This window comes from Blautia ammoniilytica (assembly GCF_025566965.1).
Classification (GTDB): Bacteria; Bacillota; Clostridia; order Lachnospirales; family Lachnospiraceae; genus Blautia_A; species Blautia_A ammoniilytica.
Genome location: NZ_JAOQJL010000001.1, coordinates 1 through 115,343 on the forward strand (window position 1 = coordinate 1; position 115,343 = coordinate 115,343).

Sequence of the window (115,343 nt, forward strand, 5' to 3'; positions counted from 1 at the left end):
GTATCACCCAACTTATTACTGTTGTTCTCGCAGATAAGATCAATCACCACGAATATATTCGAAGCTTAAAGCCTCTCATAGCGTAGGACTTACCAACTTAATAAGCCCTATGGCTTATTTAAGTGGGCCTAAAATATTTCGTCATTTAACGTTTCTGCATTTATCATCTCCATTTATTGTGGATAACTGCTCTCATATTTCAAATTTGAGTTTCGCAATTACCTAAGGATAATCATCTTATTCAGGCATTTGTATGATCGGCATTGGCCATATGGTAGATCTTTTCCATATCTTTCATATTCAGCTGCATGAACGCCCCAATGGTACGTGTATCCTCAAAGCTGCAGCGAAAGGCAAGATCGTGGATCTGGCTGTCGGTTAGATCCAGTCCAAGCTGATGAAGGCTGGTAGGCATCTGGATGGAACGGAAGAAGTCCTCCATAGCCTGAATGCCCTGCAGGGCTGTTTTTTCAAAATCCAGTCCACAGGGAATGTGAAATACATTTGTGGCAAATTGGGCAAAGCGCTCCGGGTTTTCTTTGTATACGTATCTGGCCCAGCTTCCCCATAAAGCAGAAAGACCTGCACCATGGGTCACATCATATTGACCGCCCAGTTCATGTTCCAGCTGATGGCAGGCCCAGTCGCCGCCTCCTGTTCCACAGCCGGTAAGACCATTGTGAGACAGGGAACCGGCCCACATGATTTCTGCCCGCGCATTGTAATTCCCAGGTTCATTCATCAGGATCCGGGCATTATAGATAACTGTCTGCATAAGAGATTCGCTGATGCTGTCAGTTACTTCCATTGTTTCAAGATTTACGAAATATCGTTCCATAGTATGCATCAGAATATCTACACATCCGCTTTCAGTTTGATACTGAGGAAGTGTATAAGTAAGCCGCGGATTTAAAATGGCAAATTTAGGACGGCACAGATCGGTTTTTACGCATCCACGCTTTAACCAGCCGTCTTCGTTGGTGATCACAGCGGAACTGCTCATCTCACTGCCTGAGGCTGCGATGGTAAGGATCACGCCAATAGGAAGGCAGTCTGTTGGAGTTTTTTTCTTCAGGAAAAAGTTCCACACATCGGTCCAGGGATTGGCAGCACCATATCCAATGGCTTTGGAAGAGTCGATCACACTGCCACCGCCTGCTGCAAGGATAAAATCCACCTGTTCTTCCCGGCACAGACGGATCCCTTCGTAGACCTTGGAAAGCCGGGGATTAGGTACCACACCTCCAAGAGTAACATAGGATACGCCTGCTGTGTCCAGACTGTCTGTAATTTCTTTTAAAAGGCCGGACCGGACTATGCTGCCACTTCCGTAATGAATCAGAACCTTTTTATAATTACCTTGTTTTAAAAGATCCCCGATCTGGTAATGAGTATCTTTTCCAAATATGATACGGGTAGGAGTATAGTATTCAAAATTTCTCATAATAATCCTTTCTCATAATTGATAATCGATAGTTGTTATATTTGTTTCCACCTATGTGCAAGCACAGGTGGCTTTAGACCTTTTGACACTGTAATCATTACATTCTTATTAAATCAAAAAAATGATCATTAGTCAAAATAAATTGCAAAATCTTCATAAAGCTTCATAAGAAAAGAAATAAATCAAAAAGTTCTTGTGAGACGGACAAATGTCTTTTTATTGTTGACATATACCATGAAACCATATATACTATAACTTGGTAACGCTTTAAAAGAAAAGAGAAAACTACCCTTATGTTATAGGAGGAGCAGGAATGTATTCATTTGAAGAAATCCAGAAAGTAGATCCTGAGATTGCAGGGCTGATCAAGTCAGAAGTTGAAAGACAGAACTCCCATATTGAGCTGATCGCATCCGAGAACTGGGTGAGTAAAGCAGTTATGGCAGCTATGGGAAGCCCTCTTACCAATAAATATGCAGAAGGATATCCTGGGAAAAGATTTTATGGTGGCTGTGTTTGCGTGGATGAAGTTGAGACTCTTGCTATTGAACGGGCAAAGAAGCTTTTTGGCTGTGAATATGTAAATGTTCAGCCGCATTCCGGTGCACAGGCCAATATGGCTGTATTTTTTGCAATGCTGAAGCCTGGAGACACAGTGCTTGGCATGAATCTGAACCATGGAGGGCATTTGACACATGGAAGTCCGGCAAATATGTCCGGAACTTATTTTAAAGCAGTTTCCTACGGTGTAAATGATGATGGTGTGATCGATTATGAAGAAGTTGCCCGTATTGCCAGAGAATGCAGACCTAAGCTGATCGTGGCAGGTGCAAGTGCTTATGCAAGGATCATTGATTTTAAGAAATTCCGTGAGATTGCAGATGAAGTAGGGGCATATCTGATGGTTGATATGGCACATATTGCAGGACTTGTGGCAGCAGGACAGCATCCAAGCCCCATTCCTTATGCAGATGTGACTACCACCACCACTCACAAAACACTTCGTGGACCAAGAGGGGGTATGATCCTCAGTGATGCGGCCACTGCCAAGAAGTTTAATTTTAACAAAGCAGTATTTCCTGGGATCCAGGGCGGTCCGCTGATGCATGTGATCGCAGCAAAGGCTGTTTGTTTTAAGGAAGCACTGGAACCGGAATTCCAGGAATACGGAAGACTGGTAGTAGAAAATGCAAAGGCTTTATGTGCTGGTCTTATGAAGAGAGGTGTGGATATTGTTTCCGGAGGAACAGACAATCATCTGATGCTTGTAGATTTAAGAAATCTGGGAGTAACCGGAAAAGAGATGGAGAACCTTCTGGATGCAGTGAATATTACCTGCAACAAAAATGCCATCCCAAATGATCCTCAGTCTCCATTTGTAACAAGTGGTGTACGTCTTGGAACACCGGCTGTTACATCCAGGGGAATGAAGCCGGAGGATATGGATGTGATCGCAGAAGCCATAGCTTTAATGCTGAAAAGCAGGGATCATCAGGAAGAAGCAAAGGCACTGGTGAAAGGACTTACCGATAAGTACCCACTGGTTGGTTAATTTTTTACAATTGCAAAGAACATTACAAAGAACCTTTTGGATTAGACGGGAATGCTCTGATACAGAAGGTTCTTTTATGTGCAGGCCTGTCTTGATTTTAAAGGGCGTGAATGTTAAGATAAGGAGAGTTGACAGAGATTCAGGAGGAACTTGATTAATGAATAAAAGAAAATGGATATCTGTGATAGCTGCGTTCTGGAGTGCCGCTGCTATTGCCCTGTCAGGAGAGTTTGTAGAAGCCAATGGCCTTTTAAGGACACTGAATAGTGAATTAAATGGGATACGTTTGGACAAACTGATCGTATTGGCAGCGCTGGTTGCGTTTTATTATAAAGTGTGGGACAGGTTCGTGGAAGAAAGTAAGTGGATCACCCATCTTTTGGCTGCGTCCTTTTCGGTGTGCATGCTGATCGGTATCAGTTATTCCACGCAGGGAAGCTGGGTATTTTTTATGGGTAACCGTAAGCAGATGGTGATTGCTTTCCTTGCTTTTGCAGGGTATTTTATTCTGTTTGACGTGACTCTAAGCATATTTTATGGCTGGCTGTCCAGATTGAATCTGTATCAGATCAGGGCAAAGAAGCCGTTGCCTGCATTTGCTCAAAAGCACAGCCACTTGTGGGCGTTCCTTGTAATTTATCTGTGCTGGCTGCCGTGGATCATTGTATTTTTCCCTGGCTCTGTTCCGGCAGATGGATACAGACAGCTGGATATGTACTTTGGCGGTGAGAAGTTTACTACAAGGCATGCCTGGGTGCTGACTATGTTTGTAGGACTGCTTATGAGTATTGGCAGGCTGATCAATGATAATATGGGAGTTTTTCTGATCATACTGGTTACATCTCTTCTGGAATGCTACTGCTATTCCGGTGTATGCAGCCGTTTGAAAAAATGGAAAGCACCAAAGCAGCTGTATGTAGGTTCTGTACTGTTTTTCGGTCTGATGCCTATGTTTGGTACTTATGCCCAGACTGTGATCAAGGACAGTATGTTTAGTGCAGTATTTGCTCTTTATATGGCATTGTATGCAGAATGCGCTATTCCTGCGCTTCAGAAAAGAAGCGGCAAAAGACTGTCATCACAGCTGATACAGCTTGCCATTGTGGGGATACTTACCTGTTTCTGCAGGAATAACGGAATTTATATGGTCTTTGTTTCCATGGTTTTCCTGATCTTTTTTGTGGCAAAGAGACAGAGACTGGTGGTTCTGGCGCTGGCGATTGCAGTGTTTGGATGTTATTCGGTTTCTGAGAAAGCGGTGGCACCTGCTCTTGGCATTTCTTCTATATCCAGCAGGGTTTATTTTTCCATTCCTTTCCAGCAGACTGCCAGATATGTGCGATCATATCCGGAGGACGTTACAGAAGAAGAGAAAGATGCCATCAATCAGATCCTGAATTATGATCAGCTGGCGCAAAGATATAATCCGGAGTTGTCTGATCCGGTAAAGGCCACTTACCGCACCGGGAATATTACAAAAGAAAAGCTGATGAATTATTTCAAAGCCTGGTTTTCCATGTTTAAAAAGCATCCTGGGGTTTATATTGAAGCAACCCTTCATAATACTTACGGATATTTTTATCCATTTTACCATAATACGGCACAGGGACCTTACCGGCTATATAATAAAACCTTTACAGAGTATCAGTTTGAATATGACTATGTGTTCCCAAAAGAAGCCAGGAGTGTGATGGCTCAATATGCATATTTGTGGAGAAATGTTCCCGGGTTTGCCCAGATCAGTAATTCCGGTGCATATACCTGGATGCTCCTGATCCTTGCAGGCTACCTGTTTTACAGGAAGCGTGGAAAGGGGATATTGGCTTTGGCAGCACCGGCTTTGAATGTAGCTATCTGTGTTGCTTCTCCGGTAAATGGAATGTTCCGCTATGTGCTGCCGCTTATTGCATGTATGCCGGTAGTTGTGTACTGGTGTATTGGATACGGAGAAAAGGAATTTACAGATAAATCAGAAGAAAGCAGGTGATTGCTTGGAAAAAATTGTGATCATAGGGGACGGACCGGCAGGGATTTCCGCTGCCTTATATGCAGCCAGAGGGAATATGGAACCATTGGTGATCAGTATGGGAAGCAGTGCCCTTGATAAAGCCGAACTGATCCAGAATTACTATGGCCTGTCAAAGTCCATGACAGGGAAAGAACTTCATGAAACCGGGATTTCTCAGGCCAGAGAGCTGGGAGTCCGTTTTATGGAGGCTCAGGTTCTGGGAGTCAGCGGATTTGATACCTTTGAAATTAAGACAACGGCAGGGGATCTGGAAGCAGAATGTGTGATCCTGGCAACTGGCAGCCAGCGTAAGACCCCAGGGATCCAGGGATTGAAGGAGCTGGAGGGCAGAGGTGTCAGCTATTGTGCAGTATGCGATGCTTTCTTCTATCGTGGAAAAGAGGTGGCAGTGCTGGGAAATGGAGAATTTGCTCTTCATGAAGCAGAAGAACTGGCACCCATGGCATCGAAGGTGACTATTTGCACCAATGGAAGTGCACCGGATTTTTCCGGAGAGGCAAAATTTCCTGTTAATACAGCAAAGATCCAAAAGATTCAGGGAGATGATCAGGTTACGGGGATTTGTTTTTCACCGGAGGTCAGTGCAATGGATACAGAATCTGCTCAGGCAAATATCCTTCCGGTGGCAGGCGTTTTTGTGGCTTCCGGAACTGCAGGCAGTGCATCCATTGCAAGGCAGATGGGGGCAGTCCTTACAGAAAAGGGCAATATACAGGTCAATGAAAATATGGAAAGTACCATTCCTGGACTTTTTGCGGCAGGAGATTGTACAGGCGGACTTCTTCAGGTGGCAAAGGCTGTTTATGAAGGCGCGAAGGCAGGACTTTCTGCGGTACAGTATGTGCGCACAAGAGCCAGGGATAAATAATAGAAGTACCAGTAAAGACCAAAAGTCTGCCGGATCATCTGAAAAGATAAGATTTACGGTATCACAAAAACAAACAATAAGGAGGAATGCTTTATGGTAAAGACAGTTACAGTACAGAATTTTGAAGAGGTAGTTCAGTCAGAGAAAACGGTTTTGCTTGATTTTTGGGCAACCTGGTGTGGTCCATGTATGCGTCAGGGGCCTATCGTGGAAGCACTGGGAGAAGAAGGCTTTGCAGTAGGCAAGGTAGATGTGGATGCACAGCCGGAACTGGCACAGAGATTCCGGATTATGAGTATTCCTACATTGATCGTTTTTAAAGACGGAAAAGAATACAAAAAAATGATCGGCCTTACATCTAAAGAAGAACTGAAGGCCCTTCTTCAGGAATAAAGGTCCAGACGAATATGAAGATCATTCTTGCTGCATGTAATGCAAAATACATCCATTCCAATTTGGCAGTATATGATCTGCAGGCTTATGCCAGGCAGTATCAGCAGCATATTCTTTTAAAAGAATATACCATCAATCAGCAGAAAGATGAGATCATGAAGGATTTATACGAGGAAAAGCCGGATGTGATCTGCTTTTCCTGCTATATCTGGAACATCTCGTTTGTAAAGGAACTGGCGGAAGACCTGAAAAAGGTGCTTCCGTCTGTACCTTTTTGGGCAGGCGGGCCGGAGGTATCCTTTGATGCAGAAGCCTTTCTTGCGGCCAATCCTGCATTTGACGGTGTGATGGTGGGCGAAGGAGAAGAAACCTTTCTGGAGCTTGCCGGATACTATGTGGATCATAGGAAAAGCCTGGAACAGATCCGGGGGATCGCATTTCGTAAAGAAAACCAGGTTCTCCATAATGGATGGAGAGAAATCATGGATCTTAGCAAGGTCCCTTTTCCATATAAGGATCTGCAGGATTTTGACCATAGGATCATTTATTATGAAAGCAGCAGGGGCTGTCCTTTTTCATGTAGCTACTGCCTGTCTTCTGTAGATAAAAAACTGCGATTCAGAAGCCTTGATCTGGTGCGGAAAGAACTGCAGTTTTTCCTGGATCATAAGGTGCCACAGGTAAAGTTTGTGGATCGTACCTTTAACTGTAAACATGATCATGCCATGGCAATCTGGAAATATATTGTTGAACATGATAATGGGGTCACTAATTTTCACTTTGAGATTGCAGCAGATCTTTTGCGGGAAGAAGAGCTGGAATTGATGGCCACCATGCGTCCGGGACTGATCCAGCTGGAAATCGGTGTACAGTCTACCAATCTGCAGACGCTTGAGGCTATCCACAGAAAAACAGATTTTTCAAGGATATGCCAGATTGTGGAAAGAATCCACAGCTTTGGCAACATCCATCAACACCTGGATCTGATCGCAGGACTTCCATATGAGGATTATGACAGTTTTCATCATTCCTTTAATGATGTATATGCATTGCGTCCCCAGCAGTTTCAGCTGGGTTTCCTTAAGGTTCTGAAAGGGTCCCTGATGAAGCAAATGGAAAAAGAGTATGGCATTGTACATAAAGAAAAAGAACCCTATGAGGTGCTTTCCACTAACTGGATTACTTATGAAGATGTTTTAAATCTGAAAAAGGTGGAAAACATGGTGGAAGTGTACTATAATAGTGGACAGTTTGAAAATTCATTAAAATATGTGGAGACTTTGTTTCCTGACAGCTTTACCATGTATGAAGCTTTAGGCAGGTTTTATGAGCAAAAGGGATATGACTGTATTTCCCATAACCGGCTGCGCAGATATGAGATCCTTCTTGAATTTATAGAAAGCCTGAAGCAGGGAGATGTACAAAAAGGTGCAGACGCACTTGTGTTGGATCTGTATCTTCGGGAAAAGCTGAAAAGCCGTCCATCCTTTGCAAAAGACCAGAAAGCCGAGGAGAAAAAGATATGGGCATACCGAAAACAGGAAAATATTCCAAAGACAGCTCATATCCAGGTGTTTTGGGATGGAAGGGTTCTTTTGTTTGATTATGAGAAAAAGGATCCGCTTACAGGTAATGCACTGACAGAAGAAATCAGATTATAGGAGGTTCGATGTGATGGGAATGTTTGATCCGAAGAAAAGAAAACTGATCACTGCGGTGATCGCTATCATTCTTGTGCTGGCAATGGTGATTCCTACTGTGCTCTCTCTCCTGCTGTAAACAGGATAGGGGAGGAAAGCAGATGAAACTTAAAAAACAGGTCATGGAAGTGCTGCAGCAGGAAATAACAGGGAGACTGAAGCCAGGGGATGAACTGGTGGTTATTGGTGCTGTGGCTTTGGAAGGCACAAGACTTTTGGCGAAAGATAAAAAGACAATGCTGGAGATGCGCTTTTCCCAAGGGTTTATCCAGGATATGTTATACGCCAGGGAGAGATACGGTGTCCAGGATTTAACAGAAAATGGCTTTGTGTGGAAAATGGCAGAGGCAGCAGGGGCAGATGTGATCTATCCTATGGGTGAAGGCGGATTTTTAAGCGGCCTCTGGAAAGTAGCAGAGGTATCCGGCGCAGGACTTGTGGCAGATTTCAGGAAGGTTCCCGTCCGTCAGGAAACTGTGGAATTATGCGAGGTACTGGATCTGAATCTTTACAGGCTGCGCTCTGATGGCGCCTTTCTGGCAGGTATCCCATCAGGAGAGGGACTGGTGAGAAAATGTCAGGCGGCTGGACTTCCTGCTGCGGTGATCGGACAGGCAAATGCGAGAAATGACCGCCTGTTGTACAGCGGTGAGAATTTCCGTTATCTTGACCGTCCGGCAGAAGATGAACTATACCAGCTGGGAGTCAATCCCCCAGCTGATATAGCCTCCGGCAGGATTGCAGAGGTGCGCAGGAGAAGTATGTCATGCAATTGCATGACGCGCACCTCGCAGCAAGAATGCCGAGGCATTCTTGGATGATCCCCCGGCCAGCATTGTGAAATGCCAGGCTGGGGCTTTTTAAATAACAGGAGGATCCTATTATGGCTTTAAATATTGTATTACATGAGCCGGAAATACCGGCAAATACCGGAAATATCGGTCGTACCTGTGTGGCAACAGGTACCAGGCTGCATCTGATCGAGCCTCTTGGCTTTCATTTAAATGAAAAGGCTATTAAGCGTGCTGGGATGGATTACTGGAAAGATCTGGATGTGACCACTTATCTGAATTATGAAGACTTCCTGAAAAGAAATCCAGGAGCAAAGATTTATTATGCCACTACCAAGGCACCACAGACTTATACAGATGTGTCTTATGAAGAGGACTGTTATATTATGTTCGGAAAAGAAAGCGCAGGGATTCCGGAAGATATCCTGGTGGATCATCAGGATACCTGTGTAAGGATCCCGATGATAGGGGATATCCGTTCCCTGAACTTAAGCAATTCTGTGGCCATCGTGCTTTATGAGGCATTACGTCAGCATGATTTTTCCCATATGAATCTGCAGGGGCATCTAAGAAATTACGAATGGAAATAGGCCATCAGGCCTTTTCCAGAGTAAAGATAAACTCTGTTCCAATGCCTTCTGTACTGACCACATCAATATTCTGGTCATGGGCATTGATGATTTCTTTTACAATGGAAAGACCAAGTCCGGTACCTTTCCTGTCTTTTCCACGGGAAACGTCTGTTTTGTAAAAACGATCCCAGATCCTGGAAAGACTATTCTTGGGGATTCCACAGCCATGGTCTTTTACGGAAATAAACACACGGTCATTCTTTTCTGTGGTTTCTACTTCAATGGAGGATTCATCATCACTGAATTTTACTGCATTGTCCAGAAGATTGTATAGTACCTGCTGAATCTGTTCCATATCTGCATTGACAAACAATTCTGTACCTGAAAGGATTAATTCCAATCGGATCCGGTGTTTGGTACATTCTCCCTCAAAAGCTTCCGCTGTTGTTTTGATGGTCTGATTAATATCGAATTTCTGTTTATGCATGATCCGCTTCTGCACGTCCAGATCATTCAGGGTAAGCAGGCTGCGTGTAAGCTTCTCCAGCCGATTAGCTTCAAAAGAAATGATATTTAAGTATTTGCCCTGCATTTCTACCGGGATGGTCCCATCCAGCATAGCTTCCACATAACCTTTGATAGATGTAAGAGGAGAGCGGAAATCGTGGGAGATGTTGGCAATAAAATGTCTCTGATATTCCCCATTCCGATTCAGCTTTTCTGCCATATAATTCAACATATTGGCAAGATAACCCATTTCGTCATCAGAGGTAACAGGGATTTTGTAAGATAGATTGCCTCCTGCAAATTCAGTAGTACCACGAATGATCTGGGATAAAGGCCTTTGCACATGCCAGTGGTAAAGCAGCAGTAAAAGCAAGGTGGTCAGGTAAATACACAGAAAAAGGATTTGCATGATCTTAAGGAGCCCGCTGCGGTTCTGATAAAGGAAACGCATCTGATAATGGATGGCCACATAGCCTTTTGTTGACATATCAGCTGTGATGGGGGCGATCACGCTCAGCCTTGGGGAAGAGAAAAAACCATAAAAATCCCCTATCTGATAATAGCTTCCGCCCCAGGCTGTAGGATCAAAGGATTTTACAGGGGCTGGGAAATTGGAGGCTGTTTTATCTGTGTTTACAATAATTTCATTCTGATTGTTCAGGATCCAGATTTCCGTATCCTGGGCTATGGCTATAGAGGTCAGGCTTTCCTGTATGGTATCCAGATTGTAACTGGAAATATTATGAGTCACTGTTTCATTGGAGGCAATGGAAACTGCCTCCTGGTAAAAGGACTCACTTAAGGAGTGTTCCAGATGCTTTTCAATGAGACGGGAACCGCCACCGGTTACCAGCAGAAAACCGGTAATGCCAATCAGGATGTAACAGAAGATAAATTTCCTGGACAGAGAAGCTTTCATTCGCTTTTTACCTCAAATTTGTATCCGATTCCCCACACAGTTGCTATGGACCAGCTGGGGTGATCTTTGATCTTTTCACGGAGACGCTTGATGTGAACATCTACGGTACGAGTATCACCAATATATTCATAGCCCCAGATATGGTCAAGAAGCTGTTCCCTGGTAAAAACCTGATTTGGGGAGGATGCCAGGAAGTAAAGCAGTTCCAGTTCCTTGGGGGGCATATCCACCTGCCGTCCCATATAGGTAACAGAATAATTGGTAAGGTTTACTGTAAGGTCAGGATAGCTTACACTTTTCTCGTTGGAAGGGACGGCAGGAGATTTTACATTAAATCTGCGGAGTACTGCCCGGATCCTGGCTACCAGCTCCTTGGAATCAAAGGGTTTGATCACATAATCATCTGCACCAAGCTCAAGGCCAAGGACCTTGTCAAAGGTTTCTCCTTTTGCAGACAGCATGATAATGGGAATATCAGATACATGACGGATCTCACGGCATACCTGATAGCCGTCAATCCCAGGCAGCATCAGATCCAGCAGGATCAGATTGGGGTGGAAAGCATGGAATTCCTTTAAAGCCTGCTCTCCGTCATTGACGATCTTTGTCTCGAAGCATTCTTTTGTAAGATACAGGGCTACCAGCTCTGCAATATTGTTGTCATCATCTACGATCAGGATTTTCTGTTTGGATGCCATTTCATTTCTCCTTTCACTTCTTGAATTCAACAATAGTCACACCTGCATCTCCCTCGCCAAATTCACCCAGGCGATAGGATGCAACCCGTTTATTACGTCTCAGGTAATCGTGCACACCCTTGCGCAGGGCTCCGGTACCTTTGCCATGGACAACTCGTACTTTGCTTAAGTGGGCAAGGTAAGCATCATCCAGATATTTATCCAGGATTGCAATGGCTTCATCAACAGTTTTGCCAAGCAGATTAATCTCTGTGGAAACACTGGAGGACTTAGACATGCGGATCTTTCCTGCACCGGTTTTCTGAAGTGCAGAAGAGGAGATCACAGGCTCGTCTACCAGTTCCAGATCTGAAATATGAACTTTGGAACGGATGATCCCGGTTTGTACGAAAAGAAAGCCTTTGGAATCCGGACGGCTGCTGATGGTACCGGTCAGGTTCATGCTCAGGATGCGAACCATATCTCCAAGGGAAAGATCTTTGGCAGAAAGCTTTTTCTTCGGTTCCTTCGGCGCAGCCTTGATGGAAAGTGCATTGTCCGCTTTATTCATTCTTGCCCGGATATTCTGGCGTTCTTTTTCGACTGCTGCAGTATCCACATGGTCTTTCTGAAATTTATGGAAAAGCTTCATGGTCTGGTCGGCATATTCCTTTGTTTCTGCCAGGATACGTCTGGCTTCCTCGTTGGCATTTTTCAGTATCTTGTCCCTGCGCTCATCCAGCCTTTCCTGTTTGGTTTCCAGTTGTTTTTTCAGTGCTTCGATCTGTTCTTTGTATGCCTCGATCTGTGCACGTTCGTTTTCAATAGTTACTCGGCTGTTTTCCAGGGAAGTAAGTACATCCTCAAAAGATTCATCCTGTTCGCTGATCTGCTGTTTTGCTTTTTCAATGATAAAATCAGGCAGTCCAAGCTTGGAAGATATGGCAAACGCATTACTTTTGCCGGGAACACCGATCAACAGCCGATAGGTAGGACGTAAGGTTTCTACATTAAATTCACAGCAGGCATTTTCTACACCAGGGGTACTTAAGGCATATACCTTCAGCTCGCTGTAATGGGTGGTAGCCATGGTACGAATCCCTTTCTCATGAAGATAAGAGAGAATGGAAATGGCAAGTGCAGCTCCCTCTGTAGGGTCTGTACCTGCTCCAAGCTCATCAAAAAGTACCAGGGAATCACTGTCTGCTTCCTTCAGGAAAGAGACTACATTGGTCATATGGGAAGAGAAGGTACTTAACGACTGTTCAATACTCTGTTCATCCCCAATATCTGCATACACCTGATGGAAAACGGAAAGCTGGGAGCGGTCCATGGCAGGGATATGAAGACCTGCCTGCCCCATCAGAGTAAGAAGTCCTGCAGTCTTCAAGGAAACAGTTTTGCCACCTGTATTAGGACCGGTCACTACCAGAAGATCAAAATCATCCCCAAGGCGCAGATCGATAGGAACTGCTTTTTTGCGGGGAATGAGAGGATGCCGGGCCTGCTTCAGCCGGATCCTGTGCTCAGTATTGAAAATGGGTTCAGTTCCATTCATATCCATGGCAAGGGATGCTCTGGCAAAAATGAAATCCAGCTGTACCATGATCTCCAGGTCATCACGGATCTGATCCGTATAGGCAGCAGCCTGGTTACTTAACTCTGCAAGGACTGCTTCGATTTCTTTTTGTTCCTGAAGCTCCAGCTCCCGGATATCATTATTCAGCTTTACAATGGCCATAGGCTCAATAAAAAGGGTAGATCCTGTGGAGGACTGATCATGGATCATTCCAGGAACCTGTCCCTTATATTCTGCCTTTACAGGAATACAATATCTGCCATTACGCATGGTGATCACTGCATCTTGCAGATAGTTTCTTGCACCTCCGTTGACCAGGGAAGTAAGCTGGGTGTGGATCCGGTCATTGGCGATCTTCATGCTGCGGCGTACCTTCAAAAGACCGGGACTGGCACTGTCACTGATCTCGTCCTCGGACAGGATACAACGGCGGATCTCTGCAGAAAGAGGAGTAAGAGGGGAAAGCTGTTCAAACATTTCATCCAGTGAATCTGCCGGATGGTCACCTCGTTCATTCCGGGAGTAAGCTTTTACCCTGGATGTGTTCTCCAAAAGGCTGCAGATAGACAGAAGCTCAATGATCCCAAGTGTACTGCCGATCTCCAGGCGTTTCAGTGAACCACGCACATCTTTTACACTTCCAAAAGAGATGCTTCCTTTCTGGAAAAGACGGGACAGTGCATCCCGTGTCTGAGCCTGCATAAGCTGTATCTGTACAAGATCTACGGAAGGGAGCAGATCCCTGCAAAGCTCTTTTCCAAGAGGGGAGGAAGCCTTCTCCGTAAGCAGCTGTATGATTTTATAATATTCAAGAGATTTTAATGCTTTTTCGTTCACGTAAATACATCCTTTTTTAAAATTATTATATTTGGAGATTTCATAACTGTGAGGGTAATGAATAGTTACGAAATTCTTTATGCAACTCTGACTTTATTTTACATGATTTTATATCGGATGAAAAGGAAAATGTGAAAAATTATTCATGAAAAGTTCACACTTTCCTGATAAAATACATAAGTCTAAGTTTTGCAATGCACAGGAGAACAGCACATTATGGGAAAGGACATGAACATAAAGCCAGAAAATGAAGACTACCAGTTTATGAGAGAAACCATTAAGAAAAGACCTAACGATCGCAGGCGCTTGTTTAGAAAGGGCCTGATGCTGTTTATTGGCGGAGTCTTCTTTGGATTGTATGCGGCAGGTGCTTTTGCCTGGGCATTGCCTGAGTTTGCAGAGCGTTTTGCAGAAGAGAAGGGACTTGTTTCTGCTGTGAAGCTGACCACTGCATCTTCAGATGGGCAGGCTGAGACAGAGGAAAAAGAGAATACAGTATCAAATACAGATTTAAATACAGATTCATATACAGATTCATATACAGATATACAGGGTGGAATCGGTCTTACACAGGATTCCAGCAGTCTTGAGAAAGCTACAGATCCGCTGATCAAATATCAGCAGATTTACCGAAGAGTTCTGGATGTGGCCAAGAAGCCCAGAAAGGCATTGGTGAGAGTGACAGGCATATCCGGACACTCTGATCTTCTGGATGCTTCCATTCTTCGCTATGAAGAGGGGGAGGGGATCATTTTTCTGGAAAGCAGTTCCTGTATTTATATATTGACGAACTGGGAGCCATCTGAGAAGACCAGCAGCCTGCAGGTTACATTTGCAGATTCCAGTACTGCCAGGGCTCATTTATGTCAGACAGATGATGCAACCGGTCTGTCTGTTATGTGGGTTCGCACATCTGAGCTTTCAGACAGTACCAAGAAGGCAATTTCAGTGGTTTCCCTTGCACAGTCTTTTGCACCGGAGCAGGCAGAACCTGTGATCGCTATTGGCAGTCCTTCTGGGGAGTTTGATGGAGTGCTTTATGGCATAGTTACTTCAACATCAGGAAGGTTTTCAGCGGCAGATGCAGAGTACCAGCTGATGATTACCGATATCCAGGGATGTATAAGCAGCAAGGGTGTACTGATAAATACAAAGGGTGAGATCGTAGGTGTGATCAAAAAGAATATCAGGGAGGATGTGAATGTGATCCAGGCATTTTCCATTTCACAGCTTCGGTCCCGTATTGAGCAGATGATCAATAAGCAGGCACCCCGTTATCTTGGCATATATGGTGTCAGCATTCCAGCGGCAAAGGCAGCCAGCCTTGGTATTTCAAAGGGCATATACATAGAGAAAGTTGACAAGGATTCACCGGCTATGGCGGCTGGTATCCAGCGAGGTAATATTATTACTGCACTGGACGGCAGTCCGGTAAGTGATATGCAGGAATATAGTACATATCTTCAGAACTGCGAAAACGGTTTGGAGATCAATATGCAGATCTCCAGGTACAGCGGGGACGGAGAACTGGGGAAAGTAGAACTTACCGTTAAGGTAAATGAAAAATAGGCAGGATCAATAGAGGCCTGGATCAGAAAGAGGCAGAACATGCGTTATATTAATGAGTTACACGAAGGCGACAGGGTAAATGGAATATATCTTTGCAAACAGAAACAGTCTGCAATGACTAAGAATGGAAAACCATACGAGAACCTGATACTGCAGGATAAAACAGGTGTGATCGATGGAAAGATCTGGGATCCCAATTCCAACGGGATCGATGATTTTGACGGACTGGATTACATTGAGATCATCGGAGACGTGACCAGCTTTGCAGGAGCCATGCAGCTGAATATCAAGCGGGTACGCAGGGCGTTCCCTGAGGAATACGATCCGGCTGATTATCTTCCGGTAAGTGAGAACAGCACAGATGACATGTATCATCAGCTGGTATCTATGATTGACAGTGTGAAGAATACATATCTGTCTGCACTTCTTCATAAGCTGTTTGTGGAGGACAAAGATTTCTTAAAGTCTTTTGAGGAGCATTCCGCTGCCAAGACAGTTCATCATGGTTTTATTGGCGGTTTGATGGAGCATACATTAAGCGTGACCAGGCTTTGTGATTATATGGCAGGTGCATATCCGGTGATAAAGAGAGATCTTCTGATTACGGCTGCCCTGCTTCATGATGTAGGCAAGACCAGGGAACTTTCTTCCTTTCCATTGAATGATTATACGGATGAGGGTCAGCTTTTGGGGCATATTGTGATCGGTGCGCAGATGATCCATGATCTTGCAAAGGAGATTCCAGGATTTCCGGTTGATCTGGAGAACCAGCTGGTCCATTGCATTCTGGCTCATCATGGAGAACTGGAATACGGCTCTCCCAAGAAGCCGGCGCTTGTGGAGGCAGTTGCACTGAATCTTGCTGATAATACAGATGCAAGGATGGAAACTCTGACAGAGGTATTTGCTGCAGACAAAGGAAAGAAAGAATGGCTGGGCTTTAACAGGATTTTTGATTCCAATTTAAGAAGAACAGGAGACATGTGATTCATATGGAATATCGCAAGAATGATCTGGTAACATTGAAGATTGAGGATTGCGGCGTGGACGGTGAAGGCATCGGGAAAGCAGATGGCTTCACCGTTTTTGTAAAGGATGCTGTGATCGGGGATACAGTAAAGGCAAAGATTATCAAAGCTAAGAAGAATTATGGCTATGGAAGGCTGATGGAGATCATCAAACCTTCTTTATTCAGGGCAGAGCCAGAATGTGCATTCGCCAGACAGTGCGGAGGCTGCCAGCTGCAGGCCCTTACTTATGAGAAGCAGCTTGAATTTAAAGAAAAAAAGGTTAGAGGTCACCTGGAACGGATCGGAGGTTTTACCCAGATTCCCATGGAGTCTGTCATAGGGGCAGAGCATCCTTTTCATTACAGGAACAAGGCACAGTTTCCTGTGGGGATGAATAAAGAAGGCAGGATCATTACCGGTTTTTATGCAGGCAGGACCCATACCATTATTGAGAACAGAGACTGTGCCCTTGGAGTAAAGGAAAACAAGCAGGTGCTGGATTTAGTGATCGATCATATGGAAAAATACGGGATCCAGCCTTATGATGAGGTGACAGGCAAAGGTCTTGTCCGTCATATCCTGATCCGTTATGGATTTTTTACAGGACAGATCATGGTATGTGTGATCGTTAATGGGGACAGGCTGCCAAAGGCAGAGATCTTATCCGGGCAGCTTCAGCAGATCCCGGGAATGACCAGTATTTCCATCAATATCAATAAAAAACGTAATAATGTGATCCTTGGGGACAGGCTGGAGGTTTTGTGGGGCAAGCCATATATTGTGGATAAGATTGGAGATATTTCTTATCAGATCTCCCCATTATCCTTTTTTCAGGTAAATCCCTATCAGACAGGGAAGCTGTATGCAAAAGCACTGGAATATGCACAGCTTAAAGGAGAAGAGAATGTGTGGGATCTGTACTGCGGTACAGGAACCATTTCTCTTTTCCTTGCCCAGAAAGCCAGATTTGTTCGTGGGGTGGAGATCATACCGGCTGCCATTGACAATGCCAGGGAGAACGCAAGGCTGAACCATATGGAGAACCTGGAGTTTTTTGTTGGAAAGGCAGAAGAGGTACTTCCAAGGGAATATGAAAAGAATGGCACATATGCAGATGTGATTGTGGTGGATCCGCCGAGAAAGGGATGTGATGCTCACCTTCTTGATACGATCCTGAAGATGAATCCCAGCCGTGTGGTATATGTAAGCTGCGACAGTGCAACCCTTGCCCGTGATCTTCGGTATCTGTGTGACGGGGGCTACAGATTGGAGAAGGTCTGCCCTGTGGATATGTTCCCAAATACCGTGTCGATAGAAACTGTATGCTGCCTGAGCAGGTAAAAGCAGAACTTGCAAAAATTCATATTTTCCATATTTCCGTTTCTTTTTGTCCATTTTAATTATGAAAAAATCAGGATATACTTACCTTACTTGATAATCATTTATGAAAAAAGGAGGATAACAAGTATGAGGAAAAACGCAAAAAGACTGGCAGCGTTGGCTATGAGCGGAGTGATGACTCTGTCTGTAGCACCGGTAGCTGTACATGCAGATGATAAGGTAGAACTTACCGGTATGGTACAGCAGTCCAGATGGTATTCCGGATTACAGAACATGGTGCAGAAGCTGGAGGAAGACGAGAATATCTCTATTGATTTTGAGGTCGTTCCGGATGATCAGTATGATAACCTGATGAAAATGAGATTAAATTCTCATGAGGCTCCGGATCTGATCGCATATCAGTTTGCTGATCTGTATGCTGCTGTAGACCCGGAAGAATTCTTTGTTCCGTTAGATGACCAAGCATGGATGTCAAAAGTAAAAGCTCCGGAAATTACAGAATACAACGGAAAGCATTACGGATATTGCTTCGAGGCATCCAATGGTTTCCAGGGACTGATCTACAATAAAGATGTTTTTGAAGCAAATGGAATCACAGAGCTTCCAAAAACCTTAGATGAGTTTTATGCTATCTGTGATAAATTAAAAGAAGCTGGAGTTGTTCCTATTGCTATGCCGTCTGACACTTGGGTACCGCAGATCTGGATGACCTCTGGTATGTCACGTGCATTAGGAAGTGAGGAAGCTTGTGAGGATTTTGCAAATAAGATCCTGACAAATCAGGCTAAATTCAATGATTATCCGGAAATGGCTGCTGTAATCGATGAATATCTGGATTTATTCAAAAAAGGATATGTAAATGATGATTATATGACAGTAAGCTATGATGAGATCCTTGGACGTCTGGCAAGTGGCGAGATCGCAATGATCTATGGCGCAACAGAAATCCTGACTTCCATCGAAGAGTCTTATCCGGATGCTAATCTGACTATTTTCAATCCGCCTGTAGGCTATGATGACAAAGATGTGCTGGCATATCTTCCTACAGCTATGGGATTAGCTGTAAATAAAGATACAGAAAATCTGGATGCCATCAAGAAAGTGTTTGATCTTTGGAGCACACCGGAATATGGAAATCTGTATTTCCAGTCTCGCCCAGGATTCCCGAATATTGAAGGCATTGATGGAAATGAAAGCGCAATGAATCCGGATATCCCGAAAATCTACAATGAGTATATGGAAGATGGCAGAGTCGTTGCACAGATGAATCAGTATATTGATACACTTCAGCCACTGTTTGGAAATACTATTTGGGTTTACTATCTTGAGGCACCATCCAAAGGAGATATGGATGGAAAAGCAATTCTGGATCGTTTCCAGGAGGACGTGGATAAATTTATGACCGAAAAAGGAGCAGAAGGCTGGAACTAATACATCCTCTGCAGTTTGATTAATAAGATTAATCCAAAAGAGGACTGGAGCAAAGAGCTTTAGTCCTCTTTCCATTAAGGAGATATAATATGACCAAAAAAAAGAAATCAATTTATCCTTTGTGGGTGATTCTTCCGGCGATTGTGGTATACACCATTTTTTCCGTTGTTCCCATTGTGATCAGCCTGGTATGCTCTTTCACAGATTGGAATATGGGACGGTTATACACCCCGGTTTTCAGAGGCCTGGCCAATTATGTGGAGCTTTTAAAGGATCCTGTTTTTCTCAGGTCAATTGGCAATACATTTCTGTTTGCCCTGGCAACCACTGTACTGAAAACAGTGGTAGGATTTTTGCTTGCACTTGCAATGGTAAAAAAGATACCCGGAAGAGGGCTGATGCGAACCATTTATTATGCACCATGTGTTATCAGTATTACAGTGGTGGGAGTATTATTTAAAGCCATTTTAGCAAATAAAGGTTTATTAAATAATGTTCTTCAAATGATCGGATGTAGCGGACTTGCCCATGATTGGCTTGGAAGCTATGGCACTGCTATGGGCAGCGTGATTATGGTAGAAACATGGATGTGGGCAGGATTCAATATGTTTATTTTTATTTCCGGCTTACAGGCGATTCCGCAGGATTATTATGAAAGTGCTACCTTAGATGGCGCTACCGGTTTTGAAAAATTAAAAAATATCACACTTCCTTTGATTGTTCCATCAATGACCGTTGTAGTGACACTAAGCGTTGCCGGTGGTCTGAAAGTGTTTGATATTATTTATGTAATTACAAATGGAGGGCCGGGATTTGATACACAGGTTCTGGCAACCTATACCTACCAGTCATTCAGCCTTGGATTCCTTGGAGAATCAGCAGCTGGAAGTGTTATTCTGGCTGTCATTGTTGTGATCATATCGTTTACTATGAATCACTATCTAACGAAACGTGAGGTGGAAATGTGAAGAAAATACATGCAGAAAAATATATCCTCTTTCTATTTATGGTCGCACTGGCATTGGTGTACATAGTACCATTTCTGATGATGGGATTGGGGTCATTTAAAAATCAGGCAGAAGCTGCAAAATTTGATCTTTCCTTGCCAACACAGTGGATTTTTTCCAACTATACCCATGTGCTGGAATCCGGCAAAATCATACCTGGATATGTAAACAGTCTGATCGTTACTGTTCCGGTAACACTGATTTCTGTTTTTCTGGGAGCGATATCCGGTATTGTCATTTCCAGACGCAATGACAAATTATCTCATGGGATTTATTATTATTTCATCTTTGGTCTTACATTAACTCTGCAAACTGCATCCATCTTCTTTTTGTTGCAGGCTTTGCATATATATGGTACATTTTTATCAGTGATCTGTATTTTTATTTCGCTGAGAATTCCTTTTACGGTTATGACTTTTTGCAGCTTCGTAAAAGGAGTGCCAAGGGAAATTGATGAAGCTGCGATTATGGACGGCTGCAATTTCTGGCAGATGACTCTTAAGGTCTTAATGCCAATATTGAAACCTATCATGATAACCAATGTTGTAATTACGGCTATTGATGTATGGAACAATTTTATGATTCCTCTGTTTTATTTAGGCTCTGCTAAAAAAGCAACGGTTTCCATGGCAATTTACAGCTTCTTCGGACGGTACAACAGGGACTGGCAATTTGTTTTTGCAGCATTGATGCTGGTTGTATTGCCAATGTTAATACTTTTTATAATTCTTCAGAAACATATTATCGCTGGTATGACAGCCGGCGCAGTGAAAGGGTAAAGGGAAAATAAATGGCTACAAATTATATGATCATCGGATATGGATGGAGAGCTGACTTCTACTACAGAATCGCCAGACTTCTGCCAGAACAGTTTTCTATTTGCGCAGGTGTATTACGTACAGAAGCCCGTGCAAAAGAGGTTGCTCTTAAAGAAGGGATTTTTGCTACTGCAGATTTGGATCAGGCACTGGAACGCAAGCCGGATTTTGCTGTACTCTGTGTTCCAAGGGATTTTGCCAAGGATTACCTGGTAAAATTAATGAAAAAAGGAATTCCGGTACTTTGCGAAACACCTCCGGGAAAGAATGTGGAAGAATTAAAAGAATTATGGGAAATGTCCCAAAAATACAATGGCCGTGTACAGGTTGTTGAACAGTACTTCCTGCAGCCTTATTATGCAGGTATACTGGATATTATAAAGCAAGGCTATCTGGGATCTGTATCCAGTATTATGCTGTCTGCACTTCATGGCTATCATGCTGTTAGTATTTTCCGGAAAGTTCTTGGACTTGAATACGAAAATTGCACGATCCAGGGCAAAAAATTCTGGTCAGAAGTCACCGCTACAAATGGCAGAAATGGTTTTGATGAAAGCGGAACTGTGATCAAGGAGGATAGAGACTGGGCATTTATGCAGTTTGATAACGGCAAAACAGCCTTTATGGACTTTGAAGGTGAACAATATTTCTCACAGATCCGTACAAGACGCTGGAATATCCGCGGCGTGCGTGGCGAGATCAATGACAATACGGTAAGATTCTTAAATGCTTCCAATCAGCCGGTGGAACAGCCTATGCAGAGAATCGATGTGGGAATTAATAATAACAGTGAATGGTCCCATAAGGGAATCATGTTCCTGGATAAGCAGGTTTATCAAAATCCTTATTATCCGGCAAGAATGAATGATGATGAAATTGCAGTAGCTTCCTGCCTTTCCCATATGAAGACTTACGTGGAAAGCGGAACAGAGTTTTACTCACTGCGTGAAGCACTTCAGGATACTTATTTATCCTTTATGCTGGAACAGGCAATTGAAACCGGAGAAACGGTCAAAACCGAAACACAGTCCTGGAGTATTTAGAAAATAATAAAAGAGGTGATTGCTTGAGGAAATATCAGTTTCAGAAAAAAATACTGTTACGTAGTATTTTTATGATGCTTGGAGTATTTATTATCGTAACTGTTGTATTTGCCGGCTACTTTATAAAGACTCGTACAACTGAGTTTGAAGAACAGGTAGATAAACAGCTTCAGGGAATCACCTCTCAAATAGATAATACATTGCAGCTTGCCGATGATATTGCCCTGCAGATTGCTGCAAACTATCAGATCATTGATGTTTTTAATCAAATAAAGGGATATCATGGTGATAAGAATTATTTTGTGGAAAATACGGATGTTGATTATGCTGTAAAGCAGCATCTGATCTCCTACATGTTAAAACAAAATGTGCTGAAACGGATCAGTTTATTTGATGCAAACCAGGATTTTATCTATGTGGGAAGAGCTGTAGATTATGGATATTTAAAAAAGAATTGTCCAAATTCAGAGCATTTTACAGACACATTTACTTATTATTCAGAACAAGATGGAAAAGGAAGCCTGTTTCGGGTCGATTCTGCAGATCCGTATATGATGGATTCATCATCAACAATTTCCGTTCTGCGGGAAATCAAGAATTATCAGTTGGTACCTTCAGAATGTTTGGGTTACGTACAAGTCCAGATCCAGCTGAACAGTTTTAAACGAATGTGTAAGCTCCTTGGAAAAGACACGGAATGCTATATCTTAGATCAGAAAAATGACCATATTTTGTATTCTTATCAAGGCGGGAAGACAGCATCTGAAGTAAAAAAGCTTTTAAATCAAACGGATGATCTTGCAAAAGGGGAAATGTACTGTAGACTCTGGGAATCTGAACGATATGGAATCAAAATCCTCCTTGCATCTAAAAACATAGGCTTGATCCACAGCCTGAACTCCACACTTGCGTGGGGATTTATTTTACTGTTTTTTCTGATCTTCATCATGATTTCAGGACAGAAATTGGTGATCAGACAAACAACAGAACCGATTGTTCAAATGTGTGACATGCTGACAGGGCTAAAGGTTGATAAAAATTTACAGAACATTCCTCTGGTAAGTGGTGATGAAACCGATGAACTAAGGCAATTGAATTATGCATTTGATAAACTGGTAATCAATTTAAAAAAGTCTATGGAAAAAGAGATGATCAGCAGAGTCAATGAAATACAGAGCCAAATGTATGCATTACAGACGCAAATGAATCCTCACTTTATCCACAATATCTTAACAATTATTTCTGCAATGTCCGGTACATCTGAATGTGAAAAAATACCGGAAGTCTGTGAAAAACTTTCAAGTATGATCCGATATATTGTAAGCAGTTCCGAGGAAAATGTGAATTTAAACAATGAAGTTCTGCATGCAGAAAATTATCTTGAATTAATGAAAATACGTTACGAAGACAAATTCCAGTATTCTATGTCCTATGTAGGGGAAATACAAAATTGCCATTTACCCAGATTTATTATTCAGCCTCTTCTTGAAAACTGTTTTGCACATGGCTTTCATAATAAAGAATTTCCATGGAAAATCGATATTCAGATTTATTGTTCTGAAGAGTTCTGGGAAGTACAGATCCGGGATAATGGATGTGGTATGGAGCAGGAAGAACTGGAAAAAATAAAGCAGGAATTGCAGGAAATGCGTAATCGCGATTTGAAATCGCTTATGAAGGAAATGAAGATTGGCGGTCTGTCTATAAAAAATGTTTATATGCGATTATTTCTGGCTTATGGGAAGCATATGATTTTTGACATAAGTAATAGAGCTGAGGGGATGTGTATCACAGTTGGAGGAAATTATGAAGATACGAGTACTGGTAGTGGAAGATGAGCCTCCCATTCAGAGGAGCATATGTCAGAAAATAGAGGAAAGCAATGAAAATTTCAAAGTGATAGCAGCCATAGACAATGGGAAGGATGCAATACAATACCTGATAGAGCATCCGGTTGATGTTATGTTTGTGGATATGAACCTGCCTATTGTAAGTGGAAAGGAGATTCTGAAATTTTGCTACAGTGAAAAGCTTCCGGTGCTGCCTGTGGTTTTAAGCGGATACACAGATTTTGAATACGTAAAATGTGCAGTAGCCAACCATGCGGTTGATTATTTGCTGAAGCCTTTAAACAGTCAGGAACTGACTATCCTATTACAAAAAATAGAGGCAAGAATCCGGAAACAGCAGCAGGAAGAAAAGGTTCAAAATCTGACAGATGCGGTAAAAGGACTCCACACATTGCAAACAAAAGAGACCCGTCCGGAAATGGATCCTTCATATAGTATGCTTCTGGTAACTCTTGGTGCATGTCCTTATGAAAATGAAAGAAATTACAGGGAGCTTTTTGAAAAGTTAGATCTGGGAGGGAATTTCTCGCAAATTGTTCCTAAGGAGAATTTCTGGCTGGTGAATGGCAAAAATATTAACGAAAAAATTATTTTTGTACGCAGAGATCGTGTCCCGGATATCAATCATTTAAATCAATTTGTCAGAAGTCTGAAGTTTCCCGGCCTTACCATTACGGTTGTATTTTACAAAGAAGCTGTAAAAATGACAGACATTTTTGCTACATATCATTTGTTGCAGAAATATGCACGTGAACATATGATATTTTTGAAAAATTCTGTTTTGATCTACAGTCCGGAAGGTTTCAAACCGGATTTTACAGGTCTTAGGGAAAAAATTGACAGCCTGATACTTCAATGCAATAATATGAGTATCAATAATATAACAGGATCTTTTGCAGACCTACTTCATTTGTTTACGGTGCGGCCGGTTACGCAAAAAGAAGCTGTACGAAATATTAAATATTTTGTATCAGAATTATATAAAGTACACCAGGGTCACAGAGGCTTTTTTGAAGTAGAGGAAGACATACAATTTATTTTGGAAAATTATTATACAGAAGAAGAATTACTTAAAGAATTTGATTTCCTGTTAAAAGACATTTTCGGAATTGAGGTATATGATTCCAGAGATAAAAAGCTTATTGCAGTAAAGATGAAAAACTATCTGGATGAAAAATTCAGAACCAATGTTACGAATCAATTGCTGGCAGCCAGCTTTGGATTTGTACCGTCCTATTTGGTCAGCATTTTTAAAGCTTGTTATGGACTGACACCTATGGATTACCTGGTAACGAAGAGAATCGATGAGGCAAAAATTCTTCTGGCAGATGGCTCATTAAAAATCAAAGATATTGCAAGCGGCGTGGGGTATGAAGATTCTCTTTATTTTTCAAAAGTGTTTAAGAAATTTACCGGGGTTAGTCCAAAAGAATATGTAAAGTCGAACAAATAAGGCAATCGGGATTTGCTGCAGACGCATGCTGCGAGGAATTTTTGGAAATGAGTGTGAGAATCTATGGTGAAAAAGAAAATATATGCAGTGCGAAAGGGGAAAACAACTGGGATATTTTATTCCTGGGATGAATGCAGTGCTTCTGTAAATGGATATCCTGGCGCTGAATATAAAAGCTTTACCACAAAAGAAGAGGCAAATTCCTATCTGGGGAACTCTTTTGCTGTACAGATCGAAGAAGAAAAAAAAGATCAAAAGAATACAGCTCTCGACGGCACAGAATCCACATTAACAGCATACGTAGATGGAAGCTTTGATCCGTCTATTGGCAAGTATGCCTTTGGGTGTATCCTGCTGACTCCGGACGGGGAAATCATCCGGGAATCAGGTAATGGTCAGGATCCGGAATCCCTGGCAATCCGCAATGTGGCAGGAGAAATGCTGGGAGCCATGTATGCAGTTCAGTGGGCAATCAACCATGGTTATCCGTCACTTACCATATATTATGATTATGAAGGAATCGCAAAATGGGCAAAGGGAGACTGGAAAGCTAAAAATAAACGTACACAGCAGTATGCTGAGTTTATGAATGGAAAAAGATCTTATATTCAGCTTAGCTTTCAGAAGGTAAAGGCACACTCTGGCGATCATTATAATGAAGAAGTGGACAAGCTGGCGAAATCAGCACTTGTAAACGGGAATGGGATTCCCAGGATCAGTCGTATATAAGAATAAAAAAGGCCATTGGCAAAGGGATCAACCCTTCAGCCAGTGGCCTTTCCATGTATAAAGAATCATAAGCACCATTCCAAACGCCCAGGAGACGGGATATAAAATAAATACACCCTCAATAGAACCAAAGCATGGAAGAATCAACTGTACCCAGAGGATACGGAACAGGCACAGGGAAATCAGAAGGATCACCATTGGAGGAATAGTTTTACCTGTACCACGTACTGTTCCTGCCAGCCCATGCAGGATCCCCAGCAGAAAATAGAAGGGGCAGAAATACTTCATGGCCAGCTTTCCAAAGTTTACCACAGAAGGATCGGATGAGAACATCTTTAACAGAGGATCAGAAAAGGTCATCAGCAGGAAGCCTGTAGTCAGGGTGTAAAGAATCTCCATGGCGAGAGTGACCCAGATACCTTTCTTTACACGCTGGATCTTACCTGCACCATAGTTCTGCCCTACAAAGGTAGTAGCGGCCATGCTGAAGCTCATAACCGGCATGATATTAAAACCGTCAATTTTCATATAAGCACCAAAACCTGCCATTGCAGAAGCACCATATCCGTTTACACTGGATTGTACCAATACATTAGAAAAAGAAATGACCATGTTCTGGATTCCGGTAGGAAGTCCGACCTGGATGATCCTTTTCACCATATGCTTGTGCAGCCGGATCTTTTTAAGACTAACCTGATAATCGGACTGTACACGGATTAGATAGAGGATGGCCAGCACACCGGATATAAGCTGGCTGATGTCTGTGGCGATGGCAGCACCTGCAACACCCATGTGAAATCCGCGGATCAGAAGCAGGTCAAGAAAAATATTGATGATAGATGCACAGCCAAGATAAAGCAGGGATCGTTTGGAATTGCCTGCAGCATTCAGGATCCCGGCAGCCATATTATAAATTACATTAAAGACAACACCGCCGAAGTACAGACGAAGATAGGTAACAGAGTCACCAAGCACTTCTTTGGGTGTATGCATCTGCAGCAGGATAGGCTTGGTAAGGAGCATGCCGCCTGCAGTCAGGATCAGTCCCAGGAAAAAGGCAATGGCAAGTGCTGTATGCACTGCGTTCTGTACTTCTTTTTTGTTATTGGCACCAAGATACTGTGATACGATTACGCCTGCACCTACAGAAGCACCCTGGCTAAATGCAATCAGAAGGCAGATCAAAGATGTGCTGGAGCCTACTGCGGCCAGTGCATTACTGCCAACATAATTTCCTACAATAATAGAATCTGCAGTGTTATAAAGCTGCTGCAGAAGATTCCCAAGGATCAAAGGTACAGAAAAGAAAAAAATCTGCCTGGCAATGCTTCCCTCGGTCATCAGCTTATTTTCATTTGTTTTTACACTCATTATAATTTCCTCCCCCAAAATATTATAGGCTTTGCTGCCAGGAAAGACAATATATATTTTATGTTAGGATTTAGAATATTCCACTTAAAAAATATTGTACAGGATGGAACCTTTTGCCTGATCTTAGCATCTAATGTACAGAACGTGAAGAAAACATGCTGCTGAACAAAGAGAACATCAGACATATTCCCTTGTACACAGAGCATGAAAAACATGTTCCTGTACGTACAGATCTTCAGAAAGGAATAAAAGGGACAAGCAGGTGAATGAATTAGTAAATCAAGCAAAAAAAGGAGATCCGGATGCATTTACAGAACTGATGCGGTCTCAGATGCAGAATATGTACAAGGCTGCCAGAGCGATTCTGAACCGGGATGAGGATGTGGCAGATGCCATATCTGATACTATCCTGGCGTGCTGGGAGCATCTGGGAAGCCTGAAACAGGCTGGGTATTTTCGTACCTGGATGACCAGAATCCTGATCAACAAATGCTATGAGCAGATCAGGAAAAACAAGCCGGTTTCTGTGCAGGATCAGGTTCCGGACTATGGATATTGGGAAAATAAATACGAGAATATCGAGTGGACACAGACACTGGATTCACTTCCCCAAAGGTATCGGCTGGTGATGATCCTTTATTATGTGGAAGGATTTAAGATCAATGGGATCAGTAAGATGCTGGATATGCCAAAGGGAACAGTAAAAAGCAGACTGGCCAGGGGAAGGGAATATCTGGCAGATTCTTTCAAGTTGTGCAGGGAGGGCAATTAAATGAAGAAAAATAAGGCGATGTATACATTACAGCAGGATGTTAAGATTCCGGATATTGTGGAGACGAAAGCAAGTCAGACCTTTGCAAGGATACAAAGGGAAGCAAAAACGGGAAATGAGAAGATCATTGTTTATGATAAAAAGATCAGAAGCCCAAAGAAAAAATACGCAGTGCTGGCAATGACTGCAGTGCTTGCTGTAGGTACAGTTTCTGTTTATGCCGCATATATCAACTGGAGCCAAGGGCTGAAAGAAGAACTTCAGATAACACAGGAGCAGCAGGAAAGTCTGCAGGAAAATGGTATGGCAGCTTTTGCAGATGCATCTGTAACGGATGCAGGAATCACAGTATCGGCTCAGCAGAGCATTACAGATAATTATTATACCTATCTGTCTTTTAAGGTAGAGGGGTATCATCTGGAGGATGGAAAACAGCCGGATTTTGAAAATGTTTTTGTGACAGTGGATGGGAAAGAGGATTTTAATTCAGGTTCAAGCTTCTACAATGGGATCATTGTAGGAAATGACGGTATGGGCGTATATGCAGACGGATCAGCATTGGAAACCAGGGCAGATGGAAGTACTATCCAGCATTATGTAATGGATGACGGAAGCATGGAGTATCATATGGTGCTTGCGAAAAGTGATGAGAAAGGATACTTTATCGGCAAAAAACTGCATGTAGAGTTCAAGAATCTGGGAACTGTGGCTAAGGCAGAATATTTTCCGGATATTACCGGGAAATGGGATCTGGATATGACTCTTGGAGGAGCTGACACTTCGACGATCATCCAGACAGATGAAAAGATTGGCGATACAGGCCTCACTCTTACCAGTGTGGAGCTTTCTCCAGTATCCATCCGTGTTTCCTATGATGCGGATCAGGAAGCCCATGTGGAAGAGGTGCCTATGCCCACAGGGCTGGTTTTAAAAGACGGTACAAAGCTTGAGGGTGTATATGGAGGTCCTGGTTCATCTGGAATGGATGGCAGTAAGTATATTTGTACTTATGCTTTTGAACGTGTGATCGATCCGGATCAGGTGGCTGCTGTGTTGATCCCGAAAAATCTGGAGGGATCAGCAGAAGGGCAGGATACAGATTATTATCAGGTTGCCATACAGTAGGGTGAGAGCAGGATCGGACTTAACAGTAACCAGCAGTAGTGAACGCAGTAGTGAACCGGGCTGCGGGCTTGATGATCCAGGATAGAACTGCTACAATGGAACCTGAAAGATTTGAAAGAAAGAAGATTACGGACATATGGATAAAGAACAGGTGGTACAAAATGTGCAGGCACAGCTTTTTTTGATGCAGGACCTGAAATACAGGGATTTTCACAGTAGCCTGATGCCTACAATAGACAAAAAGAAGGTGATCGGAGTAAGAACACCCCAGCTTCGTCAGTTTGCCAAAAGCTTTGGCAAAACAGAGGAAGCACAGATATTTATGCAGGTGCTTCCCCATCAGTACTATGAAGAAAATAATCTTCACAGCCTTCTGATCCAGCAGATCCGGGATTATGATCAATGTCTGAAAGAAATGGAGCGTTTTCTCCCATATATTGATAACTGGGCCACCTGTGACATGCTTTCATTAAACGTGGTAAAAAAACATCTGGATCAGTTTATTGAAGTGGTTTATGGATGGATGCAGTCAGACAGGACCTATACCATCCGGCTTGGGATCGGTATGCTGATGCGTTATTATCTGGACGACAGGTTTCAGGAGGAATATGCAGAAAGCGTAGCAAAGGTACAGTCTCAGGAGTACTATGTAAATATGATGCGTGCCTGGTATTTTGCTACAGCACTGGCCAAACAGTATGATAAGATCCTGCCGTTTCTTCTGGAAAAGCGTCTGGATGTGTGGACACATAATAAAACGATCCAGAAAGCAGTGGAAAGCTACCGGATCACACCTAAGCAGAAAACATATTTGAAAACACTGAAGATAAAATAATGAAAGAAGAATATTTATCAGATGATATTAAAATAATAAAAGAATAGTATTCATCAGATGGTATCCCACAAGGTGTATTTAAAGGGAAACAAAAGCGGGAATCCTGGTATCCTTTGCCAACTTGTGTTATACTAAAAGGAAGTTGGGTAAAGGGGGACTTTATTTGAAAGAATATGAAGTGATCTGGGAGATTTTTAATAAATGCCCCAGAAATCAGATGCGGGATGTGTTTGTGGAGGAGATAGAGCTGGAAGACCCGGAAGAGTATGTAAAACAGAAATTTCAGGGAAAAGAAGTCACCTATGAAAAATCAGTTCTTGCAGACGGTACAGAGATCTTTGATATTATTACCTCAGGGATCAAACAAAGATGTTCCTTTACAGAGATTTGATCTAGGTGTTATAATGCAAGATAGGCTTTTTATACAGGAAAGCCTGTGATACAGGAGGGACTATGAGTGATCATATAGAACATGCACATACTCATGTGCTAGAGGATGGAACAGTTGTCAGCCATACTCACGGACACACCCACAGCCACGAACAGACCAAAGCTGTGCTGAACCGCTTATCCAGAGCTATTGGACATCTGGAATCTATCAAACGAATGGTAGAGGACGGCAGGGACTGCAGCGAGGTGCTGATCCAGTTATCCGCTGTCAAGTCAGCTATCAATAATACAGGAAAGATCATTTTACAGGATCATATAGAGCACTGTATTGTGGATGCAGTAGAGCATGGAGACAGGGAGGCGATCAAAGAACTGGAAAAGGCTATTGATCGCTTTATGAAATAGTGTGAGCTGTCAGCATATTATGTAGTATTATGAATAGAGTAAATATCAGGAGGAACCAGAAAAATGGCAAAAGAATGCAGCAATTCAAGCTGTGACAAAACAAGCTGTGAGGGATGCAGCCAGAAGAACAATCCCAAAAGCTTTCAGGAGAAAATGAATGCCTGTTCAGATGTAAAGCATGTGATCGGCATTGTCAGCGGTAAGGGCGGTGTAGGTAAGTCATTTGTTACCGCTTCCCTGGCGAATCAGATGGCAAAGAAAGGATATAAAGTAGGTATCCTGGATGCAGATATTACCGGACCGTCTATTCCTAAGATGTATGGTCTTAAGGGAGCTGCACAGGCAGACGATAAGGGGATTTATCCTATGGAGACAAAGAATGGGATCAAGGTTATGTCCATTAACCTGCTGCTTCCTACAGAGGAAACACCGGTTGTCTGGAGAGGACCGATCCTTGCCAATATGGTGAAGCAGTTCTGGACAGATGTGATCTGGGGAGATGTGGATTATCTTTTTGTAGATATGCCGCCAGGAACAGGTGATGTACCGCTGACTGCTTTTCAGTCTCTTCCCCTTGAAGGGATCGTGATCGTAACATCTCCACAGGATCTGGTGCAGATGATCGTTAAGAAAGCTTATAATATGGCCGGTATGATGAAGGTACCGGTACTTGGGCTGGTAGAGAATTACAGCTATGTACAATGTCCGGATTGTGGCAGGAAGATCTATGTTTTTGGCGAAAGCCATATTGATCAGATCGCTGCAGGATTAGATATTCCGGTACTTGGGAAAATGCCTATTGATCCTGCTTATGCAGCAAAGGCTGATGAAGGAGCCTTTGATCAGGTGGACAATCCTTATGTAGAGGCTGCTTATGAGGTAATGCCGAAATAATCGTATCTGCTTCGTGTTCTCACAGTTATAAATAATCAATAAATGTACGGGCTGCTTCGGAAAGAGGCAGCCCTGTTTGTGTTACAAGGACGATCTGTCTTGGAGGCAGCGTTTCTTCTAAAGGCACACATACAAGGGATGTATCTGGCACCATGTAATCCGGTACACAGGCAATGCCAAGGCCGATTCTGGCCAGATCCAGCAGCAGATCATTGCTGTTCAGTACGATTTCAGGGGAAAGATTTGCCCCTCTGGAGGAAAATACCCGGTTCAGATATTCGCTGGTGGTGCTGTGGGGAGACAGCATCATAATAGGATAATTCAGAAGCTTCTCCAGGGTCAGGGCAGTGCCCCCAATAGGAAAGGCATCAGGATTTGCTACAAAAACATCATGAAAATTACAAAGTACTTTCTGTTGGAAGCTGGTGGTAAGACGGGAATTGGGGGAGTTGCACACGATCAGATCCACCTGCCTGTTTTCCAGAAGCTCTACGCATCCAATGGAAGTGCTGTTTGTGATCTTGATCCGTACATCCGGATGATCCTGATGGAATTTCTGCAGGTAGCTGATGAGAAAATAGCGGCAGATCGTGTCACTTGCTCCGATCCGAAGATGACCGGTGAGCAGCTTTTCATCAGAAAGAAGAGCTTCTCCTTCCCCCAGCATTTCCAGTGCAGGCTTTACATGCTGAAGAAGCAGTTCACCTTCAGCAGTCAGGATCACTTTCTTGGTGCTGCGGATAAAAAGGGTGTGCCCCAGTTTCTTTTCCAGAGTTTTGATGGCCTGGCTGACAGCAGACTGGGAGATATAGAGCTGGCGGGAAGCCTGGGAAAAACTTAAGGTGGTTGCTACAAAATAAAATACTTTGTATAATTCCAGATTAATGTCCATGTTGATATACCCCTGTAATGTTTTAGCGATAAGTGTTGATAATAAAAAATATAAGATATATTAATTTTACTAATGATATAAAGTATGTTACCATATCAGAAGATAATAAGCAAGAGTACCATACATTATGGATACAGCATTACAAGACGTTAAATGCTTTGCTGTATCTAATATTACCTGGATCAATGAAAGGAGTACAGGAAAAGCTATGAGCAACGTAAGAAGAGTGTATGTGGAGAAGAAACCGGCTTTTGCAGTTAAGGCAAAAGAACTGAAGCATGAGATCAGCAGTTACCTTGGGATTAAGACGGTTACTGCAGTAAGAGAGCTGATCCGCTATGATGTAGAGAATATTTCGGATGATGTTTTTGAAAAAGCATGCAGGACTGTATTTTCAGAGCCGCCTGTAGATGACCTTTATCTTGAAAAATTTGATATGGCAGAGGATGCGTCCGTATTTTCCGTAGAATATCTGCCTGGACAGTTTGATCAGAGAGCAGATTCTGCAGTGCAGTGTATCCAGTTCCTGGATGAGAATGCACAGCCGATCATCCGTTCTGCTACCACCTATGTGATTCAGGGAGCCATTACAGAGGACGAACTGGAGGCTATTAAGAACCATTGCATCAACCCTGTAGATTCCAGAGAGACAGGTATGATCAAGCCTGAGACTTTGGTGACAGAATTCAGCGATCCGGAAGACGTAAAGATTTTTGAGGGCTTTACCCAGATGCCAGAAGGCAAGCTGGAAGAACTTTACAAATCCCTGAACCTTGCAATGACTTTTAAGGATTTTCTTCATATTCAGAATTATTTCCTTCACGAAGAAAAGAGAGATCCTTCTGTTACAGAGATCCGTGTACTGGATACATACTGGTCAGACCATTGCCGTCATACCACTTTTTCCACAGAGCTTACAGATGTGAAGTTCCGGGATGGAGATTATAAGGCTCCTATTGTAAATACTTACAACCAGTATCTGGCGGATAGAGAGGTACTTTACAAGGGAAGAGACGACAAATTTGTATGCCTGATGGATCTGGCATTGATGGCTATGAAGAAACTGAAATCCGAAGGAAAGCTTCAGGACCAGGAAGAATCAGATGAGATCAATGCCTGCAGTATTGTAGTTCCTGTAGATGTTGACGGCAAAGAAGAGGAATGGCTGATCAATTTTAAAAATGAAACCCACAACCATCCTACAGAGATCGAACCCTTTGGTGGAGCAGCTACCTGTCTTGGCGGTGCTATCCGTGATCCATTGTCCGGACGTACTTATGTGTACCAGGCAATGCGTGTAACAGGTGCAGCAGATCCTACCGTATCTGTGAAAGATACCTTAAAGGGCAAGCTTCCCCAGAAGAAGCTGGTAAGAGGTGCAGCACATGGTTATAGTTCTTACGGCAACCAGATTGGTCTGGCTACTGGTTATGTAAAAGAAATTTATCATCCGGATTATGTGGCAAAACGTATGGAGATCGGTGCTGTTATGGGTGCTGCTCCAAGGCGGGCAGTGATCCGTGAGAATTCCGATCCAGGTGATATCATTATCCTGCTTGGCGGGCGTACCGGCCGTGATGGTATCGGTGGTGCTACCGGTTCTTCCAAGGTACATACAGAGGCTTCTATTGAGGTTTGTGGCGCTGAGGTACAGAAAGGAAATGCACCTACCGAGCGTAAGATCCAGCGCATGTTCCGCAGGGAAGAGGTCAGCCATATTATTAAGAAATGTAATGATTTTGGTGCAGGCGGTGTTTCTGTTGCTATTGGTGAACTTGCAGCAGGGCTTCGTGTGGATCTGGATAAAGTTCCTAAGAAATATGCAGGTCTGGATGGTACAGAGATCGCTATTTCTGAGTCCCAGGAGCGAATGGCAGTCGTTGTTACTCCTGCAGATGTAGATAAATTCCTTGGATATGCAAATGAAGAAAACCTGGAAGCAGTTCCTGTGGCGGTTGTTACTGAGGAGCCAAGACTTGTCCTTACATGGAGAGGAAAAGAGATCGTTAATATTTCAAGGGCTTTCCTGGATACCAATGGTGCCCATCAGGAGACTTCCGTAGAGGTGGAGATCCCGAATAAAGAGGGAAATATCCTGGAAGAGCGTCCGGAAGTAAGTGATGTAAAAGCAAAATGGCTGGGAATGCTGGCTGATCTGAATGTTTGCTCTCAGAAGGGCCTTGTGGAAATGTTTGACGGTTCTATTGGCGCAGGCAGCGTATTGATGCCTCATGGCGGAAAGTATCAGCTCACTGAGACACAGACCATGATTGCCAAGGTTCCGGTACAAAATGGCAAGACCAATACAGTTACAATGATGAGTTACGGATTTGATCCATATCTGTCTTCCTGGAGCCCATATCATGGAGCTGCTTATGCAGTGACTGAGTCAGTGGCAAGGATCGTGGCTTCCGGCGGTGACTACAGAAAGATCCGTTTTACCTTCCAGGAATACTTCCGTCGTATGACTGAAGATCCAAAGAGATGGAGCCAGCCGTTTGCTGCTCTTCTGGGGGCTTATGCAGCACAGCTTGGCTTTGGCCTTCCTTCTATTGGCGGCAAAGACAGTATGTCCGGTACCTTTAATGATATTGATGTTCCGCCTACACTTGTTTCCTTTGCTGTAGACGTGGCAAAGATCCAGGATGTGATCACACCGGAGCTGAAAAAGGCAGGCAATAAGCTTGTATGGGTACGTGCTCCAAGAGATACCTATGATCTTCCGGATTATGATAAGATTATGGATACATATGGCAAACTGCATCAGGATATTCTGGATGGTAAAGTTGTTTCTGCATATGCGCTTGACCGTCACGGAATTGCAGCTGCAGTGAGCAAGATGGCATTTGGTAATGCTATGGGTGTTAAGATCGAGCACAATCTGGATCCAAGAGACTTCTTTGCACCAGGATTTGGTGATATTATCCTTGAGGTTCCGGATGGCAAGGTTGGGGAGTTGTCTGTACAGTATACACTGATCGGTGAGGTTACAGCAGATGGCAGATTCTCTTATGGCAATACCCAGATCACTCTTGAAGAAGCTTATAAAGCATGGACTGGCACTTTGGAAAAAGTATTTAAAACCGTTTCCGGTGAGGAAGTCAAGGGAGCATCGGATATCCTGGTTAATCCAGAGGATAAGGATGCTGTCATGGAAAATGGCCTTTATAATACAAAGAAGATTTATATCTGCAAGCACAAAACTGCAAAGCCTCGTGTCTTTATTCCGGTATTCCCTGGAACGAACTGCGAGTATGACAGTACAAAAGCATTTGAGCGCGCAGGTGCAGAAGTAGATGTAAAAGTATTTAAGAATCTTAGTGCAGAAGACATTCGTGATTCTGTGGAGATCTTTGAAAAGTCCATTGATCAGGCACAGATGATCATGTTCCCAGGTGGTTTTTCCGCAGGTGATGAGCCAGATGGATCTGCTAAGTTCTTTGCAACTGCTTTCCAGAATGCAAAGATCAAAGAAGCAGTTATGAAGCTTCTCAATGAGCGTGATGGTCTTGCACTTGGTATCTGCAATGGTTTCCAGGCACTGATCAAGCTGGGACTGGTGCCTTACGGTCAGATCTGTGGCCAGAAAGAGGATTCACCTACTTTGACCTACAATACCATTGGCAGACATATTTCCAAGATGGTTTATACGAAGGTTGTAAGCAATAAATCCCCATGGCTTCAGATGGCTGATCTGGGCGGAGTGTACTGCAATCCGGCTTCCCATGGTGAAGGTCGTTTTGTAGCAGATCAGGAGTGGATCAAAAAGCTTCTTGCCAACGGACAGGTAGCTACTCGTTACGTAGATCCGGAAGGGAACTTTGACCAGTCTGAGGAATGGAATATTAACGGTTCTTATTACAACATTGAGGGTATTACAAGTCCGGACGGACGTGTATTTGGTAAGATGGCTCATAGTGAGCGCCGTGACGATGGCGTTGCTATTAACATTTACGGACAGCAGGATCTGAAGATCTTTGAGTCTGGTGTTGCATATTTCAAATAAGAGCATTAAAAAAGGATGCAGCAATTTCTCTTTTGGGATTTTGCTGCATCCTTTGTGTTATACGCTGTTCATGATCTTATATCGATCTAGTAGAGGTAATCTTTGTTTACATATCCGTATTTCATCAGGCTGGAGGAATATACATACCAATAAGAAGGATCACTGGAATCGATCACCTGTACTGTTTCTCCATTATTTAATTTGCCAATCTCATTAGAAGAATCATAAGCTTTGGCATTACGAAGAGCCAGATAACCCTTTGCAACACTGACTGTCCAGGTGGGATAAACAGGTGCAGTACTGCCAACCAGATAATCTTTGTTTACGTACCCGTTCATATTCAATCTTGGGGAATAAACAAACCAGTAAGTAGGATCACTAGTATCCAGGATACTTACAGTATCTCCGGTATTCAGCTGGCCGATCTCATTGGATGCATCGTAGGCTTTGGCATTACGAAGAGCCAGATATCCTTTGGAAACACTTACTGTTCTGGTGAAATCTGAACTTGCTACAGCACCGGTGTACATAGAATCTCCAACCAGATAGTCTTTGTTTACAAAACCGTTCAGATTATATTTAGGAGAATATACCAGCCAGTAAGTAGGATCGCTGGTGTCCAGAAGCTGGACAGTATCTCCTGTGTACAGCTGTCCGATCTCGTTGGAAGCATCATAAGCCTTGGCATTACGAAGAGCCAGATATCCTTTGTCTACTTTGACAGCTCTGGATTCGCAGGCATAAACAGTGCTGCTGCTTACCAGATAATCTTTGTTTACATAGCCGGTACAGTTATATTTGGGAGAATATACCAGCCAGTAAGTAGGATCGCTGGTGTCATTTACCTGCACAGTATCTCCGTTATACAGCTGTCCGATCTCATTGGAAGCATCATAGGCTTTGGCATTACGAAGAGCCAGATAACCCTTGGAAACACTTACTGTCCAGGCGGCAGAATTCATTGAGATCAGGTAATTCTTATTCACATAGCCATAGGAATCATACTTGGGGGAATAAGCATACCAGTATGTTGAATCGCTGTAATCATTGACCTCTACAGTATCTCCGTTATACAGCTGTCCGATCTCATTGCGGCTGTCATAAAGCATTTGCGTGCGAAGAGCCAGATAGCCACTGGGAACACTTACCATATAGGTATTGGCAGATGCCTGACAGTTCCTGCTCATCCAGGGAACAGAAAGTGCAAATACTACAGCCAGCAGTGCGGCCCATTTCAAAAAGGCCGAAAGATAGTTGCATTTCTTATTTTTCATAGATCCTCCTTTCGCCTGCTGTGGCAGGCTTACATGCAGTTTCGTGCACGTTATTCTCAGATGCTGGGGGCAAAACCTGACAGGCAGACAATTGAACTCCAGCTATCTTTATTTGATACTGGAGGCAACTGCCCCCAATTATGATATCTTAAGATTGCTTCGTGCTACGCACTCCAACAATCCTGCCGGATATCATCTTTATTATTGTTTATTATAACAGATTGAAAGATATATTTGTATTCTTAATTGTTATAATGTCACAATATTTGCAAATTGCCTATTGCAAATCATGGGAGTGCATATCACAAAGCAATACACAGATATCATAACCAGAGCATTTGCTTCCAGCCTTAAATTTATGAGGCTGGATTATAGTAATCAAAAATCTGCCTGCTCAGGCTGGCAATAGTACTTTGTGCCGAGCCGCACTCACTAAGATTCTCTGACATAAAAACCAGGATCAGTTCATTATCCACATCATAAACAATCCCTGCATCATTTTCCACATTGTCCAGTTCACCGGTTTTATTGGCAGTTTTTGCATCTGATGGCATCTGTGCCGGGATCTTATTCCGGCGTGTCTGTGCAGCCAACAGGTCGAACATGGAATCTGCATATGGGTATTCAGAGGAATTACCACTGTAAATCCCGTACAGCAGATGACCACAGTCAGCCACAGAAGTGTAATTGTCGTCATATGCATTGCTTTGAAGAAGAAGTCGTCCCATATGTGTGTTATTAAAGCCATGTGTACTGCAGAAATCATTTACAACAGTCATGCCGGCAGAAGAATCACCTCCGCCTAGATAGCTGGTAAGAGCATTGGCAGCATCATTGTCACTGACTGTGATCATGGAATAAAGGTTGGAATCTACCTGCTGCTGGCCATATTGACTGATAAGAGTTTCATAATTCTCATAGACAGCACCCATAATATACAGCTTGATCAGACTGGCCGCCTGCATGGAATGGTCATTGACAGAGCCTTCTGACTCATTATAAAGATCGCGCACATAAACGGACCAGCTTCCATTGGAAACAGGGAGACGTTCCTGCAGCTGGGTAAGGAGAGAGGAAAGTTTCTCATCTGTAGGTGCTTCTACAGAAGAAGCCTGTCCAAATACACTGCTTTTAGAATTGTCGGATGGCGGAGATAATGTGCCCTGTCCATCAGAAGCCTGATTCGCAGATGTGGTGCCCGGAGCCGGTTCCGCCTGGTCGGAAGCTGTCGCATTAGTGCCCGGAGCCGGTTCTGCCTGGTCGGAAGCTGTCGCATTAGTGTTCGGAGCCGGTTCTGATTGGTTGGCTGTTGCAGAACCTGTGCTCGGTGCCACCGGTCCCTGCACTTCTGCAGCAGTGACTGCAGAAAAGCTCCCTGCTGTTACTGCTGCAGCTGTAACAAGCGGAAAGATAAATTTATATTTGCGATTATTTTTGCCTGGTTTCATACAAACCTCCTGGTATGCTAAATGAAAAGAAAGTGAAAAATTTTCTTAAGTCTTTTTAAGTATAATTCATTTGTTGCAGATTTCCAATATTTTTGCAGGAAAACATGAAGAAAAGATGGCTTTATAGCGATAAATATGAAATAATACAAGAAATCCTACACATGCAACCGCAGGTTGACAAATCTTAAAGCCGGGTATCTGGTGTGCAACCGATGGATATTGTATGCTGAGAACGTCAAAAAAAGAAATGCTTTCCCATAATGGAAGGCAGGAAGGAGAAAAAAGATGATTCTGGCAGACAAAATAATGAATCTGAGAAAAAAGGCAGGTTGGTCCCAGGAGGAACTGGCAGAACAGCTGAATGTAACAAGACAATCCGTTTCTAAATGGGAGGGGGCAAGAGCAGTTCCGGATATGGAAAAGGTAGTACAGATGAGCCGTATTTTTGGTGTAAGTACGGACTATCTCCTGAAAGATGAAATAGAAGAAGATAATCCGGAAGACAATGTACAGGTCATTTCAGAACAGCCACTGCGTAAAGTGACTATGGAGGAAGCCTCTGAATATTTGGAATGTAGCAAGAAATCAGCACCTAAAATTGCTTTTGCTACTTTTTTATGTGTTATATCCCCTATTACATTGTTACTTTTGGGTGGATTAAGTGAAACAAAAATCATAAAACTTACCGAAAATTCTGCTGGGGGAATTGGATTATGTGTCCTTTTATTGCTGGTTGCTTCAGCTACAGGGATTTTCATATCCTGCAGTGCAAAAGTGAAATGTTATGACTTTCTGGAAAAAGAGCCTTTTGAGACGGAATATGGGGTGACTGGGATGGTAAAGGAAAAGAAAAATCAGTATCATCCAACCTATGTACGCCTGAATCTTATAGGAACCGTATTCTGTATTCTTGCTGCAGTACCGCTGTTTGCTGTTATGAGCATTGCGGACAAAGATATCTTCTATATAAATGCAGTTTGTCTGCTTTTACTCATGGTGGCATGTGGCTGTTATGCGTTTGCGTATGGAGGCACACGAAACAGTGCAATGGAAAAGCTGCTGGAAGAAGGGGACTATACACGCAGCAGAAAAGCAAAGAAAGGATTGATCAGTGCTGTTTCGGTAAGCTATTGGCTGATCGTGACGGCAGTATTTCTGGCAGCTATACTGCCTGCTAAAAGCAGCTATAAAGGTAGCAGTTGGATCATCTGGCCTATTGCAGGTGTTCTTTACGGAGCAGTAGCATCTATCCTGAATATTTCATTCAAACATAATGAATAAAATGGTTTGGATTTCAAAACAATCAAGTTTGATTTTGGAAGATTCTTTTGAAAAATATTAGAAATCGGTCACAGGATAATCACAGTTTTTCTTTATGATAGCAGGTATGTAAAGGGAGGTTATCATGACTGATAAAGAATACTATGACTTGGTCCAGCCGTATCATGATGCAATGAAGCTTTTACTTACCAGGTTGGAAGTGTTAAACCATACGATTTATCCATCCGCTGCCAGTAACCCGGTACATACCGTTCAGTCTCGCATCAAGAAGAAGGCAAGCATTGAGGAAAAGCTGATGCATCGGGGGCTGGAGCCTACAGTTGATAATGCCAAGAATGTTTTGCAGGATATTGCAGGTGTGCGGATCGTCTGTTATTTTACTGGAGACATCCACAATCTGGTGAACATATTAAAGAAACAGCCGGATCTGATCTTCATAAGAGAGCGGGATTATATTGAGAATCCTAAGCCTAATGGATACAGAAGTTACCATATTATTTTTGGAGTAAATGTTTGCTGTCTGGATGCAGTGGAATACTTTCCTGTGGAGATACAGTTCCGTACTATTTCAATGGACTTCTGGGCAGCTATGGAGCATAGGGTATCTTACAAAAAGGCATATGCTAATAAAGAGCAGAGAGTGGAAGAATTACTCAGATATTCCAATACTCTTGAAGAGATGGAAAAGGAATTTGAGAAATATAATGATAATCCACGGCTTTAAAGACTTGCATAATCAGAAAATCGTGGTACAATAAGATACGGACGAAAGGCGGATTCCGAAGAGTTCGCCTTTTCGTTTAAATACAGATTGGCACTCGATGTGAATGAGTGCTGATAAAATGAGGCTTGATTTTGCATGATTAAGGCCATAAGGAGGAAACATGTATGATTAGCATACCCATTTATGATTTACTGGTATTGCCAGAGGTTACATTTTACTTTAAAAAAGATATGTTTCCCGGAAATGAAATAACCACGGAAAATGTTGGGGAAGATATACTTTTTCTGATGCTGAAGACAGATAAAAAGCCCCATCAGATACAACCGGAAGACATCTATCCGATTGGAGTGCTGGGGAAGATTGAGGCCTTAGGAGAGGATGACACTGTTAAGATCACTACCATAGAAAGGGTAATGCTGAGTCAGATCCAGGCTACAGAGATCGGGATTACAGCCACTTCCGTTCCATATCCGGAAGAGAAAGATATTGATCCAGATGAAGAGGCTGAGCAGTTCAAGAACATGAAAAAAGAATTGATGAGCTTTGCAAAGGATCTGCAGTGGGGGATCTGGGCAAGAGGTGTGATCTATCACTGGCAGAGCTTTGATGAGATGGCCTGTGCCCTTTCCAGCTACTTTGCATCTTCCTGGGAAGAAAAATATAGTTTTCTTGAACAGCAGTCCAGAAGTGAACGTATCCATAAAATCAAAGAAACTGTATATGAACTTCTGGAGATCTTCCGGGTCAGTCAGGAAGCAGAAAGCGCCCAGAAGAATTCTAATGAACAGATGTACCGTGAGTCTGCCCTGAAAAAACAGATTGAATTTCTTCAGAGACAGCTGGATGAGATGCATCCTGAGAATATCTCGGATGTACGCAGATTTGAGAAGAAAATCCAGGAGTCTGGCATGAATCCGGAGGCAAGGAAGGAAGCCGAAAAGGTTCTGAACCGGATGAAACAGGAAGGAAAAGATGGTCATGAATACGGACTTTTGTATGATTACCTGGATTTTGTTACCAGTCTTTCCTGGAAGGAAGAAGAAATGCCTTCTATAGACCTGGCAGAAGCCGAAAAGATACTGGATGAAGACCATTATGGCCTGAAAAAGGTAAAAGAAAGGATCATCCAGCAGATTGCGGTTATGGCGCTTAATAAAAAACAGGCTGGATCCATCCTGCTTTTTGTAGGTGCACCTGGTACAGGTAAAACAAGTATAGGTCAGAGCATAGCCAGAGCACTTCATAGAAAATATGTAAGGATCAGTCTTGGAGGTGTTCGGGATGAAGCGGAGATCCGTGGACACAGACGCACATATGTGGGCGCTATGCCGGGACGTATCATGGAGGGAATGCGAAGAAGCGGAGCGCAGAATCCGGTTATGGTGTTGGATGAAGTGGACAAACTGACTAGAGATTATGGCGGAGACCCATCCAGTGCACTTTTAGAAGTTCTGGATCCGGAGCAGAATTCCAACTTTACAGATCATTATATGAATGTACCATATGATCTGTCTAATGTGCTGTTTGTATGTACAGCCAATTCTACTGATACTATACCGGAACCTCTTCTGAACCGTATGGAAGTTATTCAGTTCCCCGGATATACACAGATCGAGAAATATCATATTGCCAGGGAACATCTTCTTCCAAAAGCAATGAAGAGTATGGGACTGCGTAATCAGAACCTGAAAGTGACAGACGAAGCCATATTAAAGATCATTGAAGAATATACGGCGGAGGCGGGAGTAAGAGGCCTTAAACGTCAGATCGATGTTCTTTGCAGATGCGTTGCTGTAAAATTGGTAAAGGGTGAGCAGAAAAGCATTACTGTCAGCGAGAAACGCCTGCCGGAGTTCCTTGGGAAGAAGGGCATCTATCATGAAAAGATCCAGGAGGAAATGCAGCCGGGAGTTGTAACCGGACTGGCCTGGACCAGAGCAGGCGGGGAAATCCTTTTTATAGAAACTTCCTTTACAAAAGGCAGCGGCAAGGTGATCATCACCGGGCAGCTGGGAGATGTGATGAAGGAGTCAGCACAGATTGCAGTTACTTATGTGAAGTCACTTTTCCCGGAACGCGCTGAGAAATTTGAAAAGAATGATCTCCATATTCATGTTCCTTCTGGTGCTGTGCCAAAAGACGGTCCGTCAGCAGGGATTACGCTGGTAATTGCACTTGCATCCCTGGTAACTGGAAAGACTGTGGATCCACAGATAGCCATGACCGGAGAGATTTCTTTGAGAGGCGGTGTTATGCCTATTGGAGGTCTTCCCGAAAAACTAATGGCAGCCCAAAGAGCCGGAGTTAAGAAGGTGTTTATTCCATATGACAACATAGAGGATCTGGAAGATGTGGCAGAAGAAGTGAAAGAAAAGATTCAAATCTGTCCGGTAAAGAAAATCAAAGAAGTGCTGGACCAGACCCTGGGCTTACAAAAAATGTAAAATTATTCTAGATTACAAATTCAGCAAAGAATATGCTATAATAAAACAACGAAACAGAAAAACTGTTTAAGCTGTAACTCACACAGAGTTTATGGAGGAAAAGTTATGAAGAAAGCAAAATTATTAGGAACATTATTATGTGCCGCATGCCTTGTTACAGGAAGCATTGCTCCTTCCGTACCGGTTATGGCAGATGGCATGAATGTTGTTACACTTGGAGCAGACCTGACACAGGATCAGAAGAACACCATGCTGAAATATTTTAAGGTCAGTGCTGATTCTGTTCAGATCATCAATGTTACTAATCAGGATGAGAGAGAGCACTTAAGTGCCTATGTTCCCATCGAGCAGATTGGTACCAGGACAGTCAGCTGTGCTTACGTTAAGCCTACCACTTCCGGAGGAATCAAGGTACGTACTGCTAATCTGAACTGGGTTACCTGTAATATGATCGCCACCAGCCTTTCTACTTCCGGGGTGAAGAATTGTGAAGTAGTTGCTGCGTGTCCGTTCCAGGTATCTGGTACAGGAGCCCTTACGGGGATCCAGATGGCCTATGAGTCAGCCAGCGGTGAACAACTGGATTCCACCAAGAAGCAGATCGCTACAGAGGAGATGGTTGTTACAGGTAATCTGGCTGAGGATATCGGACAGAACAGTGCCACTGCTGTGATCAATCAGGCGAAGACCCAGATCATTGCAGACGGTATCCAGGATGCGGATCAGATTTATAACATTGTTGTGAATATTGCAGATCAGAACGGAGTTGCTCTCTCTGATGATCAGCTTCAGACGATCGTAAGCCTGCTTCAGGAGATTGCACAGCAGGATTATGATTACAGCGATATGGAAGAGACACTGGAGCGTGTCAATGATAATGTTACCGGCCAGGGAGATACCACTTCTGATGATGATCCGGACAGTATTGTGAATAACGTAGATGAGAGCGTGCTTGGTGATGATGTGATCGCTGATTCCACAGAGGATCCTTCCCTTGCTGAGAAGACTGGCGATGACGGTTTTGCACAGGATACCAATACTGATGCTTCCGCAGACGGCACCACAGACAATAGTGCTGACACCAGTACAGACAATAGTACAGATAGCAGCACAGATAACGGTACCGATGTAAATGGTGATTCCGTAAATTCTTCAGATATTCCTGACGGGGATGAGATCCTGAATATTTCTGAAGTGAATACAGATTTCCTGACAGACGATACCAAAGCACTCTTTGAGAAAGCCAAGACTTTTGGCAAGGGAGAGTATGAAGGTGATACAGAGGCACTTCAGGAGGCTATGGGATCAGATGCTGTATGCACAGTGACTCTTGACAGTGATCAGGGTGAGAAGCTGTATAATGCCGTTCTTACCAAATATCTGGAGATCCTTGGTAATGGTACAGGATCTTATGTTCCTACCGGTAATGAAGAGTATCTGACTACTGAGCTTAATATGCTTCAGGAAGACCTGAAGGTGATCTTCGGTATTGATCTGACAGATGACCAGAAGGCAGAGGCTGGTGATAAGGCAGATATCCTTGGCGATAATGTTTCTTCTGACGATAAGAACACCTTGTATAAAGATACCATGAAGTTCTTTGAACAGCTGTATGGTGAGACCAGCATGGAAGAGACAACTGAGAATACAGATGCAGCAGTACCGGATAATACAGATGCATCTTACGATACAGAAGGGACAGACACATCCATGGATAATACAGATGATACTACTATGGATGAATCTGATATGACTCCTGCTGAAGGAGACGATATGGTTTACGATGAAACCATCAATGAATAACTGTCCCCTTAAAAATAGTTAAAATTGACCATTGCCAAATCCACAGTTTCCAGGTAATATGTTGCCAGACCGGAAGGAACTGATTCAGGTTGATCCAGTCAGTCCCTGTAAGGGAGGCATATAAAGGAAAAGGAAAGGCAGTGACTAATATGAATAACAAAGAGACATCAACAATCATGAAACTTGCAGAGACTGCGATTCTTGCAGCACTTTGCTACGTATCCTTCACATTTTTACAGATTAAGATCCCTGTTCCAGGTGGCGATGCTACATCTCTTCACATCGGAAATGCATTCTGTGTACTTGCAGCATTGCTTCTTGGAGGTGTTTACGGCGGTATGGCCGGTGCTGTGGGCATGACTATCGCAGATCTGATGGATCCGGTTTATATTACAGGAGCTCCGAAAACATTTGTTCTGAAACTATGTATTGGTTTGATCACCGGTCTGGTGGCACATAAGGTTGCAAAGATCAATGAGAGTACAGATAAGTCATACGTATTTAAATGGAGTCTGATTGCTTCTGTTGCTGGTCTGGCATTTAATGTTGTGGCAGATCCGGTTGTAGGATTTTTCTACAAACAGTATATACTGGGACAGCCACAGGAGATGGCTGCCGTTCTTGCCAAGCTTAGTGCAGTGACCACCTTTGTGAATGCAGTTGTTTCTGTGATCCTGGTTGTGTTCATATACAATGCACTTCGTCCGGCACTGATCAAGATGAATCTGATCCAGATCCATCCGGTACAGAAGGATAAGACAGTTTCTGCAAACTAAGTATTTTAGTAACTATTCAGTAGGAAAGAATTTATGAGGGTACTGAGCAGTTATGCTTTGTTTACTGCCACATCTTACAGGTGTGGCAGTTTTTTCTTATTTATGCGAAATACTGGAAAAAAGAAAAAGAGTGTGATAGAATGTTTCAATAAATATGCGTTTGGTGTGAAAACACCACAAGCATGATTACAGTAATTATTTAGCAGAAAGTATTTTGCGAGAGTACTGAACAGTTACGAATTACACAAAGGAGAATATATATGGGTCTTGCTGTTGTCAGTTTGAAAAAAGGAGAGGGCAGGCTGTTAAAATCCGGTGGGATGTGGATTTTTGACAATGAAATTGCTACGATCATGGGAAGTTTTGTGAATGGCGATATTGTACTGATTCATGATTTTGACGGATATCCTTTAGGAAAAGGATTTATCAATACCAATTCCAGGATCACAGTCCGGCTGCTGTCAAGGAATGAACAGACGGTGATCGATGAAGTGTTTTTTGAAAAAAGAGTACGGGATGCCTGGGAATACCGTAAGAAAGTGGTAGATACCCGCAGCTGCAGAGTGATCTTTGGCGAGGCAGATTTCTTCCCGGGACTTGTAATTGATAAGTTTTCTGACGTGCTGGTGGTTCAGTCCCTGGCACTGGGAATTGACAGATATAAAGAAATGATCATAGAGCTTCTGAAAAAGGTTCTGAAAGAAGATGGTATCCAGATCCGTGGCGTATACGAGAGAAGTGATGCCAAGGTTCGTCGCCAGGAGGGGATGGAACTTGTAAAAGGCTTTATTGGACCGGAATTCCCAACTCTTGTGGAAATTGAAGAAAATCAGGTAAAATATCAGGTTGATGTAAAGGATGGTCAGAAAACAGGATTTTTCCTTGACCAGAAATATAACAGGCTTGCAATCCAGAAGCTTTGCAAGAATGCCAAAGTGCTGGATTGCTTTACTCATACAGGTTCTTTTGCATTAAATGCAGGGATCGCAGGTGCTTCCAGTGTATTAGGGGTGGATGCATCAGCTCTTGCCGTGGATCAGGCAGCTGCAAATGCCAGGTTGAACGGTCTGGAAGATCGGGTACAGTTTCTATGCAGGAATGTGTTTGAGTTACTGCCTGAATTGGAGGAAAAGGAAGAAAAGTTTGATGTGGTGATCCTAGATCCACCTGCGTTTACAAAGTCCAGAAGTTCCATAAAGAATGCAGTGAAGGGCTACAGAGAGATTAACCTGCGTGCGTTGAAGCTGGTGAGGGAAGGCGGTTTTCTGGCCACCTGTTCCTGTTCCCATTTTATGGATTATGAGCTTTTTACACAGACGATCGGGCAGGCAGCACGAAGTGCTCATAAGCGGCTGCGTCAGGTAGAATACAGGACACAAGCCCCGGATCATCCAATTCTGTGGGCAGCAGATGAGTCCTATTATCTTAAGTTTTACATTTTTCAGGTATGCAGTGACAGATAGACCTTTACAGGCTGGGATCAGGGAAAGAGACAGACTGAATAAGGAAAGAAGGATTTCATGAAAGACAAATTTTACAGATTCATGCAGGGACGTTACGGAGTTGACCAGTTTGCAAAGTTTACCATGGGTGTGGCACTGGTTTCTATTGTGCTGGCGATTTTTGTAAACACAGGAAGCAGCGCAGGTTCTCTTTTGGATATGTTAGGCCTTGTAGCCATTGTGTATACATATTTCAGGATTTTTTCCAGAAATATTTCCAAAAGAGCACAGGAGAATCAGAAGTACCTGTCAGCTACTGCCAAGCTGCGTCAGAGACTGAACAAAGAAAAGAATATGATGAAACAGAGAAAGGACTACCATATTTATACTTGTCCTTCCTGCGGACAGAAAGTCAGGATTCCAAGAGGAAAAGGAAAGATAGAGATCAGCTGTCCAAAGTGTCATAGCAAATTTGTGAAGAGGAGCTGATATGTTCGGATATATTGTGGTAAATAAGCCGGAATTAAAAATTAAAGATTTCGCTTTATACAAATCCTTTTATTGTGGGCTTTGCAGGGAACTGAAAAGAAAATATGGGGTTTTCGGACAGCTGTCCCTTACCTATGATATGACCTTTGTGGCACTTCTACTTAGCGGATTATATGAGCCTGAGACAAAGAAAGGAACCACCCATTGTATCCTGCATCCTGTTCACAAAGAGACAGTACGGAAGAACCGTTTTACAGAATATGCAGCAGATATGAACATCATCCTTACCTATTATAAGTGTGTGGATGACTGGAAAGACGATAGGGATCTTTTGAAGCTTGCATATGCAAAGACCCTGAAAGGGAAGAACCGAAGGCTTTCTGTCGAATACGATAAAAAGGTGCACAGGATCATCCAGCTGCTGGAACAGCTATCGGATCTTGAAAAGAAAGATGAGAAGGATATTGATCAGGTATCCGGTATTTTTGGAAAGATCATGGCTGAGATCTTTGTGTATCAGGAAGATGTGTGGGCAAATACTCTTCGGAAGATGGGTTTCTATTTTGGAAAGTTTATTTATATTCTGGATGCGTATGATGATGTGGAAGCAGATCTGAAAAATGGAAATTATAATCCTTTTTCAAAGCGCTTTAAAATAAAAGGGTTTGAGGATGAGGTACAACAGCTTCTCATCATGATGCTTGCAGAAGCCTGTCGTGAATTTGAAAAACTACCTATTATAATATATGGAGATATTCTGAGGAATATTCTGTATTCCGGGGTATGGGTAAGGTTTGAGGCGATTACCAGAAAAAGGAGAGAAGAACAGGAGAAAGAACATGTTTGATCCATATAGTGTTCTGGGAGTATCACAGGATGCCTCAGACGAGGAAATCAAAAAGGCATACAGACGTTTAAGCCGGAAATACCATCCGGATGCGAATATTAATAACCCTGACAAAGACAAGGCTGAAGAGAAATTTAAGGAAGTTCAGCAGGCCTATGACCAGATCATGAAAGAACGGGAATATGGAAGCAGAGGGGCTGGCAGTTATGGAGGCTTTGGAGGTTTCGGTCAGCAATCCGGTGGGTACGAAGACGAGGAGAGCATCCGCAGGCGTGCTGCGGCTAATTTTATCCAGAGCGGACATTATCAGGAAGCTGTGAATGTACTGCAATCCCTTTCCCAGAGAAACGGAGAATGGTATTATCTTTCATCTATGGCCAATATGGGACTTGGTAATAATGTAAATGCCAGAAACGATATAGAGCAGGCGATTCGTCTGGATCCTGGCAATTCCCAGTATCAGATGCTGAAGAACCGGATGGATGGGGGCGGTACCTGGTACCGGCAGCAACAGGATCCATTTGGAGGCATGCCTATGGAGGGCGGCGACATGTGCTTGAAGATGTGTTTAGCCAGTACAGCTTGTAATCTGTGCTGTCCGGGAAGTGGTGTGATCTGCTGTTAAAGGCAGGATTTTCGGAACAGACGGTTATAATAGAGATAAAGAGGAGAAAAAATAATGAGTGTTAGAATTGGTATTTTAGGTTATGGAAATCTTGGCCGTGGTGTAGAATGTGCCATCAAACATAATCCGGACATGGAGCTTGTGGCAGTATTCACGCGCCGTAATCCGAAGGATGTGACTATTCTTACAGAAACAGCCAAAGTCTATTCTGTTAATGATGCAGAAAAAATGAAGGATCAGATCGATGTTTTGATCATCTGCGGAGGCAGTGCTACAGATCTTCCTATACAGACACCAAAATATGCACAGTGGTTTAATGTGATCGACAGCTTTGATACACATAAGAGGATCCCGGAGCATTTTGCGGCAGTGGATAAATCCGCATCAGAAAATGGACATGTTGGGATCATTTCTGTTGGCTGGGATCCGGGTATGTTTTCGCTGAACCGTATGTATGCCAACGCAATTCTTCCTGGAGGCTGCGATTATACATTCTGGGGCAAAGGAGTAAGCCAGGGGCACTCTGATGCTATCCGCAGGATCGAAGGCGTGAAGGATGCCAGACAGTATACCATCCCGGTAGAAGCTGCACTTGAATCTGTACGAAATGGTGAGAATCCTCAGCTTTCCACAAGGGAAAAACATACCAGAGAGTGCTTTGTGGTGGCTCAGGAAGGAGCAGATCTTGCACGTATTGAACGTGAGATCAAGACCATGCCAAATTATTTTGATGAATATGATACAACTGTTCATTTTATTTCAGAAGAAGAATTAAAGAAGAACCACAGTGGTATTCCTCACGGCGGTTTTGTGATCCGTACCGGAAAGACCGGATGGAATGATGAAAACAGCCATGTGATCGAATATAGCCTGAAGCTGGACTCAAATCCGGAATTTACTTCTTCCGTACTGGTTGCTTATGCACGGGCTGCGTATCGGATGAATCAGGAAGGACAGAAAGGATGTAAAACAGTTTTTGATGTGGCACCAGCCTATCTTTCTGCTATGAGCGGAGAAGAACTAAGGAAGCATCTTCTGTAATTTTTGGGGACATCCACCTCATTGGAAAATGTTACAAAAAATAAAATTTAAAATTGTTACAAATGTTAAAAAAGAGCAAAGATTATTATCAATCTTGCTCTTTTTTTGCTAAGAAATAGAAAATAAATATTGTGAAAAGTTTACATACTTATACTTTTGTATTGACGATTAAAAAATACCGTTGTATAATCTATTACATAAAGCTGTAACAATTTTGTAAAAGATTAAAGGCGATATCATGTTTAGATAAGAAAAGGAAGATTAAGTATGCGAAACGTATGTAAGAAATTTAAGATTTGGGGAGTGCTTTTGCTACTGATTTTGGCTGCAACAGGATTTTCTGCCCATAAGTCCCAAACAGAAGTTGAAGCTGCTGTTAAAACCGGATTTCGGACGTATAGCGGGAAGACATACTATATTGATCCAGATGGAAGCAAGCACAAGGGCTGGCTGAACCTGAATGGTAAGAAATATTATTTTAACCGTAAGACTGGTGTTCAGGTCAAGGGCTGGGCACAGGATCGCAAGGGACGTAAACGTTATTTTACAAAAGGAACTGGCGTTATGGTCACTGGCTGGGTGAAGGTATCCAAGGGAAAACGCAGATATTTTAACCCACGTACTGGCTACATGCAGACCAAATGGCTGACTTTGAATAATAATAAATATTACTTTTTCGCAAAGTCAGGGATCGCAGCTACAGGATTTTTAAGAGATTCTAAGAGAAATACCAGATATTTCTACAAGCCCAGCGGTGCTATGGCTGTTGGATGGGTCAGTGCGTCAACAGGTACTGTGAGATATTTCCAGTCTTCTGAGAAGTCCTCTTTGGATGGGATCATGGCAGTTGGCTTTACCCAGATCAATGGGGCTACATATTATTTTGCTTCCGGTACAGGTAAGATGGCTACCGGATGGAATGATATTAAGGTAGGAAAGAAGACTAATAAGTATTATTTTGATCCTTCGTCCGGTGTGATGTATACAGGAATACAGACAGTGGACGGGGTACAGCAGGAATTTGGAGAAGATGGTATTTATATAGGACAGGCTGTGAACGACCCTAATGCTACAGCTTCCACTGGCACAAAGACCATCAAGAATTATCTGGCAGGTGCTCTTCAGCCTGTAGGGCAGGCTTTGTATGTATGGGGCGGCGGCTGGAATGATTCTACCCGTAAGGGTGTAAGTCCTAAATGGAAACAGTGGTATAATAAGTGGTTATCCAATCCATCCGGATATGATTATAACAATTACCGTGACCTGACAGCTGTCAACAGAGCAAAGGGTCTTGACTGTTCCGGTTTTGTGGGCTGGTCTGCTTATCAGGTTATGCAGTCCCAGTCTAATGTAGGATCAGGCTATACAGTTGTATCCGGTGAGATCGGTTCTTATTATAAGAGTATTGGATGGGGTACGATTGTGAATCAGTCTTATCTGTCAAAGACCGAATGGAAAATGAAGCCGGGTGACATTGGATATAATAGTGGCCATACATGGATCGTTCTTGGACAGTGCAGTGATAAGAGCTTAGTGATCATACATTCTACGCCTCAGGCAGGATGTCAGATTGCAGGTACTACCACTCCTACTGGTAATTCTAATAGTGAGGCAGTTGTTCTTGCCAACAAGTATATGGCTAAATATTCTGGATTTACTAAATTTAATTACCATCCATCTTGCGGCAATTACATCCGTAATGGTAATTACCTTAGATGGAAGAGCAGCGTACTCAGCGATCCGGATGGGTATGGGAATATGACTGCTGACCAGATTCTGTTGAATCTGTTTGGATATTAAGATTGAACCGGAATGCAGAAGGCATTCTTGGATACAGCCACGCAGGCGCAGGGAAGACCGGCCTGTGTGGTTTTTTTATATCAGCTGGGAGCACCTTTGATATTTGTTGCACTTTAATTTCTATTTGTTACAAAAAAATTAAATTTATTAAAATTAGGGGTTGCAATGATGGTAACGATATGTTAATATGTATAAGAATTAAAAATAATGTTGCAGAAATATTACGTATTAAAACAATAAAGTTACGAGGGTGATAATCATGAAGAAAAGAATCGTATGTCTCACACTTGCACTAATGATGTGTGGTACACAGGTAGTAAGCGTAAGCGCTTCCAGAGAAGATGATCTGAGAGAAGAACAGGCTTGGACAAGCCAGCAGCTGGATGCTACATATGCTCGCATGAGTGCACTCTGGGATCAGAAGCAGCAGCTGGAGGGCGAGATCGCAACACTGGATGCCAATCTTGTAGATGTGATGGTCAATATACAGACTTTAGAGACAGATATTTCCAATAAAGAGACTGAGATCGTGAAAACAAAACAGGATCTTGGCAAAGCACAGAAGGCAAAAGAAAAACAGTACGATGCAATGAAAAAGCGTATTCAGTATCTATACGAAAAAGGCGGAAGTGATGCCTGGTTCCAGATGATGATGAATGCAGACAATCTTGCAGATCTTCTTACAAGAGCAGAGTATACACAGAAGATGTATGAGCAGGACAGAAAGAGCCTGGAAGTGTATTCTAATACTATTGAGCAGGTAAAGCAGCTGGAGGAAAAGTACACTGGTGAGAAGGCTGAATTAGAAGGCATGAAGCAGGAGTACGAAGCTGAGTCACAGAATCTTCAGGCACAGCTGGATGAGAAGAGAGCTACTTCCGCAGACTGTGAGAATGAGATCGCATATGCACAGCAGCAGGCTACTGAGTACGCAAATCTTCTTGCAGCACAGCAGGCTGAGATCGAGCAGCTGGAGGCAGAGCGTATCGCAGCAGAAGAAGAGGCAAGACGCCAGGCAGAAGCAGCAGCTGCTGCACAGGCATCTAATGATGGTGATTATGATTCTACCCAGTATGATGAAGAAGGAAATGCAGTAAGCAGTTCTGAATCATCAGGCTCTGGTGAGACTCAGTATGATGAGTATGGTAATGTGATTGATTCTGAGAATACAGTAGATCCAAGCGAATATCAGAGTTCTTCTGAGTCAAGCTCCTCTGATTCTTCTTCCAGTTCCAGTTCTTCATCTTCTGGCTCTGGTTCAGGATCTTCTGTTGTAAATTATGCTACTCAGTTTGTTGGCAATCCATATGTATGGGGCGGCACCAGCCTTACTGGTGGTGCAGACTGCTCCGGATTTGTACAGAGTGTATATGCTAATTTTGGCGTCAGCCTTCCAAGAACTTCTTATGAGCAGCAGAATGCTGGAACAGAAGTTTCTTATGCAGATGCACAGCCAGGAGACCTGATCTGCTATGGCGGTCACGTGGCAATCTACATGGGCAATGGACAGATCGTACATGCTTCCAATGCGAAGGATGGTATTAAGATCAGTAATAATGCAGCTTACAGAACCATTACCTCTGTAAGACGTCTTGTATAATAGCAAATAGTAAGATATTTAGAACATATCCCCTGAGACTGGAGTGCTTTTATTTGTGCATTCCGGAACTCAGGGATTTTTATTACCCAAATTTCAGATGGCAGTTTTTGGGGGGAGCTTTTTTGGGGGGATAGAAAAATAAGCATTGACAAATATATAGTAAAAGGGTATTATGATACCAGTATAATTCCATATTGAACATATTAAGTGCTGATCATTTCTAGAAGATGACAGAAGAGGGAATCAGGTGAAAGTCCTGAGCGATCCGGTCACTGTAACAGGGAAGCCAATCTCAATATCCCATTGTGCTGATGCATGAGAAGGGGAGAGGAAGCGATGATCCTGAAGTCAGGAAACCTGCTTAGTATGGCGAGGTTAAACTTCCGTGTAAAGTGTAACAACCAACTTCGGGGAATCCGCAGCCCCTTAGTGTTGTCTGCTCTTTAATGGTAGCAGACATTTTTTATGGAATGCGCCTGTTCATGAGAATTATACCGATTAAATGGCAGGCGATACTACTTCGGATGTCCGTTCCCTCCGCGTATTTATGAACGGTTCATTTTCTACCCCGAAGTAGCATCGCTCCCTCTTTTTTACAAGAAAAACAGGAGGCGGATGGAATGGCCGGTGAATATTGGGAAGGCAAAGAATATTCCTTTTTCAGTCATAAAGAATGTGAGTTTTTTCCGTGCCACAAAGGTGCAGACCCACAGGATTTTAATTGCCTGTTTTGTTATTGTCCATTATATGCCCTGGGGGATAAGTGCGGAGGGAATTTTAAATATACGGAAAAAGGCCTGAAAGATTGTACAGGGTGTTTACTGCCGCATAAGCGCAGAAATTATGGTTACGTAACCGGTAAGTATCAGGAACTTGCAAAACTGATGGATGAGATCAGAAGCGTGAAAGCTAATGATAAACAGGAATAATAAAGGCAAGAGTAATAAAAACAAGAATAATAGTGACAAGAATAACAAAGATAAGAGTAATAAAGATATAAATAAGAAAAGCTGTTGTACGGAAAATCTCTGAAAGGAGAATCCATACAGCAGTTTTTTTTATAGAAATTATTCCGTAATGTTCCAATAAAGTAAAAAATGTAATGGAAATACCTATCTAATGCTCCTGTTATATAAAAACCTATCTTTTCATAAGGAAGGAAAGCAGTCTGGGAATCTGGCTATTAAGGATCAGATCCGGTGGAAAATTACAGTCTTTTGCAAAAGCTTCCCCATAAGTAAAATCACCGATGTGAGAGATCCCATGACTGTCACTGGAAAGGAGCACAGGAACCTGATATTGGAGACACAGTTCTAAAATCCTGCGGCAATTAGGCCTGGTATCGCCACGGTATCCATAAGGCGCAAGAGATGCCTCGTTGATCTCCATAAGAACCTGGCTATGTGCGGCAGACCGGATCACGGCTTCATAATCAAGATCATATTGAGTATTATCAATATGGCCGAGAACCTTTACACAGGGATGCTGCATCACATTTAACAGTGCAAGTGTATTGCTCTGTCTGTCTGCGGGACGAAGGTTTTGGATATGCATACTGGCAATCGCATAATCAAGGCCTGAAAGCACATCTGCTGGAAGGTCGATCCGGCCTTGTTCATCCAGGATATTAACCTCTGCACCTAAAAGCAGCTGAATGCCAAAACGCTTCCTGGGGGCTGCGGACAGGCTGCGAAAATAAGAAACAGTACCTGCGCCTATAGTAGAAGGACCATGGTCTGTGATCCCTAAAAGAGAAAGTCCTTTGCATGAAGCTGCTTTTGCCATTTGGGTAATGGTACAGGAGGTGCCATGGCCACTGGCAATAGAATGAGTGTGTATATCTGATAAAAACATAATTAAACAACTCCTTTGCTACCAGTATGACACAGCGTGAAAAGCTTTGTCAATAAAAAAAACAGGTGATTTCCTGAAAAAACAATAAAAACAACATAATAAAACCTTTAAAAACAACATAAAACAACAGATTTACCTTGACTTATTGTGTGGAATGAGGTAGAATCACAATAGAAACAAAATGTTACTGCGAAAAAGGGAGCAGGAAACGCTATATATGCTTAAGGAGGATAAAAAAGCATGGTAAACGAATATGAGATCAAAAAACAGATTTGTGAAATCGGAAAACGTATCTACAACCGTAACATGGTAGCAGCAAACGATGGTAACATTTCCGTAAAACTGAATGACAATGAATTTCTCTGCACACCTACTGGTGTATCCAAAGGATTTATGACTCCGGAGTATATCTGTAAGGTAGATGCTAAGGGAAATGTGATCCAGGCAAATCCGGGATTCCGTCCTTCTTCTGAGATCAAGATGCACATGAGAGTATATCAGAAAAGACCGGATGTAGGATCTGTTGTACATGCACATCCTGTATATGCAACATCTTTTGCAATTGCAGGTATTCCTCTTACACAGCCGATTATGCCAGAGGCAGTTATCGCATTAGGATGTGTTCCGATTGCTGAGTATGGTACTCCATCTACCAATGAGATTCCGGATAGACTTGAGAAATATCTTCCATATTATGATGCAGTTCTTCTTGAGAGCCATGGCGCACTTACCTGGTCAACAGACCTTCTTGCTGCATACATGAAGATGGAATCTGTTGAGTTTTATGCACAGCTTCTGTACCAGTCCAAGATGCTGGGCGGACCAAAGGAATTTGATAAAGAAACTGTTCAGAAGCTTTATGAGATCAGAAGAAAAATGGGCCTTCCGGGCAAACATCCTGCAAATCTGTGCCTGAACAAAGATGGCGTAAACTGCCATAACTGCGGTGGTGGATGTGGTTCTTCTGAAGCGAAGAAAGACGTAGCAGGAGATGCAGATCTGGTAGCACAGATCACTAAACAGGTAATGAAACAGCTGGGAATGTAAGAAAAGTTAGGAGGACAATCTCATGCCAATCAGCGAAAGCATGGTACAGGATATTGTACAGGAAGTAATGGCAAAAATGCAGATTGCAGATGCTCCGTCCGGAAAACATGGCGTTTTTAAAGATATGAACGAAGCGATCGAAGCTGCAAAAAAAGCACAGAAGATCGTTCGTGCAATGTCAATGGACCAGAGAGAGAAGATTATTACCTGCATCCGCAGGAAAACAAAGGAAAATGCAGAAATTCTTGCACGAATGGGTGTGGATGAAACCGGAATGGGAAATGTAGGAGATAAGATCCTGAAACATCATCTGGTTGCAGATAAAACACCGGGTACAGAGGATATCAGCACAACTGCATGGTCCGGGGACAGAGGGCTGACACTTATTGAGATGGGACCTTTTGGTGTGATCGGTGCGATTACTCCTTGTACCAACCCAAGTGAAACAATTCTCTGCAATACAATAGGCATGCTGGCAGGTGGAAATACAGTTGTATTTAACCCTCATCCGGCAGCAATCAAAACATCGATTTATGCAATCAATCTTTTAAATGAGGCCTCTCTGGAAGCAGGCGGGCCTGATAATATAGCTGTAACCGTAGAAAAACCAACACTGGATACAAGTGAGATCATGATGAAGCACAAGGACATTCCGTTGATCGCAGCCACTGGAGGTCCTGGTGTTGTAACAGCAGTTCTTTCTTCCGGTAAAAGAGGGATCGGTGCAGGTGCCGGCAATCCTCCGGCACTGGTGGATGAGACCGCAGATGTGCGCAAGGCTGCACAGGATATTGTGAATGGCTGTACATTTGATAACAATCTTCCCTGCATTGCAGAGAAGGAGATCGTTGCAGTTTCTTCCATCGTAGATGAACTGATGCATTACCTTGTGACAGAGAATGACTGTTATCTTGCTTCTAAAGAAGAACAGGATAAACTTACAGAGGTTGTACTTGCAGGCGGCAAGCTGAATCGTAAATGTGTGGGACGTGATGCCAGAACATTACTTTCCATGATTGGTGTAAATGTACCTGCAAACATCCGGTGTATTGTATTTGAAGGACCAAAGGAGCATCCTCTGATCACCACAGAGCTTATGATGCCGATTCTTGGTGTAGTAAGAGCAAAAGATTTTGATGATGCAGTAGAACAGGCTGTATGGCTTGAACATGGCAATCGTCACTCTGCTCACATTCATTCTAAAAATATTGATAACATTACCAAGTATGCGAAAGCAATCGATACAGCAATTCTTGTAAAGAATGCACCGTCTTATGCTGCTCTTGGCTTTGGCGGAGAAGGCTATTGTACCTTTACCATTGCCAGCCGTACAGGCGAGGGTCTTACAAGCGCAAGCACCTTTACAAAGAGAAGACGTTGTGTAATGGCAGACAGCCTTTGCATTCGCTGACAGGAGGATGGTAGATAATGGATATGAATAATGTAAATATTGAAGAAATAGTAAAACAGGTACTTGCAGGAATGTCAGGAAATGCCTCTGCTCCTTCCAAAGCAGCACCTGCACCTTCAACAGGCAGCATTCCGAAAACAGCAAGGGTTGCTATGTTGACAGCACTTGAGCATTACGATATTAAGGAGTTCCCGATTCCTCCTGTTGGAGATGATGACATCCTTGTAAAGGTAGAAGGATGTGGTATTTGTGGTACAGATGCTCATGAGTTTAAAAGAGATCCGTTCAGCCTGATCCCGGTTGCACTGGGACATGAAGGAACTGGTGAGATCGTTGCCATGGGTAAGAATGTAAAGGCAGATACAGCCGGAAAACCTGTTAAGATCGGTGATAAGGTTGTTACCTGTATGATTTTTAAAGATGATCCTGACATTACAATGTATGATCTGAATAAGAAGAATGTAGGCGGCGCAGATGTTTATGGACTGCTTCCTGACGATGATATTCATCTGAATGGATGGTTTTCTGATTATATCTATATCAGAGGCGGCAGCTTCGGATCTACGTTCTTTAATGTAAGCGATCTGGATTTGGATTCCCGTATTCTGATCGAGCCAAGTGCAGTTTTGGTGCACGCAGTAGAAAGAGCGAAGACAACAGGCATCCTTCGGTTTAACAGCAGAGTTGTTGTACAGGGATGCGGCCCTATCGGTCTGATCTGTATCGCAGTACTTCGCACCATGGGTATTGAAAATATCTGTGCAGTAGATGGAGAACAGAAACGTCTTGATTTTGCCAAGAGAATGGGCGCAAGCATGACTGTAAACTTTAAAGACCACAAGGGTATTGAGGCACTTGCAGGTGCAGTAAAAGATGCATTCGGTGGACATCTTGCTGATTTTGCTTTCCAGTGTACAGGATCCCCGGTAGCACATTCCAATATTTATAAGTTTATCCGCAACGGCGGTGGCTTATGCGAGCTGGGATTCTTCATTAATGGAGGAGATGCTACCATTAATCCTCATTTTGATATTTGCTCCAAAGAGATCACAACAGTTGGTTCCTGGGTATATACACTGAGAGATTATGCAACTACATTTGATTTCCTGAAGAGGGCAAAAGGCATCGGTCTTCCAATGTCAGATCTGATCACAGACAGATTCCCCCTGGAAGAGATCAACGAAGCGCATAAGACCAATCTTGCAATGACAGGACTGAAGATTGCGATCATTAATAAATAACCGGCGGGATAAAGGAGAGAAGAGATGGCAGAAGCTGTAGGAATTTTAGAGGTGTTCGGATTGACAACGGCTTTCGTGGCAGCCGATGCCGGTTGTAAGGCAGCAAATGTCCATCTGGAGGTTTTTGATAAGAACAAACCTGCCAATGCGGACAGCCTGCCAGTACCACTTCTTGTCTGCATTAAATATCGGGGCAGCGTATCGGATGTGACAGCAGCTGTAGAAGCAGGTATGAAAGTTGCAAAAAGCATGACCGGTGTGGTTCAGCATTATGTGATTCCAAATCCGGATACCGGTACAGAAAAAATGTTAAAGATTAGTGCCCTGGATAGGCAATAGACATTGCAGAAATAAAAAAGATACTATACAATACAAGACAGAAGCAACAGACGATAACAATACAGTTTACTTAGATAATTCAGGAGGATTAAAAAATGGCACAGGAAGCTTTAGGAATGGTTGAAACCAGAGGACTTACAGCAGCAATCGAAGCAGCAGATGCAATGACCAAAGCAGCAGAGGTATCTCTGATCGGAACAGAGAAGATTGGATCCGGACTGGTAACAGTTATGGTTCGTGGAGATGTAGGAGCTGTTAAGGCTGCAGTAGAGAGCGGAAGCGCAGCAGCATCCCGTCTTGGAGAACTGGTTGCTACACATGTGATTCCAAGACCACACAATGATGTAGAAAAGATCCTTCCTACCATCTGAAAAGAATCAGGTAATTAAGGAGTTCGCTCATGAATAAATCATATGGCTTTATCGAAATCACAGGTGTTGTGGCGGCTATGGATGCCCTGGACATTATGTGTAAAACCGCAGATGTTCAGCTGGCGTCATGGGAACGCAAGCTGGGCGGACGACTGGTGACGATCATCGTAGAAGGCGATGTGGCGGCTGTAACAGAGGCGGTAGAGACTGCTGTAGCAAAGGCTATCAAGAAACCGGTCAGTTATGCAGTGATCGCCCGCCCCCATGAAGAGATTGTCAAGATAGTGGAATTAAGCGCGAGCCGATGGAAAAAATCTGAAGTACAGGGGGATGAATAATGGCTGACGAGAAAAATACAGCGGAAAATGAAGCCCCGAAAAAGGCTGCCGCTCCCAGGAGAAGAACGGCGAAGACAACAATCAAAAAAGAACCTGTAGAAAGATCACAGACAGATCATAAGGAGGAAAAAAGAATGACACAGGAAGCATTAGGAATGGTTGAAACCAGAGGACTTACAGCATCAATTGAGGCAGCTGACCAGATGTGCAAAGCAGCAAATGTTGCACTTGTTGGAACAGAGAAGATCGGATCCGGACTGGTAACAGTTATGGTTCGTGGCGATGTAGGAGCTGTTAAATCTGCTGTTGAGGCAGGAAGCGCAGCAGCATCCAGACTTGGTGAACTGGTTGCTACACACGTGATCCCAAGACCACATAACGATGTAGAAAAGATCCTTCCGGTTTTAAAATAATCCACAGGATAGAATACAATCGGAAAGAAAGCGGGTGCAATCTTGGAAACCAATAACATTGAGCTGATCACGAAAATGGTGATCAATGCAATCAATAAAAAAGAAGAAAAAGGCAATGGTTTTATGGTGCCTATCGGAGTTTCTGCAAGACACATCCACCTGACACAGGAACATGTAGAGGCACTGTTTGGTTCAGGATATCAGCTTACAAAGAAAAAAGAGCTGATGGGCGGACAGTTTGCTTCTAATGAAACAGTGACAATTGTTGGATTGAAGCTTCGTGCGATTGAGAATGTACGTATTCTTGGACCTGTGCGGAAAGCATCTCAGGTAGAGGTTTCTGCCACAGATGCTATTAAGCTTGGCATGAAGGTGCCTGTAAGAGAGTCCGGTGATGTGAAGGGCAGTGCCCCTATTGCGATTGTTGGACCTAAAGGTGCCATCTATCTGAAAGAGGGATGTATTGTGGCAATGCGTCATATACATATGTCTCCAAAGGATGCTCAGGCAGCAGGAGTCAGGGACGGTGACATTGTTTCTGTGAAGGCAGACAATGAACGTGGAACGATTTTCAATCATGTTAAGATCCGTGTGGATGACAGCTTTACATTAGAGATGCACATCGATACAGATGAGGCGAATGCGGCACAGATCGCTACTGGTAATACCGTAACGATTATCAAGTAAGATCTGATAAAGAACGCAATAATAGTTTTTCTCCTGCAGGGACTGTTCCACAGGGATCCAACAGGATATCTGGACAGTTCCTGCAGGTGGATTTAGAATACTGGAGGTTCATATGATTATAGGCAAAGTAGTTGGCAGCGTGGTTTCTACACGGAAAAGTGAAAAACTGGTAGGCAATAAATTTATGATCGTTGAGCCTGTCCATCATATGAAAGGTGACCTCAGTCAGATCGTTGCCATTGATATTATCGGTGCAGGGATCGGAGAATATGTATTGGTGGCACAGGGAAGCGCAGCAAGAATCGGCTGCGGCGTAGAAACAGCACCGGTGGATGCAGCTATTGTAGGTATTGTAGACGATGGTGCGGGATTGGAGTAACGCCATGGAAATTAAAGAGTTACAGAAAATTATTCAAGAGAATGGTGTAGTTGGTGCCGGCGGTGCCGGATTTCCTACATACATGAAACTGACCGATAAAGCGGATACGATTCTCATGAACTGTGCAGAGTGCGAGCCATTACTGAAATTACACAGACAGTTATTAGAGAAGCACGCATATGAGATCATGAAGACCTTCCATATGGTTGCAGAGACTGTGGGAGCGTCAGAAGCGATTATCGGGATCAAAAGGTCCTATACACAGACGGTAAATGCTTTGAAGCAGCATATTGAAGAATTTCCGGGAATGAGGATTCATCTTCTGGACGAAGTTTATCCTATGGGAGACGAGGTAGTGCTGATTTATGAAGCTACCGGCAGAGTCGTAAGACCTGGCGGACTTCCTATTGAGCAGGGTGTGGCCGTTTTTAATGTAGAGACTTTGTATAACGTATACAGGGCTGTAGAGTCAGGAAAACCTGTAACAGACAAATATGTATCTGTTGTTGCAGAGGTAAATAAACCAGTAACTGTAAGAGTTCCTCTTGGCTGTACACTGGAAGAGGTAGTGGAGCAGGCAGGCGGTATTACAGTAAAAGATCCGGTATATTTTGTTGGCGGACCGATGATGGGACGTATTGGGCAGCCTTCTGATCCGGTGACAAAGACGACAAATGCGATCCTGATCCTGCCTAAGGATCATCTGATCGTGCAGAAGAAGCAGAGGACTTCTTCTATAGATTTGAAAAGAGCAGCATCAATTTGCTGCCAGTGTAATACCTGTACGGATCTGTGCCCGAGAAATAATCTGGGACATCCGATTGATCCGGCACGCTTTATGAGAGCAGCATCCAATCATGATTTTCAGGATCTGAATCCATACATAAATGCAAGTTTCTGCAGTTCCTGCGGTGTTTGTGAAATGTATGCATGTCCACAGAGTCTGGCACCAAGGACTTTGCTGGCAGACATGAAAGGCGGGTTACGTAATGCCGGGATCAGACCTCCGCAGGGGGTTCAGCCGGTGCCGGTAAAAGAATCCAGAGAGTATCGTAAGGTGCCTGAAGAAAGATTGATGGCAAGGCTTGGACTTACCAGATATGATAAGAATGCACCACTGGATGAAACTCTCGTACCTGTACCAAAAGTTCGGATCCTTTTAAGCCAGCATATCGGAGCCCCTGCCCAGGCAATTGTAAAGGCAGGAGATCAGGTTGAGAGGGGTCAGATGATCGGAGCACCTGCAAATGGTTTAAGTGTAGGGATTCATGCATCGATCACAGGTAAAGTAACAGAAGTAACAGACCGTTATATTGTAATTGCAAAGATGTAGAAAGGACGGACAGAACATGAGCAAAGCAATCGGGATGATTGAATTTAAAACCACATCCACAGGTGTAACCGCTGCAGATGCTATGGTAAAAACATCGGAAGTGGAGATCGTGGAGGCACAGACCGTATGTCCGGGCAAATATATTGCAATTATAACCGGAGATCTGAGCGCAGTAAAAGCTGCTGTTGAGACAGCAGTAACTACTTATGAGGATAAATGTATTGACAGTTTTGTCCTTGGCAATCCTCATGAATCTATTTTCCCGGCTATTTACGGTACCACACAGGTGGAAGAAATCAGTGCCCTGGGAATACTTGAAACTTATGACGCAGCCTCCATTATTGAAGCTGCTGACCAGGCTGCTAAGACAGCTATCGTAGATCTGATCGAACTTCGTATTGCTAAAGGTATGTGCGGAAAGTCCTATATGATGATCACAGGAGAGGTTTCTGCTGTGGAAGCATCTATCCAGAGAGCAAAGGAACTTGTTGCGGAAAAGGGAATGTACCTTGATTCCTCCGTTATTGCACATCCGGACAGGAGAATGATCGACAGTATCTTGTAATTTACAACAAAAAAAAGAAAAAGGAGGCAGATTAATGCTCGCATTAGAGAGACGGAACTTGATTTTAACAAAACTGCAGGAAGAAAAGCGGGTTGTGGTCAGCGAACTCAGCCAGCTTTATAACGTCTCTGAGGAAACCATACGCCGTGACCTGGATAAGCTTGAAAAAGAAGGGCTTGCCATTAAAAGCTACGGTGGTGCGGTGATCAATGAGAATGTAAGTATTGATCTGCCTTTTAACATCCGTAAGAATCAGAATGTGATCGGCAAACAGAGAATGGCAGAGATTGTAGCCTCCCTGATCCATGAGGGAGAAACAATCTCCATGGATGCCAGTACTACAGATGTATTCATTGCAAAAGCATTGAAAAGTAAAGAGAAACTCACTCTTTTAACTAATTCCATGGAAATCCTCCTGGAATTGACTGATGTGTCAGGCTGGAACATCCTGTCTACTGGTGGGACGATGAAAGAAGGATATCTGGCATTTCTTGGTTCAAAGACCGATGAAGCTTTCAGGTCTTATTATGTGGATACTGCTATTTTTTCCTGCAAAGCACTGGATCGAAATAGAGGGATCATGGAATCCCAGGAAGCATTCGGCTGTGCCAAGCGTGCAATGATCGCTTCGGGAAGAAAGAAGATTCTTGTGCTGGATAATGGCAAATTTGACCAGTCAGCTTTTTGCATAGCAGGTTCTTTTAAAGATGTGGATATTGTGGTGACAGATGTAAGACCAGCTGATGAGTGGATGCAGCTTTTTGATGAATGGGATATAAAGTGCCTGTACCCATCCTGCGAATCAGAAGAATAAGGAGCATGTGGTTATGAAAACATTTGAAATGAAAACAGTGATCCATTTTGGTGATAATTCACTGGAGCGGCTGAAGGTGATTCCTTATAAAAGAGTGCTGATCATTACAGATCCTTTTATTGCAAATGGGGATATGATCGATCTGATCACAGCACCACTGAAAAGCGGAGGGATACAGTATGATCTTTTTACAGATGTAGTACCGGATGCACCAATAGGGAAGATTGCTGAAGGAGTGAAAAAGTTTCTGGAGTATCAGCCGGAAGCAGTGATTGCTGTGGGCGGCGGATCTGCCATTGATTCCTCCAAAGCCATCCGTGAATTCGCTTTAAAGATCAATAATTATGGAAAGGTAGGCCTGATTGCCATTCCTACCACAAGTGGGACTGGCTCAGAGGTGACTTCCTTTGCGGTTGTAAATGATACAGATGCCCAGGTAAAATACCCGCTTGTATCTGACAGCCTTACGGCGGATGAGGCCATCCTGGATGCAGAACTGGTTCGCAGTGTACCTGCTTCTGTAACAGCAGATACAGGAATGGACGTATTTACCCATGCACTGGAGTCTTATGTAAGCACGGATCACAATGAATTTTCAGCAGCATTGGCTGAGAAGGCAATTGAGATATGTGGTGTATTCTTACTTCGTGCTTATCTGGATGGCAATGATATGCATGCACGCCAGAAGATGCATGTAGCTTCCTGCCTTGCAGGGCTTTCCTTTAACACGGCAGGATTGGGGATTACCCACAGTATGGCACATCAGCTAGGTGCTATGTTCCATATTCCCCATGGAAGGGCGAATGCAATGCTTCTTCCCCATATTGTGGAGTTCAATGCAAATATCAATAAACACAGCAAGAGCCAGAAGGAATATCTTCCGGCTGTGAAGCGGTATTCTAATATTGCACACGTCCTTGGACTAAGCAATTATAATAAAGTGATGAGTGTACGTTCTCTTGTGAACTGGATCCAGTTTATGCAAAAAGAGATGAACATACCGTTGACCATTCAGGAAATGAAAACGATCACACCGGATGTTTATTTTGCAGCAATCGACCGGATGGCCGAGGCAGCTTTGGCAGATGCATGTACAGCTACTAATCCAAGAGTTCCTACCAAAGAAGACATCGTAAAGATCTATACAAAACTCTGGTCTTTTTAAATGAGCAAGCAGCAGGACAGTTCCATAACTGTCCTGTAAATATATACAGTTTTGAACCTAATTAATTAGCCGGGCGGGTCACGGATATCCGCTTAACTAATGAACATATACGTTTCTGTTATGCGGAATGCAGGGACGTATCACTTAAAAAGTCTTTTTATTAGAAAAGGTAGATACTATGAAAAGATCAAAAAGAATAGAAGCTTTAGACAAGCGGGCAGTAAATCTGGATGGTTTTATTGATGAGTGGCCGGAGATGGGATTTGTGGCAATGCACAGTCCTTACGATCCCAAACCATCGGTAAAGGTAGAGAATGGAATGATTACAGAACTGGACGGAAAGAAAAGAGGAGATTTTGATTTTCTGGATCAGTTCATTGCAGATTATGCAATTCGGGTGGATCGGGCAGAAGCGTCCATGGCGGTGCCTTCTCTTGAGATCGCACGGAAGATCGTAGATATTTCCGTATCCAGAAAAGAAATCCTTTCGATCGTATCAGGGATCACACCTGCAAAAATGGCAGAAGTGATCAATCATCTGAACGTGGTGGAAATGATGATGGGCATGCAGAAAATGCGTGCAAGAAAGGTGCCAGGCAATCAGGCACATATTACAAATCTGAAGGACGATCCGGTGCAGATTGCAGCAGATGCTGCTGAAGGTGCACTTCGTGGATTCAGGGAAGAAGAAACCACCATGGGTGTGGCAAGATATGCGCCTTTTAATGCCATAGCACTTCTGATTGGCTCACAGGCTGGCAAGAAGGGAGTTCTGACCCAGTGCTCTGCAGAAGAGGCCACAGAGTTGGAACTGGGGATTCGTGGGTTTACTACCTACGCAGAGACATTGTCTGTATATGGAACCGAGAAAGTCTTTATTGATGGGGATGATACTCCTTATTCAAAGGCATTTCTTAATTCAGCTTATGCCTCCAGAGGTCTAAAAGTCAGATTTACTTCAGGTGCAGGCTCCGAAGTATTGATGGGAAGCAGTGAACAGAAATCCATGCTTTATCTGGAATGCAGATGCCTTTATGTAACCAAAGGCGCTGGTTCCCAGGGAATCCAGAATGGTTCTGTAAGCTGTATTGGTGTTGCGGCCGGCGTTCCGGCTGGTATCCGTGAGGTTATGGGAGAAAATCTTGTGGCAGCACTTTTGGGACTGGAATGTGCATCTTCCAATGACCAAAGCTTTTCTAACTCAGACATGAGAAGGACAGCAAGAACTATGCTTCAGTTTATGCCTGGAACGGATTTTATTTTTTCTGGTTACGCGGCTGAGCCAAATTACGATAATATGTTTGCAGGCTCCAATTTTGATGCAGAGGATTTTGATGATTACAATGTAATGCAAAGAGATATGCAGGTGGATGGCGGGCTCAGGCCGGTTACTGAGGATGAAGTGATCCGTGTACGCCGCACTGCAGGAAAGGCAGTTCAGGCAGTATTTAAATACCTGGGGCTTACTGAGATTACCGATGAACAGGTGGAAGCAGTTACCTATGCACATGGAAGTAAAGATACATTGAACAGAGATTCTGCAGCAGATATTATGGCAGCGGATGATCTGATGAAGCGTGGGATCACAGGGATTGATGTGGTGAAAGCATTGGCAGAAAGCGGATTTGAGGAACTGGCACAAAGTATCCTGAACATGCTGAAGCAAAGAGTGATTGGTGATTATATGCACACAGCTGCTATCCTGGATGAACATTTTCAGGTAATGTCCGGGGTTAATACACCTAATGATTATATGGGACCGGGAACCGGTTATCGTGTAACAGGAGAGCGTTGGGAAGAAATCAAAGCCATTCCTCATAGGATCAATGTAGACGAATTTTAGGAGGCTGTGTTATGAAAATAGATGAACAACTGATACGTGCTGTTACTGCAGCAGTAGTGGAACAGTTGCAGAAAAACGGGCAGCTCCACTTGGATACAGTAAGAGATACAACAAACAACAAAGAAGGCTATAAACTTGCCGGAAGAACACGGATGAAGCCAAAGCATTCTTATAAGGACACTGTAAAAGCAGAACAGGGCACTGATCCAAAAGAGATCGTAATCGGTGTGGGAGCTGCTTTTCAGACAGAGATTCGCTCTACGATCTGTGGGATTCCTTTAGATAAGGTTTTGCAGAATGTACAGGCTGGGATTGAGGAAGAAGGCATGGTTTCCAGAGTTGTAAAGGTTCTGGACACTTCAGACGTTGGATTTATGGCACTTCAGGCTGCCAAGCTTTCCGGTTCAGGGATTGGTATAGGGATCCAGTCAAAAGGTACCACTGTGATCCATCAAAAGGATCTATATCCCTTATCTAATCTGGAACTATTTCCGCAGGCACCGCTGATGTCATTGGATACTTACAGGAAGATTGGCAGAAATGCTGCCAAATATGCAAAAGGGGAGAAAGTAACACCTATTGAATGTACCAATGACCCTATGGTGCGTGCCAAATATCAGGTAAAGGCAGCTCTGATGCATATTGTGGAGACAGAACAGCTGGATCCGGAAAAAGGGATGATCAGTTGGGAGGGAGTATGATGAGTAATTATCCTCTTGGACAAAATGAAGCAGATACCATAACTTCTAAGACAGGGAAAAAGTTGAATGAGATCACTCTGGAAGAAGTTAAAAAAGGAAATGTAACAGCTGAAGACATTAAGATTTCATCTGAAATGCTGAAACGTCAGGGAAAAGTAGCCCAAGAAGCAGATAATCCTCAGATGACTGCAAATTTTGAGAGAGCGTCAGAATTGGTGAATGTTCCGGATGATGTGATTTTAGATATGTACAACAAGCTGCGACCTAATCGTTCTTCGAAAAAGGAACTGGTGCTGATGGCACAGGAGCTTCTGGAAAAATACCAGGCGCCCCATTGTGCAAAGCTTGTACTGGAAGCAGCAGAAATATATGAAAAAAGGGGAATTCTTCTTTGAAACTGATTGCTGGTGTTGATATAGGAAATTCCACAACTGAAGTATGTATTGGGGCGATAGAAGACAATGGCAGATTCCGCTTTCTTTCCAGTGCTTCCAGGATGACCACGGGTACCAAGGGAACATTGCCTAATGTTCACGGGATCAAGGCAGCTCTTACAGAAGCAATGGAGCGGATCCATGAGCCTGTGGAGCGGCTTTCCCTTATTCGTTTGAATGAGGCTGCACCTGTGATCGGGGATACTGCAATGGAAACCATTACAGAGACGATCATTACAGAGTCTTCCATGATTGGACATAATCCTTCTACACCAGCAGGTGCAGGAGAGGCGGTCGGCCGTCTGATATTTCTTGAGAATTTATGGAAGGGCGAGGCAGGAGCAGCCTATATAGTAGCTGTGTCTAACAGATTTTCATATGAAGAAGCAGCCGCCAGGCTGAACCAGTTTCTGCCGGAACTGGATATCCGAGGACTGATCCTTCAGGCAGATGAGGCTGTACTTGTGGAAAATAGATTGAACCGCAAGATGCCCATTGTGGATGAAGTGAAACATATTACCAGGATTCCAGAAGGAAAGCTGGCTGCTATTGAGGTTGCCTTGCCAGGTACATCTGTCAGGATGCTTTCCAACCCTTATGGGATCGCAACCCTTCTCGGGCTGGATGCACAGGAAACAAAAGCCATTACTCCTATTGCCAAAAGTCTTGTGGGAAAAAGAAGTGCAGTAGTGATCCGCACACCTCATGGAAATATGAGAGAGAATATTCTGCCGGCAGGGGAGATCCATTTAAAAGGGGAGAAAGATCTGCAGGTGAATATTGATGCAGGTGCAGATGTGATCATGGAAGCAGTTGCCCAGGCAGGGGAGATCCAGGATATTACAGGGCAGGATAATACCAATGTGGGAAATATGTTGAAGCGGATCAAGAATGGTATGGCTGAGGTAGCTGGCAGCAAAGGAGATGAGATACGGATCACAGACATCCTGGCTGTGGACACCCTGGCGCCTGTAGAGATCAGCGGATCTCTGGCTGGAGAAACCTGTATGGAGAAGGCGGTTGGCATTGCAGCTATGGTAAAGACCCAGCATCTGCCTATGCAGCAGATCGCAGACAGATTAGAGGAAGAGCTCCACGTAAAGGCATCAGTTGCCGGGGTGGAGGCAGTGATGGCTTCCCTTGGTGCAATGACTACACCTGGTACCAGGCTTCCGCTGGCAATTCTGGATATGGGAGGAGGATCTACAGATGCAGCCGTCCTTGAACCGGATGGTTCTGTAAGGACTACCCATCAGGCAGGTGCCGGTGAACTGGTTTCCATGCTGATACAGACAGAACTTGGTCTTGGCAGCCGGGTTACAGCAGAACAGATCAAGAAGTATCCTATGGGAAAGGTGGAAAGTCTGTTTCATATGCGTTTGGAAAATGGAGCTATGCAGTTTTTCCCGGAATCCATAGATCCAAGATATTTTGGTCATGTGGTTTTGCTTGCACCAGGCGAGATGCTGAAGATTGAAGAAGACATTCCTATGGAACGTATCCTAGAGGTGCGGCAGGATGCCAAGAAAAAGGTATTTGTGAGAAATGCGATTCGTGCACTTAGGACAATAGCACCGGGGAATGACCTTAAAAATATACCCAATGTGGTTTTAGTTGGCGGTTCAGCAGAGGATTTTGAGATACCAGAGATGCTGATGGCGGCTCTTTCGGAATATAGGATCGTATGCGGACGAGGAAATATCAGAGGGACAGAAGGTCCAAGAAATGCAGTAGCAACAGGGCTTTTGATGTCCTATCTTGGGGAGAAACACCAAGGGTAAAGTAAGAACAGGAAGGAGAAGAGGCAATGGTTGTGAACAGGCCGGAGATCATCTTGTATACCTGCAGGCCGGATGAGGATTATCTGAAGGAAGTCTGTGCCGGGATTGAAGAAGAAGGCGTATTATATCGTATATACAGCCGTCAGGGAGATCTGGATACACTGGCTTTTGAAGCAGCAGCTGTCTCTATGCTAGGCTGTGGGATCGGGATCACAGGTAGCAAGCTTGCCATGCAGATGCAGCATCTTCCTAAAGGGAAAAATGTTTTTGAATTGAATTGTCCCAGATTCTGGCAGTGTCGTAATTTGGGAGCCAATAGCGCAAGGGCTGTAAAAAAGATGCCCTTTAAATCTGTAATAACCGGAAAAATGGAGGAATCACTGTTATGAATATTTATACGAAAGGCGGAGACAAAGGGACAACAAGTCTTGTACATACAAAAAATGTGTCAAAGTCAGATGACAGGATTCAGCTGGTTGGCACCATTGATGAGCTGACCAGTCACATTGGTCTGGTAAAATCCATGTTAACGGATCCGGATATGATACAGAATCTGGAAAAGATCCAGTCTACACTGATCACTTTAATGGCTGGGATCGCCGATCCTTATAAACGGGATTATCGGATCAGTGATGAGGAAACCAGTTTTCTGGAAGCAGAAATTGATCGGCTAGAAGGTTTGTTTGACAGACCAAAGGAGTTTATTCTTCCAGGTGCCAGCCGTCTGTCAGCAGAGACGGATGTGGCACGTACTGTGGCCAGGCGGGGAGAACGGGTGTTGGCTGCGGTCAGTGTGAAATTCGGGGCAGACAATGGTGCAAAAAAATATATGAATCGTCTGGCAGATTATCTTTATGTACTGGCAAGGTATATAGATGCCAGAGAAATGGGACATTCAAAAGATAGTGCATCAGGAAAAGAAGAATTTGCAGATAAGAAAAATCTGCAGAACAGAGGAAGTATTATGGGACAGAAGGAAATGCCAGTCAGTGAGGCGGTGATACAGGAAGTTTTGAAAAGAATGGGAATACAGGGAAAGATTACTTTGGACAGTGCCAAAAGGCTGATCGAAGCCATAGAACAGGAGGCACAGCGAAGAGGAAAGAAGGCTGTGATCGCCGTCTGCGGTCCGGATGGGAATCCCATTGCAGTTCATGTGATGGATGGCGCATTCCTGGTAAGCTTTGATGTAGCTATCAAAAAGGCATATACTTCTGTAGCTGTTAAAATGACAACAATGGAACTCTCAGCACTTGCCCAGCCAGGAGGGACTTTCTATGGACTGGATAAAATGGACAATGGAAAGATTGTGATCTTTGGCGGTGGTGTACCCCTGAAAGTAGGGGATACTATTATCGGAGGATTGGGTGTTAGCGGCGGCACCGGAGAGGAAGACCATTCTCTGGCAGAGTATGGTCTGAGCATTCTGGATCAGGTACTATGATAAAGATGTGATGGTGCAGTTTTGGGCAGCCATATGTAGAACTGTGCATCAAGCCTCACGTGCGTTCGACTTGAAATTTTAGAAAAGACATTTTATTTTATGAAGGAAACAGACCTGCGTTTTTTTTCATGTAAGATGTCTTTTTTTGATGAAAATGAAAATAGGGTGGATATAAACATCCTGCAAACTTTCGGTGAAATATATCTTTATGTTGGAAAAAAAGACAGGATCAGAAGGGAAAACAGGTGCAACCTGTCAAAATATGCAAAATGAGAGGGTTTTCTTTTGGTTGTATTCTGGCAGATGCTTTGATAGAATGGAGGAAACGAAAGAGGGAATAAGTAAAAAACATGTCTGCTGTCAGTTCTGAACAGCGAAAATCTCCCATCTTTTTATTTTTTTGTCTAAAAACCGGAAGTCAGGCTGATAAACAGCGAAGACTTCCGGTTTTGTCTATAATTTTTTATATTTTCCTGGCGTGGTACCTTTGTATTTACGGAAGGTACGGATAAAATAGCTTAAATCATTAAAGCCTGTCCGATAGGCAATCTCAGTAATGGAGTCATCTGTGGTGGAAAGCTGGTAGCAGGCCTCCTCAATCCGTTGTCTGTTCAGGTAGTCCATCGGGGTCTGGTGGGTCATTTCGGAAAAAAATCTGCAGAAATATTTTGGGGACATGGAAACAGAGGCAGAAAGCTGCTGCAGGGTCAGAGGACTGGAATAATTCTGTTCAATAAATTCGACCACCTGCTTCAGCTGCTGAAGTCTCTTATAGTCACGTCTTGTTTTGGAAATCCGGTCAAGATATAATTGTTTACCAAAAACAAGTCCGAAAAAATGATAAAATTGTCCAATAACTGTCATTTCATATCCTATGCTTTTTTCCAGGATAGCCTGAAAGATATCGTTCACAGTATCTACAATATCCGGGTATTTTCCTGTAAAATGATGATATACCATTAATTCCTGATGGGCAATCTTCTGGATGTATTCCCCACACAGGGTGTTTTGCTTGATAAATGTATTAATGTCAAAAACAATACATTCATATACACAGTCATTGTCTGGTATGCCACTGTGAAGAATACCACTGTTGACAAAAATAACATCACCTGCTTGTGCAGTAAAGCTTTTTTCGTCTAAAGTGACAGTAAGGCTTCCGCGCAGGATTCGCATGATCTCGTATTCCACATGCCAATGATAAGACATTTCATAGCGTGGGTGGCTGCTGTCAATGTGATGAAATTCAAAAGGAAACTGATATGTCCCTCTTGGCCGGTCTTCATTCTGATCCAATCCGTGCAAAAAATACATCTCCTTTCATTAAAATAGAAAAAGTGAATATTATGCTATTATTTGCTATTATAACACAAGTAATAATGTGCACACAACGGTATAATGAAAATCAGAGAAGGTTGTACATATGTATCTGTCAGGGGATAGACTAAGACAGATACACATTCTAAATTTTATTATGGGAGGTATTTAATATTATGGCAAAGAGCAGACTGATCGGTGAATATCCAGTAATCGGTATTCGTCCTACGATTGACGGCAGACGAGGCACTCTGGACGTAAGAGGTTCTCTGGAAGAACAGACCATGGGAATGGCAAAGGCTGCTGCAAAATTATTTGAAGAAAATCTGAAATATTCCAATGGCGAGCCGGTAAAGGTTGTAATCGCAGATTCTACCATCGGACGAGTTGGTGAATCAGCAGCATGTGCTGATAAGTTCAGAAGAGAGGGCGTAGACATTACCCTTACTGTTACTCCATGCTGGTGCTACGGTTCTGAGACAATGGATATGGATCCACAGACTATTAAGGCAGTCTGGGGCTTTAATGCAACAGAAAGACCGGGAGCTGTATATCTGGCATCTGTTCTTGCTACACATGCACAGAAAGGACTTCCTGCATTTGGTATTTACGGACATGAGGTTCTGGATGCAGATGACATGGAGATGCCTGAAGATGTTAAAGAAAAAATGCTTAGATTCGGACGTGCAGCAGTTGCAGTTGCTTCTATGAGAGGTAAATCCTGGCTGCAGATCGGTTCTATCTGTATGGGTATCGGCGGTTCCATTATTGACTCTGATTTCATCGAGTCCTACCTTGGAATGCGTGTAGAGTCTGTGGATGAGGTAGAGATCATCCGTCGTATGACAGAAGGCATTTATGATCACGAAGAGTTTGAGAAGGCTCTGAAATGGGCAAAAGAAACATGTACCATCGGATTTGATAAGAACCCACCAGAACTGCAGATGACAGAAGAACAGAAAGAAGAGCAGTTTGAATTTGTTGTTAAGATGGCAGTTATCGTTCAGGAGCTGATGAACGGATGCGATAAGCTGGATCCGAAATTCTCTGAAGAAGCGATTGGCCATAATGCACTTGGAGCTGGATTCCAGGGACAGAGACAGTGGACAGACTTCTACCCCAATGGAGACTTTGCAGAGGCAGTCCTTAATACATCTTTTGACTGGAATGGAGCAAGAGAGCCATACATCCTTGCTACAGAGAATGATGTTCTGAATGGTCTTGGAATGATGTTTATGAAACTTTTGACAGGACGTGCACAGATGTTTGCGGATGTACGTACTTTCTGGAGCCCAAGCGCGATCAAGCGTGTGACAGGTTATGATGCAGAAGGCCTGGTTAAAGAAAATGGCGGTCTGATCCACCTGATCAATTCCGGTGCATGCTGTCTGGATGCAAGCGGAGAGGCAAAAGATGAGAACGGCACACCAGTCATGAAAGAGTGGTGGAATGTTACTGAGGAAGATCAGAAAGCAATCATGGCTGCTACTACATGGAATGCAGCTGATAACGGATATTTCCGTGGCGGCGGATTCTCCTCCAGATTTGTTACAAAGGCAACCATGCCTGCAACAATGATCCGCCTGAACCTTGTAAAGGGTCTTGGACCGGTTCTTCAGATTGCGGAGGGATGGACTGTAGAGCTTCCTGAGGATGTATCTGATACTCTTTGGAAACGTACAGATTATACATGGCCATGTACTTGGTTCGTACCAAGATGCGATGGCAAAGAGGGCGCATTCAAATCTGCATACGACGTTATGAACAACTGGGGTGCTAACCATGGCGCAATTTCCTATGGACATATTGGTGCAGACCTGATCACTATGTGCTCCATGCTTCGTATTCCTGTATGTATGCACAATGTATCTGAAGATCAGATCTTCCGTCCGGCAGCATGGAATGCTTTCGGTATGGATAAAGAAGGCGCTGATTACCGTGCATGCAAGAATTACGGACCATTATACAAATAATGGGATGAGTGTGGGAGTACAGACAAGAAGTAATTTGCAGGTATCGTAGACTGCATCCTGTATCCTGACTTTATAAATAGTAGTATTCACCTGCCTGACCGTCTGAATGGATGGTCAGGCGTTTTTTCTGCAAAAAATGACAAAAAAAGATTGAAACTTTCCATGGAAATGATAGAATAAAAAATAATAGGCAATTTTCCAATCAATGTATCTTATGAGGGAAATGGACAGTTGCATTAGCAGAAAGAAAGGGAATGGAAGAACCATATGAAGAATATTCTAAAAGGATTTTTGGGAGCTGTGTTTACTGTTCTGTTTACCATTACAGTATGGGCAGATGCAGGTAATACACAGAGTATAGATTATCCCACAGATTATTATATGATCGTGGAAAGTAAAGAAGGCGGTATTGATATATATGCTGAGCCGGATCTTTCTAGCCAGAAGCTGAATGATCAGCTGATTCCTAATGGGACAGCCCTTCATATAGAAGGTGAAAAGCAAACAGAAGATAAGCGTATATGGGGTTATACCAAATATCATGGCATGTATGGATTTGTTCCTACAGATGATCTGAAGCCGGTTACCCGTTCACAGGCTGTACAGTCTGAGTATTATTTATATGGTGGTAAGGATGCAGATTATGACCTTACGGTTGCAGCAAAAGATGGCAGCGTTGCTTTGTACCATGGCCCTGGAGAGAAGTATGACACAGTGTCCGGCGCAGACCAGATACCAAATGGACAGGTGCTGCATATTACAGCAGAGGCAGATACAGGCGAGGATGGCCTGTGGGGAAAGACGGACTATGAAGGATTGGAAGGTTGGGTAAATATTCATCAGGCCAAAGGCGAAGACTCCAAGGGAGAGGACGCAGATGGGATAGAGATTATTGAGACTGTAAATCCAACTGAGAAAGATACACCAACAAAGGAGCCGGAGGCAGCTTCTGTAAAGAAGTCGAAAGCTGCACCTGCAAAGAAGGCACAGGCTACACCTACTAAGAAGCCGGAAGTCACACCAACAAAGGAACCAGAGGCTACACCGACTAAGAAGCCGGAAGCAACACCTACTAAGAAGCCAGAGGCTACACCGACTAAGAAGCCGGAAGCTACACCAACAAAGGAACCAGAGGCAACACCTACTAAGAAGCCTGAAGCTACACCAACAAAGGAACCAGAGGCAACACCTACTAAGAGGCCTGAAGCTACGCCAACAAAGGAACCAGAGACAGTAACACCTACAGAGGAAGCGGTAACACCTACCGAAGAGGCGGTGACACCTACAGAGGAGGCAGTTACGCCAACGGATAAAGCTTCTGCTGAGAAGGATGCAATGGCAAAGGAAGCTTCTTCCCAGGAAACAAAGGCTGAAAAAGGGATTGGTAATTTGGCTTTATGGATACTTTTGGCAGCTGTAGTGATAGGGTTGATCATAGTAGTGGTTCTTATGAAAAAGAACAAGAAGAATTAAATCAGAATACAAAAAGAACGGCCATATATCTTTCTGATGAAACAGGAGGATATATGGCCGTTTTTTATGTACTATGAAATAACTTTGTAATGAAAGATTATTTGTTGATTACAACGCCTTTCTGAAGCATTACGTTGGCATATACAGCCTTTTCACTTGTTGCAATAATGCAATAAGCAGTTTTGGCTTCTTCATAAAATGCAAACCGTTCAATATTGCCCACAGCAGAAGCACCACGGGAATCATGCTTGGTAACAATTTCTTTATAAGTATCCCAGATAGGTGTAGCCACCTGATCTCCTGGCATGACTTCCATCAGATTAACCGGATGATCTACATAAGTATCCAGTGGGATCATAGTAAGAATGGCATCCAGGATCTCAGGTACACCATGGCCATCGCACCGTACGATCACTGCATTTTTACCCATAGATTCTACAGGAAAATTACCGTCTGCAATTACAAGACGGTCGCTATGACCCATTTCACATAATACCTTTAATAATTCAGGTGATAAAATTTCAGGAACTCCCAATAACATTGTTTGCTCTCCCTTCTGTTCTTTTTTTATAGAGTACATGGAGACAGAAGAGATTGCAAGGCAATATTTTACTGAAAAAGATGAAATAGTTACGGAAAAGTTACTGTGAAAAGCTCTACGGAAAATCTGCAAAAAACACAAGCAACCGTAACATTGGAAATATTCGCAGCTTATTTAAAGAAATTGGCTGAACTCAACTTTTTCTTTATTGGGGCCTTCAATGGTAAAAAACTTCACTCCATTGTCCCAGAAAGGCAGGAAATGGATCTGGTCATTTAAGGTGTTAAGGTCATGTCTGCATACCAGGTTGTATACAGCTTCAATATCTGTAACATTAATGGCAATATGCTCTATAGCACCGTAAGACATAGACGTAGAATCACACTCATAGGCTTCAATTACAAGATCACCAAGTTTTAAAAAGTTTACAGACTTACCGGTATCCTCCATTGTTGTGGAAAAGGCAATTTCAAATCCAAGCTCTGAGTAGAATAAAAGGGTTTCTGCCATGTCGGTTGTAGGAATGCCGATGTGCTGAATACCGGTAGCATAATCTTTGATTTGCATGTTATAAATCTCCTTTCGCATTTCAATTTTGTTATATGTTACATGCCCCACATCAGATAGCCAAAATGACGAGATATTCTTAGAAGAGATGTGAGGTGATATCTTATATATGTTTTACGGATTTGGTGCTGGAGCTGCGGCCGTATACAACATTTTGACCGGAACGGCTGTAAGCACGTACCCTGTAACGATAAGTGCTGCCCTTTACAGCTTTTGTATCTGTATAGGTAAGACTGCGGCTTACTCCCGCCTTTTTCCAGCCTTCATTTTCATAGCGGTAGATCACATAGCCTGTAGCACCGCTGCACCGTTTCCAGCTGAGGCGGATCCCCTGGGAAACAGACTTGGGGATTCTCAGTGTTACTCTGGACAGAGGAGTGGCAGCCGTGATGCCGGAGGTAAGATAGGAGCCAAGCACCTGTCGGTTGCCTGTGTTTGTAAAAGCTCTTACTGTATACGTGTTTATTTTTCCGGGAGCAACCGGGAAGGAGCGTGAGCTTATATGGATAAAGGAAGTGGTGCTGGCATCTGTGGAACCTAATAATTTCCAGCGTTTTCCTTTTTTAATGTAAATACGGTATCCATCTGCATCGGCTACCTTTTTCCAGGAAATCAGATTCCTGTTTGCAGAAAGAGAAGATACTTTTTTTAAGGCTGGTGCAATGGCTTTAGGGATTCCTGTCTTTCCCTTCGAATCATATCGGCTGGTTCCTGTTTTGGAAACAGCACGTACTGTGTAGGTATAAGTGGTTCCAGGCGTTAAATAACGGTGATTGTAACCATTTCGTTTGATGCCTTTTTGAAGGACTTTCCATGATTTGACATTACCCTCTTTGTAATAGAGAGTATAAGAAGCGGCACCAGGAATCTTGTCCCACATGATCCGAAGGGAACGGGAACTTGTAGCCTTCACAGTATGGATCTTCGGGGTACGCAGACGCGAATCCACTGTAACGGTCAAAGCAGTGGTGACCTGGGAGTCCCCCTTCAGGGTTATGGTGATCCTGGCTTTTCCGGCACGCTTGGGGGTCAGGATCCCGCTGGAGGATACTCTGCACACAGAGGGGCTGGCGCTTGCGAAAGTAAGGGCAGATGGAGAGATCTGTACATGGGAAAAGCCATTGTCAATAAAAAACTCAACTTCTTTTCTTTCGCTAAGGCCAAGCTTCATATTGCCGGTTGCATAAAATTTAAACGGGATACCGGATGAAGAAATAAAGGGTATTTCTGCAGAAACAGTACTGCTGGTATAAGCGTTCATATCAGCGGGAGTGGTAACCTGCTTTCCGTAAAGGAGTACCCAATAGCTTACACCTCCGGCAGTGATGGCTCCAACACCTGCAGCCGTGTAATCGGCATTAAAAATACCTGCCTGATCATCTCCGTTCATCCACACTGCCAATGCTTCAGAAGCGGTTCCCTGTCCTGCAGAAATGCTTTCGTAAGAAGCATCCAGGCAGGCTGTAAGTCCGGAAACACCAATAGGCCGTGTATGGGAATAAAGCACCGAAAGCTCACCGGCACGCTTCATGGCTGCATCCAACAGAGCTGTGTCCATGGTAAGCGGGGAAAGGCCTTTGGCTGAACGCTGTTGATTTACAAGGGCAACCAGCTGGGACGCACTTTCATAATCATAAGTAATATTAATGGGAATCCTGCTGGCTGTTTTCAGAAGTTCATCTGCAGGGTTTACCCGGGTATCTGGACGAATAGATACAGAGGCTGTATCCGGAAAAGCATGGTCGCCTACTGTTACAGAGGCATAGGGCAGAACCACGGAGGTGATGCCTGTATTATAAAATGCATATCTACCAATAGAAATCAGGCCCTCCGGAAGCGTAATCTGATTAAGAGAAGGGCAACCCATAAATGCCTGATACCGGATCTCCTTCAGAGAAGAAGGAAATACCACTTCTTTCAGGGAAGCAGATTGTCCGAAGCATCCGTTAGGGATCAAGGTAACACCTTCCGGGATCTGGATCCGTTCCAGGGAATTGCAATAGCTGAAACTGTTGTTGCCGAATTCGCGGATTCCTGTACCGAATATTATGCTGGAAAGACTGCCGCAATATTGGAAGCACTGGGTAGGAATCTGGGTCAATCCGTTGCCGATGGTAACATCTGCCAGCTGTCCGCAGCTGGAAAAAGCACTGGTTCCCATTTCCGTTACGGTATCAGGGATCCTGATGGAGGTCAGGCGGCTTTTATAAAAGCTGGCAAGTCCAAGCCTGGATACCTGGTTCAGATCCACAGTCTGCAGATTGGCTGCATAAAAAGCATACACGCCAATGGTCTTTACCGAATCAGGTACCTGGTAGCTTTGCGCTGAGCGGGCAGGTGGGTAAAGACATAAAGTGGTCATGTCTTTTGTGAAAACAACACCGTCCACGCTCAGGTAAGAAGGATTCTCCGGGGAAACAAGCAGCTCCTGCAGCCATTCGCAGCCAAAAAGCATTTTGTCAGAAAGCGTGGTCAGAGAAGCCGGAAGAGTCAGGAAAGTGATCTGGGTTGCCTGAAAAGCAAAATTACCAATCCTTGAAACTGAATCTGGCAAAGAAACAGAAGTCAGGGAGGTACATTCTGCAAAGGCACCATCACTGATCCCTTCCAATGTATCCGGAAGGGATACAGAAGTTACTTTAGAAAATCCGTAAAAAGCAGCGGATCCGATCTGGGTGATCCCTGAAGTGATCTGGATCTGTGTAGCCTGGTCACGATAGCAGTCCCAGGAAGGACGTACATTCTGGCTGAAGTCTCCTGTACTGCCTGTACCGGAAAGAGTCAGGATCCCTGTATCTATGTCAAAAGCAGCCTGGATACTGGTACTTGCTGTCACATCCTCATTCTTAAGAGATGGGTCCCCATCCGAAAAAAGTGAAACATCGTCTGCATCTGCACCGAAAACATCTGTTTCCACGGAAGATTCATGGGCTATATCTATCGGTGTATCCAGGTCCGTGGAGTCTGCAGAAGCCACATCCTGGAAGTCTGCATCTTCTGATTCGTCAGAAGCATCTGTATTGTCTAAAGATTCATCTGTTACATCCTGAAACATGTCATCGGAAATGCTATTAGAAAAATTATTGGAAGCTTCTTCAAAAAGACTGGCATCATCTGTATAAGCTTCTTCTGTACCCCAGACCGGACCTGCAGGAGTGCAGACCATGGCAGCAGCCAGAAGGATGGCAATGTTTTTTCTTTTCAAACTAATTTCCTCCCTTGAAAATGATATTTGACTATTCAGATTATACCACCCACAGCTGAAAATAGGAATGCTTTTTGTGCAAAATTCAGGAGTTCCGTTGTAATAAAGGGGCGAATATGATACTATATTAGAAAAGAATTGGAGAGGGAGATCGTAAAAAGTACCGGCGGGCAGAAGATTGGGGAATGTATAAGGTGCTTTTACAAACAGGAAAAATAATGTATCGTATTTTATTAGTAGATGATGAGATCTTGGTAAGAGATGCTATCCGGGAGAATATTGATTGGGGAGCCATGGACTGCCAGCTGGTGGGGGATTGCGAGAATGGCAGGCAGGCTATGGAATTTGTAACAGAGCATCCGGTGGATATTGTTCTTACAGATATTTGTATGCCCTATATGGATGGCATGGAATTAAGTAAGTTTCTTCATGAAAAATATCCGGATATTTTTATTGTGATTTTTAGCGGGTTTGGAGAATTTGAATATGCCCAGAAGGCTATCCAGTATGGTGTGAGTGAATATCTTCTTAAGCCTGTTACTGCTATGGAACTGCGGGAAGTGATCGGCAGAGTAAAAGAGAAGATTGATGAGAAGCGTGGGGCCAGGGAGCAGATGGATTCGTTGCTTCGTACCTCTGAGGATTATCGGGACAACGCACTGATGATCCGGTCCGGAGCGATCGAGGGGCTTGTGTCCTGCACCAGGGATATTCAGGAAAGCCTTTATCAGCTGGAAAGGCTGGGGATTCATCTGGATGCCCAGTCCTACAAGGTAGCGATCCTTGACCTGGATGCCTATTCCCAGCTCTTCCAGATCGAGGCAGACCAGAGACAGGAAAGCCAGCTGATGACCTTTGTGCTTTTCAATATCAGTGATGAGATCGTAAGCCGTGAGAATGCAGGCATTGCATACCAGGAAGGCAGCAGCCGGGTCTGTGTTCTTTTTACTGGTGAAAAGAATAAAGAATTTGAAAGCCGGATCCAGGCAGTATGTAAAGAAATCCAGGAGAAAGCCGGAGAGGCCATCGGCATGGGAGTATCCGTTGGCATCGGTGGCTGGGTGAGAAGTCTGACAGAATTGCATTTTTCCCATGAGCAGGCACAGAAAGGGATTGAGTGCAGATATCTTCTTGGAGGTAATCTTCTTATTAATATGGAAGATGAAAAAGAACAGGAAAGCGGACTCTCCATTCAGGTGTTTCTGGAGGATCTGGCAGAAGGCATGAAAACAGGAGAATGGAACCTGGTACAAAGCAATCTGGATCAGATTGTACAACTTATTCAGAAGGCAAGGGTGGGGAAAACCCGGGCATGCGGCTATTTGCAGCAGATCATACGTACCATTGGCCTTTGTCTTGGATCTGTTACCGGGGATCATAAAAAAGAATTAAAGCAAAGAGAGTCACTGCAGGCAAAAATACCAGAACAGCGCACCTTCCAGGAAGCGGTGACACTGGTAGAAGAATATGCAAAAAAGTCCTTTGAGGAACTTCAGATGATGAATAGCTCCAGCGGACACAGACAGGCGGCCCTGGCTATGGACTACATAAAGACCCGTTATATGCAGCCGGATCTGAATCTGAATCAGATATGTTCTTATCTGAATATCAGTACCAGCTATTTTTCCACTATTTTTAAAGAATTGACAGGTGAGACATTTATCGAAGTATTGGGACGGCTGCGGATTGAAAAGGCAATGGAGCTTCTGGAGAGTACGACCTTGAAAAACTATGAGATTGCAGAAAAGGTAGGATTTGCAGATCCCCATTATTTCGGGATCTGTTTTAAGAAAATGACTGGGAAAACGCCTACCGAATATGCCCGGGAGAAACGCAGATGAGAGAGAAGAAGAAAAACAGGGACGTGCTCCGGCATTTTAAAAGTGTAAGGAGTGCACTTTTTGCTGCTATATCTGTAATGGTGCTGTGCGCTGTAGTTATTGTGGTAGCAATTTCCCTGCGTTTTACCAGAACTTCTGTATTTGATAATGCTGTGGTTTATACCAGGACGATTGTGCGCCAGACCAACCAGAATATCGATTCCTATATTGATTACATGGACAATATTGCAACTATGGTGTCAGGCAGCCGGGACACACAGACATTTCTGTATAATAAGGATGAAGAAACACTTCAGGTTTCGGAATGCAGACAGCGTCTGGTAGAGCAGTTTCGCACGATCTTGAAAAGCCGTAACGATATTCGTAACATTGGATTGATCCAAAAAGATGGGAACCGGCTTTTTAATAATGGAGGTCAGCAGAAGAATGCTTATCTGGATCTTGACACACAGGCATGGTATAAAAATGCTATAACCAGTAACCGTTCCGTACTTACTTCGTCTCATGTGCAGCATGTGATAAGGGGAGAACGCCCCTGGGTGATCACAGTAAGTCGTGGAGTACGTAATTTCACAGGAAGCGGCAACAGAGAAGGGGTTGTATTTATTGACCTGAATTACAGTGCCATCAGCGAATTGTGTGACCAGAACAGTATTGGTTCCAAGGGATACGTTTTCCTTCTTGACCAGGATGGAAATGTTGTTTATCATCCCCAACAGCAGCAGCTTTATAATGAACTTCAGACCGAAAATATCGATCTTGTCATGAATACAGACAAGGAAACGCTGATGGATGGAAGTGGGGACAATGCCAGGATCTATACGATTTCCCGGTCTGAGAAAACCGGCTGGACAGTAGTTGGCTGTACGAATGTAGCAGAGCTTTTGAAAGACAGCAAAAAGGCCAGAAGCATTTATGTGTTGGTAGCGGCAATCCTGGTGGTTGTAGCATTAGTTCTTTCCAATTTTATTGCAAGGAATATTACACGGCCGCTTCAGCAGCTTCGGGATTCTATGGCAAGGGTACAGGAAGGAGATTTCGGGGCAGCGGAAGTAGAAGTGACATCTCGGAATGAGGTGGGCAGCCTGACCAGATCCTTCAATGTGATGACCAGCAGGATTCAGGAATTGATGAAGCAGAATATTTATGAGCAGCAACAGAAAAGAAAAAGTGAACTGAAGGCATTGCAGTCCCAGATCAACCCGCATTTTCTGTACAATACCTTGGACTCTATCATCTGGATGGCAGAAGGGAAGAAAAATGAAGAAGTAGTGGTTATGACTGCTTCGTTGGCAAGGCTTCTCAGACAGAGCATCAGCAATGAAGAGGAACAGGTGCCTATTGGCCAGGAAGTGGAATATGCAAGAAGCTACCTGACGATCCAGAAAATGCGTTATAAGGATAAGCTGGAGTTTCAGATCCAAGTTGATGCCCAGATCATGGGAGTGCCCATCATTAAGCTGGTGCTTCAGCCGTTGATTGAGAATGCGATCTACCATGGACTGAAATATAAAGAAGGCAAAGGCCTTCTCATTGTGAGAGGATACAGGGAAGGGGAAAATGCGGTGCTCCAGATCAAGGACAACGGAGCAGGCATGGATGAACATACGCTTTCTCATATTTTTGAAAAACACAAAGTGAATTATCGGTCAAATGGAGTGGGAGTCTATAATGTACAGAAAAGACTTCAGTTGTATTACGGAATGGATTACGGCATTACATACAGCAGTAAGCAAGGAGAAGGAACCACTGCTTCTATTGTAATTCCTATGAATGTGATTCCCATGAAACAGGAGGCAGATCATGAAAAAATATAAAAAATGGATCGCTATGGGTGTGATCGGCTTCCTGATATTTCTTGGCTTTTTTACAGGCTATATCCTGCAGAAGCAGAAGAGCAGCACACCATTGTCTTTGATCTATATTCCTAAAACCGAAGACGGAACCAGTGATTTCTGGTCTTCTCTTATTTCCGGAGCCAGGATGGCTGCCAGTGAATATGGAGTTCAGCTGAAAGTGATGGCACCGAAAAATGAACAGGATGTTAAAGGCCAGGTCAGTCTTCTTAAAAAAGCAATCGAACAAAATCCGGATGGGATCCTTTTTTCTACATCCAGTAACAGCGCAGCCAATAAAGATCTGAAAAAAGCAAAAGAAAAAGGCATTTGCATTACCTATATTGATTCCTGTACCACAGAGGAATTGCAGGATCTGACTGTAGCCACAGACAATGTGGAAGCAGGGCGCAGGCTTGGGGAATATGCAAGGACGATCGTAGGCAAGGATGATAAGATTGCAGTGATCAGTCATGTGAAAGGGGTTTCCACAGCTGTGGAACGTGAGCAGGGATTCCGCGAAGGCCTGGGAGATTATGAGAAGAATATTGTGGAAGTGGTGTACTGCAATTCTCTTTTTGACAGATCTTACAATCTGGCAAAGGAACTGATGGAAAAGTATCCGGATCTGAAGATGATCGCAGGCATGAATGAGTATTCTTCTGTAGGTGCAGCCAGGGCGGTGAAGGAGGCGGAAGCAAAGGACCGGATCGCCACAGTTGGCATTGACAGTTCCCAGGAAGCAGTGCAGCTGATGGAACAGGGCGTATTTAAAGCATTTGTTGTACAGAAAGCTTTTAAGATGGGATATCTTGGAGTAAAAGAAACGATTCTTCACCTGGAAGGGAAAAAGGAGGAAAAGAACATTGATTCCGGCTGTGAATTGATCACTCCGGAAAACATGTACAACAGTGAGATGGAAAAGCTGTTATTTCCATTTAATACAAAAAAGAATACATAAATATCAAAAAAGGGAGCGGAGTGATCCGTTCTCTTTTTGCATTTTGGAAAAAAGGTAAAAAAATTCCTTACCGTAAATTTTTAACCTTTTTCAAGAATATATTCCATTAAAATCCAGATGGCCACAGGATATAATAATCACAGTTGAAGGGAAATGAAATGAGGAGGAACGGAAATGGAAAATTTCAAAAACAGCCCATTTGTAAAAAAGGTTGGATTTAACAGGATTGTATTATGTGGTGTGCTTCTTGTTATGTACATTGCATTTGCAATCATCAGCCCTACGTTTTTAAGCTATTCCCGAATCCTGAGTGCATTGAACTATGCGTACTTTCTAGGATTCCTGGCATTGGGAGTTACCTTTGTGATCGCCACCGGCGGTATTGATTTCTCAATCGGTCCGGTTATGTTCTGTGCAGCACTGATCGCAGGAAGACTTCTGACAAAAGACGGAATACCTACAGGAGCAGCTCTTCTGGTATGTGTTCTGGTAGGCCTTGTGTTTGGTATCTGGAATGGATTCCTGGTAGCCTACATGGGACTTCCGTCATTTATCTCTTCCATGGCTTCCATGATGCTGGCAAAGGGAATCGGTTCTGTATTTACACAGACACAGACCATCAGCTGGCCACAGTCAAGTGATGCATCTGGCTGGTACAGAAGCCTGGTAAGGATGAAGATCGGAAATACAGATGTTCCCACTGGTCTTCTGATCCTGCTTGTGATCGCAGTGATCTGCGCAATCATCCTGAATAATACAAAAGCAGGAAGATATATCCTCTGCCTGGGCAGCAACAAAGAAGCAGTCCGCTTATCCGGTGTTAATGTTAAGAAATGGGAAATGCTGGCATATGTGATCTGCGGAACATTGGCAGGAATTGCAGCAATCGCCTATGTTGGTTCCTATACAACAGTTCAGCCGGGACTTGGTGATACATTCAACAATGATGCTATTGCAAGCTGTGTTATGGGAGGAACTTCCATGGCAGGTGGCGTGGCCTCTATCGGAGGAAGTATTATTGGTGTTCTGATCGTATCACTTCTTCAGGAAGGTATCCTTGCAATGGGCTTCCAGAAAGATTATCAGTATGTAATTACCGGTATCATCGTTCTTCTGGCTGTGTATGCAGATGTTCGGAGTAAGAAGAGAAAGAACTGATGTGTGACTACAATAAAGTAGAGAGAAAGGATAGAGATATGGGTGAAGTCATTTTAACAATGAAGGGTATAGATAAGTCTTTCCCCGGTGTTCATGCACTGGACCATGTTGACCTGGAGATCAGAAAAGGTGAAGTTCACGCTCTGATGGGAGAGAACGGAGCCGGTAAATCCACCCTGATGAAAGTTCTGACAGGTATTTATTCTAAGGATTCCGGTTCAATTACATATGAAGGAAAAGAAGTAGAGTTTACAAGCCCAAGGGATGCACAGGATGCAGGTATTGTGATCGTGCACCAGGAGCTGAACATGCTGAATCATCTTACAGTGGCTCAGAACATTTTTATCGGCCGTGAGATCATGAATGGCAAGCTGATCAATGATGCGAAGATGAATGAGGAAGCAGCAAAGCTTTTCAAACAGCTGAACATTGATATTGATCCAAAGGAAAAAATGGGAAATCTTACTGTTGGTAAGCAGCAGATGTGTGAGATCGCCAAAGCGATTTCTCATGAGGCAAAGGTTATCATTTTTGATGAGCCTTCTGCAGCTCTTACAGAAGCAGAGATCGAAGAACTGTTCAAGATCATCCGTGATCTGAGGGATAAGCAGCTGGGAATCGTTTATATTTCCCATCGTATGGATGAGATCAAGGTGATCACAGACCGTGTAACAGTTATGCGTGATGGAAGTTACGTAGGAACACTGATCACAAAGGATTGTACAAAAGATGATATCATCAATATGATGGTTGGCCGTGTGATCTATGAAGATCCGAAGACAGAAAGCAATGTGGCGCCAGACGCACCGGTTGTTCTGAAGGTAGAACACCTGAATGCAGGGAAGATGGTACAGGATGTAAGCTTTGAACTTCACAAAGGAGAAATCCTTGGTTTTTCCGGCCTGATGGGTGCAGGACGTACAGAGACTGCAAGAGCACTTTTTGGAGCAGATCCTAAAGAAAGCGGTGATATTTACGTAAATGGTAAAAAAGTAGATATCAAGAGCCCTATGGATGCTGTAAAATGTGGAATCGGTTATTTGTCAGAGGACAGAAAGCGTTACGGAATTGTTGTAGCCAAAAGTGTGGCAGAGAATTCTACCATGGCAAGCATGGAGAATTTCATGAATGGAATCTTCATTAACAAGAAAAAAGAAAATGAGATTGCAAAGAAATATGTAAATGACCTGAAAACAAAAACACCAGGCGTAGATCAGCTGGTAGTAAATCTTTCCGGTGGAAACCAGCAGAAAGTAGTTATTGCTAAATGGCTGGTAAGAAACTGTGACATCCTGATCTTTGATGAGCCTACCAGAGGTATTGATGTAGGTGCTAAAAGTGAGATCTATCACCTGATGAATGAGCTGGTGGCAGAAGGAAAGTCGATCATTATGATTTCCTCTGAAATGACAGAGATTCTGAGAATGAGTGACCGTATCGTGGTAATGTGTGAAGGCAAGAAGACCGGTGAGATTGATATCTCAGAGGCAACACAGGAAAATATCATGCATGCGGCTACCAGAAGAGAATAAGAGGAGGAAGGAAAAATGGCAGATAGAGAAAAAAAGGGGAATGCTTTTACCAATAACCCTATTGTAAAAGCTATTGGAACCCAGAAAATCGTGGTTGTGCTGGTAATTATTTTCCTGGCGATCATGTTTTCAGTGGGAAGTCCGGCTTTCAGACAGTATTCTACATTAGTTAGTATTTTTGATTATTCATATTACATCAGCTTCATGGCAATTGGTGTTACCTTCTGCCTGATCACAGGTGGTGTAGACCTTTCCATAGGAACAGGAATGATCTGTTACGCATTGTTTGGCGGTCATCTGATCACAAAGGTAGGAATGCCTGTAGTGGTTGGTATGCTGGCAGCCATTGCACTGGGAGTTTTGATCGGTCTGTTAAACGCATTACTGGTTGCAGTGATGGATCTGCCTCCCTTTATCGCAACACTTGGCACTATGATGATCACCAGAGGTCTTGGTTCTCTTCTTACTGGAGCCATGAGTGTTACCTGGCCTCCGGCTGCAGCTGAAAACGGCTGGTTCCGCAGCATTTTCAAACTGAAAATGAACGGAAAGATGATCCCGGTAGGATTTATTCTGGTACTGATCTGTGTGATCCTGATGTCCATCTTCCTGAATAAAACAAGAGCAGGACGTTATATTATCGCTATTGGAAGCAACAAAGAAGCAACAAGATTATCAGGTGTAAATGTAGTAAAATATCAGTCTCTGGCTTATCTGATCTCCGGCTTTTTCGCAGGACTTGCAGGTATCGCCTATGCGGCTACATTCCAGGCGATTCCGCCAGGAACCGGAGCAGGACTGGAGCTGGATGCTATCGCCGGAGCGATCATCGGTGGAACATCCATGAATGGTGGAGTAGGGACAGTTACAGGAACTCTGTTAGGTGTTTTCGTAATGTCACTGCTGAAAACAGGTTTTCCGTACATCGGACTGCAGGCAAACTGGCAGCAGATCTTTACAGGTCTGGTACTGGTTCTGGCAATCTTCATAGATGTACTGAAAAATAAAAAGACTGCATAAGGGGTATGCAGAAACTACAAACTATATAATTCAAATCAAGGAGGATTTAAAAATGGCAGGAAAGAAATTAATGAGCGTTGCATTATGTGCTGCAATGGTTGGAACTATGGTTGGTGCAGTTACAGTTCATGCTGAGTCTGATTATGCAGGACTGAAGATTGAGATCGTGTCCAAAGGCTTTCAGCATCAGTATTGGCAGGCAGTTTTAAAGGGTGCTGAGGAAAAAGCAGAAGAATTAGGATGCTCCATCAATTTCGTAGGACCAAACTCCGAGTCTGATATTGCAGAGCAGGTTCAGGAACTGAACTCCGCAATCAACCAGAAACCAGATGCTATCGGACTTGCTGCTCTTGATACAAGCGCATGCCTAGATGCAATCGGACAGGCTCAGGATGCAGGTATCCCGATCATCGGTTTTGACTCTGGTGTTCCGGATGCTCCAGAAGGCGCAGTAGTTGCAAACGCTTCTACAGACAACTATGCAGCAGGTGCTCTTGCAGCAGAGAAAACATATGAAGTATTAAAGGACAGAATCGCAAATGCTGATGGCAAAGTAAGAATCGGTGTTATGGGCCAGGATGCTACTTCCGAGTCTATCGTAAACAGAGGTCTTGGATTTATCGATAAGATGGGCGAGCTGATCATCGCAGACGGCAAAACAGTTTCTCTTGAAGGAAATGACAGATACGTTGGAGATTCCAAGGTTGAAGCTACAGACGACGGTGATGTTGTAATCGAGATCCTTGTTCCTTCACAGGTAACATCTGAGCTGTCCGCAATCGACTGCCAGACACTGTTAAATAAAGATGATACAATCTGCGTATATGGCTCCAACCAGCACTCTGCAGAGGCTATGATCACAGGTAATGAGAACCTTCAGAAACTTGGCTCTGGTGATGATCAGGTTGTTGGTGTTGGATTTGACTCTGGCGCAAACATCAAAGCAGCAGTTGCTGACGGTACATTCATCGGCGCTATCACACAGGCTCCTGTAGCAATGGGTGCATCTGTAGTTGAACTTGCTTGCAAAGCAGCAAAAGGTGAGACTGTAGAAGACGTTGACAGTGGATGCCAGTGGTACACAGCTGAGAACATGAACGACGAAGAAATCGCACAGAACCTGTACGACTAAATGTACGACTAAAGCGAATGCAGGCTCGAAATATGAAGTTTTCGTCTGCTTGCAGGCGGAAAACTTCATATGAGAGGCTATATGAGTGCAGCGAACATCGAAAGACCGAAGATCTTGAGATGGCATTCGCGATAATGTACTAACGAAACTTATCAGGAAAACCGGAGGCTACCCTCCGGTTTTCTTTTTAAAAACTATGCACAGTTTGCAAATAAGAACCTTTTTTATGGCAAACCAGGTTCTTATGCATTACTGAGTTATGTAGTAATATGGTATCATCAATATGAAGGTATTCCTACATAGATTCAGACAAAATACGAGGAAACGTACAAATATTGAGGAGGTTTTAAAAATGACAAAGTATTATCTGGCAGTAGATATTGGAGCATCCAGCGGAAGACTGATCCTGGGACATCTGGAAAATGGAAAGATGGTGCTGGAAGAAGTGCACCGTTTTGAAAATGGGATGGTAAAAAAGGACGGAGAGCTTTGCTGGGAATTTGACAGGCTTTTCGTAGAAATCAAGGACGGACTGAAAAAATGTAAAGAGCTGGGCAAGATCCCGGTAAGCATGGGAGTAGATACATGGGGAGTTGATTATGTCCTTCTGGATGAAGCTGGACAGGTTCTTGGCAATACCGTTGGCTACAGAGATCATCGCACAGAGGGTATGGATGAAGAAGTATATAAGATCATTCCACAGGAGAAGCTGTATGAGCGTACAGGTATCCAGAAAGAGATCTTTAATACCATATACCAGCTGATGGCGGTAAAGAAAAAACATCCAGAATATTTGGAAAAGGCAGACACTCTGCTTCATGTACCGGATTATTTTCATTACCTTCTCACAGGAAAGAAAACCTGCGAGTACACAGAAGCAACCACAGGACAGCTTGTAAGTCCGTTGACAAAGGACTGGGATTATGAATTGATCGATATGCTGGGATATCCAAGAAAAATGTTCCAGAAGCTGATCATGCCAGGCACACCCATCGGCCATCTTACAAAAGAAGTACAGGAAGAGGTAGGATTTGATCTGGAAGTTGTAGCTCCGGCGACTCATGACACAGGCTCTGCTGTTCTGGCAGTACCGGCAAATGATGATGACTTTATTTATATCAGCTCCGGTACATGGTCTTTGATGGGACTGGAAAGAAAAGAAGCAGACTGTTCACTGAAAAGCTGCGGTATGAATCTGACAAATGAAGGAGGATACGGAGGAAGATTCCGCTATCTGAAAAATATTATGGGACTTTGGATGATCCAGTCTGTACGCCATGAATTCCAGGATAAATACGGATTTGGCGAGATCTGCCAGATGGCAGAAGAGGCGAAAGATTTCCCGTCCCGGGTGGATGCAAATGCACAGTGCTTCCTTTCTCCGGAGAACATGACGAAAGAAATCCAGGATTACTGCAGACGGACAGGTCAGCAGGTTCCGGAAACCTTAGGCCAGATCGCAACTGTGATCTATACAAGCCTTGCAGAATGCTATGCACGTACAGCAAAGAGCTTGGAAGAAATGACAGGCAGAACCTACAGTAGGATCCACATTGTAGGTGGTGGCGCAAATGCAGGATACTTAAATGAACTGACAGCGAAAGCGACAGGAAAAGAAGTTCATGCAGGTCCCACAGAAGCTACAGCTATTGGAAATATTACAGCACAGATGCTGGAGGCTGGAGAGTTTAGATCTGTAGAGGAAGCAAGAACTGCGATCCATCAGTCTTTTGATATTAAAATATATAAATGATGTAATCAAAATCCATTGGGAAGAGATTATTTAAAGGAGGAATCAACAATGTCCACAAAGGAAAGATACGAATCTGCAAAAGCCAGATATGCCAAGGTTGGAGTAGACACAGACAAAGCCATCCAGATTCTGAAAAATGTGGCTATTTCTCTTCATTGCTGGCAGGGGGATGATGTAAAAGGATTTGATCAGGACGGTCCATTAACAGGTGGTATCCAGACAACAGGAAATTATCCTGGAAAAGCAATGACACCGGAAGAACTGATGGCAGATATGGAAAAGGTTATGTCACTGGCTCCTGGTAAGAAAAAAATCAATATACATGCATCCTATGCGATTTTTGAAGAAGGCCAGTGGGTAGATAGAGATCAGCTGGAGCCAAAGCACTTCAAAAAATGGGTAGATTTTGCAAAAGCCAAAGGTGTGGGCATTGATTTCAATCCAACATTTTTCTCAAGCCCGAAAGTGAAAGACGGACTTACCTTAAGCAGTCCGGATGAAGAAACCAGAAAATTCTGGATCCGCCACGGTAAGGCATGTATCCGTATTTCCCAGTATTTTGCTGAAGAAACAGGTATCCCATGTGTTATGAACATCTGGACAGGTGACGGATATAAGGACATTCCGGGAGACCGCCTTGGACCGAGAATGCGTTATAAAGAATCCATCGAGGAAATCCTTTCCGAGCCATACGATTTCAATCTGGTAAAACCCTGTGTAGAGTCCAAAGTATTTGGTATCGGTGTGGAATCCTATACAGCAGGAAGTGCAGAGTTTACACTGTCCTTTGCAGCAGAGCATAAGGATAAATGCCTGCCGCTGATGGATAACGGACACTATCATCCTACAGAAGTGGTATCTGATAAGATCCCGTCACTGCTTTGCTTCTTCCCTGAGATCGCATTGCATGTAACAAGACCTGTACGCTGGGATTCTGATCATGTTGTACTGTTTGATGATGAAACAAGAGAGATCGCAAAAGAGATCGTCCGTAATGATGCGCTTGACCGTGTATATATTGCGCTGGATTACTTTGATGCAAGCATCAACCGTATTTCCGCATGGACCACAGGACTTCGCAATATGTCCAAGTCTTTGCTGTTTGCCCTTCTTCAGCCTAATGCACAGCTAAAAGAACTTCAGGATACCAATAACCTGACGAAGCTTATGACTGTACAGGAAGAAATGAAAACTTTCCCATTTGGAGATGTATGGGATTATTTTTGCGAAAGCTGTGGCACACCGGTTGGATTTGACTGGTTTACCGAAGTGGAGAAGTACGAAAAGGAAGTACTTTCCAGCAGGAAATAATTAAGCTTCTGATTTTGTTTTACATATATTCACATTGAAAAAGCCTGTCCGGATGGTCAGGCTTTTTCTGTGCAATTTTCTGTGCGAATAGAGGAAGCTGCGATGTAATGTTCCTGTTACATTTCTTGAGTGGAGGCTTTTCTGGCAGGAATACGGATCTGTACCTCTGTTCCTTTTCCTGGCTCACTGGAATAGAAAAGTCCATAATCCGGCCCATAAAGGATCTGAAGCCTGCGATGGGTATTATAGATTGCAATATTTGTGCCCTTGCCTGAAGAGGAGCCTGTCCCGGTAAGGATAGTATCCAGCTTTTCATTGGACATGCCTACACCGTCATCTGAAATAAGCAGTACCAGATCCTGATCCTCCTGCCATCCGGTCAGCACAATGGTGCCGGATTTGGAAGTCGTTTCCAAAATACCGTGGAGGATGGCATTTTCCACTACAGGCTGCAGGGTTAACTTTGGGATCTGGTCATTCATCAATTCATCCGGAATGTCTGATATGAACTGAATGCTGTCATGATAACGCATGTTCTGCAGATGAATGTATATGGATACATGCTCTTCTTCCTTAGCAATGGTGCTGATGCTTTTTTTCTGACTCAGGGTCAGCTTGTAGAACCTGGAAAGGTTCTGTACAGCGTTTGTCACTTCTTCTGTACGTCCCTGCTGGGCCATCCAGTTGATCATATCCATGGTATTGTAAAGAAAATGAGGATTGATCTGTGCCTGCAGGGAATTAAACTCTGCGATTCTCAGATCTTCGGCAGCTTTTGCCTGATTATCCATCAACTGGTTCATTTTTCTTGTCATATAGTTGTAGGTGTCGATTAGATCACCTACCTCATCGTGATATACCGGGCTGTCCATAGCTACCGGAGGTCCCTGGCGGACCTTACGCATTTGTCCGATCACAGAAGAGATACGTCCTGTAATAGAACGGGAAAGCCGGCCGGACAGGAACAGGGCAAGGATCAGAAACAGAAGGTAGAAAAATGCAAACTGCATAATCATCGTATTACTCTGAGCGATCAGCGGTTTGGAGGGCAGGATCGTTACCATAAACCAGCCTGGCTGGTGGATCCTGTAAAAGCAGGAATAAATCTTGTTGCCAAGGATGTTTTTTTCGATGAAATTATTGGAAGACATAAAGGACTGGGAAATATCTTCGTATCCCAGCCAGTAAATACCGGACAGAGACTCATCAGAAGAAGCAACCAGGCTGTTTCTTTCATTGACAATATAGGAAACACTTCCCTTTAATCCAAGGTTTTCATTTAATACTTTTATCAGATGGCTGCTGGAATAGTATACAGCTACATAGGCTTTGATAGGACTTCCGTGATAATAAATGCTGGCAGTATGGATGTAAGCCATATCTCCACAGTTGGATTTTTCCTGCGTCCCTAAATAAAAAGGAGGACAAAAAAGTTCTGAGGTATTAGTGCTTTGGAAAATTCCATGCCAGTAAGTACCGCGAATTTCGCTTACCGGGTAAAAGATCTTTTCTTTGGTGCTGGAAAATAAAGAGGAATTATTTGGAAGATCCACATAAATCCGGATATTGGTAACCAGGGAATTATCTGTAAGTCCCATCACAGACTGACAAAAAGTATCTCCGCTTTTGGAGGCTGCCAGCATGGAAAAAGGGGCATTTACCGGTTGATGAAACAGGGTCTGATAAAAGGGCTCTTCAGACAGGGCATCATAAGTATCTGTAACCTGCAAAAGCATATGGTCAATCTGGGGGGAAGTTTTGGCGGAAATATCCTGCTCCCGGCGTATGGTATAGGAAACAGTCATTTCATATAGCTTTCCGTAGAAAAATACGCCAAGAAGAATCAATGGAACTGTTACAGCCAGCACAAGTGCAATGGTAAATTTGGATTGAAGCTTCATATCCCCATAGCGGTGCTTCAGTTTATTCAGCATTTTTCTCATAATTGTTTTCAGGAAATCCTTTCTCGATATTCGGAAGGGGAAAAGCCGGTATATTTTTTAAAACTTTTTCCAAAATAATTCCCGTCATTATATCCTACCTTGGAGGAGATATCCGCAATTCGGAATCTGGGATCTGCAAGCAGCTGCTTTGCCTTTTCCATTCGATATTCGGTCAGATATTGATTCAGGGTTTTGCCGGTTTCATTTTTAAAAAAGGTACATACATAAGAAGCTGACAAAAATACATGAGAACTGATATCCTTTACCGAAAGGGACTCATTTCCGTAATTCTTGCTGATATATTCCTTGATCAGAAAAATGGTCTGATTTTCCTGTACAGAATCCTGAAGCTCACGGAAAAAATCTGTGATCCGTACAAGCAGCTTGTTATGCAGATCCTGGAATGAAAAGCTGTTTTCAAGAGTGTCTACTGCATTTTCCCTGTCAGAAGGAAGGGAGATCTGAAGCTGCCTGTAAATCTCATCAAGACAGCGGAACAGCTTGTAATAAAGATCCTTTGCGTGATTGGGAAGTACCTGTGTATTCTGATCGTAAAAATCGTATATTTGTCCAAGAAAGGCGTTGCAGCCGTCCAGGTTTTTAAGGGCGAGAAGATCTTGAAATTCTTTCTCCGGAAATTCCGGAAGAGGGGGATGAGAGCGCAGATCCCTGTCTTTCAGAAGAGAGGAGCTTAAAAAAGATCCGCTTGGGAAAAAGAAGCTGCTCTGCTGAAGGATCACTGCCGACTCATAGGACTGGTAGGCCTTGGAAACACCTGTAAAGGAACCGCCTGCCGTGATATAAAATTTGTGATAAGCCTGATGCTGGCAGCTGATATAATCACGGATCAGATCCAGAGTCGCTTCCTGTGGCATGGAAGAGCCAAAAATAAAATAAACAAGATATTGTGCTTTCTTTTCTGCATAAATACATTGAAGATGAAAATTGGACAGATAATTGCAGATATTTTGATAAATATCGTCGATAGCCGGTGCAGAGAAATCCTGCTCTGTATCGATTTTGGCGATCAGGGCGGTAAAACAGGTATCAGATCCCATATAAAGGGAAAGCTCCTGGCTTAATTCGCTGATCACTTTTTCACTGAAGCGGTAAGGAGTAGCCAATGCCAGAGCAAGCCGTGAGGCTGTTTCCATGGAATGAAGCGTTTCTCCGCGATGAGTACGTAGCTTCTGGCGATAGACTTCAGAAGCTTCCTGTACAGCTTCACGGATCTCTGTTGGATTTAAAGGCTTTTCAATGTAGTTTACGGCTTTTAATTTAATGGCAGCTTTCAGGTACTCCTTGTCTGAGTAGCCACTCATAAAAATGGGAACTGTGTCCGGAAGGAACTGTTCCAGCTTTTCAAGCATGGTGATACCATCCATACGGGGCATCCGTACATCACAGAGAATGATCTCAGGCTTATGGATCCTGGCAGCTTCTAATCCGTTGATCCCGTCGTCTGCCTGGAGCACTTCGTCTATGTCTAATGATTTCCAGTCAATGGAGGAAATAACGCCAGTCCGTGTAAGCTCCTCGTCGTCTACAATTAGTAATTTCATATAGGAAGAACCTCTTTCTTTCTATGGTCTCTTGGTGATTCTGTTAAAAGGATTATATCATAACACAGGGAAAATCTGTGGATTTTTCTTTAACTGAATAATATTTTACCCTGTTTCCAAATATTTTCCGGTTTAGCCTCTAAAAGACACATGATACAATGAATACAGATCAAAGAGGGAGGTAATCATACAGTGTCGGAATATGTTCTTGAGTTAAAAGGCATTACCAAGATATTCCCCGGAGTGAAAGCACTGAACAATGTACAGTTCCAGCTAAAGCCCGGAGAAGTTCATGCGCTGATGGGTGAGAATGGTGCCGGTAAATCCACTTTTATCAAGGTTATTACCGGGGTACATAAAGCAGAAGAAGGAGAGATGTTCCTGAATGGTCAGAAGGTGGATTTCAAAGGACCGAAGGACGCACAGGCAGCCGGGATTGCTGCTGTATATCAGCATCCTACATCTTATCCTCATCTGACAGTTGCAGAGAATATTTTCATGGGACATGAGATTATTGTCCATAAGATGATCCAATGGAAAAAGATGAATGAGGAAGCCAACAAGCTTCTGGGACAGCTGAATGCAGATTTTGATGCTACGGCTGAAATGGGAACTTTAAGTGTTGCACAGCAGCAGATGGTTGAGATTGCCAAGGCACTTTCTACTAATGCCAAGATCGTGATTCTGGATGAGCCTACTGCAGCACTTACTAAAAGAGAATCCGAGGAATTGTATCGGATCGTAGATCATCTGAGAGAAGAAGGAGTTTCCATTATCTTTATCTCGCATCGTTTTGAGGATATGTACCGTCTGGCATCCAGAGTTACCGTTTTTAGAGATTCTCAGTATATTGGCACATACAATGTAGACGAGATCACAAATGCAGATCTGATCAAAGCTATGGTTGGCCGTGAGATCAAGGATCTGTTTCCAAAGCCAGAAGTACAGCTTGGTGAAGAAATGCTTCGGGTGGAAGGCTTGTCAAGGGTTGGTTACTTTAAAAATGTTTCCTTTGACGTACATGCAGGGGAAATCATAGGTCTTACAGGGCTGGTTGGTGCAGGCCGTACAGAAGTAGTAGAAAGCATCTGCGGAATTACCACTCCGGATGAAGGAAAAGTATATCTGGAGGGCCAGGAGATCCATATCAAACAGCCATCTGACGCAATGAAAAAAGGCATCATTCTTCTTCCGGAAGACAGACAGAAGGAAGGCCTGATCATGAGCTGGGGACTGGGTCGGAATGTGACACTTTCTACCATCAGCCAGTATGCAAAAAAAGGATTTAATAATGAACCGAAAGAGCGGGAACTGGCAAAACAGCTTCTTGAGGAAGTAGATACAAAGGCTGTGGACATTTTCCAGCCTGCAAGCTCCCTTTCCGGTGGTAATCAGCAGAAGGTAGTTGTTGCCAAGGCGCTGAGCCAGGAAATGAAAGTAGTTATCATGGATGAACCTACCAAGGGTGTTGATGTAGGTGCAAAGGCAGAGATCTATGCGATCATGGGAGATCTGGCAAAGAAAGGCTATGCTATTGTGCTGATTTCTTCAGAAATGCCGGAGATCCTGGGAATGTCTGACCGTATCGTTGTGATGTGCAATGGTCGGAAGACAGGTGAATTAAATAAAGATGAGGCAACTCAGGAAAGAATCCTTGAGCTTGCAATGGAAAAAGGACAGACATCAAAGGAGGCGGGAAGATCATGAAACAGAAATCAACTCTAAAGAAAATAACCGGCTCCAGGGAGTTTCTCCTTGCAGTGATCCTGATTTTGCTTTTTGCAATCGTTACAGCCATCAGCCCTTCTTTCTTGAAACCCAAGTCACTGATGGACATGTTGAAAAACAATGCAGTTACAATGGTTATGGCACTTGGAATGCTGTGCGTTATGCTGGTGGGAGGAATTGATATTTCCATCATGTCAACATTGGCACTTTCCGGAATGTCCATTGGTATGCTTCTGAAATACGGTCATATTACCAGCACCATTCTTGCTTTTGTGATCGCACTTGCCATTGGACTTGCCTGCGGCTTCCTGGTAGGTCTGGTGATATCCAGAGCCAGTGTACCGCCGATCATTGCAACCATGGGATTTATGTATGTGTTCCGTGCCCTGGGATATCTGGTATCTAATAATGGTGAGTGGGCCGGGGCAGCAGCACTTGGAAGCTTTAAGAATTTTGCAACATCCAGTGTGCTTGGGATCAATGCAGTTGTATGGGTGATCATCCTCTGCTATGTAGTTTTCTTCTTCTTTATGAAGTGGACAAGGACAGGAAGAAAGATTTACGCAGTAGGAAGCAATCCTAGTGCAGCAGAAGTTTCAGGTATCAATGTTAAGAATATCAAACTGATGGTTTATATGATCATGGGCGTGCTTGCTGGTCTTGGAGGAGCACTTCAGGTATCTGTATACGCTTCTGCAATGCCGGATATGCAGCAAGGCGGTGAAATGGATGTTATCGCAGCCTGTGTAATCGGCGGTGTAAGCATGAGCGGTGGAAGAGGTACTGTTCTTGGCGCTCTTTTAGGATCCTTGATCCTGGCCACCATTGCGAAAGCACTTCCGCTGGTTGGCATCGGTGCTTTGTGGCAGAATACCATCAAAGGTGTACTGATCCTTGTGGTAGTAATGGTGAACGTGATCCTGCAGCGTATTGCTGACAGAAATGCATTAAAAGGAAGGGAGATGTGATCATGGCCGGAAAATCTGGAAGAAGTATAAACAATGTGCCGGAAAATCCGGTGAAACACATGATATTCAGCTGGGAAGGGATTATGGTCCTGCTGTTTGTCCTGGTCAACATTTTCTGTGCATGGTTTTCAGAATTTTACAACTTAAAGAGTGTGCTCAGGCAGATGCCGGTTTATCTGGCAGAGATCTTTCTCATGCTGCCAATGGCTTACATACTGGTTCTTGGAGAGATTGATATATCTGTTGGATCAATTGTATGTCTTTCCGCAACCATCAGTTGCCTGGTATCCAATACAGGGCTTCCGTTTATCCTGGTGATCCTGATTTCTCTTCTTGTAGGTACAGCCTGCGGAGCAGTGAACGGGTTTATCCTTACCAGATTCCAGGAGCTTCCGCCAATGATCGTAACATTGGCTACACAGATCATTTTCAGAGGTATTGCAGAGATCGTGCTTGGTGAAGGTGGATCCGTATCCCTGACAAATTCTGATGGTTTTAAAGCTATCGGCGGTAAAGTAGGAAGAGTTCCATATATTCTTTTCCTGGTTCTGATCCTTGCTGTGGTAGCAGCACTGATCCTTGGCAAAAGCACTTTCGGCCGGAGAGTATATGCGATAGGTACCAACCGTCTTACAGCCTATTATTCCGGTATCCATGTTCAAAAGATCCGTATGCTGATCTACACACTCATGGGAACTTTCTGCGGACTGTGTGCACTGTTTATGGTATCCTCTTCTTATGGAGCCAATACCACAACAGGAAACGGTTTTGAGATGGACGCCATTGCAATGGCAGTATTTGGAGGTATTTCTTCTACAGGTGGTAAAGGAAATCTGGCAGGTGGTATTATTTCTGCATTCATTATCGTATGCCTTCGTGTAGGACTTGGACAGCAGAATCTTCACCCACAGGTAATCCTTCTGATCCTGGGACTACTGCTGATCTGTGCAGTAGCACTTCCAAACGTGGTGGGAGAGATCAAAAAGGCTTTAAAGGTTAAGAAAAACGCCTGATCTATATTATTAAAATGGTTGTTGGCTGCAAATGGGGTAACAGCAGCTGCACATATAATGTAAACTAAAAATTCTATTTCCAAGGGAGGAAAAAAACATGAACAAAAAAATCGTTAGCGCATTACTTTGCGGAGCAATGGTACTGGCAACAGCAACACCTGCATTAGCTGGAGAGGCTGATGGACAGAAGATCGCACTGGTTGGAAAATCTGCAGGTAATGCATTCTTTGAGATCGCAGCAGCATCCTTTAAAGAGACTGTTGAGGCAGAAGGCGGCGAAGTAGAGGTTGTTTATCCGGAAGCTGCTACAGCTGACGCTCAGATCAAGGTTCTTGACAACCTGATTTCCCAGGATTTTGATGCAATCTGCATTTCCGCAAACGACGTAAACGCTCTTCAGGCAAAACTGGAAGAAGCAATGGATGAAGGAATCAAGGTTTCATCCTTTGACTCTGCTCCTAATGCAGACAGCCGTCAGGTATTCGTAAATCAGGCTGGTACAGTAGCTGTTGGACAGGCTCTTCTTGATGCAGTTCTTGACATTGCAGGTGGTGAAGGCCAGTGGGCGATCCTTTCCGCTACTTCTCAGGCAGCTAACCAGAATGCATGGATCGATGCAATGAAGACAATCATGGAAAGCGATGAGAAATACAGCAAACTGGATCTGGTAGAGGTTGCATATGGTGATGACGAGCCACAGAAATCTACAGACCAGACAACTGCTCTTCTTGAGAAATATCCAGATCTGAAAGTAATCTGCGCTCCTACAACTGTTGGTATCGCAGCAGCTGCTAAATATCTTCAGGATGAGAAATCTACCTGCAAGCTGACAGGTCTTGGACTTCCATCTGAGATGGTTGAGTACACAGGTGCTGATGATGAGCATTCCTGCCCATATTTCTATCTGTGGGATATGCAGGGCCTTGGAAAACTCAGTGCTTATGCAACAATCTCTCTTGTAAAAGGTGATATCACAGGTGCTCTTGATGAAACATTCACAGCTGGAGATCTTGGCGAGTACACAATCACAGAAGCTGATGACGGCGGTACAGAGATCGTTCTTGGACAGCCTCTGGAGTTCAACTCTGATAACATTGAAGAAATGGCTAAACTGTACTAATCTATAGAAACCGGTTGCTATCTATAAGAAAGAATGATAAAATTTAACAGCAGGCTGCTGCAAGAAATATCTCAAAAAGATATTTTGCAGCAGCCTGCTGTTTTATCTCAGTGGAGAAGGCTCCACCTCTTTCAGGTGGTGAGTAACAGCTTGCTCGACTTGAAAAGTGTGTCTGGCGGTGCGCATTTCAGAAAAAATAGATTTGGTAAAGAACTATAAGGAGAAAACATGCAAAAGGAATTGCTGGAACAGCTGCGAAAGATCACAGAAGAAGAGAAGAAGATCCTTGAAGGACAGGAAGTAGACAAGGATCTGTATACTTCCGGCAGGGATTTTATTGTAGACAGCAGGAAAATGCTTGAGGAAGGCAAACTGATCACAGTGCGGACCCATACAAGGTTTGTACATTTCCCACCCCATAAACACAATTATGTGGAGGTGCTGTATGTATGCATGGGAACTGTGACCAATATTATTGATGGCAGAGAAGTAGTACTTAAAACAGGAGAGCTTCTTTTCCTGAATCAGTTTACAAGTCATGAGCTACTTCCGGCAGGAGTGGATGACATTGCGATCAACTTTATGGTTCTGCCCCAGTTTTTTGATGTGGCATATTCTATGGCAGGTGCAGGAAATATCCTTGCTGATTTTCTGGTAAATGTGCTGCGCCGTGATGAGGAAAGAGGAGAATATCTTCATTTTAAGGTGGCAGAAAATCTGCAGATCCAGAATCTTTTGGAAAATATGATCTATTCGATCGTCACTGGAAAAGGAGAGGACGATCGGATCAACCAGACCACTATGGGACTTATATTCCTGTATCTTCTGGATTCTGTCCAGTATGTGGAAATGCGGATTCCTAATTCATACGAGAATATGATCTCCATGACCACTCTGAATTATATTGAACAGCAGTACAGGATAGCGACCCTGACAGAACTATGTGAAATGCTGAAGCTGCCTATGCATGTATTGAGCAAAATGATCAAGAAGACCACAGGTTTTAATTTCAAGGATCTGCTTCAGAGAAAGCGGCTGAATAAGGCAGCAGAGCTTTTGTGTGATACAGACCTGTCTGTAAGCGATATTATTGCAGCAGTGGGATATGAAAATAGCAGCTATTTTCACAAGGTTTTCAAAAATAGATATTGTATGACACCGAAGGAATTCAGAACAAAAAATCAAAAAAATGGTTGGATACGGCTGTAAATTTGGCGAAAATTCAAACTTATTTTTTGGTAGAAATAGTTGACATTCAGAAATAAAAAAAATAAAATAAAGTTGAAATTTACCAAACCACTTAAAAAGGAGGAAGATTTTATGAAAAAAAGCATGAAAAAAGTTGTCAGCCTTCTTCTTGCAGCAGTAATGGTCATTTCTATGATCGCCTTTGCTTCTGTTGTTTATGCCGCTGACGACAGCGTAGAAGTGGATCCGGACTTTAAGATGGGTGTGATCCTCATTGGTGATGAGACAGAGGGTTATTCCGCAGCTCACATCGCAGGTATCAAGGCAGCAGCCAAAGAGCTTGGTCTTGATGACAGCCAGATTATCTGGAAGTACAAAGTACCGGAAGACCAGACCTGTTATGATTCCGCAGTTGACCTTGTAGGGCAGGGATGCAGCATGGTAGTTGCAAACAGCTATGGACATCAGACATTCATGGCACAGGCAGCACAGGAATATCCGGACGTTACATTTGTTTCCATGACAGGTGATTTTGCAGCCATCAGCGGATGCGAGAACTTAAAGAATGCATTCACAAACATTTATGAAGCACGTTATGTGTCTGGCGTTGTTGCCGGTCTGAAGCTGCAGCAGCTTCTGGACGACGGAACACTTACAGAAGAGACACAGCCGGACAGCTTTGATGCAGATGGCAATGTTAAGATCGGTTACGTAGGTGCATTCAGCTATGCAGAGGTTGTATCTGGTTATACAGCATTCTTCCTCGGAGTTCGCAGTGTAGTTCCTAATGTTGTAATGGAAGTAAAATACACTAACTCCTGGTTTGATATTGACAAAGAGGGTGCAGCAGCAGAGGCACTGATCGCAAATGGTTCTGTGATCATCGGACAGCATGCAGATTCCACAGGTGCTCCGGCGGCTACCCAGAAGCTTCTTGACAGTGGTAAGATCTGCTATTCTGTTGGTTATAACATCGACATGATCGCAACTGCTCCTACAGCGGCTCTTACATCTGCAACCAATAACTGGGAAGCATATTACAAATATGCAATTGCTACCGTTATGAGTGGTGGCGATCTTGAGCAGGATTGGTCCAAGGGATTTGCAGATAATGCTGTAGGCATTACAGATCTTGGTGAGTCCTGTGCAGAAGGCACGGCAGAGTACGTAGAGGATGTTGAGAATAAGATCAAAGATGGTTCTCTTCAGATATTTGATACATCTACGTTTACAGTTGACGGTGAAGAAGTTACAAGTGCACCTTGTGATCTTTCATTCATGGATTTCTCCACAGATCCGGCATCTGTTATTTACCAGGGAGATACAGTGGAAGCCATTGAGGATGGACATTTTGCAGAGTCTACCTTCAGAAGCGCACCATATTTCACACTTCGTATTGATGGAATCACAGAGGACGCAGAAGCAGTAGAGTAATTTAGCTGGTATACAAAGGGGTTGCTGCATAGACTGCAAGGTTCATGCGGCAGCCCTCTTTATTTGTCTGGGATGCAAAAGCCCCCGCATACAGACAGATATACAGAAGGGAGGCATAGGAGTTTGGAATATGCAATTCAGTTGACGAATGTTACTAAAACATTCGGTAAGGTGATTGCCAATAAAGGCGTAACACTGAACGTAAGGAAGGGTGAGATCCTGTCCCTGCTGGGCGAGAACGGAAGCGGGAAGACCACACTTATGAATATGATCGCAGGTATTTATTTCCCGGATTCAGGAGAGATCCGTGTGAACGGAACACCTGTGGAGATACGTTCTCCCAAGGATGCCTACGATCTTGGCATCGGAATGATCCATCAGCATTTTAAGCTGATCGATGTGTTCTCAGCAGTTGAGAATATTGCCCTTGGACTTGAGAAAAAAGAAAAATTTGATATGAAAGTTATCAGGGCCAAGGCAAAGGCCATCTGTGAAAAGTATCACTTTGATCTGGATCTGGACCAGAAAGTATATGAGATGAGTGTATCTCAGAAGCAGACCCTGGAGATCGTCAAGGTTCTGTACAGAGGTGCAGAGATCCTGATCCTGGATGAGCCTACTGCAGTACTTACCCCACAGGAAACAGAAAGATTGTTCGCTGTGATCCGCAATATGAAGAAGGATCACAAGTCTGTGATCATTATTACACATAAGCTGCATGAAGTGCTGGCTATCTCAGACCGGGTGGCGATCCTGAGAAAAGGGGAATATGTGGATACAGTTGAGACAAAAGACGCTACTGAAGGGTCTCTTACGGAGATGATGGTAGGAAAAAAGGTAGAGCTGAATATTGAACGTACCCAGCCGAAGGATACAGTAAAACGTCTTTCTGTTTCTAATCTTACTGTTTATAACCGGGAAGGCGTAAAGGTATTGGATGATGTAAGCTTTGATGCTTATGGCGGTGAGATCCTTGGCATTGCCGGTATTTCCGGGAATGGACAGAAAGAGCTGTTGGAGTCCATTGCAGGTCTTCAGGTCACTGCCGAGGGAAGCAGCATAAAGTTCTACGAAAAAGGAAAAGAAGATAAGCCGCTGCAGCTGATCGGCAAAACACCAAAGAAGATCCGTGATGCGGGAGTTCATCTTGCTTTTGTTCCGGAGGATCGTCTGGGAATGGGACTGGTTGGCTCTATGGGCATGACCGGAAACATGCTTTTGAAGACCTATGGTGCAGGCCGTTCATTCCTTACAGAGATGAAAGGACCTAAGAAGATGGCTGAGAAGGTCCGTGAAGAGCTGGAAGTAGTTACACCAAGCATCAATACTCCGGTATCCAGACTGTCCGGTGGTAATGTGCAGAAGGTTCTTGTCGGCCGTGAGATTGCAGAAGAGCCTACAGTCCTTATGACCGCTTATGCAGTGCGTGGACTTGATATTAATACTTCTTATACTATTTACAATCTGTTGGATGAAGAAAAACGCCATGGTGTGGCAGTGGTATACGTAGGTGAGGATCTGGACGTACTGATCGACCTGTGTGACAGGATCCTTGTTCTGTGTGATGGAAAAGCAAACGGAATGGTAGATGCACGTACGATCACAAAGGAAGAAGTAGGTCTTCTTATGACAAATCTGAGAAAGGCTGGTGCACAGGAATGAGCAGTGAAACTAAGAAAATAAAAGAGCCTTTTGTACGTATCATCAAGCGGGATGGCGCTTCTATAGGGAATAAAGTGCTGATCCGTGTGCTTGCCATTGTGCTCGCACTTGTAGTGGATGCAATTTTTATCTTTGCTGTTACAGGGCTGAATCCCATTTCCGTATACGGGGTTATGTTTAACGGAACCTTTATGACATCCATTCGTTTTTCATGGGCACTTCGTGATCTGGTAACCCTGCTTTGTATTGGTATTGCACTGGCACCAGCATTTAAAATGAAATTCTGGAATATCGGTGCAGAAGGACAGGTTCTTGCAGGCGGTCTTGCCACAGCACTGGTTATGGTAAAATGCGGACAGAGTCTTCCAACACCTGCATTGCTTCTGGTTATGTTTCTTGCAAGCATTATTGCAGGAGGTATCTGGGGACTGATCCCTGCAGTTTTTAAGGCATATTGGAATACAAATGAGACTTTGTTTACTTTGATGATGAACTATGTGGCAACCAGTATCGTTGCCTGTATGACCAACATTATGCGTGGAAAGGCATCCAGCCTTGGAAAACTGAATATGTCTACTCAGGCAGGCTGGTTTCCCCAGTTTTTCGGACAGCGTTACAACATTAATATCCTGGTTGTGTTTATCCTGATGATTGTAATGTATTTTTATCTGAAATATTCCAAGCAGGGATATGAGATCACTGTTGTTGGAGAGTCTGAAAATACAGCCAGATATGCTGGTATTAATGTTAAACGGGTAACGATCCGTACCATGCTGATATCTGGTGCGATCTGCGGACTTGCAGGTTTTCTGGTTGTGGCAGGAAGGGATCAGACGATTTCCACATCCTCTGCCGGAGGACAGGGATTTACTGCTATTATTGTTGCATGGCTGGCTAAGTTTAATACCTTTTACATGGCATTGATTTCTTTCCTTCTTGTTTTTCTTTCCAGAGGAGCTGCTGAGATCGCTTCTGCTTACAGTCTGAATGATTATGCGGCAAGTATTATCGAAGGTGTTATTCTGTTCTTTATCCTGGGAAGTGAGTTTTTCATTAATTACAAAATGGTATTTCGTGGTTCAAAACAGAAGGAGGTGCAGGAATGAGTACGTTAATTGCATGGATCATCCGGGCGATTCCTTTTGGAACGATCATTATGTTTGGATCTATGGGTGAGACAATCACAGAAAAATCAGGAAATCTTAACTTAGGTGTACCTGGGATCATGTATCTGGGAGGCTTTGCCGGATTTGCAAGTTCTTATTACTATGAGAAATTATCCTCAGATCCAAAGGGCTGGATCTGCGTGATCATTGCCCTGTTTGCAGCCATTGCTGCTTCTGCATTTGGAGGATTGATTTTCAGCTTCCTGACCATCACCCTGCGTGCCAACCAGAATGTGACAGGTCTTGCTCTTACTACCTTTGGTATGGGAGTTGCCAATTTCTTTGGCGTATTTATTTTAAATGGAGCCAGCTATACAGCTGCACCTCTTGCCTATTCTGCATTTTCAAAGAAGATCCCCTTCCTTTCTTCCAAGCTTGGGATCGTAAGCAAGGTAGTATTTCCTTATGGATTCCTTGCATATGCAGCTATCATTGTTGCCATTGTGCTTCATTATTTTCTGAATAAAACCAGGGTAGGACTGAATCTGCGTGCAGTTGGCGAGAATCCGGGAACTGCAGATGCAGCAGGTATTAATGTAACAAAATACAAATATCTGGCTACCTGTGTCGGGGCAGGTCTGTCTGGTATCGGCGGTCTTTATTATGTGCTGGATTACAATCAGGGGATCTGGGCAACTACCGGGCAGATCGAGGCTCTTGGATGGCTGGCAGTAGCACTTGTTATCTTTACTACATGGAAGCCTTTAAATGGTATTTGGGGAGCTTATCTTTTCGGTATGCTGTACTGGCTGTATCAGTTCCTTCCCAATATGTTGGGAGTGAAGGTGGCCGGATATGTGACGGATCTTGTACAAATGGTGCCTTATGTAGTGACCATTATTGTGTTGGTGGTTGTAAGTTTTCGGAAGAAGAAGGAGAATCAGCCGCCGGAAAGTCTTGGACTTTCTTATTTCCGCGAAGAACGATAAACGTGAAATCTTTGTGACTTTTAAAGGGGGAATGTTTACATTCTCCTTTTTTTTATGCTATAGTAACCATACGGTAGTAGTACAGTAACAAAGAAATTGATGGATTTAGTGAATTACATGCTTTTATGTGTATTCAAGAAAGGAATTCTGTGAATGATTAAGCGTAAATATCTTGCGGCATGCCTTGTGGCAGCCCTTTTTGTGGCCGGCTGTGGCAGTAACAGTGCAGAAAAGAAAGAAACAGCAGAAACAACAGAAGAGACAAAGACAGCAGAAGCAACAGATGCACCAGATCAGGAGTCTGCTTCTGAGGAGGATGCACAGGATGAAACTGCAGCAGATGATAGTGGTGAAGCAGATGATAGTACAGATGAGGACGAACAGGATCTGACAGATACGGAGGAAGATGAGGATACCGGACTGGAGGAGGAAGATCTTTCTAAGGTAGTTCCGGCAGATTATCTGGTCCAGGATGCGGACAAGTATGTGACTCTTGGGGAAACCAAGGATCTGGAGGCTGTTCAGTACACATATGAGATCACCGATGATATGGTACAGGATGAGATTGATTCTGAACTTTCCGAGGCATCTGAGGAGATCTCCACAGACAAGCCTTCTGTAGAGGGAGATACCGTATACTTTACAATGACTTATAAAGTAGAAGGGGATGATTCCCAGGATGGTGAGGAAGAGGATTCTTCAGTGATCCTTGGTCAGGAGGATTATGGCGCTGAATTCGATGAGAAGCTTACAGGCGTATCCGCGGGGGATAAGCTGGACTTTTCCATTTCCTATGATGAAGATATGTGGATGGAGGAATGGGCCGGACAGACGGTAGATTTTTCCATTGAGGTTTCTGATGTGGTACAGGTAGAAGTACCTGAGTACAACCTGGATTATGTAAAAGAAAATACAGAATATACAACTCTTGAAGAGTATGAGCAGTCCATTAGGGAATATCTGGAGGAGGAATATACCAGCAGAAGCTATTATGATGTAACAGAGTCCCTGTTGGAGACAGCGATGGCAAATGCTACATTCGACGGATATCCACAGGAGCTGTATGATCAGTGCAAAGAAGAGATCCTTTCCAGCTATTCCATGTTTGTAGGAGAGGATAATACTATTGATGATGTGCTGGAGATGTTTGGCATTACTGATGAGGATGTACAGTCAGAAACAGAGAAGCTTGTAAACAGATATCTGTTTATCAGTGCATACTGTAAAGCCAATGACATTACTGCAGACGGAGAGGAATACAAGGATTACGTAACAAAGAATGCAGACTATTACGGAGAGGATGCGGCTTCTTTTGAAGCTGGTTATACCAGGGAATATCTGGTAGAGAATCTGTATGATGAAAAGGTAAAAGAATTGTTATATGATTCTGCAAAGATCACTGAGAAGCCCTCTACAGAAGCCCCCGATGAAGAGGCTGAAGCTACAGATGAGGAGATCGGTGAGGGAGATGACCTGATGCTGGACGAGATCCAGGATGAAGAAGAATTAGCTCAGGATGAATCTGTATCAGAATAGAAGATTGGCTTAGTTACTTGGCTTAGGACGTAGCAGCATCAGAATAGGAAGAAGAATTGCTTTTTTGTACATGAGATGGTATGATTGAATCAAGAATGCTGAAAGTATTCAAAAACACATTGGGAGGTTGTGATGAAGAGGGGCAGTATTTTTGAAACAGATGGGATTCCCCGTCTTACAGAAGCATTTCCGCTTGCTATGCAGCATGTAGTAGCTATGATCGTAGGCTGCGTTACGCCGGCAATTATTATTTCCGGAGCAATTCCTGGGGGCCTTTCCAGAGAAGAACAGGTAATTCTGATTCAGTCTGCATTGGTGATGGCAGCGTTGTCTACGCTGTTGCAGCTTTTTCCAATTGGAGGAAAAGCCAGGTTTGCTATTGGATCAGGATTGCCCATCATCATGGGAGTAAGCTTTGCTTATGTTCCCAGTATGCAGGCAATTGCCGAGTCTTATGGGATTGCAGCGATTATGGGAGCAGAACTGGCAGGCGGTTTTGTGGCTGTGGTAATGGGATTGTTGGTAAAGAAGATCAGGGTCTTTTTTCCACCATTGATCACTGGAACGGTTGTATTTACCATTGGTCTGTCATTATATCCTACTGCCATTAACTACATGGCTGGCGGGGTCAGCAGTCCGGACTATGGCTCCTGGCAGAACTGGGCGATTGCATTCTTTACATTGATCGTAGTAACCGTGCTGAATCATTTCGGGAAAGGGATCTGGAAGCTGGCATCTATTCTGATCGGCATCATTGCAGGATACCTGGTGGCGATTCCTTTTGGAATGGTTGATTTTTCAAGTATAGGAGAAGCAGGAGTCTGCCAGCTTCCGTCTCTGCTTCATTTTGGCATTGAGTTTGAGCCATCTTCTTGTATTGCCATCGGTATCTTGTTTGCTATCAATTCCATCCAGGCCATTGGTGATTATTCAGCAACGACCATCGGTGCTATGGACAGAACTCCGAAGGATGAGGAATTGCAGAAAGGAATTATCGGCTACGGTATTTCTAATATTGTGGGAGCCTTGGCTGGAGGTTTGCCCACTGCCACATACAGTCAGAATGTGGGAATTGTTACTACTACAAAGGTAATTAACCGGTGGGTACTGGGACTGGCGGCTGTGATCCTTGGTATTGCAGGGATTGTTCCCAAGTTTTCGGCCATTCTTACTACGATTCCCCAGTGTGTTCTTGGAGGTGCTACAGTTTCTGTATTTGCATCCATTGCTATGACAGGTATGAAGCTGGTAGCTTCAGCAGAAATGGATTACCGGAATTCATCCATCGTTGGTCTTGCAGCAGCACTGGGAATGGGAGTGTCTCAGGCAACTGCAGCACTGGCTGGCTTTCCGGCGTGGGTTACCACCATTTTTGGGAAATCCCCGGTGGTGCTGGCAACGATTATAGCGGTGATCATGAACATTATCCTTCCAAAGACACGGGAAGAAGAGAAGGAAGAGGCACAACAAAAGATTGAAATCAAACATAAGCTGGATGAAGATCACAAAGAATTCGGTGAATAAAAGTAAAAACTAAATACGAATTAAGAAAGAGTGTGCTGATATAGAAATGTGCAGCACACTCTTTTTGATAAAATGAAAGCCTTATAAATCGTGAAATTGTCCGATCATGTCTTTGATATGCTGCATTTCATTATCCATCTCGATCATGGCATGAGCAGATTCTAAAAGCTCTGCACTGATCTGATCATAGCCTTCCATCTCTTCGATGCCCTTTTTGTAACGCAGCTGATGCTCCAGAGTAGCCCAAAAATCCATGCCATTGGTACGAATCTGGATTTCCGCCCGCATAGGTGTTTTTCCGCGGGAAAAGAAAACCGGGACCTCAACGATCATATGATAACTGCGATAGCCATTGGGCTTGGGATTCTTTATATAATCCTTGATCTGCAGTATCTTGATATCATCTTGGCTGGCCAGCAGATCTGCAACCGTATAAATATCGTCAATGAATGCACAGACCACCCGGATACCGGCAACATCATTCAATTGTTCCTGAATATTCTCCGCAGAAAATTCATAGCCAAGCTTTTGAAGTTTCCGGTAAATACTTTCAGGCTTTTTTACTCTTGTCTTAATAAAAGAAATAGGATTCCTTTTATTTTCAATGGAAAATTCATCATTCAGTACTTCCAGTTTGGTCTGGAGTTCCCGGATGGTGCAGCGGTACATCATCATAAGATCACTGAACTTAGCAGCATTTTTGATAAATCTTTCTGGATCCGGTGTATCCAGAAAAGGGAGATTAAGTTTGTTGTCCATATGTAAAACCTTCTTTTTATGTTATTGTATAATGCGTATCATTATTTCAATTATAAGGGATAAAAAGGATATAGTAAAGTAATGAATGGCTATATCACATTTACTTTTTAGAGATTTTCATATATAATGAGAGGACTGATTTACAGATCTTAAGAAGGAGGGCTATGATATGGACAGAAAAAATCTGATCGTAGGACAGTCAGGAGGACCGACAGCTGTAATCAACAGCAGTCTTTATGGCATTGTTAAAGGGGGAAGAGATCAGGCTGAAGTTGACCGTATTTATGGAATGGTAAATGGAATTGAGGGATTTCTGAAGGGGCAGGTTATGGATTTTGAAGTGGCGCTTCCGGGGGAAGATTTGGAAACACTGAAATATACACCAGGGGCATATCTTGGCTCCTGCAGACATAAGCTTCCTGAAAATCTGGATGATCTGGCATATAAGCAGATCTTTGCCAGCTTTCATGATATGAATATTGGCTACTTTGTATATATAGGCGGCAATGATTCCATGGATACAGTAAGTAAGCTGTCACGGTATGGAGAAAGGATCGGCAGTGATGTGCGGATCCTGGGGATTCCAAAGACCATTGATAATGACCTGGTGAAGACAGACCATACACCAGGATATGGAAGTGCTGCCAGATATGTGGCATCCACAGTGCGGGAGATTGTTATTGATGCTAATGTTTATGAGAAAAAATCTGTTACAATTATTGAAATCATGGGCCGTCATGCAGGCTGGCTGACTGCTGCTTCCGTGCTTGCCAGGAAATATTCAGGAGATAATCCGCTTCTAGTATATTTGCCGGAAAAGGCTTTTGACACAGAAAAATTCCTGATGGATGTGGAGCATGCTTTTGATAAGAACTGTAATGTGGTGGTATGTGTATCCGAAGGGATCAGGGATGAAAAAGGAACCTTTATCTGCGAATATGAAAATGATGTATGTACTGACAATTTTGGACACAAAATGTTGACTGGCTGCGGAAAGTATCTGGAAAATCTGGTACGAAGCCGTCTTCAGGTAAAGGTAAGGTCTGTAGAACTGAATGTAAATCAGAGATGCTCTACAGCTATGCTCTCTGCTGCAGACCAGAAAGAGGCTATGGAGGCCGGAGCATTTGGCGTAAAGGCTGCTGTACAGGGTGAAACCGGAAAGATGGTGTCCTTTATACGAGACAGCGAAAAGGATGAATATGTACTGAATTATGGGTTGGAAGATGTAAATGAGATCTGCAATAAAGAAAAGCCTGTTCCTGTTTCATGGATCGCAGAATCTGGCAATGATATGACAGACGATTTTATACAGTATGCAATGCCTTTGATCCAGGGAGTGGTTTCCCTTCCCTTGGATGATAATGGCCTTCCTCTTTTCGCATATAGAAAATAAGAAAGGTTTTTGTTTATGAAGATCAGATTATCCGATCATTTTAGTTATGGAAGACTGTTAAGATTTACACTTCCTTCTATAGTGACAATGGTAATAGCATCGTTATACAGCGTGGTAGACGGACTGTTTGTGTCTAATCTTGTTGGCGATATGGCACTTTCTGCAGTAAATATCGCTTTTCCTATTGCTATGATCATAGGAGCCATAGGCTTTATGCTGGGTACCGGCGGCAGCGCTTTGGTAGCCAGGACATTAGGGGAAGGCAATAAAGAACTGGCAGACAGGTATTTTTCCATGATCATTTATACGATCATGATTGTGGGAGGTCTGTTTTCCGTTATCACAGTGTTGCTTGTTGAGCCTATTATGTGGGCTGCCGGTGCCAGTGAGCTTCTGATTGATGACTGTATCAGCTATGGAGCAGTTCTACTTGCAGGAAGTGTTCCCTTTATGCTTCAGACCAGTTTCCAGAATTTTTTTGTGGTCAGCGAACGGCCAATGCTAGGACTGGTGCTTTCCATACTGTCCGGGATCACCAATATGGTTCTGGATTATGTATTTATTGCAGTTTTGGGCCTGGGGATCACTGGTGCAGGCCTTGCTACAGTGATGGGCTATGTGGTAGGCGGTATTTTGCCTCTTTTCTTTTTCCTTAAGAAAAGGGAACGTGCCCTTCACCTTACGAAGACTCGTTTCTATCCAAGACAGCTGCTTCTGGCCTGTTCCAATGGTTCTTCTGAGCTTTTAAGTAATATTTCAGCATCTGTGATCGGTATTTTATATAATATCCAGCTGATGCGGATCATCGGCGAGAGTGGTGTGGCTGCTTATTCGGTTATGATGTACGTGGATTTTGTATTTGTAGCAGCATTTCTGGGTTTTTCGGCTGGCAGCGCACCGATTGTCAGCTATCAGTATGGGGCAGGAAATCATCAGGAACTTCACAATATTTTCAGGAAAAGCCTGACTGTGATCGGCATTACTTCTGTGGCAATGGTGGCTGTTTCAGAAGGCGTCAGTCATCCGCTGTCTGTTGCTTTTGTAGGATACAATCAGCAGCTGCTTGACATGACGGTTGGAGGCTTTCGTATTTTTGCATTGGGCTACCTGTTTTGCGGGATCAATATTTATGCTTCTTCTTTTTTTACTGCACTATGTAATGGAATGGTTTCTGCATTGCTTTCTTTCACAAGATCTTTCCTTTTACGTGGTGGTCTGGTGATCCTGATGCCT

At 43.5% G+C, this 115,343-nt stretch carries 97 protein-coding genes and 1 riboswitch (1 of these 98 running past the window's edge); of the genes, 81 read left to right on the forward strand and 16 right to left on the reverse strand.

Translation table 11 applies throughout. The features are described 5' to 3' along the window. Positions 1-241 precede the first annotated feature (241 nt). Positions 242-1,444, reverse strand: a complete 1,203-nt coding sequence (locus OCV61_RS00005) for an iron-containing alcohol dehydrogenase (RefSeq protein WP_158419991.1) — start codon at positions 1,442-1,444, stop codon at positions 242-244. Positions 1,445-1,757: 313 nt separating this feature from the next. On the opposite strand from OCV61_RS00005, the gene glyA reads away from it, so the two are divergent. The 7 genes from glyA to OCV61_RS00040 all read left to right on the forward strand — a co-directional run bounded on the left by glyA (position 1,758) and on the right by OCV61_RS00040 (position 9,367). After that, the gene (glyA, locus tag OCV61_RS00010) at positions 1,758-2,996 is read left to right on the forward strand and encodes a serine hydroxymethyltransferase (RefSeq protein WP_158419992.1); all 1,239 of its coding nucleotides are present in this window, start codon (positions 1,758-1,760) and stop codon (positions 2,994-2,996) included. Positions 2,997-3,153: 157 nt separating this feature from the next. Then, positions 3,154-4,983, forward strand: coding sequence for a DUF6020 family protein (locus tag OCV61_RS00015; RefSeq protein WP_158419993.1), 1,830 nt, complete (start codon positions 3,154-3,156; stop codon positions 4,981-4,983). A gap of 4 nt (positions 4,984-4,987) precedes the next feature. Beyond that, complete coding sequence (locus tag OCV61_RS00020) at positions 4,988-5,893, forward strand: NAD(P)/FAD-dependent oxidoreductase (protein ID WP_158419994.1); 906 nt, start codon at positions 4,988-4,990, stop codon at positions 5,891-5,893. A gap of 93 nt (positions 5,894-5,986) precedes the next feature. Beyond that, positions 5,987-6,286, forward strand: coding sequence for a thioredoxin (gene trxA / locus OCV61_RS00025; protein WP_158419995.1), 300 nt, complete (start codon positions 5,987-5,989; stop codon positions 6,284-6,286). Between the two features lie 14 nt (positions 6,287-6,300). Then, the gene (locus OCV61_RS00030; RefSeq protein WP_158419996.1) at positions 6,301-7,947 is read left to right on the forward strand and encodes a B12-binding domain-containing radical SAM protein; all 1,647 of its coding nucleotides are present in this window, start codon (positions 6,301-6,303) and stop codon (positions 7,945-7,947) included. Between the two features lie 140 nt (positions 7,948-8,087). After that, positions 8,088-8,807 (forward strand): AIR synthase-related protein, encoded by a 720-nt coding sequence (locus tag OCV61_RS00035; protein WP_158419997.1) that lies wholly within the window; start codon positions 8,088-8,090, stop codon positions 8,805-8,807. 59 nt (positions 8,808-8,866) lie between these two features. Then, on the forward strand, positions 8,867-9,367 hold the full coding sequence (locus OCV61_RS00040) for a tRNA (cytidine(34)-2'-O)-methyltransferase (protein ID WP_158419998.1): 501 nt from the start codon (positions 8,867-8,869) through the stop codon (positions 9,365-9,367). A gap of 4 nt (positions 9,368-9,371) precedes the next feature. Here the strand turns inward: OCV61_RS00040 and OCV61_RS00045 are convergent, their stop codons facing one another. The 3 genes from OCV61_RS00045 to OCV61_RS00055 are packed head-to-tail and all read right to left on the reverse strand — an operon-like array spanning position 9,372 to position 13,868. Further along, positions 9,372-10,775, reverse strand: a complete 1,404-nt coding sequence (locus tag OCV61_RS00045) for a sensor histidine kinase (protein WP_158419999.1) — start codon at positions 10,773-10,775, stop codon at positions 9,372-9,374. After that, entirely contained in the window at positions 10,772-11,473 is a 702-nt protein-coding gene (locus OCV61_RS00050) for a response regulator transcription factor (RefSeq protein WP_158420000.1), read from the reverse strand. The genes OCV61_RS00045 and OCV61_RS00050 overlap by 4 nt, the downstream gene beginning before the upstream one ends. A 13-nt stretch (positions 11,474-11,486) precedes the next feature. Beyond that, the gene (locus OCV61_RS00055) at positions 11,487-13,868 is read right to left on the reverse strand and encodes an endonuclease MutS2 (RefSeq protein WP_158420001.1); all 2,382 of its coding nucleotides are present in this window, start codon (positions 13,866-13,868) and stop codon (positions 11,487-11,489) included. A 216-nt stretch (positions 13,869-14,084) separates the two neighbouring features. Between OCV61_RS00055 and OCV61_RS00060 the strand changes: the two genes are divergently transcribed. From OCV61_RS00060 to OCV61_RS00105, 10 genes are all read left to right on the forward strand, one after another. Then, entirely contained in the window at positions 14,085-15,437 is a 1,353-nt protein-coding gene (locus OCV61_RS00060; RefSeq protein WP_158420002.1) for a S1C family serine protease, read from the forward strand. Between the two features lie 39 nt (positions 15,438-15,476). Then, on the forward strand, positions 15,477-16,424 hold the full coding sequence (locus tag OCV61_RS00065) for a 3'-5' exoribonuclease YhaM family protein (protein ID WP_158420003.1): 948 nt from the start codon (positions 15,477-15,479) through the stop codon (positions 16,422-16,424). A 5-nt stretch (positions 16,425-16,429) separates the two neighbouring features. Continuing rightward, on the forward strand, positions 16,430-17,788 hold the full coding sequence (gene rlmD / locus OCV61_RS00070; protein ID WP_158420004.1) for a 23S rRNA (uracil(1939)-C(5))-methyltransferase RlmD: 1,359 nt from the start codon (positions 16,430-16,432) through the stop codon (positions 17,786-17,788). Positions 17,789-17,914: 126 nt separating this feature from the next. Beyond that, the gene (locus tag OCV61_RS00075; protein WP_158420005.1) at positions 17,915-19,219 is read left to right on the forward strand and encodes an ABC transporter substrate-binding protein; all 1,305 of its coding nucleotides are present in this window, start codon (positions 17,915-17,917) and stop codon (positions 19,217-19,219) included. Positions 19,220-19,308: 89 nt separating this feature from the next. Next, positions 19,309-20,187 carry a carbohydrate ABC transporter permease gene (locus OCV61_RS00080; RefSeq protein ID WP_158420006.1) on the forward strand — a complete coding sequence of 293 codons (879 nt, stop codon included), beginning with the start codon at positions 19,309-19,311 and terminating at the stop codon, positions 20,185-20,187. Then, complete coding sequence (locus OCV61_RS00085; RefSeq protein ID WP_158420007.1) at positions 20,184-21,005, forward strand: carbohydrate ABC transporter permease; 822 nt, start codon at positions 20,184-20,186, stop codon at positions 21,003-21,005. Before OCV61_RS00080 ends, OCV61_RS00085 begins: the two co-directional genes overlap by 4 nt. A gap of 11 nt (positions 21,006-21,016) precedes the next feature. Next, on the forward strand, positions 21,017-22,087 hold the full coding sequence (locus OCV61_RS00090) for a Gfo/Idh/MocA family protein (protein WP_158420008.1): 1,071 nt from the start codon (positions 21,017-21,019) through the stop codon (positions 22,085-22,087). 23 nt (positions 22,088-22,110) lie between these two features. Next, positions 22,111-23,925 carry a cache domain-containing sensor histidine kinase gene (locus OCV61_RS00095; protein ID WP_262582555.1) on the forward strand — a complete coding sequence of 605 codons (1,815 nt, stop codon included), beginning with the start codon at positions 22,111-22,113 and terminating at the stop codon, positions 23,923-23,925. After that, the gene (locus OCV61_RS00100; protein ID WP_158420010.1) at positions 23,894-25,390 is read left to right on the forward strand and encodes a response regulator transcription factor; all 1,497 of its coding nucleotides are present in this window, start codon (positions 23,894-23,896) and stop codon (positions 25,388-25,390) included. The genes OCV61_RS00095 and OCV61_RS00100 overlap by 32 nt, the downstream gene beginning before the upstream one ends. Positions 25,391-25,453: 63 nt before the next feature. Then, positions 25,454-26,119 carry a ribonuclease H1 domain-containing protein gene (locus tag OCV61_RS00105; RefSeq protein WP_158420011.1) on the forward strand — a complete coding sequence of 222 codons (666 nt, stop codon included), beginning with the start codon at positions 25,454-25,456 and terminating at the stop codon, positions 26,117-26,119. A 27-nt stretch (positions 26,120-26,146) separates the two neighbouring features. Here OCV61_RS00105 and OCV61_RS00110 read toward each other — a convergent pair whose 3' ends face one another. Continuing rightward, on the reverse strand, positions 26,147-27,490 hold the full coding sequence (locus OCV61_RS00110; RefSeq protein ID WP_158420012.1) for an MATE family efflux transporter: 1,344 nt from the start codon (positions 27,488-27,490) through the stop codon (positions 26,147-26,149). 262 nt (positions 27,491-27,752) lie between these two features. On the opposite strand from OCV61_RS00110, the gene OCV61_RS00115 reads away from it, so the two are divergent. From OCV61_RS00115 to OCV61_RS00140, 6 genes are all read left to right on the forward strand, one after another. After that, a complete protein-coding gene (locus OCV61_RS00115; protein WP_158420013.1) occupies positions 27,753-28,262 on the forward strand; it encodes an RNA polymerase sigma factor in 510 nt (169 codons plus the stop codon). Next, the gene (locus tag OCV61_RS00120; protein WP_158420014.1) at positions 28,263-29,387 is read left to right on the forward strand and encodes a DUF4179 domain-containing protein; all 1,125 of its coding nucleotides are present in this window, start codon (positions 28,263-28,265) and stop codon (positions 29,385-29,387) included. It abuts the gene before it with no gap. 136 nt (positions 29,388-29,523) lie between these two features. Then, entirely contained in the window at positions 29,524-30,222 is a 699-nt protein-coding gene (locus OCV61_RS00125; RefSeq protein ID WP_158420015.1) for a DNA alkylation repair protein, read from the forward strand. Positions 30,223-30,385: 163 nt separating this feature from the next. Next, on the forward strand, positions 30,386-30,613 hold the full coding sequence (locus OCV61_RS00130; protein ID WP_158420016.1) for a hypothetical protein: 228 nt from the start codon (positions 30,386-30,388) through the stop codon (positions 30,611-30,613). A 62-nt stretch (positions 30,614-30,675) separates the two neighbouring features. Continuing rightward, positions 30,676-31,017: a metal-sensing transcriptional repressor gene (locus OCV61_RS00135; RefSeq protein WP_158420017.1), complete on the forward strand. Its 342-nt coding sequence runs from the start codon at positions 30,676-30,678 to the stop codon at positions 31,015-31,017. A 63-nt stretch (positions 31,018-31,080) separates the two neighbouring features. Continuing rightward, on the forward strand, positions 31,081-31,911 hold the full coding sequence (locus OCV61_RS00140; RefSeq protein WP_158420018.1) for an Mrp/NBP35 family ATP-binding protein: 831 nt from the start codon (positions 31,081-31,083) through the stop codon (positions 31,909-31,911). Positions 31,912-31,936: 25 nt separating this feature from the next. Here OCV61_RS00140 and OCV61_RS00145 read toward each other — a convergent pair whose 3' ends face one another. Further along, positions 31,937-32,803 (reverse strand): LysR family transcriptional regulator, encoded by an 867-nt coding sequence (locus OCV61_RS00145; protein WP_158420019.1) that lies wholly within the window; start codon positions 32,801-32,803, stop codon positions 31,937-31,939. Positions 32,804-33,011: 208 nt separating this feature from the next. Between OCV61_RS00145 and OCV61_RS00150 the strand changes: the two genes are divergently transcribed. Further along, positions 33,012-36,809, forward strand: a complete 3,798-nt coding sequence (locus tag OCV61_RS00150; protein ID WP_158420207.1) for a phosphoribosylformylglycinamidine synthase — start codon at positions 33,012-33,014, stop codon at positions 36,807-36,809. A gap of 86 nt (positions 36,810-36,895) precedes the next feature. On the opposite strand, the gene OCV61_RS00155 is transcribed toward OCV61_RS00150, so the two are convergent. Together OCV61_RS00155 and OCV61_RS00160 are read right to left on the reverse strand one after the other, a co-directional pair. Further along, positions 36,896-38,083, reverse strand: a complete 1,188-nt coding sequence (locus tag OCV61_RS00155) for an SH3 domain-containing protein (RefSeq protein WP_262582556.1) — start codon at positions 38,081-38,083, stop codon at positions 36,896-36,898. Positions 38,084-38,439: 356 nt separating this feature from the next. Beyond that, positions 38,440-39,531 (reverse strand): serine hydrolase, encoded by a 1,092-nt coding sequence (locus OCV61_RS00160; protein ID WP_158420020.1) that lies wholly within the window; start codon positions 39,529-39,531, stop codon positions 38,440-38,442. 285 nt (positions 39,532-39,816) lie between these two features. On the opposite strand from OCV61_RS00160, the gene OCV61_RS00165 reads away from it, so the two are divergent. The 13 genes from OCV61_RS00165 (at position 39,817) to OCV61_RS00225 (ending at position 55,332) form a co-directional block, all read left to right on the forward strand. Beyond that, the gene (locus OCV61_RS00165; RefSeq protein WP_158420021.1) at positions 39,817-40,812 is read left to right on the forward strand and encodes a helix-turn-helix domain-containing protein; all 996 of its coding nucleotides are present in this window, start codon (positions 39,817-39,819) and stop codon (positions 40,810-40,812) included. A gap of 124 nt (positions 40,813-40,936) precedes the next feature. After that, positions 40,937-41,536 (forward strand): GTP pyrophosphokinase, encoded by a 600-nt coding sequence (locus OCV61_RS00170; RefSeq protein WP_158420022.1) that lies wholly within the window; start codon positions 40,937-40,939, stop codon positions 41,534-41,536. 164 nt (positions 41,537-41,700) lie between these two features. Further along, the gene (gene lon, locus OCV61_RS00175; RefSeq protein ID WP_158420023.1) at positions 41,701-43,980 is read left to right on the forward strand and encodes an endopeptidase La; all 2,280 of its coding nucleotides are present in this window, start codon (positions 41,701-41,703) and stop codon (positions 43,978-43,980) included. A 105-nt stretch (positions 43,981-44,085) separates the two neighbouring features. Further along, positions 44,086-45,783 carry a DUF1002 domain-containing protein gene (locus OCV61_RS00180; protein ID WP_158420024.1) on the forward strand — a complete coding sequence of 566 codons (1,698 nt, stop codon included), beginning with the start codon at positions 44,086-44,088 and terminating at the stop codon, positions 45,781-45,783. A 149-nt stretch (positions 45,784-45,932) separates the two neighbouring features. After that, positions 45,933-46,559 (forward strand): ECF transporter S component, encoded by a 627-nt coding sequence (locus OCV61_RS00185; protein WP_158420025.1) that lies wholly within the window; start codon positions 45,933-45,935, stop codon positions 46,557-46,559. Between the two features lie 260 nt (positions 46,560-46,819). Further along, complete coding sequence (locus OCV61_RS00190) at positions 46,820-48,022, forward strand: class I SAM-dependent rRNA methyltransferase (protein ID WP_158420026.1); 1,203 nt, start codon at positions 46,820-46,822, stop codon at positions 48,020-48,022. A 57-nt stretch (positions 48,023-48,079) separates the two neighbouring features. Continuing rightward, positions 48,080-48,490 (forward strand): competence protein CoiA family protein, encoded by a 411-nt coding sequence (locus tag OCV61_RS00195; RefSeq protein ID WP_158420027.1) that lies wholly within the window; start codon positions 48,080-48,082, stop codon positions 48,488-48,490. 1 nt (position 48,491) lies between these two features. Next, entirely contained in the window at positions 48,492-49,337 is an 846-nt protein-coding gene (locus tag OCV61_RS00200) for a DUF5685 family protein (RefSeq protein ID WP_158420028.1), read from the forward strand. Beyond that, positions 49,330-49,962 (forward strand): J domain-containing protein, encoded by a 633-nt coding sequence (locus OCV61_RS00205; RefSeq protein ID WP_158420029.1) that lies wholly within the window; start codon positions 49,330-49,332, stop codon positions 49,960-49,962. Before OCV61_RS00200 ends, OCV61_RS00205 begins: the two co-directional genes overlap by 8 nt. A 54-nt stretch (positions 49,963-50,016) precedes the next feature. Further along, positions 50,017-51,003 carry a diaminopimelate dehydrogenase gene (locus tag OCV61_RS00210; RefSeq protein ID WP_158420030.1) on the forward strand — a complete coding sequence of 329 codons (987 nt, stop codon included), beginning with the start codon at positions 50,017-50,019 and terminating at the stop codon, positions 51,001-51,003. A gap of 267 nt (positions 51,004-51,270) precedes the next feature. After that, positions 51,271-52,803 carry an N-acetylmuramoyl-L-alanine amidase family protein gene (locus OCV61_RS00215; RefSeq protein WP_158420031.1) on the forward strand — a complete coding sequence of 511 codons (1,533 nt, stop codon included), beginning with the start codon at positions 51,271-51,273 and terminating at the stop codon, positions 52,801-52,803. A 259-nt stretch (positions 52,804-53,062) separates the two neighbouring features. Further along, positions 53,063-54,403, forward strand: coding sequence for a C40 family peptidase (locus OCV61_RS00220; RefSeq protein WP_158420032.1), 1,341 nt, complete (start codon positions 53,063-53,065; stop codon positions 54,401-54,403). A 188-nt stretch (positions 54,404-54,591) separates the two neighbouring features. Next, positions 54,592-54,782, forward strand: a riboswitch (cobalamin riboswitch). Positions 54,783-55,023: 241 nt separating this feature from the next. Continuing rightward, positions 55,024-55,332, forward strand: a complete 309-nt coding sequence (locus OCV61_RS00225; protein ID WP_158420033.1) for a cysteine-rich small domain-containing protein — start codon at positions 55,024-55,026, stop codon at positions 55,330-55,332. 211 nt (positions 55,333-55,543) lie between these two features. On the opposite strand, the gene OCV61_RS00230 is transcribed toward OCV61_RS00225, so the two are convergent. After that, on the reverse strand, positions 55,544-56,257 hold the full coding sequence (locus tag OCV61_RS00230; protein WP_158420034.1) for a phosphatase: 714 nt from the start codon (positions 56,255-56,257) through the stop codon (positions 55,544-55,546). Between the two features lie 240 nt (positions 56,258-56,497). Between OCV61_RS00230 and OCV61_RS00235 the strand changes: the two genes are divergently transcribed. The 20 genes from OCV61_RS00235 (at position 56,498) to OCV61_RS00330 (ending at position 72,836) form a co-directional block, all read left to right on the forward strand. Further along, on the forward strand, positions 56,498-57,304 hold the full coding sequence (locus tag OCV61_RS00235; RefSeq protein WP_158420035.1) for a class II aldolase/adducin family protein: 807 nt from the start codon (positions 56,498-56,500) through the stop codon (positions 57,302-57,304). Positions 57,305-57,326: 22 nt separating this feature from the next. After that, a complete protein-coding gene (locus tag OCV61_RS00240; RefSeq protein ID WP_158420036.1) occupies positions 57,327-58,715 on the forward strand; it encodes an aldehyde dehydrogenase family protein in 1,389 nt (462 codons plus the stop codon). A gap of 17 nt (positions 58,716-58,732) precedes the next feature. After that, positions 58,733-59,956, forward strand: coding sequence for a zinc-binding dehydrogenase (locus tag OCV61_RS00245; protein ID WP_158420037.1), 1,224 nt, complete (start codon positions 58,733-58,735; stop codon positions 59,954-59,956). A 24-nt stretch (positions 59,957-59,980) separates the two neighbouring features. Further along, entirely contained in the window at positions 59,981-60,295 is a 315-nt protein-coding gene (locus OCV61_RS00250; RefSeq protein WP_158420038.1) for a BMC domain-containing protein, read from the forward strand. 95 nt (positions 60,296-60,390) lie between these two features. Further along, complete coding sequence (locus OCV61_RS00255) at positions 60,391-60,666, forward strand: BMC domain-containing protein (protein ID WP_158420039.1); 276 nt, start codon at positions 60,391-60,393, stop codon at positions 60,664-60,666. Between the two features lie 29 nt (positions 60,667-60,695). Next, entirely contained in the window at positions 60,696-61,004 is a 309-nt protein-coding gene (locus tag OCV61_RS00260; RefSeq protein WP_158420040.1) for a BMC domain-containing protein, read from the forward strand. 134 nt (positions 61,005-61,138) lie between these two features. Then, a complete protein-coding gene (locus tag OCV61_RS00265; RefSeq protein ID WP_158420208.1) occupies positions 61,139-61,417 on the forward strand; it encodes a BMC domain-containing protein in 279 nt (92 codons plus the stop codon). Positions 61,418-61,492: 75 nt separating this feature from the next. Further along, positions 61,493-62,104 carry a phosphate propanoyltransferase gene (pduL, locus tag OCV61_RS00270; RefSeq protein ID WP_416796795.1) on the forward strand — a complete coding sequence of 204 codons (612 nt, stop codon included), beginning with the start codon at positions 61,493-61,495 and terminating at the stop codon, positions 62,102-62,104. A gap of 112 nt (positions 62,105-62,216) precedes the next feature. Continuing rightward, positions 62,217-62,483: a EutN/CcmL family microcompartment protein gene (locus OCV61_RS00275; RefSeq protein WP_158420042.1), complete on the forward strand. Its 267-nt coding sequence runs from the start codon at positions 62,217-62,219 to the stop codon at positions 62,481-62,483. Between the two features lie 4 nt (positions 62,484-62,487). Further along, positions 62,488-63,816: a 4Fe-4S dicluster domain-containing protein gene (locus tag OCV61_RS00280; protein ID WP_158420043.1), complete on the forward strand. Its 1,329-nt coding sequence runs from the start codon at positions 62,488-62,490 to the stop codon at positions 63,814-63,816. A gap of 16 nt (positions 63,817-63,832) precedes the next feature. Continuing rightward, positions 63,833-64,381, forward strand: a complete 549-nt coding sequence (locus OCV61_RS00285; RefSeq protein ID WP_158420044.1) for a BMC domain-containing protein — start codon at positions 63,833-63,835, stop codon at positions 64,379-64,381. A gap of 34 nt (positions 64,382-64,415) precedes the next feature. After that, entirely contained in the window at positions 64,416-65,195 is a 780-nt protein-coding gene (locus tag OCV61_RS00290) for a DeoR/GlpR family DNA-binding transcription regulator (protein ID WP_158420045.1), read from the forward strand. Positions 65,196-65,208: 13 nt separating this feature from the next. Beyond that, a complete protein-coding gene (locus OCV61_RS00295; protein WP_158420046.1) occupies positions 65,209-66,360 on the forward strand; it encodes a 1-propanol dehydrogenase PduQ in 1,152 nt (383 codons plus the stop codon). Positions 66,361-66,538: 178 nt separating this feature from the next. Further along, positions 66,539-68,203, forward strand: coding sequence for a propanediol/glycerol family dehydratase large subunit (locus OCV61_RS00300; RefSeq protein WP_158420047.1), 1,665 nt, complete (start codon positions 66,539-66,541; stop codon positions 68,201-68,203). An 11-nt stretch (positions 68,204-68,214) separates the two neighbouring features. Continuing rightward, positions 68,215-68,904, forward strand: coding sequence for a propanediol/glycerol family dehydratase medium subunit (locus OCV61_RS00305; protein WP_158420048.1), 690 nt, complete (start codon positions 68,215-68,217; stop codon positions 68,902-68,904). After that, a complete protein-coding gene (locus OCV61_RS00310; RefSeq protein ID WP_244092998.1) occupies positions 68,901-69,299 on the forward strand; it encodes a diol dehydratase small subunit in 399 nt (132 codons plus the stop codon). The genes OCV61_RS00305 and OCV61_RS00310 overlap by 4 nt, the downstream gene beginning before the upstream one ends. Next, positions 69,296-71,119, forward strand: a complete 1,824-nt coding sequence (locus OCV61_RS00315) for a diol dehydratase reactivase subunit alpha (RefSeq protein ID WP_158420049.1) — start codon at positions 69,296-69,298, stop codon at positions 71,117-71,119. The genes OCV61_RS00310 and OCV61_RS00315 overlap by 4 nt, the downstream gene beginning before the upstream one ends. A 26-nt stretch (positions 71,120-71,145) precedes the next feature. Next, complete coding sequence (locus OCV61_RS00320) at positions 71,146-71,508, forward strand: glycerol dehydratase reactivase beta/small subunit family protein (protein ID WP_158420050.1); 363 nt, start codon at positions 71,146-71,148, stop codon at positions 71,506-71,508. Further along, positions 71,505-72,563 carry a cob(I)yrinic acid a,c-diamide adenosyltransferase gene (locus OCV61_RS00325; protein ID WP_158420051.1) on the forward strand — a complete coding sequence of 353 codons (1,059 nt, stop codon included), beginning with the start codon at positions 71,505-71,507 and terminating at the stop codon, positions 72,561-72,563. The genes OCV61_RS00320 and OCV61_RS00325 overlap by 4 nt, the downstream gene beginning before the upstream one ends. 99 nt (positions 72,564-72,662) lie before the next feature. Continuing rightward, the gene (locus OCV61_RS00330) at positions 72,663-72,836 is read left to right on the forward strand and encodes a hypothetical protein (protein ID WP_262582558.1); all 174 of its coding nucleotides are present in this window, start codon (positions 72,663-72,665) and stop codon (positions 72,834-72,836) included. Between the two features lie 180 nt (positions 72,837-73,016). Here the strand turns inward: OCV61_RS00330 and OCV61_RS00335 are convergent, their stop codons facing one another. Beyond that, positions 73,017-73,868 (reverse strand): helix-turn-helix transcriptional regulator, encoded by an 852-nt coding sequence (locus OCV61_RS00335; protein ID WP_158420052.1) that lies wholly within the window; start codon positions 73,866-73,868, stop codon positions 73,017-73,019. A 188-nt stretch (positions 73,869-74,056) separates the two neighbouring features. Between OCV61_RS00335 and OCV61_RS00340 the strand changes: the two genes are divergently transcribed. Then, positions 74,057-75,853: an L-fucose isomerase gene (locus OCV61_RS00340; RefSeq protein ID WP_158420053.1), complete on the forward strand. Its 1,797-nt coding sequence runs from the start codon at positions 74,057-74,059 to the stop codon at positions 75,851-75,853. Between the two features lie 267 nt (positions 75,854-76,120). After that, positions 76,121-77,326 (forward strand): hypothetical protein, encoded by a 1,206-nt coding sequence (locus OCV61_RS00345; RefSeq protein ID WP_158420054.1) that lies wholly within the window; start codon positions 76,121-76,123, stop codon positions 77,324-77,326. A gap of 97 nt (positions 77,327-77,423) precedes the next feature. On the opposite strand, the gene OCV61_RS00350 is transcribed toward OCV61_RS00345, so the two are convergent. The 3 genes from OCV61_RS00350 to OCV61_RS00360 form a co-directional block, all read right to left on the reverse strand. After that, positions 77,424-77,867 carry an RbsD/FucU family protein gene (locus OCV61_RS00350; protein WP_158420055.1) on the reverse strand — a complete coding sequence of 148 codons (444 nt, stop codon included), beginning with the start codon at positions 77,865-77,867 and terminating at the stop codon, positions 77,424-77,426. Positions 77,868-78,041: 174 nt separating this feature from the next. After that, on the reverse strand, positions 78,042-78,434 hold the full coding sequence (locus OCV61_RS00355) for a VOC family protein (RefSeq protein WP_158420056.1): 393 nt from the start codon (positions 78,432-78,434) through the stop codon (positions 78,042-78,044). 103 nt (positions 78,435-78,537) lie between these two features. Then, on the reverse strand, positions 78,538-81,639 hold the full coding sequence (locus OCV61_RS00360) for a leucine-rich repeat protein (protein WP_158420057.1): 3,102 nt from the start codon (positions 81,637-81,639) through the stop codon (positions 78,538-78,540). Between the two features lie 218 nt (positions 81,640-81,857). Here OCV61_RS00360 and OCV61_RS00365 point away from each other — a divergent pair, with 218 nt between their 5' ends. From OCV61_RS00365 to OCV61_RS00405, 9 genes are all read left to right on the forward strand, one after another. Then, complete coding sequence (locus tag OCV61_RS00365; RefSeq protein WP_158420058.1) at positions 81,858-83,480, forward strand: response regulator; 1,623 nt, start codon at positions 81,858-81,860, stop codon at positions 83,478-83,480. Further along, complete coding sequence (locus OCV61_RS00370) at positions 83,477-85,297, forward strand: cache domain-containing sensor histidine kinase (protein WP_158420059.1); 1,821 nt, start codon at positions 83,477-83,479, stop codon at positions 85,295-85,297. The genes OCV61_RS00365 and OCV61_RS00370 overlap by 4 nt, the downstream gene beginning before the upstream one ends. After that, entirely contained in the window at positions 85,284-86,276 is a 993-nt protein-coding gene (locus tag OCV61_RS00375) for a substrate-binding domain-containing protein (protein WP_158420060.1), read from the forward strand. Before OCV61_RS00370 ends, OCV61_RS00375 begins: the two co-directional genes overlap by 14 nt. Before the next feature lie 174 nt (positions 86,277-86,450). After that, positions 86,451-87,434, forward strand: a complete 984-nt coding sequence (locus OCV61_RS00380) for an ABC transporter permease (protein WP_158420061.1) — start codon at positions 86,451-86,453, stop codon at positions 87,432-87,434. A 38-nt stretch (positions 87,435-87,472) separates the two neighbouring features. Further along, positions 87,473-88,966 carry a sugar ABC transporter ATP-binding protein gene (locus tag OCV61_RS00385; protein ID WP_158420210.1) on the forward strand — a complete coding sequence of 498 codons (1,494 nt, stop codon included), beginning with the start codon at positions 87,473-87,475 and terminating at the stop codon, positions 88,964-88,966. A gap of 15 nt (positions 88,967-88,981) precedes the next feature. Next, positions 88,982-89,986 (forward strand): ABC transporter permease, encoded by a 1,005-nt coding sequence (locus tag OCV61_RS00390; protein ID WP_158420062.1) that lies wholly within the window; start codon positions 88,982-88,984, stop codon positions 89,984-89,986. A 52-nt stretch (positions 89,987-90,038) separates the two neighbouring features. Next, positions 90,039-91,118, forward strand: a complete 1,080-nt coding sequence (locus tag OCV61_RS00395) for a substrate-binding domain-containing protein (protein WP_158420063.1) — start codon at positions 90,039-90,041, stop codon at positions 91,116-91,118. Positions 91,119-91,470: 352 nt separating this feature from the next. After that, positions 91,471-92,871, forward strand: coding sequence for a rhamnulokinase (rhaB, locus tag OCV61_RS00400; RefSeq protein WP_158420064.1), 1,401 nt, complete (start codon positions 91,471-91,473; stop codon positions 92,869-92,871). 48 nt (positions 92,872-92,919) lie between these two features. Then, entirely contained in the window at positions 92,920-94,182 is a 1,263-nt protein-coding gene (locus OCV61_RS00405) for an L-rhamnose isomerase (protein ID WP_158420065.1), read from the forward strand. Between the two features lie 116 nt (positions 94,183-94,298). Here the strand turns inward: OCV61_RS00405 and OCV61_RS00410 are convergent, their stop codons facing one another. Together OCV61_RS00410 and OCV61_RS00415 are read right to left on the reverse strand one after the other, a co-directional pair. After that, the gene (locus OCV61_RS00410; protein WP_158420066.1) at positions 94,299-96,125 is read right to left on the reverse strand and encodes a sensor histidine kinase; all 1,827 of its coding nucleotides are present in this window, start codon (positions 96,123-96,125) and stop codon (positions 94,299-94,301) included. Between the two features lie 8 nt (positions 96,126-96,133). Next, positions 96,134-97,687: a response regulator transcription factor gene (locus OCV61_RS00415; protein WP_158420067.1), complete on the reverse strand. Its 1,554-nt coding sequence runs from the start codon at positions 97,685-97,687 to the stop codon at positions 96,134-96,136. A gap of 192 nt (positions 97,688-97,879) precedes the next feature. Here OCV61_RS00415 and OCV61_RS00420 point away from each other — a divergent pair, with 192 nt between their 5' ends. From OCV61_RS00420 to OCV61_RS00470, 11 genes are all read left to right on the forward strand, one after another. After that, positions 97,880-99,394 (forward strand): sugar ABC transporter ATP-binding protein, encoded by a 1,515-nt coding sequence (locus OCV61_RS00420; protein ID WP_158420068.1) that lies wholly within the window; start codon positions 97,880-97,882, stop codon positions 99,392-99,394. Further along, complete coding sequence (locus tag OCV61_RS00425) at positions 99,391-100,383, forward strand: ABC transporter permease (protein WP_158420069.1); 993 nt, start codon at positions 99,391-99,393, stop codon at positions 100,381-100,383. The genes OCV61_RS00420 and OCV61_RS00425 overlap by 4 nt, the downstream gene beginning before the upstream one ends. A 2-nt stretch (positions 100,384-100,385) precedes the next feature. Next, positions 100,386-101,396, forward strand: coding sequence for an ABC transporter permease (locus OCV61_RS00430; RefSeq protein WP_158420070.1), 1,011 nt, complete (start codon positions 100,386-100,388; stop codon positions 101,394-101,396). A gap of 97 nt (positions 101,397-101,493) precedes the next feature. Continuing rightward, complete coding sequence (locus tag OCV61_RS00435) at positions 101,494-102,516, forward strand: substrate-binding domain-containing protein (protein ID WP_158420071.1); 1,023 nt, start codon at positions 101,494-101,496, stop codon at positions 102,514-102,516. 228 nt (positions 102,517-102,744) lie between these two features. Further along, positions 102,745-103,725: an AraC family transcriptional regulator gene (locus OCV61_RS00440; RefSeq protein ID WP_158420072.1), complete on the forward strand. Its 981-nt coding sequence runs from the start codon at positions 102,745-102,747 to the stop codon at positions 103,723-103,725. 111 nt (positions 103,726-103,836) lie between these two features. Continuing rightward, complete coding sequence (locus OCV61_RS00445) at positions 103,837-105,138, forward strand: BMP family ABC transporter substrate-binding protein (RefSeq protein ID WP_262582561.1); 1,302 nt, start codon at positions 103,837-103,839, stop codon at positions 105,136-105,138. 72 nt (positions 105,139-105,210) lie between these two features. After that, positions 105,211-106,800, forward strand: coding sequence for an ABC transporter ATP-binding protein (locus tag OCV61_RS00450; RefSeq protein ID WP_158420073.1), 1,590 nt, complete (start codon positions 105,211-105,213; stop codon positions 106,798-106,800). Then, entirely contained in the window at positions 106,797-107,906 is a 1,110-nt protein-coding gene (locus OCV61_RS00455; protein WP_158420074.1) for an ABC transporter permease, read from the forward strand. The genes OCV61_RS00450 and OCV61_RS00455 overlap by 4 nt, the downstream gene beginning before the upstream one ends. Continuing rightward, on the forward strand, positions 107,903-108,895 hold the full coding sequence (locus OCV61_RS00460) for an ABC transporter permease (protein ID WP_158420075.1): 993 nt from the start codon (positions 107,903-107,905) through the stop codon (positions 108,893-108,895). Before OCV61_RS00455 ends, OCV61_RS00460 begins: the two co-directional genes overlap by 4 nt. Positions 108,896-109,048: 153 nt before the next feature. Next, positions 109,049-110,431, forward strand: coding sequence for a hypothetical protein (locus OCV61_RS00465; RefSeq protein ID WP_158420076.1), 1,383 nt, complete (start codon positions 109,049-109,051; stop codon positions 110,429-110,431). Positions 110,432-110,563: 132 nt separating this feature from the next. After that, on the forward strand, positions 110,564-111,955 hold the full coding sequence (locus OCV61_RS00470) for a uracil-xanthine permease family protein (RefSeq protein WP_158420077.1): 1,392 nt from the start codon (positions 110,564-110,566) through the stop codon (positions 111,953-111,955). Positions 111,956-112,036: 81 nt separating this feature from the next. On the opposite strand, the gene OCV61_RS00475 is transcribed toward OCV61_RS00470, so the two are convergent. Continuing rightward, on the reverse strand, positions 112,037-112,714 hold the full coding sequence (locus OCV61_RS00475; protein WP_158420078.1) for a GTP pyrophosphokinase: 678 nt from the start codon (positions 112,712-112,714) through the stop codon (positions 112,037-112,039). A 169-nt stretch (positions 112,715-112,883) separates the two neighbouring features. Here OCV61_RS00475 and OCV61_RS00480 point away from each other — a divergent pair, with 169 nt between their 5' ends. Both OCV61_RS00480 and OCV61_RS00485 read left to right on the forward strand, forming a co-directional pair. Beyond that, entirely contained in the window at positions 112,884-114,110 is a 1,227-nt protein-coding gene (locus tag OCV61_RS00480; RefSeq protein ID WP_158420079.1) for a 6-phosphofructokinase, read from the forward strand. 15 nt (positions 114,111-114,125) lie between these two features. Continuing rightward, a protein-coding gene (locus OCV61_RS00485) for an MATE family efflux transporter (protein WP_158420080.1) crosses the window boundary here: on the forward strand, positions 114,126-115,343 show its 5' portion. The gene runs 111 nt beyond the window's last position; 1,218 of the gene's 1,329 nt are visible here — the first part of the coding sequence; the start codon lies at positions 114,126-114,128; its stop codon lies beyond the right edge, outside the window.

Bases quoted from the DNA above. Each gene is read 5' to 3' on its own strand.
- OCV61_RS00005 (WP_158419991.1), bottom strand. From the start codon at position 1,444: ATGAGAAATTTTGAATACTATACTCCTACCCGTATCATATTTGGAAAA.
- glyA (WP_158419992.1), top strand. From the start codon at position 1,758: ATGTATTCATTTGAAGAAATCCAGAAAGTAGATCCTGAGATTGCAGGG.
- OCV61_RS00015 (WP_158419993.1), top strand. From the start codon at position 3,154: ATGAATAAAAGAAAATGGATATCTGTGATAGCTGCGTTCTGGAGTGCC.
- trxA (WP_158419995.1), top strand. From the start codon at position 5,987: ATGGTAAAGACAGTTACAGTACAGAATTTTGAAGAGGTAGTTCAGTCA.
- OCV61_RS00030 (WP_158419996.1), top strand. From the start codon at position 6,301: ATGAAGATCATTCTTGCTGCATGTAATGCAAAATACATCCATTCCAAT.
- OCV61_RS00035 (WP_158419997.1), top strand. From the start codon at position 8,088: ATGAAACTTAAAAAACAGGTCATGGAAGTGCTGCAGCAGGAAATAACA.
- OCV61_RS00045 (WP_158419999.1), bottom strand. From the start codon at position 10,775: ATGAAAGCTTCTCTGTCCAGGAAATTTATCTTCTGTTACATCCTGATT.
- OCV61_RS00050 (WP_158420000.1), bottom strand. From the start codon at position 11,473: ATGGCATCCAAACAGAAAATCCTGATCGTAGATGATGACAACAATATT.
- OCV61_RS00060 (WP_158420002.1), top strand. From the start codon at position 14,085: ATGGGAAAGGACATGAACATAAAGCCAGAAAATGAAGACTACCAGTTT.
- OCV61_RS00065 (WP_158420003.1), top strand. From the start codon at position 15,477: ATGCGTTATATTAATGAGTTACACGAAGGCGACAGGGTAAATGGAATA.
- rlmD (WP_158420004.1), top strand. From the start codon at position 16,430: ATGGAATATCGCAAGAATGATCTGGTAACATTGAAGATTGAGGATTGC.
- OCV61_RS00075 (WP_158420005.1), top strand. From the start codon at position 17,915: ATGAGGAAAAACGCAAAAAGACTGGCAGCGTTGGCTATGAGCGGAGTG.
- OCV61_RS00080 (WP_158420006.1), top strand. From the start codon at position 19,309: ATGACCAAAAAAAAGAAATCAATTTATCCTTTGTGGGTGATTCTTCCG.
- OCV61_RS00090 (WP_158420008.1), top strand. From the start codon at position 21,017: ATGGCTACAAATTATATGATCATCGGATATGGATGGAGAGCTGACTTC.
- OCV61_RS00100 (WP_158420010.1), top strand. From the start codon at position 23,894: ATGAAGATACGAGTACTGGTAGTGGAAGATGAGCCTCCCATTCAGAGG.
- OCV61_RS00105 (WP_158420011.1), top strand. From the start codon at position 25,454: ATGGTGAAAAAGAAAATATATGCAGTGCGAAAGGGGAAAACAACTGGG.
- OCV61_RS00110 (WP_158420012.1), bottom strand. From the start codon at position 27,490: ATGAGTGTAAAAACAAATGAAAATAAGCTGATGACCGAGGGAAGCATT.
- OCV61_RS00120 (WP_158420014.1), top strand. From the start codon at position 28,263: ATGAAGAAAAATAAGGCGATGTATACATTACAGCAGGATGTTAAGATT.
- OCV61_RS00125 (WP_158420015.1), top strand. From the start codon at position 29,524: ATGGATAAAGAACAGGTGGTACAAAATGTGCAGGCACAGCTTTTTTTG.
- OCV61_RS00135 (WP_158420017.1), top strand. From the start codon at position 30,676: ATGAGTGATCATATAGAACATGCACATACTCATGTGCTAGAGGATGGA.
- OCV61_RS00140 (WP_158420018.1), top strand. From the start codon at position 31,081: ATGGCAAAAGAATGCAGCAATTCAAGCTGTGACAAAACAAGCTGTGAG.
- OCV61_RS00145 (WP_158420019.1), bottom strand. From the start codon at position 32,803: ATGGACATTAATCTGGAATTATACAAAGTATTTTATTTTGTAGCAACC.
- OCV61_RS00150 (WP_158420207.1), top strand. From the start codon at position 33,012: ATGAGCAACGTAAGAAGAGTGTATGTGGAGAAGAAACCGGCTTTTGCA.
- OCV61_RS00155 (WP_262582556.1), bottom strand. From the start codon at position 38,083: ATGAAAAATAAGAAATGCAACTATCTTTCGGCCTTTTTGAAATGGGCC.
- OCV61_RS00160 (WP_158420020.1), bottom strand. From the start codon at position 39,531: ATGAAACCAGGCAAAAATAATCGCAAATATAAATTTATCTTTCCGCTT.
- OCV61_RS00165 (WP_158420021.1), top strand. From the start codon at position 39,817: ATGATTCTGGCAGACAAAATAATGAATCTGAGAAAAAAGGCAGGTTGG.
- OCV61_RS00170 (WP_158420022.1), top strand. From the start codon at position 40,937: ATGACTGATAAAGAATACTATGACTTGGTCCAGCCGTATCATGATGCA.
- lon (WP_158420023.1), top strand. From the start codon at position 41,701: ATGATTAGCATACCCATTTATGATTTACTGGTATTGCCAGAGGTTACA.
- OCV61_RS00180 (WP_158420024.1), top strand. From the start codon at position 44,086: ATGAAGAAAGCAAAATTATTAGGAACATTATTATGTGCCGCATGCCTT.
- OCV61_RS00185 (WP_158420025.1), top strand. From the start codon at position 45,933: ATGAATAACAAAGAGACATCAACAATCATGAAACTTGCAGAGACTGCG.
- OCV61_RS00190 (WP_158420026.1), top strand. From the start codon at position 46,820: ATGGGTCTTGCTGTTGTCAGTTTGAAAAAAGGAGAGGGCAGGCTGTTA.
- OCV61_RS00195 (WP_158420027.1), top strand. From the start codon at position 48,080: ATGAAAGACAAATTTTACAGATTCATGCAGGGACGTTACGGAGTTGAC.
- OCV61_RS00200 (WP_158420028.1), top strand. From the start codon at position 48,492: ATGTTCGGATATATTGTGGTAAATAAGCCGGAATTAAAAATTAAAGAT.
- OCV61_RS00205 (WP_158420029.1), top strand. From the start codon at position 49,330: ATGTTTGATCCATATAGTGTTCTGGGAGTATCACAGGATGCCTCAGAC.
- OCV61_RS00210 (WP_158420030.1), top strand. From the start codon at position 50,017: ATGAGTGTTAGAATTGGTATTTTAGGTTATGGAAATCTTGGCCGTGGT.
- OCV61_RS00215 (WP_158420031.1), top strand. From the start codon at position 51,271: ATGCGAAACGTATGTAAGAAATTTAAGATTTGGGGAGTGCTTTTGCTA.
- OCV61_RS00220 (WP_158420032.1), top strand. From the start codon at position 53,063: ATGAAGAAAAGAATCGTATGTCTCACACTTGCACTAATGATGTGTGGT.
- OCV61_RS00225 (WP_158420033.1), top strand. From the start codon at position 55,024: ATGGCCGGTGAATATTGGGAAGGCAAAGAATATTCCTTTTTCAGTCAT.
- OCV61_RS00230 (WP_158420034.1), bottom strand. From the start codon at position 56,257: ATGTTTTTATCAGATATACACACTCATTCTATTGCCAGTGGCCATGGC.
- OCV61_RS00235 (WP_158420035.1), top strand. From the start codon at position 56,498: ATGGTAAACGAATATGAGATCAAAAAACAGATTTGTGAAATCGGAAAA.
- OCV61_RS00240 (WP_158420036.1), top strand. From the start codon at position 57,327: ATGCCAATCAGCGAAAGCATGGTACAGGATATTGTACAGGAAGTAATG.
- OCV61_RS00245 (WP_158420037.1), top strand. From the start codon at position 58,733: ATGGATATGAATAATGTAAATATTGAAGAAATAGTAAAACAGGTACTT.
- OCV61_RS00250 (WP_158420038.1), top strand. From the start codon at position 59,981: ATGGCAGAAGCTGTAGGAATTTTAGAGGTGTTCGGATTGACAACGGCT.
- OCV61_RS00255 (WP_158420039.1), top strand. From the start codon at position 60,391: ATGGCACAGGAAGCTTTAGGAATGGTTGAAACCAGAGGACTTACAGCA.
- OCV61_RS00260 (WP_158420040.1), top strand. From the start codon at position 60,696: ATGAATAAATCATATGGCTTTATCGAAATCACAGGTGTTGTGGCGGCT.
- OCV61_RS00265 (WP_158420208.1), top strand. From the start codon at position 61,139: ATGACACAGGAAGCATTAGGAATGGTTGAAACCAGAGGACTTACAGCA.
- pduL (WP_416796795.1), top strand. From the start codon at position 61,493: ATGGTGATCAATGCAATCAATAAAAAAGAAGAAAAAGGCAATGGTTTT.
- OCV61_RS00275 (WP_158420042.1), top strand. From the start codon at position 62,217: ATGATTATAGGCAAAGTAGTTGGCAGCGTGGTTTCTACACGGAAAAGT.
- OCV61_RS00280 (WP_158420043.1), top strand. From the start codon at position 62,488: ATGGAAATTAAAGAGTTACAGAAAATTATTCAAGAGAATGGTGTAGTT.
- OCV61_RS00285 (WP_158420044.1), top strand. From the start codon at position 63,833: ATGAGCAAAGCAATCGGGATGATTGAATTTAAAACCACATCCACAGGT.
- OCV61_RS00290 (WP_158420045.1), top strand. From the start codon at position 64,416: ATGCTCGCATTAGAGAGACGGAACTTGATTTTAACAAAACTGCAGGAA.
- OCV61_RS00295 (WP_158420046.1), top strand. From the start codon at position 65,209: ATGAAAACATTTGAAATGAAAACAGTGATCCATTTTGGTGATAATTCA.
- OCV61_RS00300 (WP_158420047.1), top strand. From the start codon at position 66,539: ATGAAAAGATCAAAAAGAATAGAAGCTTTAGACAAGCGGGCAGTAAAT.
- OCV61_RS00305 (WP_158420048.1), top strand. From the start codon at position 68,215: ATGAAAATAGATGAACAACTGATACGTGCTGTTACTGCAGCAGTAGTG.
- OCV61_RS00310 (WP_244092998.1), top strand. From the start codon at position 68,901: ATGATGAGTAATTATCCTCTTGGACAAAATGAAGCAGATACCATAACT.
- OCV61_RS00320 (WP_158420050.1), top strand. From the start codon at position 71,146: ATGGTTGTGAACAGGCCGGAGATCATCTTGTATACCTGCAGGCCGGAT.
- OCV61_RS00325 (WP_158420051.1), top strand. From the start codon at position 71,505: ATGAATATTTATACGAAAGGCGGAGACAAAGGGACAACAAGTCTTGTA.
- OCV61_RS00330 (WP_262582558.1), top strand. From the start codon at position 72,663: ATGAAGGAAACAGACCTGCGTTTTTTTTCATGTAAGATGTCTTTTTTT.
- OCV61_RS00340 (WP_158420053.1), top strand. From the start codon at position 74,057: ATGGCAAAGAGCAGACTGATCGGTGAATATCCAGTAATCGGTATTCGT.
- OCV61_RS00345 (WP_158420054.1), top strand. From the start codon at position 76,121: ATGAAGAATATTCTAAAAGGATTTTTGGGAGCTGTGTTTACTGTTCTG.
- OCV61_RS00350 (WP_158420055.1), bottom strand. From the start codon at position 77,867: ATGTTATTGGGAGTTCCTGAAATTTTATCACCTGAATTATTAAAGGTA.
- OCV61_RS00355 (WP_158420056.1), bottom strand. From the start codon at position 78,434: ATGCAAATCAAAGATTATGCTACCGGTATTCAGCACATCGGCATTCCT.
- OCV61_RS00365 (WP_158420058.1), top strand. From the start codon at position 81,858: ATGTATCGTATTTTATTAGTAGATGATGAGATCTTGGTAAGAGATGCT.
- OCV61_RS00370 (WP_158420059.1), top strand. From the start codon at position 83,477: ATGAGAGAGAAGAAGAAAAACAGGGACGTGCTCCGGCATTTTAAAAGT.
- OCV61_RS00375 (WP_158420060.1), top strand. From the start codon at position 85,284: ATGAAAAAATATAAAAAATGGATCGCTATGGGTGTGATCGGCTTCCTG.
- OCV61_RS00380 (WP_158420061.1), top strand. From the start codon at position 86,451: ATGGAAAATTTCAAAAACAGCCCATTTGTAAAAAAGGTTGGATTTAAC.
- OCV61_RS00385 (WP_158420210.1), top strand. From the start codon at position 87,473: ATGGGTGAAGTCATTTTAACAATGAAGGGTATAGATAAGTCTTTCCCC.
- OCV61_RS00390 (WP_158420062.1), top strand. From the start codon at position 88,982: ATGGCAGATAGAGAAAAAAAGGGGAATGCTTTTACCAATAACCCTATT.
- OCV61_RS00395 (WP_158420063.1), top strand. From the start codon at position 90,039: ATGGCAGGAAAGAAATTAATGAGCGTTGCATTATGTGCTGCAATGGTT.
- rhaB (WP_158420064.1), top strand. From the start codon at position 91,471: ATGACAAAGTATTATCTGGCAGTAGATATTGGAGCATCCAGCGGAAGA.
- OCV61_RS00405 (WP_158420065.1), top strand. From the start codon at position 92,920: ATGTCCACAAAGGAAAGATACGAATCTGCAAAAGCCAGATATGCCAAG.
- OCV61_RS00410 (WP_158420066.1), bottom strand. From the start codon at position 96,125: ATGAGAAAAATGCTGAATAAACTGAAGCACCGCTATGGGGATATGAAG.
- OCV61_RS00415 (WP_158420067.1), bottom strand. From the start codon at position 97,687: ATGAAATTACTAATTGTAGACGACGAGGAGCTTACACGGACTGGCGTT.
- OCV61_RS00425 (WP_158420069.1), top strand. From the start codon at position 99,391: ATGAAACAGAAATCAACTCTAAAGAAAATAACCGGCTCCAGGGAGTTT.
- OCV61_RS00430 (WP_158420070.1), top strand. From the start codon at position 100,386: ATGGCCGGAAAATCTGGAAGAAGTATAAACAATGTGCCGGAAAATCCG.
- OCV61_RS00435 (WP_158420071.1), top strand. From the start codon at position 101,494: ATGAACAAAAAAATCGTTAGCGCATTACTTTGCGGAGCAATGGTACTG.
- OCV61_RS00440 (WP_158420072.1), top strand. From the start codon at position 102,745: ATGCAAAAGGAATTGCTGGAACAGCTGCGAAAGATCACAGAAGAAGAG.
- OCV61_RS00445 (WP_262582561.1), top strand. From the start codon at position 103,837: ATGAAAAAAAGCATGAAAAAAGTTGTCAGCCTTCTTCTTGCAGCAGTA.
- OCV61_RS00450 (WP_158420073.1), top strand. From the start codon at position 105,211: ATGCAAAAGCCCCCGCATACAGACAGATATACAGAAGGGAGGCATAGG.
- OCV61_RS00455 (WP_158420074.1), top strand. From the start codon at position 106,797: ATGAGCAGTGAAACTAAGAAAATAAAAGAGCCTTTTGTACGTATCATC.
- OCV61_RS00460 (WP_158420075.1), top strand. From the start codon at position 107,903: ATGAGTACGTTAATTGCATGGATCATCCGGGCGATTCCTTTTGGAACG.
- OCV61_RS00465 (WP_158420076.1), top strand. From the start codon at position 109,049: ATGATTAAGCGTAAATATCTTGCGGCATGCCTTGTGGCAGCCCTTTTT.
- OCV61_RS00470 (WP_158420077.1), top strand. From the start codon at position 110,564: ATGAAGAGGGGCAGTATTTTTGAAACAGATGGGATTCCCCGTCTTACA.
- OCV61_RS00475 (WP_158420078.1), bottom strand. From the start codon at position 112,714: ATGGACAACAAACTTAATCTCCCTTTTCTGGATACACCGGATCCAGAA.
- OCV61_RS00480 (WP_158420079.1), top strand. From the start codon at position 112,884: ATGGACAGAAAAAATCTGATCGTAGGACAGTCAGGAGGACCGACAGCT.